We start from the raw sequence: 115,343 nt of genomic DNA on the forward strand, positions 1-115,343 counted from the left end.
ACGGGAAGGCACTGCCGCTCCATGGCCTGAAGATTTCTTCGCGCCGTGCGCAGACTTTCGGCGATAGTAGTTCAGGGGCGTATCGAGGGGCGAACGGAAAGCGCCGTATGGAATCCGTTGCCGTAATTGTGCCCATCACTTGGCGGCGGGGGGGACATATCTGCGTGGCCTCGCGTCGCGCCGGGTCAGGGAAGTCGGCGTGCCCCGGTGCCGCGAGGGCGTGAATGCGTCCCGCTGCCGGGCGAGTGGGACGCCGGAATCCTCCACTGTGACGGCCGCGATCGGGTCTGCTATCCATCGCGCATGCAGGAGACGACTCCCGCCGGACATCGTTCCGGGTTTGTGGCCATAATCGGCCGGCCTAACGTCGGTAAATCGACGCTGCTCAACCGTATTCTCGGGCAGAAGGTGGCGATCGTCACGCCCAAGCCGCAGACGACGCGCTCGCGCATCCTGGGCATCAAGACGCTGCCCGACGCCCAACTCGCCTTCATAGATACTCCCGGCCTGCACCACGCCCGCAATCTAATCAACCGCCGCATGGTCGAAACCGCGGAGCGCGCCGTCGCCGAAGCCGACGTCGTGCTCTGGGTGGTCGATGCGACCGAGGGTGTTGCCGGCGCCGACCGCGACATCGGCGAACGGCTGGTGGTCGAACGGCGCCAGGTCTGCGTTGCCCTCAACAAAATCGACCGCGTAGCGCGCGTCGCCCTGCTGCCGATCCTGACCCAACTGGCCGCGTTGCTCCCCGAGCGCGACCTCGTGCCGGTCAGCGCCCAGACCGGCGAAAACCTCGACACTCTGCTGGGCCAACTCGTGGCCTCCGTGCCCGAAGGGCCGCGCTACTACGATCCGGAGACGTTTACCGATCAGACCGAGCGTGCCCTGGTGCAAGAAACGGTGCGCGAGCAGGTGCTGCTCCAGACCCGGCAGGAAGTTCCCTACGCCGTCGCCGTGACGATCGACAAGTTCGAAGAAAAGGGTCGCCTCGCGGTCATTGCCGCGACGATCCACGTCGAACGCGACTCGCAAAAAGGGATTGTCATCGGTGCGCGTGCCGGGCGCATCAAGGCTATTGGCACGGCGGCCCGCCAGGAACTCGAACGCCTGCTCGACCGCAAGATTCACCTGGAACTGTTCGTACGGGTGCAGGCGGATTGGACCACTCGCGAAGCCATGCTGCGAGAGTTCGGGATCTGAAGTGAGGAAGTCGAAACCCCGGAGTTCGAGGTCCGGCGCGGGCGGACCGCCGCGGGCGGGCCGGCGCGGCGCCGGGCTGCCGCGGGACCGTGACGGCGCGGTGGACAGTCTCGCGCGGGATGGAATCGACGAGGTGGCGGCGCCCGTCCCACCGCTGCGCGTGCCGATCGTGGCCATCGTGGGGCGGCCGAACGTCGGCAAGTCGACGCTGTACAATCGGCTGGCGCGGACGCAGGCGGCGATCGTCGATGCGCAGCCAGGCGTGACGCGCGACCGCAACATCGCTCCGGCGCAATGGGGCGACCGCAGGATTCTGTTGGTCGACACCGGCGGGTACGAAGACGTCGACCGCTCGGCGGTTGCCGCGGCGGTCCGCGAACAGAGTGCCCTGGCCTCGGAAGAAGCCGATGCCGTGATCGCGTTGTTCGACGGGCGCGCCGGACTCAATCCGGTCGACCGCGAGTTCGTGCAACGCCTGCGCGGCCTCGGCAAGCCGGTGTTCTTCGCCGCCAACAAGCTCGATACCGGGCGCCTCGAGGACGAGGCGGCGGAATTCTACGCCCTCGGGGTCGGCGAGGTGTTCCCGATTTCGGCGGCGCATGGGGTCGGGGTTGGCGAGTTGATGGACCGTGTGCTGGCGGCGCTGCCCGAGGACGGCGGCGGCGCCGTCGCGGCGGCTCCCGGTGCCGTGCGTCTGGCCATTGTGGGGCGGCCGAATGTCGGCAAGTCGTCGTTGCTGAACCGGCTCGTGGGCTTCGAGCGTTCGATCGTCGATGCGACCCCGGGGACCACCCGCGACGCGATCGACACGCCGTTTCGGTGCGGAGAGCGGGACTACGTGCTGGTCGACACGGCAGGGATCCGCCGGCGCCCGCGGGTCCACGAAGTGGTCGAGCGCGCCAGTGCGGTACGGGCGTTGCGCGCGCTCGAACGGGCCGAGGCGGCACTGGTGGTGTTGGACGCGGCGGCGGGAATCACCGAGCAGGATGCGCGCATCGCCGGGTACGCCTGGGAGCGGGGCCGGGCGGCGTTGCTGGTGATCAACAAGTGGGACGCCGTGCCGCGGGCGCAGCGCGACCGAGGCACCTTCGCGCGCGGGATTCGGGAGCGCTACCCGACGCTGGCCGCGTTGCCGACGGTGTTCGTGTCGGCCCGGACCGGCGTTTATCTCGACGAGCTGTTCCCGGCCCTGGAGCGGTTGGTGGTGGCGCACCGCCAGCGTCTGCGCACCGTGGAGCTGAATCGGGTGCTGGAGAGCGCCGCCGCCCAGGCGGCGCCGCCCAGCGTCCGCGGCCGGCGGCCGCGCTTTTACTACGCGACGCAGACGCGCACCGCCCCACCGACCATCACCGTATTCACGAGCAATCCGGCCCTCGTGCAACCCGTCTACGAGCGGTACTTGCTGAACACGTTCCGCGCCGCCTTCGCTCTCGACGGCGTGCCGTTGCGACTGCGGTTCGTCAAGTCGCGCGGCAACCGGGAAGCGAGCGGCGACGTCTGAGCGGAGGCGCCAGCGCCTCCTTCCAGGCTACGCGATTCCCTGGTCGCGATAGCGCTGGGCGTGCGCGACGTAGTGCTGCGCGGCGTCGCGGAGGTGCGCCAGTTCTTCCGGCGTGAGGAGGCGGCTCGCCCTGGCTGGCCGGCCGAGGACGAGATGCCCCGGGGGAATGCCGGTCCCGGGCGTCACCAGCGAGCCGGCGGCGATCAGGCAGCGGTCGCCGATTTCGGCGCCGTCGAGGACGATGGCGCCGATGCCGACCAGGCAGCCGTCGCCGACGCGGCAGCCGTGCAGAACGACCCCGTGGCCGACGGTGACGTCGTCGCCGACCACGGTCGCCCAGCGGCCGGTGGTGACATGAATGGTGCTGTTGTCCTGAATGTTCGTGCGGGCGCCGATGCGGACGTAGTGAACGTCGCCGCGGACGACGGTGTTGAACCAGAGGCTGGACTGCGGGCCGATCTGAACGTCGCCGATGACGTGGGCGCTGGCCTGCACGTAAGCCGTCGGGTCGACCTGCGGCACGGTGCCGCCGTACGGGATCACCATGGCGGGCACCCTACGCGATGGTCGGCGCGGGCTCAACGGCGCGGCGCGCGGGTTCGAGCGGGATCGAACGCGCGCCGCAGGCGGCGCCGACCACAACATGTAGTGTGGCGGGACTGCTGCTTGCCAAAGCCGTAGGGGTTTGTTAGGTGAGCGCATGGAAAACGTTGCAGGCGAAATCGACGCGATGCACAGGCCCATCTGCCCGCCGGCAGGTGGGCCTGTGTGCATCTGGAAACCGCCGGCAGGCAGCGCCGCATGGTCGGGCGGAGGAGAGGCCGATGTTCACCTATGACATGCCCGAAGGGCTGACGTTCGACGACGTTCTGCTCTTGCCGGCGGAGTCGGACTTCCTGCCTCGCGAGGCCGACACATCCACTCAGCTCACTCCGCAGATCCGTCTCAACATCCCCTTCATAAGCGCCGCGATGGACACGGTGACCGAGTCGCGCACGGCTATCGCCATGGCGCAGGAAGGCGGCATCGGCGCCATTCACCGTAACCTCAGCATTCCGCAGCAGGCCCTCGAGGTCGAGAAGGTCAAGAAGTACGAGAGCGGGATGATTCTCGACCCGGTCACGGTGGAGCCCGAACAGCGCATCGCCGATGCCATCGAGGTCATGGCCCGCTACAAGATCTCCGGTCTGCCCGTCACGCGCGACGGTAAGCTCGTGGGGATTCTGACCAACCGCGACCTGCGTTTCGAGAAGCGGCTCGACCGCCGGGTGGCCGAGGTGATGACCCGCGACAACCTGATTACGGGTCATCCCGGCATTCCCATGGAGGAGGCCAAGGAGATCCTGCACGCCAATCGGATCGAGAAGCTCCTCATCGTCGACAATCAGAATCGGCTGAAGGGCCTGATTACGGTCAAGGACATCCAGAAAGCGGCGCAGTTCCCTAACGCCTGCAAGGACGGCTTCGGCCGCCTGCGCGTCGCCGCCGCGATCGGCACCGGCGAGGATCGCGAACCGCGCGTCGAAGCGCTGGTGCGCGCCGGCGCCGACGTGCTGGTCATCGACACCGCGCACGGGCATTCCAGCAACGTCGTGGACACGCTGCAGTGGGCGAAGCGCTCGTACCCGACGGTGGAAGTGGTTGCCGGCAACGTCGCCACCGCCGAGGGCGCCCGGGCGCTCGCGCGCGCCGGCGCCGACGCGCTCAAGGTCGGCATGGGGCCGGCGTCGATCTGCACGACGCGGGTCGTGTCCGGCGTCGGCGTGCCGCAGCTCACCGCGGTCGCCGACTGTGCCAGGGTGGCGCGCGACTTCGGTATTCCGATCGTCGCCGACGGCGGCATCAAGTTCTCCGGCGACGTCACCAAGGGCCTGGCCGCGGGGGCGCACGTGGTCATGATCGGCGGCCTGTTCGCCGGCACCGAGGAAAGCCCCGGCGAGACGGTCCTTTACCAGGGGCGCACGTACAAGCTGTACCGGGGCATGGGTTCGCTCGAAGCGATGCGGGAGCGCGAGGGCAGCCGCAATCGCTACATGCAGGACGACGAGGTCGAGACGATGAAGCTCGTGCCGGAAGGCATCGAAGGGCGGGTTCCCTACAAGGGCTCGCTGTCGTTCATTGTCGCCCAGCTCGTCGGCGGCCTCAGGGCCGGCATGGGCTACTGCGGATGCCGCACCGTCGCGGCCCTGCACGAGGACGCTCGTTTCGTCAAGGTCTCGCAGGCGGCGCTGGCCGAGAGCCATGTGCACGACGTGTTCATGACGAAAGAGCCGCCGAATTACAGGAGAGATTGAAGGCGGCGGTGGTCGAGCTTCGGGTGGCCGGTCGTCGGCCGGAGGAGGAGGAGTTGCGTTGGACGGGAGGAGTGGTTGCGGTGCGGGGGTGGCGCGCGGCGGTGGGGTTTGGGCGGGCGGCGAACGACCGATGACCGGCGGCGATTGGTGCGATGATTCTCATCCTCGACTTCGGTAGTCAGTACACGCAGCTCATCGCCCGCCGGGTGCGCGAGCTGCGCGTCTATTGCGAAATCCATCCCTACTCGATCGGCGTGGAACGCATCCGCGCTATGGCGCCGGAGGGGATCATCCTTTCGGGTGGGCCGGCAAGCGTCTACGACCTCGATGCGCCGCTGCCGGACCCGGCCGTGCTCGATCTGGGCGTGCCGGTGCTCGGGATCTGTTACGGCATGGGGGTGATGACGCGTTTCGGGGGCGGGCGCGTCGCCGCTTCGGCCGAGCGCGAGTACGGGCCTGCCGATCTTGTGGTCGACGACGACGGCGACCTTTTCGCCGGCCTCGGCCGCTCCGCCCTTCCGGTATGGATGAGTCACGGCGACAGGATGGAGGCTTTGCCCGCTGGCTGGGAGATCCTGGCGCACAGCGCCAACGCGCCGATCGCCGCCTGCGTCGATCCGGGCCGCCGCCGCTTCGGCGTACAGTTCCACCCGGAGGTGGCGCACACGCCGGACGGACGCGTGATTCTGGCCAACTTCGTGCTCAAGGTCTGCCGCGCCCGGGCCGACTGGACGATGGAGAATTTCGTCGAGCGGGAGTGCGCGCGAATCCGCGAACAAGTCGGCGACGCCGGTGTGGTCTGCGGTCTGAGCGGCGGGGTGGATTCCACGGTCACCGCGGCGCTCGTGCACCGGGCGGTCGGCGACCAGCTCGTTTGCGTCTTCGTCGATAACGGCGTCCTGCGCCGGGACGAGGCGCAGCGGGTGATGAAGTTCCTGCGCGACGCCTTCCATTTCCGTATCAAGATGGTCGATGCCGGCGCTCGCTTCCTGGAGCAACTGGCCGGGGTCGAAGACCCGGAGCGAAAACGCCGCATCATCGGCGCGACCTTCATCGAGGTGTTCGAAGCGGAGGCGCGGCGGCTCGAGGCGGTCGGTTTCCTGGCGCAAGGAACCCTGTACCCCGACGTCATCGAGTCGGTGTCGTTCAAGGGACCGTCGGCGACCATCAAGAGCCATCACAACGTCGGTGGACTGCCGGAGCGCATGCACCTGAAGCTCGTCGAGCCGCTGCGAGAGCTGTTCAAGGACGAGGTGCGCGAGCTGGGGGCCGTGCTCGGCATCCCGCCGGCGATCGTCGGCCGGCATCCGTTCCCGGGCCCGGGGTTGGCGATCCGCATTCTCGGCGAGGTGACGGCCGAGCGGGTGAAGATCCTGCAGGCGGCCGAAGCGATTGTCGACGAGGAGATCCGGGCGGCCGGTCTGTACGACCGGCTCTGGCAGGCCTTCGCCGTCTTGCTGCCAGTGCGTACGGTTGGGGTCATGGGCGATGCGCGCACGTACGAGAACGTTCTGGCCTTGCGCGCCGTCGAGAGTGTGGACGGTATGACCGCGGACTGGGCGCGCCTGCCGGCAGATCTGCTTGCCCGTCTGTCGAGTCGACTGATCAACGAAGTGCGCGGTGTGAATCGGGTGGTCTACGACATCTCGTCGAAACCCCCGGCGACCATCGAGTGGGAATGAAGTCGGACGAGCGGTGGGAAGATGACGTTGTGCGATCCGGACGGTCGTTGGTCACCGTGGGCTCGGCGTCGTTCGTTGCCGGCCGTCGTGCGCGCCGGTGAGTCGGGACGGTAGACGAACGGCGACGTTGGGAGGTGGTGATGAGTTTCGTTCACCTGCACGTGCACACGCAGTACTCGTTGCTCGACGGGGCGAACAAGATCGATGCGCTGATCGGTAAGGTGAAGGCGGCGGGCATGCCCGCGGTGGCGATGACCGACCACGGCAACATGTTCGGAGCGGTCGAGTTCTATCGCAAGGCGAGCGCCGCGGGCATCAAACCCATTCTCGGGTGCGAGGTTTACGTGGCGCCGCGCAGCCGCAGGGACCGCGGGGGCCGCGCCGACGATTTTGAGGCGGGCGGTAACCACCACCTCATTCTGCTGGTCGCCAATGCCGAGGGTTATCGCAACCTCTGCCGCCTGGTGACCCTGGGCTACAAGGAAGGCTTCTACTACAAGCCGCGCGTCGATAAAGAGCTGCTACGGGAGTTGAATGGCGGTCTCATCGCCCTCTCGGGATGTCTCGCGAGCGAGGTCAACCAGGCCATCGCTATGGGAAGTATCGACCGCGCGCGCGAGGTGATGCGCGAGTATCAGGCGATGTTCGACGGCCGCTACTACGTCGAGGTACAGGACAACCACCTGCCGCAGCAGGAGCGTGCCAACGCCGAGCTCGTCCGACTGGCGCGTGAGCTCGGGTTGCCGCTGGTGGCAACCAACGACTGCCACTATCTGGAGCCGGACGATGCGCGGGCCCACGAGGTGCTGCTCTGCATCCAGACCGGCAAGACCTTCAGCGACCCGAAGCGCTGGCGCTTCGAGACCGATCAGCTTTACGTCAAGGATCCGGAGACTATGCGGGCTGCCTTTCCCGACTGTCCGGAGGCGCTCGACAACACGCTCGACGTCGCACGGCGCTGCGACTTCGAGCTTACCTTCGGCAAGTATCAATTCCCGGTGTTTGCCACCCCGGCCGGCGAGACCCTCGAGAGTCATCTGCAACGAACCGCCCGGGAAGGTCTGGAGCGCCGCCTGACGCGGCTGCGCTCGGGGCCGGAGTGGACGGCGGAGCGCGAAGCGGCGTACCGGGAGCGGCTGGAGGCCGAGCTCGAGATTGTCGCGTCGATGGGCTTTGCCGGCTACCTCCTGATCGTTGCCGACTTCACCACCTACGCGAAGGGGCAGGGCATTCCCGTCGGGCCCGGACGCGGCTCGGCCGCCGGCAGCCTGGTGGCGTACGCGCTCGGGATTACGGATCTCGACCCGATCCCGTACAACCTGCTGTTCGAGCGCTTCCTCAACCCGGAGCGCAAGTCGATGCCCGATATCGACATGGACTTCTGCTTCGAGCGCCGCGACGAGGTTATCCGTTACGTGCGCGAGAAGTACGGCGACGACCGGGTGGCGCAGATCATCACCTTCGGGACCCTGAAGGGGAAGCAGGCGATCAAGGATGTCGGGCGGGTACTCGACTTCTCGTTCGGCGACACGGACCGTATCGCCAAGCTGTACCCGGCGGCTAAGCAGGGCAAGGATTTCCCGCTGCAGGAGGCGCTCGAAATGGAGCCGCGGTTGCAGGAAGTGCGCCGCCGCGGCGAGCGCGAGCAGCAACTGTTCGATCACGCGCTGCGGCTCGAGGGTCTGTTGCGGCACGCGTCCAAGCACGCTGCCGGCATCGTGATCGGCGAGCGGCCCCTGGTCGAATGCCTGCCGCTCTTCGTCGACAAGGACAACAGCGTGATGACCCAGTTCCCGTATGGCGACGTCGACGCCATCGGGTTGATCAAGTTCGACTTTCTCGGCCTCAAGACACTGACGATGATTCACAACGTCGTGCGGCGGATCGATGGCGGGCGCGGGGTCAAACTCGACGTGACAACGCTGCCGCTCGACGATCGCGAGACGTACAGGCTCGTCGCCAAAGGCGACACGGTGGGTGTGTTCCAACTCGAAAGCGGCGGTATGCGCAAGCTGCTCACGCAACTGCGGCCGTCGACCTTCGAGGACATCATCGCCGTCCTCGCCCTCTTCCGGCCCGGGCCGCTCGACAGCGGCATGGTTGAGGAGTTCATCAAGCGCAAGCACGGCAAGGAGCCGATCGCTTACCTGCACCCGGCGCTGGAGCCGATCCTGCGCGATACCTACGGCGTGATCGTGTACCAGGAGCAAGTCATGCAAATCGCGCAGGCGCTGGGCGGCTACTCGCTGGGCGACGCCGACAACCTGCGGCGCGCGATGGGCAAGAAGAAGAAGGACGAGATGGAGCGCGAGAAAGTGCGCTTCCTGGAGGGCGCCAGGGGGCGAGTGCCCGAGAAGCTCGCCGCCGAGATCTTCAATCAGATGGAGACCTTCGCGGCCTACGGCTTCAACAAGTCGCACTCCGCGGCTTACGCCCTGGTGTCGTACCAGACCGCTTATCTCAAGGCGCACTTCCCCGAGGAGTTCATGGCCGGGCTGCTGACCCTGGAGATGAACGACACCGACAAGATCTACAAGAACATCGCGGAGTGCCGCGAACGCGCGATCCCCATCCTGCCGCCGGACGTCAACGAGAGCTATCAGGATTTTACCGTGGTCGCCGCCGACGACGGTAAACGCCGGCCGATCCGCTTCGGCCTCGGCGCCGTGCGCGGCGTGGGCGCCAAAGCCATCGAGGCCATTGTCGCGGCGCGGGCGGAAGGGCGGTTCGCATCGCTGCCAGATTTCTGCAAGCGCGTCATCGGCGCCCAGGTGAACAAGCGGGTCATCGAGAGCCTGATCAAGTCGGGCGCCTTCGACTTCACCGGCGAGCCGCGCCGCCGGCTCCTCGAGGGTCTGGAGCGCATCTGCCAGTGGGCCGGGCCGTCGAGCCGCCCGGTGTGCGAGAACCAGATAAGCCTGTTTGTGGCGGCCGGTCTCAAGGAAGTGGCAGCCCCGCCGCCGGCGCTGCCGGAGGTGGAGGAATGGGACGCGCGGGAGCGCTTGCGCGCGGAGCGTGAGGCCATCGGCTTCTTCATCACGGGCCATCCGCTGGACAAGTACGAACGCGACCTGAAACGCATCGCCGACGCGACGACGGACAGCTTGCGGACGCGAACGAATCAGAGCGCCGTGAAGCTCGGCGGGGTTGTCCACACCCTCAAGCTGAAGAACAGCCGCAAGGGCGACCGCTATGCGACCTTCAACCTCGAGGATCGGCTCGGCGTCGTCGAAGTCATTGCCTGGCCAGAGGTCTACCGGCGCTGCGAGGCGGTGATTCACGCCGACGAGCCGGTGCTCGTGACCGGGACGCTGGAGGCGAGCGAGGACCGCTGTCAGCTCATCGCCGACGAGGTCGAGGGGCTGACGGCGGCGCGCGAAAAATCGGTGCGGCAAGTTCACATTGCCCTGCGCTGCGAGCGGGTCGACGACAGCGCGTTGCGGACGCTGCGGCGGACGTTGAGCGAGCACCGCGGCTCGTGCAATGCCTTCCTGCATCTGCTGTTGCCGAACCGCACCGAGACGGTCATCGCTCTGCCGGCAGACTTGAAAGTCGCGCCGACGGAGCGCATGGTCGAAGCCGTGGAGCAACTCTTCGGCAGCGGGGTCACGTCGTTTCAGTGAGCGCCGACGTCCTCGATCCGCGCCCCGCCCGCCGCCAGGGCCGTCGCGCGCCGGTGCCGGTGCCGCCAGAACACGGGTGGCAGGAGCGGGCGATTCTCGTCGGCACCGAGCACGGGCCGCACCAGGGCTTGAGCGGCGAGGAATCGCTGGGCGAATTGGAACGGCTGGTGGATACCGCCGGCGTACTCGTCGCCGGCAAGGCGCTGCAGACCGTGCGGCGCATCAACCCCGCAACGTACATCGGGGCGGGAAAGGTCGAGCAGGTCGAGGCGATGATCCGGGAGCGCGCCGCCAACGTCGCGATCTTCGACGATAGCCTGTCGCCCGCGCAGCAGCGCAACCTCGAACGCGCGTTGAAGGTGAAGGTCGTCGATCGCAGCCAGCTCATTCTGGACATCTTCGCGCGGCGGGCGCAGAGCCTGGCGGGCAAGCTGCAAGTCGAGCTGGCCCAGCTCGAATATCTGCTGCCGCGCCTGACGCGCCAATGGCAACACCTGTCGCGCCTCGGCGGCGGCGTCGGCACCCGCGGCCCCGGCGAGACGCAGCTCGAAGTCGACCGACGCCGCGTCCGGGAGAAGATCGCTCGGCTGCGCCGGCGGCTGCTCGATGTCGAGCGCACCCGCGGGCTGCATCGCCGGAGCCGCGCCAGTGTGCCGTATCCGTGCATCGCCCTGGTCGGGTACACTAACTCCGGCAAGTCCACCCTGATGAACCGGCTGACCGAGGCCGAGGTGTTCGTCGAGGACAAGCTCTTTGCGACTCTCGATCCCACCGTCCGGCGCCTCGCTCTGCCGAGCGGCGGTGCGGCTCTGCTGATCGACACCGTCGGCTTCATCAACAAGCTGCCGCACGGGTTCGTCGATGCCTTCAAGAGCACGCTGGAGGAAGTGCGCGAGGCCGACCTGTTGCTGCATGTCCTCGACGCCAGTAACCCCCAGGCTGCCGACCAGGCCGTCGTGGTCGAACGCGTCCTCGGGGAGCTGTCGGCGGCCGATACACCGCGCATCACGGTGCTGAACAAGGCCGACCTGTTGCCGCCGGGGCATCGCGCGGCGATCGGCGCCGGCGGGCCGAGTTGCACGATTTCTGCCCGGACCGGCGATGGGATCGACACGCTGCTGGAGGCAGTGGATCGGGCGCTGCAATCGCGGCTCACGCGCCTCCACGTGACGCTGCCGGTGAGCCGCGGCGACCTGCTTGCCCGCTTGCGGCAGGCCGGAACCATCGTGCGGGAAGACTACGACGGCGACCGCGTCGAAATCGTCGCCATGGTCCCGGAGAAACTCGCGGGGCAAGTACGCAAAGCGGTGGGACCGCGGGCGTCATGCTGACGATTCCTAACTTCCTGACGCTGCTGCGCATCGTGGCCGTGCCGGTTTTCCTGATCCTCGTCAACGATGGCCGCTACGGCGCCGCGTTCGGCCTGTTCCTCGCCGCCGGCGTGACCGATGCCGCCGACGGAGTGATCGCGCGGCTCACCGGTCAGCATAGCGAGCTCGGCGCGAGTCTGGACCCGTTGGCCGACAAACTGCTGCTGGTCAGCTCGTTCGTGATGCTGACCTTCATCGGCGTCTTTCCCGCCTGGCTGATGATCCTTGTGTTGACGCGGGACGTCGTCATCCTCGCCGGCTATCTGGCCATCTACTTCCTCACCACGCCGATCGAGGTGCGGCCGAGTCCGGTGGGGAAATTCAACACTTTTCTCGAAATGCTCGCGGTCGGCTTCGCGCTGGTGACGGTGGCTCGGCCGGACCTTCCCATGGCACTCGTGAATCAAGCGACCTGGTACGCAACGGCGTGCACGATTGCGGTGTCGGGCATCCACTACGTCTACACCGGGCTGCTCTGGTACCAGCGCCAGGGCACGCCCAACAGCCCCCCTGGACCCGGTGGATCGGAGCCCTGAGAGGAGATCCGGAATGCTTTCAGGCCGCCGACTTGCTGCCCTAGTGACCGTCCTGGCGGTGTGGTTGCCGCAAGGAGATCCAGCCGTAGCCGAGCCCACCGCGCGAGAGTTGCTAGACAAGGTGCGCGAGGTCAACGAGACGACCCGCAAATGGACGGATCGCACCCAGCAAATGGCGGTGACGATCGTCGATCGCCGCGGCACGGAGCGCCGGCGGCAGATGCGCATCTATTACAAGAAGTATCCCGAGGACCGGAACAAGACGCTGCTGTTCTTCGAGGAGCCTGCGGACGTGAAAGGCGTCGGCTTTCTTCAGTGGGCGGATCCGCATGGCAAGGATACGCAGTGGCTGTACTTGCCCGAACTCAAGCGTCCGCCGCGGCAGATCAGCGGCGGCGCCAAACGCGAGAGCTTTGCCGGCACGGACTTCAGCTACGACGATCTGTCGATCCTGGGGCAGCTTGTCGACTGGAGCGAGGCGGACGCGCGCACGCGGCTACTGCGCACCGAGACGGCCGATGGATCGGCGGCCCACGTCATCGAGTTTACCCCCACCGGTAAGGATGTCGGCTACAGCCGGATCGTCGCCTGGTTGCGGGCCGGCGATCTCCTCATGACCCGCTACGATTTGTACACGGACGGAAGCGAGCCCGACAAGGTGCTGGTGCTCGATGACATCCGCAACGTCGGACCGGTGCCCACCGCGTTCCGCATGGAGATGAGGAACGCGCGCTCCGGCAGCCGCACGGAAGTGCGCATGACCGAAACCAGGTACGACACCGGCCTGGGCGACGATCAGTTCACGCAGAGAACATTGGAAAGGGGCCCTTGAGGCGAGGTGCGGCGTCCCGGCCGCCGGCCGTTACCTGAGGCCGCGGATGCCGTCGAGGACTACCCGGTCGGTCGGGAACGCCAGATCGGGAAGGGCGTCGAGACGGAAGTAGCGGATCGCGTCGAGGTCGTCGCCGGGCCGCAGGGTGCCCCCGGACACCGTGCCGTGGAACCACACGCCCACGGTCTGGCGGGCACGGTCGTGGAAGTTGGAGTGGACCGCGCACACGGTGCCGATGTTTACGGCGAGGCCGGTCTCCTCGGCCATCTCGCGGCGCGCGGCGTCGCGGATGTCCTCGTCCCACTCGACATAGCCGCAGGGGACGCACCAGCGGCCGGCGTAAGCTCCGCGCGCACGACGACCGAGCAGAATTCGGCCGTCGTGCTCGACGACCACGGCGACCCCGACGGCCGGGTTGCGGTAGTATACGCGGGCACAGAGACGGCAGATGCCGTGCGGGCCCGACCCGTGCCGAAGCAGCGGGCCGCCGCACCAGGGGCAGAATCGGGGAGCGTCGATCGCGGCGGTGGTCGGCGGTGGGTGCACGAGCTTCACCTACACCGGCAGCCCCGGCAGGCCAACCGCAGGTTGGCGCTTGGCGCTGCGACCGTGACGGACTACAAGACGGGGCAGAGAGGGCCATGCAACCCGTTCGCGCGCCGGACCTGACCCGTACGACGTTTCAATTGCTTGCGCTTGGCGGACTCATCGCGGCGAGCGTCTGGATTCTGCGTCCGTTCCTGATGTCGATCGCGTGGGCCATCATGATCGTTGTCGCCACGTGGCCCTTGATGGTGCGGGTTCAAGCCTGGCTCGGGGGCGGGCGTGCGGTGGCCGTCGGCGTGCTCACGCTTGCCCTGGTCTTCGTGCTGGTGGTGCCCTTCTACCTGGGCGTGACGGCGGTTGCGACCAATGCGCACGAGATCGTGGAGTGGTCGAAGTCGCTGGCCACTCTAACCGTGCCCGAGCCGCCGTCCTGGGTGGCGACGCTGCCCGTGGTGGGCCCGAAACTCGTGGTGCGCTGGCAGCAACTGGCCGCCGTCGAGTCGGACGAGTTGGCAATGCGGCTGGCGCCGTATGCGCAGACGCTGGTGCGGTGGCTGCTGGGGTTGGTCGGAGGCGCCGGCCTGTTGCTCGTCGAGTTGCTGCTGACGGTGATCGTCACGGCGATCCTGTGGGCAAATGGCGAGACCGCGGCGGACTGGGCGCGGCGTTTCGCGCAGCGTCTGGCCGGGCCACAGGGCGCGCGCGCGGTGATTCTTGCGGCGCTGGCCATCCGCGGCGTGGCGCTCGGCGTGGTGGTGACGGCGATTGCGCAGTCCGGCCTGGCGGGTCTGGGGATCGCGGTTGCAGGGGTGCCATTCGCGGCAGTGCTAACGGCGGTGATGTTCCTGCTTTCCATTGCCCAGGTGGGGCCGGCGTTGGTGTTGATTCCGGCCGTGATCTGGGTGTTCTGGACCCACGGTGCCGTGTGGGGCACGGCGATTCTGATCTGGTCCGTGGCCTGCAGCGCGTTCGATAACTTCTTGCGGCCGGTGCTGATCAGGCGCGGTGCCGATCTGCCGCTGCTGCTCGTTTTTGCCGGCGTGATTGGCGGCCTCTTCGGTTTTGGGGTAATCGGCCTTTTCATCGGGCCGGTCGTGCTGGCCGTGGCGTACACGCTCCTCGTTCACTGGGTGGACGAAGACGCGGGCGCGAACGAGGCCGGGTCACCGGCGGGCCGGTAGGAGGCGGGTTTACGCGCGCGCCGCCGTGGTGGCGGACGAGAAACGCGGGCGCGGGCACCACGGCGGCCACCGGCGCCGCTTGTGGGATTATCCGTTAACGTGCGGAAAGGCGGCGTTGAACCGCGCGCTGGCGTGTGGCGGCGCGCGGGTTAGACACCGGGCGGCGGGGCTGGCGAGCCGCCGGGCGGCCGATCTGGATCTTCCTTCCCTCCGTGCCCGGGATGACGGTAAACGCCGGGCGCAGTTGCGCTATCGCCGCCGCGATGAGGCGGTCCACATCCGCGTCGGTGTGTGACGGGTCGTGATGGAAGGGTACGAACTGCTTGACGTTCGCAAGGGCGGCAAACTGCATGGCTTGTTCGAGGCTGCTGTGGCCCCAGCCGACGTGCTCTGGATACTCGGACTGCGCGAACTGGGAGTCGTGGATCAGGAGATCGACGTTCGCGGCGAGCTGGTAACCGGAGGTCCACTCCGGCGCCCGCGGGAAAGGTTCGACGCCCAGCGCCGGTTCGTGGTCCGGAAGGTAGGTGACGGTTCCGGTGCTGGCGGCAATGCGATATCCGAGGGTCGGTCCGGGGTGGCAGACGAGGGCGGCGGTCACTTCGAGTTCGCCGATTTCGAAACGGTCGGTGGTGACTTCGTGCAGATGGAGGCAGCACGCCAGGTCCCGCAGGTGTACCGGGAACAGCGGCGGGGAAAGGTAGCGCATCAGGCGCTGGCGCAGCGTCAGGGTCGTGCTCGGCGGGCCCCAGATGTGGACGTCGACGCCGGCCTGGTGAATGGGCCAGAAGAAACCGAGTCCCTGGATGTGGTCAAGGTGGAGGTGGGTGAGCAGCAAGTCGACCCGGCGCGTGGTCCGGTCGAGACTCGCGGCCAGACGGCGCACGCCGGTTCCCGCGTCGAGGATGAGACGGGTGCCGGCGGGTCCCACGACCTCGACGCAGGACGTGTTGCCGCCATAGTGGGTGGTGTCCACTCCGGGCGCGGCCAGCGAGCCGCGCGTGCCCCAGAGAGTGACGCGCATCAGTGTCCCACCTCGTGAAAGACCAGCATCGCCCCGAGATTGCGCTCGCCCTGACAAGACAGCGGGAACGCAATCGCCTCCAATTTCCGCCGCGTACGATCGAGGCCCTGCACCCACAGGAACGCGTGGGCGACGCGGCGTTCGCTGAGGGCAACCATCAGCGGCAGTCGGGCGGCGGGGATCGGTCGGCCGGCGTCGTCGGTCGGCATCCAGGATGTGGCCCACTCGTCCGCCGGCATCTCGCCGGTCTCCTCGAAGCGGACGCCGAGGACACGTTCCGCCGCTTCGTTGTAAAACACGAGCGTGCCGCCGGCGTCGACGATGAACGCCGGCAGCGTGAGGGAGCTGGCCAACTGACGGGTCAGGATGACCTCGACCTCTTTATGTTCCATGCGGCGCGTCGCCTCTCCGGCCAAAGGCTCTTCCCCGCCCGTGCGGTGCCCCGGTGCCCGAAAGGTATCCCAACTAATTCTAGTTACCACAGGTTTTTGCGGGCATGGCAACCCCCTTCTGAGGGCCGGTGCGCCCGCCGGGCGTGGTGGACTCGGAACCCGCGCGTGGTGTAGGGGAGGCGGCGGGAGGATCGTCTGTATGCGACTGCAAGGACAGGTGGCCGTGGTTACCGGCGCGGCTCGCGGTATCGGCCTGGGAATCGCTCGCTGTCTGGCCGCCGAGGGGGCATCGATCGGCATCGTCGACATCGACGGAACCGAGGCCCAAACGGCCGCCGCCAACCTCGGCGTGCCGGCCATCGGTATTGCCGCCGACATCTCCCAGGAGCGGGAGGCCATCGCCGCCGTCGATGCCGTTGCCGAGCGCTTTGGCGGGCTCGACATTATGGTCAACAATGCCGGGGGCGGTGGGCCGAACAGCGTGCTCTCGGTCGGCAACCCCTTCACCCGCGTCGAACAGGCCGGATGGGACGACCAACTGACAACCAACCTGCGAACCACCTTCGCCGGCTGCAAGGCGGCCATTCCCCACCTCGAACGGCGCGGTGGCGGATCGATCGTCAATATCGCCTCGATCGCCGGACTGGTGCCGAACCCCGCCATTCCCGCCTACGGGGCGGCGAAGGCCGGGGTGATTCACGTGACTCGTAGTCTGGGGCTCGAACTCGGACCGAAGAACATCCGGGTCAACGCCATCTGCCCAGGCTTCTTGTGGACGAGGGCGTGGGAAATGCTCGCCATGCTGCTCAAGATGACGGTCCCTCGCTACGCCGACATGGAGCCGCGCGACATCTTCATGGATCAGGTGCGCAGCGCGACGCCACTGGGACGCGAGCAGACTCCCGAGGACATCGGCAAGCTCGTCGTGTTCCTCGCCAGCGCCGACGCGCAGAACATCACAGGTCAGGCGATCTCGGTGGACGGTGGCATCACGCTGCGCGTCGGGCCCAGCCGCGACGTCGGCTGAGAGTCCGATGGCGGGACCGTTCCGCCTGGTCGACCGTGTGATCGAGGTAATCCCGGGCGAGCGGATCGTGGCGCTGAAGAACGTGAGTCTCAACGAACCGTACCTCGCCGGACACTTTCCCGGCATGCCGATCGTGCCGGGTGTGCTGATTTGCGAGAGCCTGGCTCAGGCCGGTGCGATCCTGCTCGAACGTTCCGCTGGTGCATCCGGACCGGTCGAGCTCGCCGGCCTCGACGCTGTGCGCTTCCGGCGGCCGGTGTGGCCCGGGGACCAGATCCGTCTCGAGGTCGAGTTGCAAACGCGGCGCGGGGCGGTGTGGAAGATGCGCGGCCGAGCGCTGGTCGACGGTGAAGTGGTCGCCGACGGGGTGCTGCGGTTACGCGACGCGTGAGCCGTTGCCGGTCTACCACAGGCGAAAGATCAGCCCGAGAACGACCACGATCATGCGCAGCGTGTCGACGACCGGCCGGAAATGGCTGGCGTGCTCCGCCGGCGGCGGGTAGTACACGTCGACCGGAACCGATTCGATCCGGATCCCCGCGCGCACGGCACGGATCAACACCTCCGTTTCGAACGCAAAGTGATGCGCGCGCAGCGGCAGGCGCAGCACCGCGGCGAGCGGGTAGACACGAAATCCCGACTGGGTGTCGGGAATCGCCTGCCCGCAGGCGATCTCTACCCAGCGGTTCGCGAAGCGGTTACCGAACAGCCGTAACGGCGCCGCTTCGACCCTGTCCATTCGCCGCGCCCCGAGGATCAACGCTTCCGGTGAGTCGGCCAGAGCTTGCAGCAGGGCGGGGATCTGCGACGGGAGGTGTTGCCCGTCGCCGTCCATGGTCAGGGCGTGGCTGACGCCCGCGGCGTGCAACGCGCGCATGCCGGTGAGCAGGGCGACACCCTTGCCGCGGCGCTGCGGGTGGGTGACGACGGCGGCGCCGGCGCCGCGCGCTTGCACGGCGGTGTCGTCGCCGGAGCCGTCGTCGACCACCAGCACGTCGGAAACATGCTGCCGGGCGCCGGTCACGACGCCGCCAATCGTGGCACCGCAGTCGAGGGCGGGAATCAGGACGGCCACCGACGGCACGGAACCTCCATCCGTGGCGGCGCGGGTATCAAGCCGGTTGCGCCAGCTCGCGGGTAATAGCCGCCCGCACCCGCTGCATGAGATCGTCCCGGTCTTCGTAAGTCAGACCCCGCGTGGGGATCGGCGACAGGACGACGATCTCGACCTCGCCGGGAAGGATCGACAGTCGCGCCCCTTTCGGCATCACCTCGTGGGTTCCCTTGCAGACCACCGGGACGATGGGCACGCCGGCGCGGATGGCGGTGACGAACGCGCCCTTCTTGAACGGCAGCAGGCGCCCGTCCTCGCTGCGGGTCCCCTCGGGAAAGACGATCGCGGATACCCCGGCTGCACTTGCCCGGTTCATGCGGTCGATGGCATTCGGGCGGTCGTCGCGATCGATCGGGATCATGCCCATGCGCCGCAGCACCAGGCCCAGGACCGGCTCGCGGAAGAGATCGACCTTGGCGGCGAAGCGATTGTTTCCCGGGAGGTAGCCCAGCAAGGCGACGATGTCGAAGTGGCTCTGGTGGTTAGGCGCGAAGACGTACGGTTCGTTCCCGAGCTGCTCGGCGCCGCGGATGCGTATGCGCACCCCGCACATACGCGCCAGATTGCGCGCCTGCGCCTTGGCGAAGCGCCAGACGAGGTTCTCGTTGCGCAGCACGAGGGACATCGCCACGGCGATCGATCCCATGGCGAACAGCATGCCGCGAAAGAAAAGCCGGTTGACGACGATCCGGCCGCGAGAGACGGGTTGGTCGGCGGCGGAGACGCTCTCGGCCGGCGGTGCGGAAGTGGGCATCAGGTGTTGCTCCCGTGTATGTCGGTCGGTCCACGCGAGTTTCTGGACATGGTCAGCCCGAATAGCGCGGCCCGAATTGACTTGCCACCGGGTTTTTCGGAAACTCTCGGACTCCACCAGCCGATCGTGAGTTCGCCATGCGCGTCTATCTCGTCTCGCCGACGCACTACGCCCCCGACGGTTCGTTGCACAGGACGACGCGTTACTGGACGAGCGGCGTGACGTTGCCGTACCTCAAGGCGCTGACGCCACCGGGCTTCAAGGTGTCCTTTGTCGACGAGCTGTTCCACGACGTCGACCTCGATCGCGACTGCGACATCGTCGGGTTGACGGCCATGGGCCCGCAGATCAGGCGGGCCTACGACCTCGCCGAGCGTTTCCGCGACCGCGGCAAGCGGGTCGTACTGGGAGGGACGTGGGTGAGTCTCACGCCCGAGGAGTCGATGCGGCACGCCGACGCCGTCGTCGTCGGCGAAGCCGAGCACCTGTGGGCGGAAGTGCTGGCCGACCTGGCGGCGGGCCGCAGTGCGGGTATCTACCGGGCGCGCCGGTGGCACTCGCTCGAGAACCTGCCGCGCTTCGACTACACCTCGCTGCCCCTGCTGAAATACGACGTCTACCGGAAGAGCTGGCTTTATCGCATGTACTTCCACTGGCCGGTGATCTTCTCGCGCGGCTGTCCGCATCCCTGCCAGTACTGCGCGGTGCAGACCTACTACGACCGCAGCTACCGCACGCGGCCGGTCGAGGAAGTCATCGAGGACGTGCGCACCATCAAGGCGCTTGGCGGCAATCGAATCCTCTTCCTCGACGACAATCCGATCGGCCGCCCCGACGCGGCCAAGGAGCTGTTTCGGGCCCTCATCCCGTTGCGGGTGAAGTGGGCGAGCCAGTCGACGATCAATATCGCCCGCGATCCCGAGCTCCTCGACCTGGCGGCGCGCAGCGGGTGTGTGAGCCTCTCGCTGGGACTGGAGAGCATCAATCCGGCCAGTCTCGACGCGATCGGCAAGGGCTTCAATCTGCCGGGACGGTTTGCGCGGGATATCGCCGCCATTCGCGCCCGTGGCATTCAGGTGATCGCACTGCTGATGCTCGGGCTGGACGGCGATACGGTCGACACCTTCGGCCGGTCGCTGCAATTCCTGATCGACAACAAGATCTCGTTTCTGAAACTGTTCACGCCGTGCCCGTATCCGGGAACTGCGTTCCACGACGCTCTGAGCGGCGCCGGGCGCATCGTGACCACCGACTGGAGCCGGTACGACTACGGCAGCGCGCTCATCCGGCCGGCGCAGATGAGTACCGACGAGATGATGGCCGGTTTCCAGTACGTCTACGAGGGATTCTATTCGGTGAGTGCCATTGCGCGCAGGCTGTTTCCGCCCCCCATGGGCAGCTACCTCGAGACCCTCGCGTACCTGGTCGCCAACCTCAAGGTGAACCGCTACCTGCGCCGCCACGAAGCAGCCTGGGCGACGATCTCCTAGCCCACGCGTCGGATCGCCTGGAACTCACGCGCGGCGGGCACGAGAGGCAGCCTCAATCCGGCAGAATGGCCCGGTGCCCGCGGGCGCGTGCAGTGACTTGTTCGGCACTCCATCTGCGGGTACCGCCGAGCCGGGCGCTCCTCCGTACTCGTACTCGTTCACGTACTCGTACTCGTTCACGTACTCGTACTCGTTCACGTACTCGTACACGTTCACGTACTCGTACACGTTCACGTACTCGTACACGGCCACTTCCTCGCAGGCGTGCAACCGCCCGCGTTTCACTTTCATCGCTGCGTGCCCTCGGTCCGTGTACGAGTACGTGTACCGCTTCGCTGAGTACGTGTACGGAGTGGAAGCCGAACTGCCGATACAGCCGCGAACGTGCGCTCCGCACGCGTAAGGTTACGCGAACACACGCACTCCACCCGCGAGACCTGCCGGTCGCGGAAGGCCACCTGGAACTCGCGGCGATAGCAGGGGGCAATTGACAGGCGCTGAAATCGTGCGGTACACGCTGGCGTCGCGTCGCCCATTGGCGTCGCGAGTGGGGCACTGCTTGGATTCGATGAGCGCGGAGAGGGCTGCAGCACGATCGGCGGCGGAACGGGTAAGCGCTCCGGCCCCGGCAAGGGCAGGCGGCCCGCGGCGCCGGACCGTGCTGGCGCGGACGGTCGCGGCGTTTCTCGTCCTTGCTACGCTGCCGTTTGTCGGCGGCTGCCTGATGTTTGCCGGGCGGCACTGGGAGGAAGTTCGCCAGTCGGTCGTCGAGCCCGTCAACTCCTCCATGCACCGCCACCTGCCCCGTGACATCAAGGCGAAGGACAAGACCGCAATCCTCGCCCATTACGCCACCGATACGGGGACCGGTCTTACGTGGGATGCCGCGACACCGGTCAGCGACGGATTCGCGGAACGGCGCACGCGCTGGTCGGGACGGTCCGGCCCGGAGCCGATCGGACACCGTTACGACATTCTCCTCGCGCAGTTCCGCGACATCGAAAAGGCCGACCTCCGCATCCATCGGGTGCACTGGGACCGGCCGTCGCCGCTCGGATATCCCGCCGACTTCCACCTGATCGTGCGCGGGGTGGCGCCAAACGGCGAACGAATGCTCCTCGATCAATGGACCCGCGTCTGGATCGACCGCCGCAACGACCGCTGGGTGATCGCCGGCGAGGAAGTCCGCAGTCGAGAGACCGTCAGCGCGGCGCAGCCGCGGTTCGAGATCGCAACCGAAGCGGCAGGCATCCGCGACGTTCACGAGGTGGAAGGATCGCCGGTGTTTCGGCTCATCGGCGACATGGCCGGCAGCTCGGGTGCGGCGGTGGCCGATATCGACTGCGACGGCTTCGAAGATGTTGCCCTGTTGAGCAGTTCGCGGCTCGCGCTTTACCGCAACAGCGGCGACGGCACGTTTTCCGACGCGACGGCGGCCAGCGACTTTCCTCCACGGCTCGATATCGCGGGAACCGGCCTGGTGTTCTTCGACGCCGACAACGACGGCGATCCGGATCTGTGGATCGTCGGTATTCGCGGCGAGCGCTTCTACCGCAACGATGGCTGCTCCCGTTTCACCGACGTCTCCGAGAACGCCGGCATCGGACCGAGCGCCTGGTCGAGCATGCCCATCGTTGCGGACTACGACCGCGATGGCTTCCTCGATGTGTTCGTCGTCCGTATGGGGGATCACGAGAACACGGCGCCGGAGCCGAACTGGGATGCCCGCAACGGGGTTGGCGACTCGCTGTACCGAAACAACGGCGACGGCACCTTCACCGATGTCTCCGAAGTCGCCGGCATCAGAGAGCCGGGTTGGGGACTCGCCGGCGCGTGGGGCGACTACAATAACGACGGCTATCCGGACATTTACGTCGGCAACGAATTCGGGACCAACGCTCTGTACCGCAATAACCGCGATGGAACGTTTACCGACGTCGCGGCAGTGGCCGGCGCGGAAGACCGCGGTGCGGCGATGGGGATTGCGTGGGGCGACTACGACAACGACGGGGATCAGGACATCTTCGTTTCCAACATGTACGCCAACTCGCGGTGGGTGTTGTTCCATCCGGAGTTCCCGCCGCCGGTGCCGTGGTACTTTAGTTGGGTGCCCCGGTCGGACGTCGAAAAGATCATCGAGGAGCTTACCCGCGGCAGCTCGTTGCTGCGCAACAACGGCGACGGCACCTTCACCGACGTCAGCGAGGCGGCCGGCGTGCGCGACACGCAATGGGGGTGGGGCGCGGAGTTCCTCGACTACAATAACGACGGCCGGCTCGACATTTACGCCAGCAACGGGTTCATCACGGGGGACCTCCCCGACGATATATGACTGGACATGTTCGACGGCGTCGGTCGACGCCGCGACCAGAGGACCGGGCAACTGGTGAGCATCGGTGAGCACAGCCTCAACGGCATGGAGCGCGACTATCTTCTGCGCAACAACGGCGACGGTACGTTCGTAGACGTCGCCTACGTCAACGCCGCCGACCGGATCGAGGACGGGCGCGGGGTGTCGATCGTCGATTACGATCAGGATGGGCAGGTCGACGTCGTCCTGCGGAACTATCGGCAGCCGGCGCAACTGCTGCACAATCGCGGTGGATCCGGCCACTGGCTGGAGATCGACCTGGAGGGCACGCGCAGCAACCGCGACGCCGTCGGCGCCCGAATTACGGTAGCGGCCGGAGGGAAGCGGCAGACTCGCGAGGTGCGGGCCGGCTCGGCGTATCTTTCGGCGTCGTCGTTGGTCCAGCACTTCGGACTCGGCAAGGCGGATCGCGCCGATGAAGTTCGCATCGACTGGCCCTCCGGCGAGGTGACGCTCCTGTTCGATACCGTGGCCGATCGCCGCCTCTTTGTACGCGAGGGGGATACTCGGGCCACCACGGCGGGAGTGCCCATGACCTGGCGGTAGTCTCAAGACGCTGAAAATGTGGTGCCCTCCGCGGGGGGCTGACGCCCGAACAGAAAAGAACCAGGCGGCGGGGAAATATGCCGACTGCCGGATCCCGAACGTCAACGAGCTGCAGAGTCTCGTCAACTACGGCGCGTCGTATCCTTCGGTGCACGGTGCCTTCAACTCGAGTTGCACGGCCGGTTGCACGGTCGACGGGGTCGGCGGGCCGGTGTGCAGCTGCACCGCTTCGGGCAACTACTGGTCGTCTACTACGTATCAGAACACCCCGGGCAACGCGTGGCACGTCTACTTCGGCAATGGGGAAGCGGACGCGAACAATAAGTCCACCAGCCCCTATGTCCGTGCCGTGCGTGGGTACGCGCGCGCACGCCACGTTTATGGGGCGACTGGCTTGAGCCCGGCGATTCATCGTCGGGTCAGGGATCTCGGCTCGGCGGGAGCCTCGCCATCCAAATCCGACTTCTTTGCGCCATCCGCGCTCCGCTGCAATTGCAAATCAGCGCTCCCAGAGGATCTGCGCCGCCTCCAACGGCACCATCGCGGCCGGGTGAGCGGGGACGACGCGGGCCGTGTAATCGTTCGGCGAGCGGTCCGCCGCCACGTCGCCGGAATAGAGAAACGCGTTGGTGGCCCCCGTTAGCGCCGCGCCGCGCTGCAATGGCACGCGCACCGGGGCGCCGCCGTCGAGGCCTTCCGCGTACAACTCGATCGCCACGCTGCCGGCGTCGACGTCGCCGAGATAGACGTGAATGTCGAACCGATGCCGGTTCTTGGCCGTATTGACGCGGACGTCCCCGAACCTCAAGGTGCCCCAGCGCTGAGCCAGGGTTCGTGACCAGCGCAGGATCTCGGCGCCGAGCCGGCCCTTATCGGCGGCTCGGCCCGCGTACGCCTGCGCCGCGGCCAGGTAGTGCTTCTCCGTGTACTCGCGCACGGCCCGGTTGGTCGAGAACCGGGGCGTAAGACGCGCCATGCTGGCGCGCATCTTTGCCACCCAACCAGCCGGAATACCGTCGCCGTTGCGCGTGTAGAACAGGGGCACCACTTCGGTTTCGAGGAGTCGGTACAGGGTCTCGGCCTCGGCGGCATCCCACGCCGGATCGTCGCCGTGCTCCTTGCCGTCGCCCAGCGCCCAGCCGAACTCCGGCGCGTACGCCTCCGCCCACCAACCGTCGAGCTCGGAAAAGTTGAGGCCGCCGTTAACCAGCACCTTCATGCCGCTCGTACCGCACGCTTCCCACGGCCGCCGCGGGTTGTTCAGCCAGAGATCGACCCCCTGCACCAGGTTCTCGGTGACCGACATGTCGTAGTCGGCGACGAACGCAACGTGGCGCGCGACTGCCGGATCGCGTGTGAACTGCACCCACTGCCGCACGAGCGCTTTGCCCGGTTCGTCCTGGGGATGCGCTTTGCCCGCAACGACGATTTGCACCGGCATCTTGGGGTTGGTGAGCAGGCGCATCAGCCTCTGCGGGTCGCGCAGCAGCAGATTCGGCCGCTTGTAGGTCGCAAAACGCCGGGCAAAGCCGATGGTGAGCGCGTCGGGGTCGAAGATCTGCTCGGTTTCTCCGACCTCGCGTGCGGAGGCTCCGGCGGCGGCGAATTGCCGCGCGAGTCGCTGCCGGGTCCAGCGTACGAGGTCCCGGCGGCCGTTGGAGCGGAGCTGCCAGAGTTCGGCGTCGGTGGCCTTCTGGAAGTCCTGCTCGACTTTCGGCATTCCCTCGAGCCAACGCGCCTGACCGCAACGCTTCGTCCACAGGGCGTCAGCCGCGGCCGAATCCCAGGTCGGGGCATGGACGCCGTTGGTCACCGCGCCGACGGGCACCTCCGCCACCGGCCAGCGCGGAAAGAGCGGGGCGAACAGGCCGCGACTGACGACGCCGTGAAGCTCGCTGACGCCGTTGACTGCGCCACTCGCCCGGATCGCCAGATAAGCCATGTTGAAGGACTCCGAAACATCCGCCGGGTTACCCCGCCCGAGCGCCAGCACGGCGTCCACGCCGATGCCGAGATCGTCTGCGTACGGCGACATGTAGGTGCGGAACAACCCGGGCTCGAAGCGATCGAACCCGGCAGGTACGGCGGTGTGAGTCGTGAACAGATTGCCCGCGCGGGTGACGACCAGCGCGACGTCGAAGGGCTGTTGGTTCGCGCGCATGAAGTCGCGCGCGCGCTCGAGCACCGCGAAGGCTGCGTGCCCTTCGTTCAGATGACACACGATTGGGTCGACGCCGATCGCGCGCAGCAGCCGCCAGCCGCCGATGCCGAGGACCATTTCTTGTTGCAGCCGCAGCTCGGGGCCGCCCCCGTAGAGTTCGCTGGTGATACCGCGGTCCGCGGGCAGATTCGCGGGGTCGTTGCTGTCGAGCAGGTACAGTCGGGCACGGCCCACACGCACCTCCCAGGTGCGCAACCACAACTTGCGCCCGGGCAGGTCGATGCTCAGCCGCAGCCACTCGCCGTCGGTGCGCACCGGCACCACCGGCATCTGTACGGGATCGTTGTGCGGGTAAAGGGCCTGCTGCCCGCCGTCCCGGTCGAGCACCTGGCGGAAGTACCCCTGCTGATAGAGCAGTCCGACGCCATGAACCGGCACGCCGAGATCGCTGGCCGCCTTAAGCTGGTCGCCGGCGACGTTGCCGAGGCCGCCGGAGTAGATCGGTAGCGCTTCGGTCAGCATGAACTCCATGCAGAAGTACGCCACCGCCCCGAGCGGCGGTTGCGGATGCGCCGCCTGGAACCATGCCGGCGCCTGCAGCACCTGCCGGTAGGCCTCGAGAATCGCGCGACCGAGCTTCTGCACTTTCGGGTCCGCTGCCAGTTCCTTGAGTCTCGATTCGGACACCGTCTGCAGAATCAGCCAGGGGTTGCGCGTGAGCGCCCACACCTCCGGATCGATCAGCTTCCAGAGTTCGTCCGCCGAGTGAATCCAGTACCAGCGCGTATCCAGGGCCAGCTCGGCAAGGAATTCGATTCCCTTGACCGGGGGCAGCAAGTATCGGAATCCCTCTTCAGCCATCGTGTCCTCCCTCTCTGCCTCGACCCCCACAGTGGACCGTGGGACAGCCGCAAGTTGGACTCCACTGCTGCCCCGATGTACAGTCTTTGTCGGATCTTGCAAGCTGCGGAGCACGGACAACGAGGAGGAGGACGGCGACGATGTACGGCAGGTCGATAACAACGGGCGTAGTGCTGGTGGTGGCCGCGGCCGTGCTGGCGGCAGGGTGCAGTGCGATCCGGCGCAGCGAAGCGGAGAGCACGGAGGAGATCCTTGCCGCGGCGGGCTTCACGATGCAGGTCGCCGACGACCCGACCGAAGCGGCGAAACTGGAAGCCCTCGACCCGCCGCTCAAACTGATCTCGCGCGTCAAGGATGGGAAGGTGGTTTACACATACGCCGACCCTTACAACTGCAAATGCGTCTACGTCGGAACCGAGGCCCAGTACCAGCAGTACCGCCGTCTCGCCCTGCAAAAGCAGATCGCCGACGAACAGCTCGAAGCCGCCGAAGCCGCCGAGAGCGCGGCGACGATGGGTCCGTGGTGGTGGTGGTAATAGTCGGCCGCGCGTCAGCCAAACCATGACGGCGCCGTTCGAGATCGTCGTCGACGGGCCGGCGGCGCTCGCCGAGGTCTTTTGCGAGCGGTTCACGGCGGCCGCCGCAGCGGCGGTCGCGGAGCGCGGGCGCTTCACCATCGCGCTTCCCGGCGGTTCCGTGGCGCAGACCTTCTTCCCACCCCTCGCGCACGCGCAGGTCGATTGGCGCAGCGTGCAGGTCGTCTGGGGCGACGAGCGCGCGGTGCCGCCCGACGATCCGGAGTCGAACTTCGGAGCGGCCCGCGCGGCGTTGCTTGACCGCGTTCCGATCCCCGCTGCGAACATCCATCGCATGGCCGCCGAGGCGGCGGATATGGACGCCGCGGCCGCCGCGTACGGGCGCGATCTGCGCGGCCTGCTGGGCTCGCCGCCGCGCCTGGACATTGCTCTCCTCGGGGTTGGACCCGAGGGGCACGTCTGCTCGTTGTTTCCGGGCCATGCCGCGCTGACCGAGCAAGACGCCTGGGTGGTGGCCGTGCACGATTCGCCCAAACCTCCACCGCAACGCTTGACCCTCACGCTGCCGGCGTTGTGCACCGCCGCGCTCGTTTGTGTCGCGGCCTTCGGGGCCGCGAAGGCGACGGCCTTGTGCGAGGCTATCGAGTCGCCGGCCTCCACGCTTCCGGTGGCGTTGGCGGCACGCGGTGGCCGGCACGCCCTGTTTCTGCTGGATGCCGCCGCGGCCAGCCGGCTAAGTGCTCCGGTTCATTAGTCCGGCGACGTATTTCGTTCGTCCCGAGTAGCGCCATCTTTTCGGCGGCGTATCGAGGGGCGGGGCCGCAAAGCCGCTCGCCAGGCTGCCCCTCGATACGCCCCTGAGAAAACGGGGCTACTCGGGGCGAACGGGAAGCGTCGTACGGAATACGTCGCCGTAATTGTGCCCATCACTAGTAAGTAACCGTTGACTCTCGCTTCGTGCCGAACGTGAACGTCGACGTCCCGTTGTCTTTGCTGGGCATCCTGGACGTCGGGCAGGTGTTGCGGCTGAACGACGACTGACCGGGGGAGCATCGGTCGACTTTCGATGACGGCGCGGCGGGGTCTGCGACGGGGGGCGACCGGACGGGGGCCGGATTTACAACCCGCGAGGCATCGACTAATCCGACGGCCGTGGGCGCGATCATCGACGGCAAGGCGGTTGCCGCGCAGGTGCGCGAGGAAGTGCGGCGCGACGTCGCGGCTTTCCGCGCGGCGTTCGATTCTGCCCCCAGCCTCGCCACCGTGCTCGTTGGCCAGGACGCCGCTTCGGCGACCTACGTGCGCAGCAAACGCAAGGCGTGCTCGGAGGTCGGCATCGCCTCGGTGCCGCACGAGTTGCCCGCCCGCGCCACGCAGGCAGAGCTGGACAGCCTGGTCCGCAGTCTCAACGCGCGCAGCGACGTGCACGGCATCCTCGTGCAACTGCCGCTGCCGGCGCATCTGAACACCCACGCGGTGCTGGCGACGATCGACCCGGACAAGGACGTCGACGGCCTGCACCCGATCAACCAGGCCCGCCTCTTGATGGGCGAGGACGGTTTGCGCCCCTGCACGCCGCTCGGCGTGATGCGATTGATTGCCACCACCGGGACTGCGTTAGAGGGCGCGCAGGCCTTGGTCATCGGCCGCAGCAACCTGGTCGGTAAACCCGTCGCGCTCATGCTGCTCGAGGAGCACGCGACGGTCACCATCTGCCACTCCCGCACTCGCCACCTCGACCGGGAGGTGGGGCGCGCCGATGTGGTCGTGGCGGCCATCGGACGTCCCGGGCTGATCGACGGCGCCTGGATTCGGCCGGGCAGCGTCGTCATCGACGTCGGAATTAACCGTCTGTCCGACGGGCGACTCACCGGCGACGTCGACTTCGCCGGCGCCCGCGAGCGTGCCGGCTTCATCACCCCCGTACCGGGCGGCGTCGGTCCGATGACCGTCGCCATGCTGCTGCGCAACACCCTGGCGGCAGCGCACCGGCAGGCCGCAGCCCATGGCGAATGAACTGGCGACGCCCGTGGCTCGTTATTCGTCGTGTGGCGGTCGCTTCGCGACCGTCGCCTGCCGCCTCTCAACTCTCGACTCCCGACTATGAAACGCACACCTCTCTACTCCGCACAGCGCGCTGCCGGCGCACGGTTCGTCGACTTCGGCGGCTGGGAGCTGCCGGTCCAGTACACCGGCATTCAGGACGAGCACGCCGCGGTGCGCACGCGGGCCGGCCTTTTCGACGTCAGCCACATGGGCGAGATAGAGCTGCGCGGGCCGCACGCCGTCGCCGCCGCCCAGGAACTGACCGTCAATGACGTTGGCCGCCTTGCCGACGGGCAAGCGCAGTATTCTCTCCTCTGCCTGCCAACGGGCGGCGTCGTCGACGACATCATGGTCCATCGCCTCGCCGCCGACCGCATCTTGTTGTGCGTCAACGCCGCCAACGTCGACAAGGACCTGGCGTGGATCCGCGAGCACGCCGGGGCCGCCGAAGTGGTCGATCGCAGCGACGCCACGGCGCAGCTCGCGCTGCAGGGGCCGCTGGCTACCGAGATCCTCCGCGGCCTGACCGATATTCCCCTTGCCGACCTGCCGCCGTTCGCCTGCCGCGAGGGCCGGGTCGCCGGTTGTCTCGTCCTCGTCGCCCACACCGGCTACACGGGCGAAGACGGCTGGGAGCTGTACTGTGCGGCCGCCGATGCCGTGAAATTGTGGGAGACGCTGCGGCAGGCCGGTGAGCCGCACGGGATGTCCCTTGCGGGCCTGGGCGCCCGCGACACGCTGCGCCTCGAACGCGCGTTGCCGCTCTACGGACACGAGCTCAGCGAAGCGACGACGCCGCTCGAAGCCGGTCTCGCCTGGGTGGTCCGTTTTGCCAAGCCGTCGTTCGTCGGCAGAGCGGCGCTGCAGCGGCAGCGCGCGGCCGGCGTGACGCGTCGTCTGGTCGGTCTCGCCATGTGCGAGCCTGGCATTCCGCGGCAGGGGTACGCCATTGTGGACGGCGACCGACCCGTCGGAACGGTCACCAGCGGGACCAAGTCACCCACTCTTGGCAAGGCAATTGGCTTAGGCTATGTCGCCAGCGGTTTGCACGAAGTGGGTACGCACCTCGGCGTCAAGGTCCGCGAGCGGATCGTGCGCTGCGAAGTGGTGGCGCTACCGTTTTACCGGCGTGCCGAGGCAAGGAGATAGGAGATGGAGTTCCCGGACGACCTCAAGTACTCGAAGGAGCACGAATGGGTTTTGGTCGAGGGCAGCGTAGCCACGATCGGCATTACCGACTACGCCCAGGAGCAGTTGGGTGACATCGTCTTTGTGGAGCTACCGGCAATCGGGGACAAGGTGAGCAAGGATGACGCGTTCGGCGTCGTCGAGTCCGTGAAGTCGGTCAACGATATCTACGCTCCGATCTCGGGGAAGGTTCTGGAGGCTAACGACGATCTCCCGGAGAACCCCGAAATGGTAAACGACGATCCGTACGGCGACGGTTGGATGATAAAGATCGAGGTTTCCGACGCCGAGGAACTCGACGACCTGATGACCGCCGACGAGTACAAGGAGTACGTCGCCGAGGAAGAAGAAAAGGAATAGGGTCTGCGTTCCGCCATGTGGCGACGCGTCCGGACCGGCCGCCGAGCCGGCTGGTTTCCGCGGTTCCTTCAACGCCGATTTCAGGCACACTCACGCTTGTGCGTTTCCTTCCCCATACCGAAGACGACATCCGAGCGATGCTCGATGTCGTCGGGGTCGGTTCGGTCGACGATCTGCTCGCCACGGTTCCGGAAGAGCTGCGCAGCCGTGCCGGCTTGAGCTTGCCGCCCGGCCTCTCGGAGCAGGAGGTCCGGAGCCGTCTCGACGCGATGGCGGCGCGCAACAACACCGGGGCGACGCACGCTTTTCTGGGTGCCGGGGCCTATCCGCACTTCGTGCCCGCGGTGGTCGATCAGATTCTGCAGCGCGCGGAATTCTACTCGGCCTACACTCCGTACCAGCCCGAGGTCAGTCAGGGAACGTTGCAGGCCATCTTCGAGTTTCAAAGCCTGACGGCCATGCTGTTCGGCATGGAGGTGGCCAACGCCAGCATGTACGACGGCGCTTCGGCGACCGCAGAGGCGGTGTTGATGGCGCACCGTATGGCCGCCAAACGCCCCAGAGTCGTCCTGTCGCGCGCCCTCCATCCGCAATACCGCGAAGTCGTGCGCACCTACTGTGCCGGTGCCGGTAGCGTGGAGCTTACCGAGGCGCCGTTCGACCCCGCGGGCCGCACCGACCTCGACTCGCTGGGCGCGTCGATTGACGACCGGACGGCTGCCGTGGTCGTGGGCTACCCGAACTTCTTCGGCGTCGTCGAGGACCTGGGCCGGCTGGCCGCTCTCGCGCACGATCGCGGAGCGCTGTTGATTACCGCAACCCAGGAGGCCCTCTCCCTGGCGCTTCTCCAGCCGCCGGGTCACTACGGTGCGGACATTGCCGTGGCCGAAGGGCAGAGTCTCGGCGTGCCGCTGTCGTACGGCGGTCCCGGGGTGGGCTTGTTCGCGACCCGCAATGCCTTTGTCCGGTCCATGCCCGGGCGTCTGGTCGGCGAGGCGACCGACGGGGCAGGGCGGCGCGGCTACGTGCTGACGCTGGCGACCCGCGAGCAGCATATTCGCCGCGAGAAGGCGACGTCGAACATTTGCACCAACCACGGCCTCGTCGCGCTGGCGGTCACGGTCTACCTGTCGATGCTGGGTAAGTCGGGCCTGCGCGATCTTGCTGCGACCAACACCGCGCGGGCACATCAGACCGCGACGCGACTGACTGCCGGCGGACGCTGGCGGCTCGGTTTCGAGGCGCCGTTCTTTAACGAGTTCGTGCTGCGCGGTGCGGGGGCCGGAGCGGCGTGGGCGGGCGCGCGGGGGCGCGGCGTGCTCGCCGGAGTGCTTCTGGGGCAGTGGTACCCGGAGCTGTCAGATGCGCTGCTGCTGTGCGTCACCGAAATGCACTCTTCCGCTGCGATCGACGACCTGACCGCCGCGCTCGGGTGACGCAATGACGACGCCAGGGAAACAGGCTGGACTGCTGCTCGACGAGCCGCTGATTTTCGAGCGTAGCCGCGCCGGCCGTAGCGGCGTTGCGGTGCCGGCCGCGGCGGCCGACGCGGTCGAGTTCCTGCCGGCCGAACTGCTGCGGCCGCCGATCGAGGGTTTTCCCGAGGTCAGCGAGCCCGAGGTGCTGCGGCATTTTCTGCGCTTGTCGCAGTGGAACTACGGCACGGCCACGACGTTCTATCCGCTCGGCTCGTGCACGATGAAATACAACCCGGTCGTCAACGAGCTGGTCGCTCGTTTGCCGGGATTCGCCGATCTTCATCCGCTGGTCCCCGACGATGCCGCCCAGGGCGCACTGGCGCTGATGTGGGAGCTGGAAGGCATGCTGGCCGACGTCAGCGGCATGACCGCCGTCAGTTTGCAGCCGGCCGCGGGCGCCCAGGGCGAGCTTGCCGGTATGAAGATGATTCGCGCGTACCATGCCGATCGCGGCCGGCCGCGTAAGAAGGTGCTCATTCCCGCCAGCGCTCACGGCACCAACCCGGCGAGCGCGGCGCTCTGCGGATACAGCGCCGTTCAGGTCCAGGGAAACCGCATCGGCCTCATCGAGGCCGACGCGGTCCGGCGCGCGATGGACGATGACGTCGCCGCCTTGATGATCACGAATCCGAACACGCTGGGCTTGTTCGAGCGGGAGATCGTGCAGGTGGCGGCCGCGGTCCACGACCGCGGCGGTCTCGTCTATCTAGACGGCGCCAATCTCAACGCGCTACTCGGCGTCGCCAGGCCGGCGCACATGGGCGCCGATGTCCTGCAGTTCAACCTCCACAAAACTTTCTCCACGCCGCACGGCGGTGGCGGCCCGGGCGCGGGACCGATCGGCGCTGCCGACACGCTCGAGCCTTACTTGCCGACGCCGCGTCTGGTGCGGAGGGGAGACAGGTTCGCCTGGAGCGACGACTTCCCACGTTCCATCGGGCGCGTGCGCTCCTTCCACGGCAACTTCGGCATGCTGATACGCGCCTACGCGTACATTCTTGCCATGGGTGGAGACGGCCTCGCCGCGGCGACACGCATGGCGGTGCTAGCCGCGAATTACATCCGCAAGCGCCTCGGCGGAGCGTACCACCTGACCTACCCTGATACCTGCATGCACGAGTGCGTCTTCAGCGACCGTGGTTTAGAACCGCACGGGGTGAAGACGCTCGACATTGCCAAGCGCTTGCTCGATTACGGTTTCTACGCGCCGACGATTTATTTCCCCCTGGTCGTCAGTGGCGCGATCATGATCGAACCCACCGAAACCGAGAGCAAGGAGACGCTCGACGAATTCGTCGACGCCATGCTGACCATCGCCCGTGAGGCCCGCGAAACCCCGCTCGTGTTGCAGGAAGCGCCGACCCGCACCCCCGTCAGTCGCCTCGACGAAGCCCGCGCCGCCCGCCATCCAGTGCTACGCTGGAAAGCGTGACCGGGGGCGCGAACCGCACCGCCGGCCCGAGAGGCAACCGACGACGATGGGCGGTTCGTCTGTCCCCCCCCCCAACTCACCACCAGCCGCCCAGTCGCACGCCGACGCCGACGATCGCCAGCAGCACCGCGACCAGCGACACCGGCACGATGTGCCACGCGAGAGCCTGCAAGTTGCCCTTGCCGAGCCGGGGAATGAGCCGCAACCGCGCGTCGGCCGCCAGGGCCACGGTGGCCGCCAGCAGGAGCAACTTGACGCCGATCAGGCGCGACACCGGCGTGTCGAAGGCCAGCCACTGCCGCACGTCCGGCACGTAGACCGTCGCCAGCCACAGGCCGGTCACCACCTGCACGACCAGAGCCGGAATTCCCACTCGTTCGTAGCGCGACTCGAAGAACCTGACGATTTCCGGGTCGCCCCGGCGCAGCGCCTCCAGCAAAAAGCCGAGTACCAGCACGAGATGACCGCCGGTCCAGACCGTGGCGCCAAGGACGTGCAGGGTGATCATCAGGGGGTACATTCAAGCCCCCCATACCCGAATCGCCTGCCAGTCTAAACCCCATCGTCCGCGTGGGCGCACTTGCGCCGGGGCGGCCGGCTCAGGGATCGAGGCACGCCAGTTCCGTGTCGAAGCGGGCCTGGAGCCGCGGATCGACGGCCGCCGCCGGCCCGGGCATGTGCGCCCGCGGCTGGCGCAGGCGGCGCCGCAACCACCATGCTGCCGTCGCCACGCCCGCGGCGAAAAACAACGGCGGCATAACGTAGGCGAGTACGTTGAATCCGCTCGCCGGCGGGGCGGCCAGGATGCGGTCCCCGTATCGTCCGCGATACGCCGCCAGAATTGCCGCCTCCGATTCGCCGGCCCTCAGACGCCGGATGACGTCCCGCTTGATCTCGTCGGCGAGGGGGCTGGAGTGGTTGTCGACGGTCTGAGAAAAACAGCAGGGGGCGATCAACTGGGATTCTACCCGACGCGCCGCGAGCGCCACCCCGGGATCGGGTTGCTCAACCCCGCCGGCCCGGCCGCTGCCCGCGACGATCCCGATCAGACCTGCAACGACAATTGTCAGTGCCGCGCTCCGGGTGGGGCGGCGAAGAAACCGCGGCGACGCGTGCCGCACCGTGAAACGAACGCCCCCGGTGTCGGCGGCGCGCGCGGATTGCATTTGGGGAGGGCGCCGCCCCGGCTCTCCCCATCCCCGTGTCACGCGCCACGGCATCATCGACGAAATTCGTAAGATACACGTACCCGCCTGTCGATGCGGCAACCTGTCGCAGGCCCGCGCGTCGGCCGTGGAACCGCCGGGGTTGTGGTGGCCGTGTGAACGCAGTCACGCGGAGACTGCCAGAATTGACTTGCAGGCCACGCACGTCTAGGGATCCTCTCTGCTCAGCGTCCGTCGCCCCCCAGCGCCGCATCACCGAGCGTCGTGGTTCGACGACTTTTCACGCGCTTTGCGGGAAGGAAGGTGACGCGATGGTCCTTACCGACGTCGAAGCGCTGTTGACCAGCGTGATGCGCAGCATCGACAAGAAGATCGCAATCAAGGTGGTCCCCAGCTCCGACACCAACCGGCCCGGCGTTACGGTGGCGCTGTCCTGCGGCAGGCGCAGCGGTACCCTGGAAGTTGCAGAAGCGGACATTGACCAGGCGCGCAAAGAGCCCGCGGCGCGGCACCGGCTGCGGAGCGCGATGAAGCGCGCCCGCGATCGGATGTGGAACGAGCCCGGCCATATCTTCAGCACCAAGCTCGAACGCGCCAAGCTCGAAGGCAGCTCCTGGTTTCGCCCCCAGCAGGGAGGTCGGGGCCGCCGCTAGCCGGCGGCCGTGGGGCGGCTCAGGTCATGACTTCTTCGCGGTCGGCAAGCTCTTGCATGGCCTGAGATCGGAGATCGTCGAGGCGCCCTTCCTCGAGCGCTTGCAGCGCGACCTCGTAGGCCTTTGCAGTTTCGTCGCGCGGTAGAATCACGTAGTCCGCCCCGGCCTCGTAAAGAGCGCGGGCGCGAGCCAGAGTCTCCGCCGCCAAAATCACCCGGGCGTTGGCGTTCAAACGCCGCACCTGCCGCAGCAGGGTGGCGTTGTCGGTGCCCCGCAGGAAGTCATCCGACACCGTCGAGATGACGACCCGAGCCGACGCAACCCCCGCGTGGGCCAGCGTGTCGAGGTGGCTGATGTCGCCGTAAACCACCGGCACTGCCACCTCGCGCAGGTGGCGGAACACCTCCGGGCTGAAATCGACGACGACAAATCGGTGCCTGCCGACCATCTCGTACTGCAATCGGTGGAGCAGAGAACTGGCGACACGATGGAAGCCGAGAAGCACGATTTCCGGCGCGGCCGGGAGAGAATCGGTGGCGGCTTCCGGGCCTGCGTCGACTTGCAAACCCAACCGTTGTAGCGCCGACACCCAGCGCTGCGCGAGGCGATGGCGGGCCGTCATCATGTAGGTCGAAAGCGTTGCGGTGACGACCAGCGCCAGCGCAATGACCGAGGCCACGTCGCGATCTATCTGTCCCAGGGCGAGGCCGACCGTGACGATAACCAGCGCGAACTCTCCCGTCTGCGCAAGGGCCAGGGAACTGAGGATTCCGACCCGAGGCCCGTAGCCGAGCGCGACGAGAAGAGGGCCGACGGTCAGGAAGCGGCTCACGATAACCGCGGCCGACAGCACCGCGGCGGACGCCAGAACCGCCGGGGTGCCGAGCTCGAGCTGCATGCCGAGGGCGACGAAAAATAGGGTCACGAAGAAGTCGCGCAGCGCGCTGATCTTGGCGACCACGTCGAGGGTGTACGGCAGCGCCGACAATGTTACCCCGGCAATCAGCGCCCCCATCGCGATCGAGAAGTTCGCCAGGATTGCCAGGTAGCCGATGAATAGGCACCAGGAGATGGCGGAGATCAGCACGATTTCCGGGCTCTTGGCCGCCCAGCGGAACAGCGGCGGCAGGACGAAGCGGGCGGTGGCCAGGGCGACCGCGACCAGCCCCAGGCCGCTCAATAGCGACGTGCCGATCGGTCCGAAGGACGGTTCCTGAAGGTTGGGCTGCAGGGCGAGGACGACGATCGCCAGGACGTCTTGTACGAGCAGTATGCCGAGGGTGATGCGCCCGTCGACGGTGTCGAGCTCGCTCTCGTCGGCGAGCAGTTTGACGACGATCATGGTGCTCGAGAACGCCGACGCCACGCCGAGGTACAACAGGGGCAGACCGCGGTATCCCAACAGCCACATGGCGCCGGCAGCGAGCAGGGAACACGACACCACCTGCAGGACGCCGACCAGTACGCCGGTGCGCCCCGAGCTGACCAGCTTCTTGAGGTCGATCTCGAGACCCACGATGAACATCAGGAACGCCAGGCCGAGCTCGGCAAGTTCGGCGATCGTTCGTTCGTTGTGGACCAGGCCCAGGCCCGGAGGCCCGATCAGCAGACCGGCCGCGATGTACGCCAGCAGGATGGGCTGGCCGAGGAAACGCGCCGCATACGCCAGCCCGGTCGCCGCCACGATGGCGAGGCCCAGATCGACGATGATGCTGTCACCGTGCATGTGCTGCAGGGGGAGATGCCGCGGGGCGCGGATTACGGTGGCGTAGCGGTCCGGTTCCCTCCGCTCGCGGCGGTCACCGCGACGATCCGAGTCGACGCTGCAACGCCTCGGTGAGGTCGATTTCGCGGCGTAACCCCTCTTTGTACTCGCGCGTTGCCGCGTGATGCAGCTCGTGCAGGAGTTCGTCGTGCCGCTTACCGAGCAACTTGGTCAGGTAATCGCATTCCTGGTCGGTCAGTTCGATTGCCATCGCACACCCTCCGTCGAAGCTTCCTGTCCGTATAGCCTCAGCCGCCGCCGAAAAGACAGTGGGGGTGGAACGTGCGCTCCGCGCGCGTTGGCGAGGTGGAACGTGCGCTCCGCGCGCGTTGTGGCCAGGCGTTGTGGCCAGGTGGAACGCGTGCGCCGCGGAAATCGTGGATCGAGACGGGCTCAGCCAACCGATTGGGAGATGCCGTGGCGGTGGCGGATAGCTTCGTTGGCGAGTTCGTCGCAGCGTTCGTTTTCCGGGTGGCCGCTGTGGCCGCGCACCCAGTGCCAGTGGACCTGGTGTACCTGCGCGAGCCGGTCGAGGGCCTGCCAGAGTTCGGCGTTCTTGACGGGCCGGCGGTCGGCGGTGCGCCATTGATTGCGCTTCCAGTTCGCCAGCCAACTGCGCATTCCGTTCTGCAGGTACTGCGAATCCGTGTGCAGGTCGACGATGCACGGCCTTTTCAGTGTCCCGAGGGCCTCGATGGCGGCTTTCAGTTCCATGCGGTTGTTCGTGGTGTGCGGCTCGTAGCCGCTGACCTCGCGACGGTGCCGGTTCCACAGCAGCACGGCGGCCCAGCCGCCCGGACCCGGGTTCCCCAGGCATGCCCCGTCCGTGTAGATCGTGACGGACACCAATGGATCGCCGTGCGCAAGCGCCATTGGCACACCATACGAAACCGCGCCGGCCGCGCCAACGGCCACCGATGACGGGCCGGACCGGCGGGCGCGGAGTACCATCGGCTTTTTCGACGGGCCGCCCGGGGGGCGATTGAAAGCGCGAGCGGAATTTGTCACGTGGGAAGCGGCATGCGGCCATGATCGATACCGATCTGCTCATCGTCGGCTCGGGTTTCGCGGGGCTGTGGGCGGCCATAGCGGCGCGGGATGCAGGGATCGATCGCGTGCTGCTCGTCGATAAGGCGGCGATCGCTCTGTCGAGTCAGTCCAAGATGTCCGCCGGTGCGACGATCTACTGCCTCGACGGAGACGATGCCGACATGTGGCTGCGCGATGTCGCCGAGGCGCAGGGGTATCTCTGTCATCAGGACATGGTCGCGGACATGCTCGCGACTTCCGAGCGTCGGCTGCGCTGTCTGGAGTCGTGGGGCGTTACGTACCAGCGTGTTCCCTTGATGCGGCGGTACATGCGCCTGCCCTCGCGCGGTTTCAAGCACGTGCGCATGCTGGTGCGTCCGCAGTGGGGAAAGCGGGTCGGAGGCGCGGCGGTGATCGGGGCTCTGAAAGCGCAGGTGACGCGCCGGCGCGTGCAGAAGCGCTCCCGCTTGCTCGTGACGGGGCTCCTGACCGGCGGCGGCCGCGTCGCCGGTGCCGTAGGCATCGACCGCAGCTCGGGTGCGGTCGAGGTCATCCGCGCCCGCGCCGTCCTGCTGGCCGCCGGCGACTGCAGTTTCCGGGGCAACTACATCGCAACCGATCATGCCACGGGCGATGCCTTCCGCCTGGCCTACGACGCCGGTGCGCGCCTGAGCAACATGGAGTTCCTGGCCGTCAATACCGGCTCGCCGAGCTATGGATTCGAAGGCACAGGGGTGATCCTGCGTCGCGGCGGTCGTCTGCTTAACGCACAGGGCAAGCCGTTCCTCGCCGATTACGATCCCGACGCGGACGCCGCGGAGATAGGCGCGCTCGTACAGAGTATGGCTCGTGAGGTACGGCGCGGCCACGGCCCGCCGTTCTATCTGGACCTGCGACGCACGAACCGCCGCCGGTTGAGCTTCATGCTCAGCCGCGCCGCCAGTCTGCCGCGCATCACCCTGGAAAAGCTCGCCGCCGCCGGCGTCGATATCTTCCGCACGCCGCAGGAATGGGTGCCCGCCGTGCAGAGCCTGCGCGGCGGGGTTCGTACGGACATCGACGGCCGCTCGGATGTGCCCGGGTTGTTTGCCGCCGGGCTCGCGCAAGCCTTCGATCCGGGACTCTTCAACGGATGGTCGAGCATGCGCGCCATGTGGGCCGGCGAACGTGTCGGACGGGCGGCGGCAGCCTTCGTCCGCGAGGCCGGACCGGTCAGTCTCGACGCCGAGCAGGTGGAGGCCTGTACCCGCGCGGCCCTGACGCCGCTGGCACGGCCGCAGGGCCCCGAGCCCGACGAGGTGATCGAGGCGCTGCAGCGCGCCCTGTTCCCGTTCGAGGTTTGCATCCTGAAAAGCGCCGACCGTTTGCGGAGCGCACTGGAGACGATCGAACACCTTGCCGTCACCGCCGCGGCCTTGCACGCCAGCGATCCGCACGAGCTTGCCAAAGCGCACGAGACCGCCAATATGGTTCGCACCGCCGAGCTGTTTCTGCGCGCCTCGCTGGCACGCACCGAGTCGCGCGGCGACCACTGCCGCGAAGATTACCCCGACCGCGACGACCGGCACTGGCTGCGGTGGATCACGCTCCGTCGGGGCGAGCGGGGCGCTGCCGAGGTGGCTACCGAACCCGTGCCCCTGTCGAACTACGCACTTCATCCGGCCGGCGATCCGGTGCCATGATCGAGCGGCTCGACGCAGCTTTGTGTTCCGGGTGCGGCCTCTGCCTCGAGGTCTGTCCGAGCGATGTGTTCAGGCCGGTGCCGGGACGCCGGGTCTACGTGATCGCCTACCCCGAGGATTGCCAGACCTGCTTCAATTGCGAGATCGAGTGTCCAGAGGCGGCGATCGACGTCGCCCCGTGGCGCAAGGCGCGCACCCGGGCCTGGTAGGCCGCGCGAGCGCGAGCCGCGCCGGGAACGGTCCGCCCCGCGCCGCGCTTACCGAACCGACGCGCCGCGCTCCTTCAGCAGGGCGCGAAGCACCGAGCGGTGACAGCGCGCCTCGTCGGCGCAGTAACATCCGACCGCGAAGTCCGTCGTGCCGGATAGAGCCGTAAGCAGGTCGAGCAGGTGACTGGCCGGCGGCCGTTGCATCTCGGCCCGATAGCGTTTGGCGAAGTTCGCCCACCCGCGGGCGTCACCGGCCGCGTGCGCCAACTTTACCAGCGCGTCGCTCGGCGCCAGCTCCGGCAGCCACACGTCGTAGAAATCGCGTTTGGCGAAATCCGACTTCGGGACGCCACGGGGTGGGCGCCGCACCGTGCCGATCCGCGGACCTTCCCCCGCCTGGCGGGGCTCCCCGAGGCGAACGATCCCGATTGCCATCCCCATTGCCTCCCGATCAGCGAGCCCCGACCGCAACCCGGCCGCGGCTACCCGAGCTTTCGACTCGGCCGGCGAATGCACACGTGCCCCCACGGCCCCATGCCCTCACTCCCGCACCGCAACCATTTCCGTGCCGCCGTCAAACGGGGGGTCGCAATACGGCGCCAGAGCGGCGAAGAACGGGTCGGGTTCGACACACGCCTCGGGCGCAAACACACCATGCCGGGCCGCGCCGCTGCCGCCGGCAAACAGCTTGAGTCCCACGGCCAGCGGTATCCCGGTTGCTCCGGCCATGCCACCCGGTGGCATGCCGAGCACGGTGACGCCGACGGTGGCCGGCTTACCGTTGCGCTGCCCGCGCGCGTAGGCGAACAGTGGCGGCAACCGCACGCCGCCGTCCGCGGGCAGGGCGGCTTCCGCCGGCAACCCCGGCGCCGCCATTATCTGCGCGGCCGCTTCGTCGGCGGTCAATCGACCGGCATCGATCTCTCCCTGGAACACTTGCACGATGCCAGCCAGCCAGCGGGGCAGCGCCATCACGTTCACGCAGTCGCGCAGAGCCGTGAAAGTTCGCGGCAAAGTCACGGCCTCGGGATGGCCGACGGTCCATGCCGGGCCGGTGCCGAGCTGTGGGAAGTCGATGGCTATTTCTTGCACCGGAGCGACGTCGACCAGTTGTCCGGCGCGCAGGATGCGGATGGTTCCCGAGCACTGGTGCATCCAGTGTACGACCGCGGCCGTCGGTACCGTGGGCTCGCCGTGGCCGTGATCGGTGCGCTCCAGATCGGCGTCTTCGATGCCCCAGCCGGTGATCAGGGTATCGACCGTGTCGAGGCGCCGGGCGGCCTTGACGGCAAGAAGATTCGAGACGCCTGGGCTGGCGCCCATGCCGACGATGGCGGTGATCCCTGCCCGGGCCGCTTCGTCGCTCATGGCCAGCATGTCGAGTGTAGGCTCCCAATCGTCGTTGATGTCGAGATAGTGGGTACGGGTTGCGACGGCCGCGCGCAGGATGGGCACGGCGAAGCGGAAGAACGGACCGACAGTGTTGAGTACCGCGTCGGCCGGCGCCAGCAAAGCCGCGAGCGCCGCGGCGTCGGTGACGTCGACCCGGGCCGCGCGCGCTCTGGCGCCGCAGTCGGCGGCTACGCGTTCCGCCCCCGCCCGGTCGCGGTCGGCGACGACGATCTCGTCGACGAAGTCAAACCCCGCCGCGGTCCGTGCCGCCACGCGTCCCATCGCGCCGGCGCCTCCAAGTGCCACGACTTTCATTCGGATCCTCCTTCACTGACCGGACCGGCGCATATCATGATTGATGGCCCTGAAGCACGCGCGCGGGACGACGACGCGTTCCTCGCTCCGGCGCGGGACCCGCGCTGCGGCTTATCTACGGTCTCCATGGGGAGGTCCCGGCGTCGCCGAAGATCGAACGGCGGCGGATTCCGGTTGTCTCTTGCGCCGTCTGAGATATACCCGCGTCGAGATGTGAACTTGCCGCTGCCGGCGGACATGGTCCGCTGGTGCTGCGCAATCGAGGTTGGGAGGACCCATCATGGATGCGAAACTCAGTGCATACGGACCGGCGCGGTCGACGATCGCCGGCACGCCGCTGAGCGCCGATGAGCTTGGCCGCATGCACGCCTACTGGCGCGCCTGCTGCCACCTCATCCTCGGCATGATCTATCTCAGGGAAAACCCGCTGCTGCGCGAACCCCTGCGGATCGAGCACGTCAAGACCCGCCTCCTCGGCCACTGGGGATCGAGCCCGGGGCAGTCGTTCGTCTGGATCCACCTCAATCGCCTCATCAAACGGCACGATCTCGAGATGATCTACGTGTCCGGGCCGGGGCATGGCGCCCCGGGCGTGCTGGCGCCGACCTATCTCGAAGGTACCTACTCCCAAATCTATCCGGAGAAGAGCGAGGACATCGACGGCATGCGGCGCTTCTTCAAGGAGTTCTCGTTTCCCGGCGGAATCGGGAGCCACTGCACGCCCGAACTGCCCGGCTCGATCCACGAAGGCGGCGAGCTCGGTTACGCGCTATCGCACGCCTACGGGTCCGCCTTCGATAGCCCGAATCAAATCACGGTCGCCGTCGTCGGCGACGGCGAGTCGGAAACCGGACCCCTGGCCACCTCGTGGCACTCGAACAAGTTCCTCAATCCGATCGTCGACGGAGCGGTCCTGCCGATCCTTCACCTCAACGGCTACAAGATCAACAATCCCGCCATTCTGGCGCGCATCGGTCACGACGATCTCGAGCGCCTCTTCTTCGGCTACGGCTATCAGCCTTATTTCGTCGAAGGGTCCGATCACGAGAGCATGCATCAAGCGCTCGCGGCCACCCTCGATCACTGCCTCGAAGAGATCAGGTCGATTCAGAGCGAGGCCCGGCGCACCGGCGTGTTCAAGCTGCCGCGGTGGCCGATGATCGTCTTGCGCACGCCGAAAGGTTGGACGGCGCCGGCGGAGGTGGACGGACGCAAGCTTGAAGGTTCCTGGCGCGCTCATCAGGTGCCGTTCAGCGGTCTGGCCACCAACCCGGAGCACCTCAAACTGCTCGAGCAGTGGCTGCACAGCTACAAGCTCGACGAACTCTACGACGAGTCCGGACGCCTCAAGCCGGAGCTCCGGGAGTTGGCTCCCACCGGCTTCCGCCGCATGAGCGCCAATCCGGTCACCTACGGCGGTATTCACTCGCGCGATCTCAACGTGCCCGACTTCCGTGCCTACGGCATTCCCGTTCCCAAACCCGGCACGGGCGAGGCGGAGAACACCCGGCCGCTCGGTCAGTTCCTGCGCGACATCATGAAGAACAACATGACGAATTTTCGTGTCTTCGGCCCCGACGAGACGACTTCGAACAAGCTCGACGCGATCTATGCCGCCAGCAAGAAGACCTGGCTTGCCGCCTCCTTTCCGGAAGACGCCGACGGCGGGGAGCTGGCCGCCGATGGCCGGGTCATGGAAATGCTCAGCGAACACACCCTCGAGGGCTGGTTGGAAGGCTACATCCTCACGGGCCGGCACGGCTTCCTGTCGACCTACGAGGCGTTCGTTCACGTCATCGACTCGATGGTCGGCCAGCACGCCAAGTGGCTGGAGAAGTGCAACGGCCTCGAGTGGCGACGGCGCATCCCGTCGCTCAACCTGCTGATTACCTCGACCGTTTGGCGGCAGGACCACAACGGCTTTACCCATCAGGACCCGGGCTTCCTCGATATCGTCGCCAACAAGGGCTCGTCGGTGGTGCGCATCTACCTGCCGCCCGACGTGAACTCGCTGCTTTCGGTTGCCGACCACTGCCTGCGCAGCCGCCAGTACGTCAACGTCATCGTCTGCGACAAGCAGCTCCACCTGCAATACATGGATTTGGACGCCGCCGTGCGTCACTGTACGAAGGGCATCGGCATCTGGGACTGGGCCAGCACCGACGAAGGGGTCGAGCCGGACGTGGTCCTCGCCACCGCCGGGGATATCCCTACGCAGGAGGCACTGGCCGCGAGCGTCATGCTGCGCGAAGCGTTTCCCGATCTGAAGATTCGCTTCATAAACGTCGTCGACCTGTTCAGGCTGCAGCCGGCGAGCGAGCACCCGCACGGCCTCTCGGACCGCGACTTCGACAGTCTGTTCACGACCAGCGCGCCGATCATCTTCAACTTCCACGGTTATCCGTGGCTCATCCACCGCCTGACCTATCGGCGCGCGAACCACGAGAACCTTCACGTCCGCGGTTACAAGGAAAAGGGGAACATCAACACGCCGCTCGAACTGGCGATCGTCAACAACATCGATCGCTTCACGATTGCCATCGACGTGATCGATCGCGTCCCGCGCCTGCACGCCGTCGGCGCGCACGCCAAGGAACGCTTCCGCGACGAACAACTGGATTGCGTACACTACGCCCACGAGCACGGCACTGACCGCCCGGACGCGGCGGCCTGGCGCTGGCCTTACTGATTTGCGATTCCCCTGGCTCCGCGTGCGGTGCGAGGAAATCGAATCGGGAGGGCGAGGCTCTTGCCGAGCCGCCATCGGACCGTCGCGGCTCGGCGGAAGCCTCGCCCTTCTGAAGGCATGGCTGAACAGGCCATGGGTTGCGGGCGTCGGCCCGCGCCAGGGGAGAGTCGGAGAGCGGAGGAGTGGAGCAAGCGAGGAGTCGGCAGTCTTCCGGGAGTTCTCAGCGCGGGCTACCGCCCGCAACCCAAAGCGAACAACCAGCCCGTTCGCCCCGAGTAGGAGCCCTTCCCCTGGGCTCCGTATCGAGGGGCGCGCCCCTGCCGAGGCTGTCCCTCGATACGCGCCAGAAGAAGGCGCTACTCGGGACGAACGGGAAGGCACTGCCCTCCATGGCCTGAAGATTTCTTCGCGCCGTGCGCAGACTTTCGGCGATAGTAGTTCAGATCCCGCTGCCGCCTTCCTCGCCCTCGTCTTCGTGCAGGCCGCACTCGCGCTTGAGCCCGAAAAAGCGCGTTTCCTCCTCGCTCATCCCGGGCTCCCACTTCTTAGTGGTGTGCACGTCGCCGACCGAGACGTACCCCTCCTCCCAGAGCGGGTGATAAGGGAGGTCGAAGCGCTTCAAGTAGTGATGCACGTCGCGGTTGGTCCAGTCGACCACCGGCAGGAACTTGAAGCAGCCGCGTTGGACCGCGAGCACCGGTAAAGCGGCGCGCGAGCCCGCCTGCTCTCGCCGCAGGCCCGAAAACCAGGTGCGGGCCTTCAATTCGCGCAACGCTCGCGCCAGCGGTTCGACCTTGTTGATCTGGTTGTAGCGGTCGATGCCCTCGACTCCTTGCTCCCAAAGGCGGCCGAAACGCGCTTCTTGCCATGCCGGACTCGTCGCGGCGCGGTAGACTTTCAGATTGAGCTTCAGGCGCTCGGTCAATTCGTCGATGAAGCGATAGGTTTCCGGGAATAAATAGCCGGTGTCAGTGAGCACGATCGGCGTGTCGGGTTGCACGCGGGTGACGAGATGCAGCATGACCGCCGCCTGAATCCCGAAGCTAGAGGACAGGATGAACTGCGGTTCGAGGTGGGCAAACGCCCAGCGGACACGCTCTTCGGCCGACATTCGGGCGAGGGCGCGGTTGGCGCCGCTCAGAGCCAGCGCCTGCTCGGTACGGTCCAAGGACAGGAGCCGGTCGAGGGTCGGTACCGGGTCGGAAATCTGGTCGGCAATGGCGTCGGGCGTGACCGTGGTCATGCTGGCGATAGTCTCAACTTCTTAGGGTCGACAAGAAACGTCATTTAATCAAGAGGGGACAGCGGGTTGGCCGCGCCGGCGCACACCGGCGGCAGCGGCCGGCTGGGGGCCGAGCAGGCGGTAGACCGCCTTTTCGAGGAACCGGCGCTGGCCCGCCAGGGCCTGCGGGGCGAGGGGGTCGTCACCGGTGGCGGCGATTTCGCGCAGCGCCGCGGTGTTGACGAAATAGGAAAACATCAGGCCGAACAGGCCGAAGGCCAGGTAGGGCAGATCCTCCGGGCTCCAGCCCGCATCGGCGGCACTGGCATTGATGACCGCGAGGCCCTCCCGATAAACCGGACCGACCCGGCGGGCGAGCAGGGGGTGCAAACCGCCCGATTCTCCGAGCAGCGCACGTTGCAGGAGGCGGCCGAGGTGGGGGTGCTGAGCGAGGTGGCTGAGTACGCGGTCGAGCGTCGCCCGCATACGTTCCGGTTCGAGTGCTCCGGGCGCCCACGCATCGACCAGGATATCGATGAGCGGACGCAGGCCCCGTTCGAGCACGGCATCGTAGAGCGCCTGCTTGCCGGCGAAGTGGTTGTAAAGGCTAGGCGCGGTCAAATCGAGGTGGTGCGCCAGATCGCGCATGGTCACGCTATCGACGCCGCGGGCGGCGAAAAGCTGCTCGGCGGTGTCGAGAATGACTTCGCGGGTCGGCTGCGCCGTGGCATCCACGCGGCGGCGACCCCGTGGTCGGGTGCGTTCGGGCACGGTGTCGGGGTGCTATCGGACCCTGAAGGCGGGGTCAAGGCATCGCCGATCGAGCGGACGGCGCCGCGCCGCGTGTCGATCCGGAACGAGGTGCATTCGCTGCGACGCTCGGCTATACGGGGGGCACCCCAGGATGGGCAGGTGGACGAGCGTGGTTCGTGCCCGCGCCCGGCCGGTGCGCGGCCCCTGTGACGGCGAGGAGAGCGATGCGACGATTTCCGATGATAGCAATTGTTTGCCTGTTGGTGATGGCGTCGGTGGCGGTAGCGGATACGCCGGTGGCCACCGTCGGTGGGCAGCCGATCGGTCAGGCTGCCGTCGAGGCGAAGGTACGGCCACGGCTGATCGAAATCGACGCCCAGCGCTACGAGGCTCTGCGCGAGGGCGTCGATGCGCTGATTGCCGAGAACGTCCTGCAGCAGGAGGCCAAAGCCCGCGGCGTAACCGTCGAGGTGCTCGAGCGCGACGAAATCGTCAAGAAGGCCGGCGATCCCACCGATGCCGAAATCAAAGAGGTCTTCGAGGCGAACCGTGAAGCCCTTGGCGACATGCCGCTCGATCAGGCGCGACCGCACATCGTCGAGTTCGTGCGCCAGCAGAAGGGCCAGGCCCGACGCCAGGCGTACATTGGCGAACTGCGGACCAAGTACAAGGCCGTAGTGCTCCTGAAGCCCCCCGTCGTTCAGGTCGGCACAGCGGGCCGTCCCGCCCGCGGCGGAGCCAACGCCCCGGTCGTGATCGTCGGGTTTTCCGACTACGAATGCCCGTACTGCAAGAGCGCCGAAGGCACCGTCGAGCAGGTCATGAAAGCCTACGGCGACAAGGTGCGTTACGTGCACCGCGACTTCCCGCTGGCCTTCCACCAGCACGCCTTCGAGGCGGCCGAGGCCGCGGCGTGCGCCAACGCGCAAGGGAAGTTCTGGGAGTACCACGCCAAACTATTTGCGGCGTCGGACCTGTCGACCGAGAAACTGAAGACGATGGCCGGCGAGGTCGGTCTGGACCCCAAGAAGTTCGACGAGTGCCTGGCGTCGAACCAGTTCAAGGTGGCAGTGGAGAAAGACATGGCCGACGCTGCGGAGGTCGGCGTGTCGGGAACGCCGGCGTTCTTCATCAACGGCCGCATGCTCTCAGGGGCTCAACCCTTCGAGCGCTTCAAGGAAGTCATCGACGAGGAACTGGCCGCGTCGAGTGCTGCGAAGCCCTCTTGATGAGCGGCTTCAGTCGGTACTGCCCTGACTCGAGATGTCGTATTCCTTGAGTTTGTTGAGGATGGTTTTGTAGTCGATGTTGAGTAGGCGGGCGGCCTTGGCCTTGTTGCCGCCCGTCCGCCGCAGGGCGGAGACCAGAGCGTCGCGCTCGACGTCCGCCGTCGCGCGCCGCACGCGCTCCTTCAGCGACAGGTCGGTGCCGTCAGCCGCCGCGTCGACCGGCGCCGGCGCCCCGTCGGTCCGCTTGACCCGTGGCAGCGCGAGATGATCCTCGTCGATCGTCGCGTCGGCGAGCAGCACCGCACGCCTCACGACGCTGCGCAGTTGGCGGACGTTTCCGGGCCACTCGTAGGCCATCAGGCGCCCGATGGCGACGTCGGTGAACCCGGTAATGTTCTTGTGCAGCTCGCGGTTCGTCATCTGCAGGAAGCGTTCGGTCAGGAACGGGATGTCGCTGCTGCGGTCGCGCAGCGGCGGGATTCCGATGACGAACTCGTTCAGGCGGAAGAACAGGTCCTGGCGAAACGCGCCGCGCGCCACCGCCGCTTCGAGGTCCTCGTTGGCGGCTGCGAGCAGGCGGACGTCGACTTTCACGGGCCTTGTACTGCCGACGCGGGTGACCGTCCGTTCCTGCAGCGCGCGCAATAACTTGGCTTGCAGCGCGGGCGGCATGTTGCCGATTTCGTCGAGGAACAGGGTGCCGCCCATGGCCATCTCGAAGCGGCCGGGCTTGCTGCGGTCGGCGCCCGTGAAAGCGCCTTTCTCGTGTCCGAAGAGTTCGCTCTCGAAGAGCGGCTCGGGGATGGCGCCGCAGTCCACCGGTACGAAAGGACCGGTGGAGCGGGCGCTCTGTTCGTGGATGGCCCGGGCGACCAGCTCTTTGCCGGTGCCCGTCTCGCCGAGCAGCAAGACGGTGAAATCCGAGCAGGCCACGCGGGCCACGTAGGCGCTGATCCTTTCGATGGCGGCGCTCGTGCCCATCAGTTCCGAGAGCTTCGAGCCGCCCTCGGAGAACTGATGGATGGTGCGCCGCAGGCGCCGGTCCGACATCGCGCTGTGAACGGAGCGCACCACGTCGGCATGATCGAAAGGCTTGACGATGTAGTCGTGCGCCCCGGCGTGCAGGGCGGCGACGGCATCCTTCACCAGATCGCACGAGGTGATGATGACGACCGGCAAATCGCGGTCGAATTGCTTGGCCTGGCGCAGGACCTCCATGCCGTCGAGGCCGGGCATCTTGATGTCGACGAGCAAAGCGTCGGGCGCTTGCCGGCGCACGAGGTCGAGAGCCTCCTCGCCGTCGGCGGCAAGCAGCGGCTCGTAACCTTCGCGGACGACGAGGCGCGAGAGGATATCGCGGATACCCTCCTCATCGTCGACAATCAGAACCCGTCCGTCGTGGGCTTCCACCGTCCCCCGTTTCCCCCGTCATCTCCCTGAGTCTCGGGCCGTAGGTTAGGTCTCAAGACACACCGCGGTCAAGACGCCGTCGCGTCGGAGCACGGAAGTCGATCGTCGGATGCAAGGCCGCTCACCGCATGTTGACGTAAAAGGTCAGCATCTCGTCGCGCACGGCGGCCGGGAGCAGGTCGAGGATCGTGTTCAGCGGACCCATGCGGCTCGGAATGTCCGGGCCGGTAAGCCCGGCCAGCACGGCGACCTGCGGGAACACCTCTTCGAGCGGGCGCCCTTCGAGCTTGGCGACTTCGGCGGCGATATGCGCGCGATCGATGGAGGGTCCCCGCTCGCGCAGGTGCGCCACCGCCGTCTTCAGGTCGGCGAGCAGTTGATCCGCCAGCGGCACGTTGGAGCTGGAAATGCTGATGTGCAGGTTGGCCGGACCGCCGCCGCAGGCGAACTGCGGCAGCAGCAGCCAGCCGCGCTCGCGCATTTCGTCGTCGAGGTCGAACACGTTGATCGCTTCCGAGCCAAGCGTGAACATGCACAACTCCGGTTCGGCCAGCACCTCGATGCCGTCGAGGTCGCGGATCCCCTTCAGCAGGGTCTGCGTGGCGTCCCAGGTCTCGCGCACGATGCGCTGGTAGCCGGCTTCGCCCAGGTAACGCATCACCGCCCACGAGGCGGCGATCGGGCCCGCCGACTTGCTGCTCAGGATCGTCGGATTGATCACCGCGTACTCGGTGGTGCCGCTGCACGTGAAGATCGCGTGCCGTCGCAGGTCGCGGCTGCGGTACAGCAGCACCGAGGCGTTCTTCGGGGCGTAGCCGTACTTGTGCATGTCGACCGACATGCTCGTTACCCCGGGGAGCGAGAAGTCGAAGTCGCGCACCGGCTCGCCGAGACGGCGCAGCACGGAAAGGTAGAGACCGCCGACGCAGCCGTCGACGTGGAACAGAATGCCGCGCTCGGCCGCCGCCGCCGACATGTCGGCGATACGGTCGATCGTGCCGTGCGAGAAGTTCGGCGCCGAGCCGACGGCGAGTATTGTGTTGGGACCGAGGGCCCGGCGAAACGCGTCGACATCGCCACGGAAGCCGTCGGCCGGGTCCAGCGGCGTCACGATCGTACGCAACCCGAGGTAATGGGCAGCTTTGTGAAAAGCCGGGTGCGCGGAGACCGGAAGGACGATCTCGGGGTCGCGTGCGCCGGGGCGGTGAACGCGGGCATGATCGCGCGCGGTCTTGACCGCCAGCATGATGCTCTCGGTGCCGCCGCTGGTCATGTTACCGACGACTCCATCGTCGCCGCGGGTGAGCTCGGCGACCGAACGCACGACGTCCTGCTCCATGCGCGCCGCGCTCGGGTACATGTTCATGTACAGCGCGTTCTGAGTGAGGAAACGCGCATAGGCCCGCGCGCTCACGTCGTAGGCGTCGCGGCCCGGATCGTACAGACCGGTCAGAATGCGACCGCTCCGCCAGTCGACGTCGTCGCGCGCCAGCTCGTCCAACTCGGCCAGTACCTGTTCTGCCGGCCGTCCCTGCGAAGTCAGTGCTCCCACGCCATACTCCTTTCAGACCGACGGAATCGGCCCCCCGGGGGCCGCGATCACCCGACCACCCCGCGGCCACGCCACGCGGCGATCTCTTCCCGCCCGTATCCCGCTTCCGCAAGGATCTCGTCCGTGTGTTCGCCGAGCCGCGGCGGCGTGCGGTACAGCGCCGGGGCCTCGCCCGGCATGCGCAGCGGGTTGCGCAGATAGCGCAGGCGGCCGCCCCGGGGATCGTCGGCTTCGAACACGGTGCGGTTGGCGGCGACTTGCGGGTCGGCGAGGAAGTCCTCGACCGTGTTGGCCGGCGCGATCGGTACGCCTTTTTCGCGGGCGCGTTCGAGCAGCGTTGCAACCGGCCATTTCCGGACTTCCGCGAACAGGGCCGGGAACAAGTCGGCGGCGAAGGCCATGCGCGACACGATCGAGGCGAAGCGCGGATCGTCGCGCAGGTCTTCCCGGCCGAGGATGTTGCAGAGACTCTGAAACTGCCGATCCTCCACCGCCATGATGACCACGTGCCCGTCGGCGCACTCCCAGGTGCGATGGGCCCGGCCGAAGTCGAACGCGCCCAGGGTTTCATCCACGGGCAGAAAAGTGTGCGGGGTCATGGACTCGGGCAGCATGAACGCGGCGTAGGCATCGAGCATCGGCACTTCGAGCCTGCAGCCGCGGTTGCTGTGGCGTTCGCGAGCGAGCAAGGCCGCCAGCACACCGTAGGTGGCGGTGAGGGCGGTGGACTTGTCGGCGATGATGCTCTGGATAAGGACGGGCGGGCCGGAACCGCCCTGGACGGGCATCATGCCGGTGAGGCCCTGGACGACGGTATCGTACGCGGGCAGGTCGGCGTACGGCCCCTCCGAGCCGAAGCCGTTGATGGATACGTAGACGAGCCCCGGGTTGTCGGCGGCGAGGGAGTCGTAGTCGAGTCCGAGGCGTGCGACCACGCCGGGGCGAAAGTTCTCGACCAGGACATCGGCGGTGGCGGTCAGGCGCCGGACGATGCCGACGCCGTCGGCGCTCTTCAGGTCGACGACGACACTGCGCTTGTTGCGGTTGAAATGGGCGAACATGGCGCTTAGCCCGTTGCGAAACGGCGGGCCCATCATGCGGGTGGTGTCGCCGCGGGGCGGCTCGACCTTGACCACGTCGGCGCCGAGGTCGGCGAGGTTCATGGTGCACATGGGCCCCGAGACGACCGTGGACAGGTCGACCACGCGAATGCCGGCGCACGGGCCTGCCGGCGGGGACTGCATGCTGACTTTCATCAACGGCCTCGACGCGGGAGTCGTTCGGGCTGTAGCATCGCCGGCGGCGCAGTCGCAAGCACCAGGGCGCCGCCGTTCGTCGGTAAGGGAGGGGGCGCGGGCGGGCACGGGGCCCGCCCGTCGCGAGCAGTTGCGGAAAGGGGGGGATCCGCTTTTCTGCCTGCCCTAACAGACGACCTGGGGGCGGGGAGATTCATTGCCGCGGGGAACTTTCTTTCGCGCCGTGCGGCCTGCCCGCGGGGGCTTCGGAATTGACTTCGAGGCGGGCCGGCGCTACACGAAGGGGCGCTGGTTGTTGAAGCCTTTAACCTGGTCCGGAGAGGCCAGAAAGGGTGGCTATGGACGGATACATTCGACGACAGAACGGGTGAGACCTCCTCGGTTTCGAGGGGGTCTTTTTTTATGGTGTCGACGGAGCGCGTCGTCCTTGACGCAGAGGCCATCGAACGGGCACTGACCCGCGTTGCGCACGAGATTCTCGAGCGCAACAAGGGTACTGACGATCTTGCCCTGGTCGGCATCCGCTCGCGCGGCGATCACATCGCGCGGCGGTTGCGCGACAAGATCCGCCAGATCGAACAGGCGGAGGTACCGATCGGAATCATCGACATAACGCTGTACCGAGACGATCTCAATTACAGTCAGCAGCAGCCCGAGGTGCGCGGTACCGATATTCCGTTCTCGGTCGAGGGCCGTCGCATCGTACTGGTCGACGACGTCCTGTACACCGGCCGCACGATCCGCGCCGCACTGGACGCGCTGGTCGACTTCGGCCGCCCGCGCAGTGTGCAGCTCGTCGTTCTCGTCGACCGCGGGCACCGCGAATTGCCGATTCGCGCCGACTACGTGGGCAAGAACCTGCCGACGGCTCTCAACGAGTCCGTCCGGGTGCGCCTGCGCGAGAGCAACGGCCGGGACGAAGTCGTTATCGCCCGAGGGGAGGAGAGCTAATATGCCGTTCACGCAACGTCATTTGCTCGGACTCGAAGGCATGGGGCGCGACGAGTTGACATCCCTGCTCGATACCGCCGCGTCGTTCAAGGAGATCTCGGAGCGGGACATCAAGAAGGTGCCGACCCTGCGGGGCAAGACCGTCGTGAGCGTCTTCTTCGAGCCGAGTACGCGCACGCGCATGTCGTTCGAAATCGCCGCAAAGCGCATGAGCGCCGACTTCGTCAGCCTGTCTTCGTCGGTCAGCTCGACGACCAAAGGCGAGACGCTGCTCGACACGGCGCGTAATCTCCAGGCGATGCGGCCCGACGCCATCGTCCTGCGCCATGCGGCCTCCGGCGCCCCGCACTTCGTGGCCGCGCGGGTCGCCTGCCCGATCATCAATGCCGGCGACGGGGCGCACGAGCACCCGACTCAGGCGCTGCTCGACCTGCTCACCATCCGCGAACGCAAGGGCGGGTTCGAGGGCCTCACGGTGGCCATTGTCGGCGATATCCTGCACAGCCGCGTGGCGCGATCGAACGTCTTCGGCCTGCGCGCTCTCGGGGCGCGCGTGCGGCTCGTCGGCCCGCCGACGCTGCTGCCCCCCGAACTCAGTCAGTGGGGCGCGGTCACCACCAACCTGCGCGAGGGCGTCCGGGACGCCGACGTCATCGTCATGCTGCGCCTTCAGCTCGAACGGCAGAGCCGCAACTTCTTCCCCAGCGTCGAGGAATACTCCCGCTATTTCTGTCTGACGGAACGGATTGTGGCCGGGGCACGGCCCGACGTCATCATTCTTCACCCCGGCCCGATGAACCGCGGCATCGAGATCGCCAGCGAGGTGGCCGACGGACCCTATTCGGTGATCATGGACCAGGTTACCAACGGCATCGCCGTCCGCATGGCGGTGCTGTACCTGCTTGCCAGCCGAGTCAAAGCCGATACCGAGGCGCCGACCGACGTGGTTGCGGAACCGCCGGCCCGGCTGCAACGGAGAGCCGGGTGAGCGCGGTTCTCGTCATTCGCGGCGGAACGCTCATCGATCCCGCCAACGGCGTCCACGGACCCCACGACCTCGTCATTTCCGATGGCGTCGTGGCGCAGGTGCTCGATCCCGGCGCGCCGGCACCGGCAGCGGATGTGGCCGAGACCATCGACGCGACCGGTGCCTGGGTGGTTCCCGGGCTGATCGATATGCACGTTCACCTGCGGGAACCGGGCTACGAGTACAAGGAAACGATCGAGACCGGCAGTCGGGCGGCCGTCGCCGGCGGTTTTGCTGCCGTGGCCTGCATGGCCAACACCAATCCGGTCAACGACAATGCCGCCGTGACCGAGTTCATTCGCGAACGTGCGGCGGCCTGTGGGCTTACCCGGGTGTATCCGATCGGCGCGGTTTCCAGAGGCCTCGGCGGCGAACAGCTCGCCGAGATCGGCGAGATGCACGCCGCGGGCATCGTGGGCGTTTCGGACGACGGCATGCCGATCATGGACGGCGGTCTCATGCGGCGGGCTCTTGAATATGCCGCGATGTTCGATCTGCCGGTCATCGTCCACGAGCAAGACGATTGCATTGCCGGCGAGGGGGTGATGCACGAGGGCTCGATTTCCATGCGCCTCGGGTTGCGCGGAGTTCCTGCGGCGGCGGAGGAGGCGATGATTGCTCGCGACCTTGCCCTGCTCGCGCGCACGGGCGGCAGGCTGCACGTCGCGCACATCAGCACCGCCGGGGCCGTCGATCTGATCCGCCACGCCAAACGACGCGGCCTGCCGGTCACGGCCGAGGTCACGCCCCATCATTTCACGCTAACCGACGAGAGTGTCGACGGTTACAATACGAACGCCAAGATGAACCCCCCTCTACGCACTCGCGCCGATGTCGACGCCGTCCGCGCCGGTATCGCCGACGGCAGTATCGACGTCATTGCCACCGATCACGCGCCGCACCACCGGGACGAGAAGGACGTCGAGTTCGACCGCGCAGCCAACGGCATCGTCGGCCTCGAGACGGCATTGCCACTGACTCTGCGGCTACTCGACGAGACGGCCATCGGCATCGAGACGCTGGTGCGCGCCATGAGTACAAACCCGGCGCATGTGCTCGGCGTGCCCGGCGGCAGCCTCGGGGTCGGTTCGCCCGGCGACGTGACCGTGATCGACCCGGCCCGGCGCTGGGTAATCGATCCGGCGCGCTTCCTGTCGCGTTCGCGCAATACGCCGTTCGGCGGTCTCACGGTGCGCGGCGTGGCCACCCACACCATTGTCGGCGGTCGGGTTGTCTGGCGCACGATGCCCGAGGCGCTGTCGCGGTCGGCTGCGGTCCGGCCCGGAGGTGCGGCATGAAGGCCATCCTGGCTCTGGCCGACGGTACGGTGTTCGAGGGTGTGAGCTTCGGCGCTCCGGGAGAAGCCGGGGGCGAAGTCGTGTTCAACACCTCGATGAGCGGGTACCAGGAGATTCTGACCGATCCCTCGTACCACGGTCAGCTCGTTGCGATGACCTATCCGGAGATCGGCAACGTCGGCGTCAATCCGGAAGACGTCGAAGCGGCACGGCCGTTCGTGCAGGGTTTCATCGTCAAGGAGTACTGGGAAGAGCCCAGCAACTGGCGGGCCCACAGCAGCCTCGCGCAATACCTGCTCGACCACGGTATACCGGGCATTCAGGGGATCGACACCCGTGCGCTCGTGCGCCACATCCGCACCCACGGCGCTCAGGAGGCAGTGATTTCAACCGTCGATCTCGACCCGGCTTCGGTGGTTGCCAAAGCGCGTGCATGGCCAAGCCTGATCGGCCGCGACCTGGTCCGCGAGGTCACCTGTCCGGGGCCTTACGAGTGGCACGAGGCGACCTGGGATATCGAGCGCGGGTACGGCCGGGGCGCGACGGAGCGGCCGTTCGTCATTGCTTACGACTTCGGCATCAAGCGCAACATCCTGCGCAATCTCGTGCAGATGGGGTGCCGGATGCGTGTCGTTCCGGCGGCGACGCCGGCGGCCGCCGTCCTGGCCGAGAAACCGGACGGGGTATTCCTGTCCAACGGTCCCGGCGATCCCGATGTAGGGCCATACGCGGGGATCGTGCGCGACCTGATCGGCCGGGTCCCAATCTTCGGGATTTGCCTCGGCCATCAGATGATCGGCCTCGCCCTCGGCGGGCGGACCTACAAGCTCAAGTTCGGTCATCACGGCGGCAATCAGCCGGTGATGGACCTGTCGACCGGCAAGGTCGAGATCACGTCGCAGAACCACGGCTTTGCCGTCGATGTGGAGTCTCTGCAGGGGATCGCTCGGCTGACGCACGTGAACCTCAACGATCGGACCGTCGAGGGCCTGGCCCACGCCGAGCTGCCGGTTTTTTCGGTGCAGTACCACCCGGAGGCCTCGCCCGGCCCCCACGACGCGAACTATCTCTTCGAGCGTTTCGTGGCGCTCATGCAGCAGGCGCGCTAACGGCAACCGCCGGCCGCGCCGGGAACTGATCAGGGATGCCCAAACGGACAGACATCGAATCGATCCTGCTCATCGGCTCCGGTCCGATCGTTATCGGCCAGGCGTGCGAGTTCGACTACTCGGGGACTCAGGCCTGCAAGGCTCTCAAGGAAGAGGGCTACCGCGTCGTTCTGATCAACTCGAACCCGGCGACGATCATGACCGACCCCGGGTTTGCCGACCGTACCTACATCGAGCCGATAACCGTCGAGATCCTCGAGAAGATCATCGCTGCCGAGCGGCCCCACGCGCTGTTGCCGACAATCGGCGGGCAGACGGGACTCAACACGGCCATCGACCTTGCCGAAAGCGGCGTGCTCGATCGTTACGGCGTCGAGCTGATCGGCGCCAAACTGCCGGCCATCAAGAAGGCCGAGGACCGTCATCTCTTCAAGGCCGCCATCGAGAGCATCGGTCTCGATCTGCCGCAAAGCGGGTATGCGCGCCACATGGACGACGCCGTCGCCATCGTCGAGCGCATCGGCCTGCCGGCGATCATCCGGCCCTCGCGCACCCTCGGCGGCACCGGCGGCAGCATCGCCGCCACGCGCGAGGAGTTCGAAGACCTGGCGCGCCGCGGCCTGGACGCTTCGCCGATTCGCGAAGTGCTCATCGAGGAGTCGATCGCCGGGTGGAAGGAGTTCGAGCTCGAGGTGATGCGCGACGCTAAGGACAACGTCGTCATCGTATGCTCGATCGAGAACTTCGACCCGCTGGGTGTCCACACCGGAGACAGCATCACCGTCGCCCCGGCGCAGACACTCACCGACAAGGAATACCAGATCATGCGCAACGCCGCCGTGGCGATCATTCGCGAGATCGGCGTCGACACGGGCGGCTCGAACATCCAGTTCGCGGTGCACCCCGGCAACGGCCGGCTCGTGGTGATCGAGATGAACCCGCGGGTCTCGCGCAGCTCGGCGCTCGCCAGCAAAGCGACCGGGTTCCCGATCGCGAAGATCGCCGCCAAGCTCGCGGTGGGTTACACTCTGGACGAGATCCGCAACGACATCACGCGCGAAACCCCGGCCTGCTTCGAGCCGACGATCGATTACGTCGTAACGAAGATCCCGCGCTTCACTTTCGAGAAGTTTCCCGATGCGGCCGACGTGCTCGGGCCGCAGATGAAATCGGTCGGCGAAGCCATGGCCATCGGCCGCACGTTCAAGGAGTCGCTGCAAAAAGCCATTCGGTCGATGGAGATCGACTCCTACGGCTTCGACGACAAGGGGCGGGGCCCGGCGGCACGCAGCCGCGCCGCGCTGGAGGAGAAGTTGCGCGTGCCCAACGCGCGGCGACTCTGGTACCTCGCCGAGGCGTACCGGCAGGGTCTGGATACCGCGGAGATTCACGCGATCACGGCCATCGATCCCTGGTTCCTGGCGAACATCAAGCAGATCGTCGACTTCGAAGCGCGCTTGCGGGACGCTTCCGGGGGCGTGCCAGCGCCGCTACTGCGCGAGGCCAAGGCCATGGGCTTCTCGGACGTGCGGCTCGGACAGCTCACCGGCAGCACCGAATCGGAGGTGCGTGCGGCCCGCTCCGCCGCCGGCATAAAACCCGTCTACAAGATGGTCGATACGTGCGGGGCCGAGTTCCCGGCATTCACGCCGTACCTGTACTCGACCTACGAGCAGGAGGACGAGGCCGGACCGGGTCCGCGGCGCAAGATCGCCATCCTCGGCGGCGGCCCGAATCGTATCGGTCAGGGTATCGAGTTCGACTACTGCTGCGTGCACGCGGCGTTCGCGCTGAAGGAAGACGGCTTCGAGACCCTCATGGTGAACTGCAACCCGGAAACCGTGAGTACCGACTACGACACGTCGGACAAACTCTTTTTCGAGCCGCTGACTCTGGAAGACGTGTTGAGCATCGTCGAGCGGGAACGGCCCGCGGGAGTGATCGTGCAGTTCGGCGGGCAGACCCCGCTGAAGCTGGCGGTGCCGCTGGAACAAGCCGGCGTGCGCATCCTCGGCACGTCGCCCGACTCGATCGACCGTGCCGAGGATCGGCGGCGGTTTGCGGAACTGCTCGGCAAGCTCGATCTGCGCCAGCCGCCGAACGGAATTGCCATTACCGTCGAGGAAGCCGTGCACGTCGCCGGCGCGCTCGGCTACCCGGTGCTCATGCGGCCCTCGTACGTGCTGGGTGGACGGGCCATGGAGATCGTCTACGAAGAGCGCAGCCTGCGCCGCTACATGGAGCGCGCCCTCGACGCCGCTCCGGAGCGCACCATTCTCATCGACAAGTTCCTCGACGACGCCATCGAGATCGACGTCGACGCCGTCAGCGACGGGCGCAAGGTGGTGATCGGAGGCATCATGGAGCACATCGAGCGCGCGGGTGTTCACTCCGGTGACAGCGCCTGCTCGTTACCGACGCACTCGATTCCCGGCGCGGTGCTCGACGATATCCGCCGTCAGACGGTGGCGCTGGCGCTCGAATTGCACGTCATCGGTCTCATGAACGTGCAGTTTGCCGTCAAGAACGGCGAGGTGTTCGTGCTCGAAGTGAACCCGCGGGCGTCGCGGACGGTGCCGTTCGTGAGCAAGGCGATCGGCGTGCCGCTGGCCAAGGTGGCCGCACGGGTCATGGGTGGGAAGACGCTCGCCGAGCTCGGTGTGACCGAAGAAATCATTCCGCATCACGTCTCGGTCAAGGAAGCCGTGTTCCCGTTCTCGAAGTTCTCGGGCGTAGACACGTTGTTGGGCCCGGAAATGAAATCGACGGGCGAAGTGATGGGCATCGGCGCGTCTTTCGGCGCGGCCTTCGCCAAGGCGCAAATAGCGTCCGGGACCCTGTTGCCGCGGCGGGGCAAAGTGTTTGTTAGCGTGGCCGACGAGGACAAACTGGCCATCCTGCCGACGGCGGCGCAACTGGCGCAGGCGGGAATGCGTCTGGTTGCCAGTGCGGGGACCGCCGCGTTCCTGCGCGAGCAGGGCCTCGAAGTGGATGTCATAAACAAGGTTCACGAAGGCAGTCCGCACATAGTCGACGCAATCGAACGCGGCGAGATCACGATGGTGATCAACACGCCCAGGGGTTTCGGGCCGAACCGGGACTCGTTCGAGATCAGGCGCAGCGCGCTGGAGTGCCGGGTGCCGTACTTCACCACGGTGGCGGGTGCGGCGGCGGCAGCCGAGGGAGTCGAGCTTCTCCAGCGCGAGGCGCTGACGGTGTGTCCGCTGCAAGATCACCACCGCCGTGCGCACGAGGACGCCTCAGAGCTGGCCGGTGTTGCGCCCCCGCACTGACGGCAGCGGGCCGCCCGATTCCATCGAACGCTATCTTGCAGCGGTGGCGGCGCCGCTGAAGTTCCTCGCCGCTGCCCCCGCCGCTGCGGCGCGGACGCGCTTTCCCGCCGCCGCCCTGGCGGCCCGGGGCCGGAGCTTGATTGCGGCGGTCGGCGACGAGTTGGCGCGGGCGCCGTTAACGGCCCTGGTCGACGCGCTTGCCGCTTACGATACGGTGGCGGCCGCCGATCGTACGGCTTACGCACGGCGCTGCGTCGAGTTGCTGGCGGCGGCTCACCCGGCGACCGCGCCGGCGCCGCCTTACAGGCGCACGGCGGCGGTTAGCGAGGAGACGCTGGCGGGTCTCGGTCGCGCGGTGCAATTCGTGCGCGGGGTCGGGCCGCGGCGGGCGGAGCAGTTCCGGAAGGTGGGCATCGCGACGTTGGAGGACCTGCTGTACCACCTGCCGTTCCGTTACGACGACCGCCGCACGCTCTCTCGCGTGCGCGATCTGCGCCCCGGCATGGTCGCCAGTGTCGTCGGCGAGCTGGTCCAGGTGGCCGAGCGGCACGTGGGGCGGGCGCAGCGGCGCATTCTCGAAGCCGTGCTGCGCGACGACAGCGGCTATTTGGGGCTGACGTGGTTCCATCAGGTGGCATATTTCCGGAGCCGCTTCCGCGGCGGACAGCGCTGCCTCGTCCACGGCAAGATCGAGCCGGGCGTCGGTGGTGTGCTGCGCATGGTACATCCCGAAGTGGAGATCGATCCGGAGGTGGAAGGGCAGGGGATACTGCCGGTTTACAACAAGCCGAGCAGCATGACCGTCGGCGCGATGCGCCGGCTTGTGCACGACGTCGCCGGAGACTGGATCGAGCGCGTTCCGAGTGTTCTTCCGGAGGCGGTGGTACGCGCCGCCAGGGTGACGGATCTTGCGGCGGCCCTGCGGCTGGTCCATGAGCCGCAACGCGACGCGGACATCGAGGCGCTCAACGGCCTGCGTACGCTCGGGCATCGCTCGCTGGTGTTCGACGAGCTGTTCTTCCTGCAGCTTGGGATGGCGTTGCGTCGCCGCAACGTCGAGCGCGAGGCCGGGCTCGTGCTGGTCGACCGCGGGGGTCTGACGGGGCAACTGCGGGCGTATCTGCCGTTCCGGCTGACGCGAGCGCAGGAGCGGGTGATCGCGGAGATCGGTGCCGACATGCGGCGCCCGCATCCGATGCACCGGCTTGTACAGGGCGATGTCGGCAGCGGGAAGACGGTGGTGGCGCTCTTTGCGGCGCTGGTGGCGATCGACAACGAATATCAGGCGGCGTTCATGGCGCCGACCGAACTGCTGGCCGAGCAGCATTTTACGACCGTCGAGCGGCTCGTGGCGCCGTTGGGGCTGCGGGTGGAGTTGCTCACGGGAGCACGCAGCAGGGCGCAGCGGCGGGCCGCATACGCGCGGCTTGCCGACGGTGAAACCCAGCTCGCGGTCGGGACGCACGCCCTCATCCAGGATGCCGTCAAGTTCAAGCGTCTGGGGCTGGGGGTGATCGACGAGCAGCATCGTTTCGGTGTGCTGCAACGGGCGGCGCTGTGCCGGCTCGGCGCCGAGGGGGCGGCGGCGCCGGACATCCTGCTGATGACCGCGACGCCGATTCCGCGGACGTTGACGATGGCGGTTTACGGCGACCTCGACATCTCGTTGCTCGACGAGATGCCGCCGGGCCGGCAACCGGTGCGGACCCTGCTCCGGCACGAAGGGGAACGCGCGCGGGTTTACGATCTGGTCAAGCGCGAACTCGATCGCGGGCGGCAGGGGTACGTGGTGTATCCGCTCGTGGACCCGTCGGATGCGGTGGAGTTGCGCGACGCGACCTCGATGCAGCGCGAACTGGCGCGGACGGTATTCTCCGGCTACCGCGTCGGACTCGTACACGGACGCATGAAGGCCGCGGAGAAGGATGCCGTCATGCGTCGCTTCAAGGACGGCGATGTACAGGTGCTGGTGAGCACGACGGTGGTGGAGGTGGGCATCGACGTGCCGAACGCGACGATCATGGTCATCGAGCACGCCGAGCGCTTCGGGTTGGCGCAACTGCACCAGTTGCGCGGGCGGGTGGGACGGGGCGACGCGGCGGCATTGTGTGTGCTGGTGACGCCGTTTCGCCGCGGTCAGGAGGCGCATCGGCGCCTCGATGCGCTGGTGCGCACCACGGACGGGTTCAGGATCGCCGAGGCGGATCTGGAGATCCGCGGCCCCGGTGAGTTGCTCGGCACGCGTCAGTCTGGTCTGCCGGATTTCCGGGTCGCCAACTTGATTCGCGACCGCGGCATTCTGGAGGCGGCGCGCACGGCGGCGCTGCGCTGGCTGGAGGACGACCCGAAGTTGGACTCGGAAGAGTCGCAAGCGGTGCGCAAGGTGCTGGCGCATCGCTGGGCGGGGCGCCTCGAGCTGGCGGGGATCGGTTAGCGCGGAGGTGGGGCAGCAGCGGTCTTACAAACACGCTGGCCCGCGAACAGGATGGTCCTCTTGTTGCGGGCGGGAAAGAAAAGGGGCCGGCGGCTTAAGCTGCCGGCCCCTTTTCTTGACCTGGCAATTCCGTCCTGGCGCTCAAGCGTCGTAGTACAGCGCGAATTCCCATGGATGCGGGCGGAGGCGCATGGCGCTCACCTCGTTCGCCATCTTGTACTCGATCCAGGTGTCGATGACGTCCTGCGTGAACACGTCCCCCTGGAGCAGGAACTCGTGGTCGTTGCGCAGGTTGTCGAGGGCTTCGTCCAGACTTGCCGGCATGCCCGGGACTTCCTTCAGTTCTTCCGGGCTGAGGGCGTAGATGTCCTTGTCGAGCGGATCGCCCGGGCTGAGACGCTTCTGAACCCCGTCCAGACCGGCCATCAGCATGGCGGCGAAGGCGAGGTAGCCGTTGCTGCTCGGGTCGGGGAAACGGACCTCGATGCGCTTGGCCTTCGGGCTGGGGCTGTACATCGGGATGCGGACGGCGGCGCTGCGGTTGCGACTGGAGTAGGCGAGGTTGACCGGCGCTTCGAAACCGGGGACCAGCCTGCGGTAGCTGTTGGTGGTCGGGTTGGTGAACGCGGCCAGCGACTTGGCGTGTTTGAGGATGCCGCCGATGTAGTGCATCGCCAGTTCGCTCATGCCGCCGTAGCCGTTACCGGCGAACAGTGGTTTCTCGCCCTTCCAGATGCTCTGGTGAACGTGCATACCGCTGCCGTTGTCGCCGAAGACCGGCTTCGGCATGAAGGTTGCGGTCTTGCCGTTGCGCCAGGCGACGTTCTTGACGACGTACTTGTACCACATGAGAGCGTCGCCCATTTTCACCAGGGGCAGGAAACGCAGGTCGATTTCCGCCTGGCCGGCGGTCGCCACCTCGTGGTGCTGCTTCTCGACGTGGTAGCCGAGCTGCTCCATTACCCGCACCATCTCCGCGCGGATGTCCTGCTGGCTGTCCGTGGGCGGTACCGGGAAGTAGCCTTCCTTGTAACGCGGCTTGTACCCGAGGTTCGGTTTCTCGTCCCGGCCGGTGTTCCACTGTCCTTCCCTGGAGTCGAGGAAGTAGAAGCCCTCGTGCTGGTTTTGCGCGTAGCGGATGTCGTCGAAAATGAAGAATTCGGGTTCGGGGCCGAAATACGACACGTCGCCGACCCCGGTCGACTGCAAGAAGGCTTCGGCCTTGCGAGCGATGTTGCGCGGATCGCGGGAGTAGTCCTCTTTGGTGATCGGGTCGACAATATTGCAGATCAGCGAAACCGTCGGTTCCTTGAAGAACGGGTCCATGACCGCGGTCGTCGGATCTGGCATCACGAGCATGTCGCTGGCGTGGATGGGCTGCCAGCCGCGGATCGACGAGCCGTCGAATCCCGAGCCTTCCTCGAATAGCCCCTCGGTAAGCTCGTTGATCGGCATCGAAAAGTGCTGCCAGATGCCGAGGAAGTCGTTGAACTTCAGGTCGACGACGGTCGCCTTCTGTTCCTTTGCAAACTTGATCACCTCTTTGGGAGTCATCCCTCCGGTCCTCCTTTTCCGCTCTGTTGTGGGGCGCTCTGTCGCACCGGCGACGTCCCCCTTGCTCCTGCGCTTAGATGGCATCCGATCCGCGTTCGCCCGTGCGAATGCGAACGACCTCCTCGATGGGCACGACGAAGATCTTGCCGTCGCCGATGCGCCCTGTCTTAGCCGACTTCAGGATAGCCTCGACGACCGCGGCGACCTGGTCGTCCTTGACGATTATCTCGAGCTTCACCTTGGGCAGGAAATCGACGACGTACTCGGCGCCCCGATACAGCTCTGTGTGACCCTTCTGGCGTCCGAATCCTTTCACCTCGCTTACGGTGATTCCCTGAATGCCGATGCTGCTCAAGCTGTCCTTCACCTCGTCGAGCTTGAACGGCTTGATGATGGCTTCGACCTTTTTCATGTTGCCTCCTTCGACTACCGCCGCGCCGGCGCTGCGGGCCGGGAATTGCGTGTCAGATATGCCAGTCGTCCGGCCGTGTAAAGCGTGTCGCCCTCAAAGCGTGTAGGCATTCTCCCCGTGCTGGGAAAGGTCGAGGCCGACCACTTCGTCTTCCTCGTCGACGCGCAGTCCGATCGTCGCATCGACGAGCTTGAGAAGCACGAACGCCCCGACAAACGAGTACACGATACTGGCCGCGGTGGCGACGAGCTGAATACCGAGTTGGCCCGGGTTGCCGTACAGAAGACCGTCGGCGCCGGCGGAATTGACCGCTACGGAGGCGAAGACCCCGGTGAGAATCGCCCCTGTGGTTCCACCAACGAAGTGTACCCCCACGACGTCGAGCGAGTCGTCGTAACCGAAGCGGCGCTTGACGTTGACCGCGGTGTAGCAGATCGCCCCGCCGATGGCCCCGATTATCAGGGCCGCCATCGGTCCGACGAAACCCGCCGCCGGCGTGATGGCCACCAATCCGGCCACGGCGCCCGAGGCGGCGCCGAGGACCGTCGGCTTGCCGTGATGCGCCCACTCCGCGACCATCCAGCTCAATGTCGCCGCCGCCGCCCCGAGATTGGTGACCACAAAGGCGCTGGCCGCCAGACCGTTGGCGCCGAGAGCGCTGCCCGCATTGAAACCGAACCAGCCGAACCACAGCAGCCCGGCGCCGATGACCGAGAACGGCAGGTTGTGCGGCGGCATGGCTTCGTGGGGATAGCCGAGTCGCTTGCCCATGACCAGAGCCGCGGCCAGGGCGGAAATACCGGAGCTGATGTGCACCACCGTACCGCCGGCGAAGTCGAGCGCGCCAATGCCGCCGAGCAAACCCATCCACCCGCCCTTACCCCAGACCCAGTGGGCCAGGGGATCGTAGATGAGCGTTGCCCACAGTACGCTGAAGGCCAGGAAAGCACTGAACTTCATTCGTTCGGCGAACGCACCCGTGATCAGTGCGGGGGTGATGATCGCGAACATGCACTGGAACACCATGAACGCCGTGTGCGGAATGGTCGGCGCGTAATCGCCGTTGGGTTCGGCGCCCACACCGTTCAGACCGACGAAGTCGAATCCGCCGATCAGGCCACCGTGATCCGTGCCGAAGGCGAGCGAGTACCCGTACAACGCCCACTGCACGCTGATCACCGCCACGAGCACGAAACTCTGCATGATCGTGGCCAGACCGTTCTTGCGCCGTACCAGTCCGCCGTAAAACAAGGCCAGTCCGGGCGCCGTCATCAACAGCACCATGGCCGACGACACCAGCATCCACGCGGTATCGCCGGTATCGATCTTCGGCCCGTCCTCGGCCAGTGCCGCGCTCACCGTTCCAAGCAGTGCCGCTACCGCAGGCACACCCACACGCCAAATCTGGTTCGTCCGCATAATCGTCCCTCGGCTGGTATGCTCGTCGCGTTTTTTCGATTAACCAACGGGCCCGCCGTACACCCGACCCGCCGGGCAAAACGCGCTCGTCGGCGGATTACAGAGCAACGAAGATGCCAGCGCGCGACCGTCTGCAACCGGGCAGACCGGGCCGAGACCCCTTCGGTTGCGCCTCCCGCTGCTGCCGAAACCCCGGGCAGTGCGCGTTGGGCGGGCAGAACGCTCTCCTCCGGTCCTGCCCTCCCGCTCCACCGCCGGGCGCCCGCAACCCATGGCCTGACCAGGCATGCCTTTGGGGGGCGAGGCTCTTGCCGAGCCGTCATCGGACTGCCGCGGCTCGGCTGGAGCCTCGCCCTCCCCATCCGAATTCTTCGCGCCGTGCGCGCAAACTTGGAAATCGTAAATCAGCGTCGTGCGACGCGAAATCGCGGTTCCGTGCCGGCCCACAGGCGTTCTAGGTTGTCACGGTGGCGGACTCCGACCACCACGGCAGCGACAACGGCGGCGCCGGTGACGTTTGGCCCGTAGCCGATCAGCGCACAGGCGACCGGGAGAACGAACGCCGCCGTCAGCGAGGCGGCTGACACGTAGCGGGTCGACGCCGCAACGACGACGAAGCCGAGCAGAGCGGGCAGCACGGCCAGAGGGGCGAGGGCGAGGAAGGCGCCGAACGCGGTTGCCACGCCCTTGCCGCCGCGGAACCGGGCGAAGACGGGATAGATATGGCCGATCACGGTGGCGAGCCCCACCGGCGCGGCTTCGGCGCCGGCCATCTGGGCCGCATAGGCGGGGAGCAGGCCTTTGAGAACGTCGGCCGCGAGTGTGAGCACGCCCGCCCGCGCGCCGACCGTCCGCGCTACATTGGTGGCGCCGATATTGCCGCTGCCGCTTCCTCGCAGGTCGACCCCGGAGGCGCGGGCAAACAGTACCCCGCTCGGTATGGACCCGATCAAGTAGCCGATCGCGACAGCCAGGGCGGTAAACACGCTAATCGGCGGAAATGCCTTCCCGATGGGGTTTAGAATCGAATGCGTGCGCGCCGCGAGCGGTCGGTACGGCGCCCCAGCAACGTCCCAAGCAGCCACCCGACGGCGATCCCTAGCACGCCCGCGCCTACGGTAGCGCCGCTGAGCCCCTGACGCGCATCGGCCGCCGTCGCGGACGCACCCGGGGACGCGCGTCCCGCCCGATCCTTGAGCTGCTTCTGCAGGTCGTCGACCGCGGCGGTCAGACGGGTCAGCTCCGCGGATACGTCGCCTGCGGCGGGCGTAGCCACGGTTGCCCCGCCGGCGCGGGTGGCTGCCAGGGCGTCGAGCGCCACCCGCAGATCCCTCTCGAGACCCGCGTTGCGGGCGCTCAGGGCACTCAACTCGTCCGTCAGTTGTCGGTTGCGGTCGCCGATCGCGGTTGCGGTGGCCAGGGCCGGGTCCGGTTGACGCGTCACCGTCGAACTCGGAGTCGGGGTCGCCCGCTTTCTCGGGGTCCGGGTCGGACTCGATGTCGGCGGGCGCTTACGTTCCGTGGGACGGGCCGCGGTTGCGGTCGGCGCGGGCCGGGGACTGTCGACCGTCGCGGCTGCCGCCGGGCGTGGCTCGCCCGGAATCTGCAGGAAGTTACTGTGTACGTAGCCGCGCTGGCCGCCCGGGGTGATCACCCGAGCCCACTCGCCCTCGATCTCCTCGATCTCGACGCGGCTGCCGGCCTTCAGCGAGTCGAAGGGAGGGAACTGTTTGCCGGGGCCGCGGCGCAATGCCAGTCGGTCGGCACCCACCACGGCGACCGTGTTGGTCTGGGCCGCGGCGGTGGGCACGCCCGGGAAACCGATGCCCGATACGGCCCACCCGATAAACAACACCAGCCCGGCCAGCCTTCGGCTCTTCCGTGCCACGGCCGGCACCCACCGGCCGACGATGCGCCGCGCTCTTCCGGGTGTCTTCTGCTCCACTCGCCACTCCCCCTGCCGCCGGCCATGCGAGGAGCGAAGTCGGGGTGACTGGACTTGAACCAGCGACCTCACGGTCCCGAACCGTGCGCTCTACCAGTCTGAGCTACACCCCGGCGCTCGATCGTGCAGTTGAACCGGCCCCAATTCGACCGGAAGCCGCTGCTTAACATACGGAAGTGAAATTGCAACCAAACCTCGGATTACGTCGCGGCGTGCCGCACGAGCCGGACGGCGAAGAATCCGTCGAGTCCGTGCCGGTGCGGGAAGGTGCGCAGGATGCCGTCGCCACTGACGAGTTCCGCTGCCCCGGCCGGCAGGACCCGGCGGGCGTCGTCGATGGCGAACTCGGATCGTTCGCGGAGGAAGGCCGTTACGTTGTCCTCGTTCTCCTCCGCCGACAGGGTGCAGGTGGCGTACACGAGAGTGCCGCCGGGGCGGACACAGTCGGCCAGACGTTCCAGGAGCCGGCGTTGCAGAACGGCGAGTGCCGCAACGTCGTCCGGCGTTCGCCGCCACCGCACCTCCGGATGCGCGCGCAACGTGCCGAGTCCCGTGCACGGCGCGTCGACGAGCACGCAATCGAACCGGGGGGGGGCGCCCGACGCGTCAGCGTGGGCTTCGACCCACGCGACGGCGTCGGTCGGAACCGTGTGGATCGCGGCGAGACCGAGGCGACGCGCCTGGGCGGCGAGACGCTCAAGTCCGGTTGCGTTGGGGTCCAGGGCGAGCAGTTCACCGCGGTCGTCGAGCAGCTCCGCGAGATGCGTTGTCTTACCGCCCGGGGCCGCGCAGGCGTCGAGGACCCGCTGCCCCGGCTCGACGCCGGCGAGCAGGCCAACGAGCTGCGAGGCCTCGCCCTGGACCGAACACAGACCCGCGGCGATGCCGGGAATGCGCGACGGCGAACCCACATTGTCGAGGCGAATACCCAGCGGCGAGAACGCCGTCGGTGCGGCCGCGTAGCCCGCGCCGGTCAGCTCGGCGAGCAACGCTGCCCGGTCGCCGCGGCGTACGTTGACGCGCAGGACCGTCGGGGCGGGTTCGTTGTCGGCGGCAAGCAGTGCGCCGGTCTCCGCCTCGCCGTACGCGGCCAGCCAGCGCTCGACGAGCCACGTCGGATGCGAAAAGCGGACGGCAAGATGCGCGGCGGGGGCGCTCGCGGGCGGCAGGGCAACCTTGGCCCAGCCCTTCACGGCGCGCCGGAGCACGGCGTTGACGAAGCCGGCGGCGATCCCCCCACGGTGCCGCTTGACGAGCTCGACCGCCGTGTCGACCGCGGCAAAGTCCGGCACGCGCGCCAGCTTGCACACCTGAAAGAGGGCGAGGCGGAGCACGGCACGCACCGGCGGATCGAGTTCTGTCAGGGGCCGCCGCGAGAAGGCCGACAGCACATGATCGAGATACCCCTGCCAGGCGAGGGTCCCGTATACGAGACGGGTGACGAGCGCCTGATCGCGCTGCTCCAAACCCGAACCGTCCAACCGCGTTCCGAGGAGCGCATCGGCGAAACCGCCGTCGTCGACGAGTTGCAGGATTTCCCACGCCAGGGCGCGGGCATCGGGAGGCCGCGGTGCCGCCGCCCTCGACTTAGCCAAGGATAGTCCCCGTCTTCACGGTGCCACCGCGGCTGAACTCGCACGCCGGCAGGCGCTTGCGGCCTTCGAGTTGGACCTCATCGAGGACCAGGGTGCCGAGGCCGGTCGCGACCCGCAGACCGTCGTCCAGTCCGGCGACGCGTCCCGGGGGCCCGCCAATCGCCTCGGGTAGCGCGTGCGCGCGATGTATCTTGAGCAAACGACCTGCCGCCAGCGTGTGGGCGGACGGCCACGGATTGAAAGCTCGTACGACGCGAGCAAGCTGTTCCGCCGGCTGCACCCAGTCGAGGCGGCCGTCTGCCTTCCGGAGAAGCGGCGCGAGAGTCACGGCGGCCTCGTCCTGCGGGCGCGGATCGAGAGTGCCGAGTCGGAGCCGCTCGACGGCGTCGACCAGAGCCAGCGCTCCGAGTTCGGCGAGCCGCGTCTGGAGTTCCCCGTAGGTTTCATCCGCGCCGATGGAGGTGCTGCGCTGCAAGAGAATGTCGCCGGCATCCAGCCGCTCTTCGATTCTCATGATGGTGATCCCGGTGACGGTCTCGCCGCGCAGGATCGCCCACTGGATCGGCGCGGCGCCGCGATAGCGAGGCAGCAACGAGGCGTGGACGTTGATGCAGCCGTGCGCCGGCAGTTCGAGAACGGCCTGTGGCAGGATCTTCCCGTAGGCGACGACGACGATCAGATCGGGCTGCAACTCGCGTAACGCCGGCAGGAAATCCCCGGAACGCACTCGCTCGGGCTGAAACACCGGCAGGCCGGCGGCGAGGGCTTCCGCCTTGACGGGGGGTAGCGCAAGATGCTGGCCGCGTCCCGCCGGCTTATCGGGTTGACAGACCACGCCAACAACGGGCTCCGTGCCGGCGAGCAGCGCACGCAGCGAGGGTACGGCGAACTCCGGTGTGCCGAAAAACACGATGCGCATCGGCGGACGGATCTGCTGTTTCAACCCGGTTGACGGACGCCTCAGATACTGGCGGCGCCCTGCCTGGTTTCGAGTGGCACGCCTTCGCGCAGCCACTTCTTGACACGGCGCCGGTACAGATCGCGCTTCAGCTTGCTGATGCGGTCGATGAAAAGCTTGCCTTCGAGATGGTCGATCTCGTGTTGCAACGCCACCGCGAGCAGGTCCTCGGCTTCGATGGCGATTTCCTGCTCGTCCGTCGTCCAGCCCTTCACGAGAACGCGTTTGGCCCGGGTGACGTCGGCCGTGTAGTCGACGACGCTCAGGCAGCCCTCCTCCCAGACGATCCTGCCCTCGGTTTCGACGATGACCGGATTGATGAGCTTGATGACGTGCCTGCCCTTGTCCTCGTCGTCGATGTCGATGACGATGACGCGCTCCGCTGCGCCCACCTGCGGGGCCGCGAGGCCAAGCCCGGGCGCAGCGTACATGGTCTCGACCAGGTCGGTCACCAAATCGGCGATCGTGCCGTCGATGTTCTGCACCGGCGTTGCGGTGCGCTTCAGTGACTCGGCGGGATAAGTGAGGATTTTTCGCAGTGCCATGGTGTCGGGTGTTCGCCGCGTTCGTAGCAGCGCAGTTCGAACGTAACGGCCACTCGCCACACGGTCAACCGGCCGGCACCGGGGTTGCGGTCGCGCGCCCTAGAAGACAACGATCTCCAGCCCGATCGCCGGGGCTATCCTTTCGAAGTCGCGATCGCGGGTGATTACCGTGTGGCGCGCGTCGGCTGCGGTCAGCGCTATGGCCAGGTCGACGAGGTGGGTTTGGAACCCGCGGCGGGCCAGCGAGAAGCGGAGCTCGGCAATTCGAGGCCAGACCCGCGTGGGTTCGGCGAGGCTGGGCAGGGCCGCGAAGCGTGTCGTTAGCTCGTCGAAGAGTGCCCTGGTCCGCGCGCCGGACGTGACTTCGGCTGCAATCATCGGCGTTATGGCCGCCCGGTCCTCCGCCAAGAGCGGGTCGATGCGGTCGACGGCGTCGCGGTCCCCGCGCAAGAAGGCGATCCACGCGGAGCTGTCGACGAGCATGTCGCTCAACGCTTGCCTCGCTTACCACGCGAACGCGCCAGGTCGACGTCGAGGTCGACTTTGCCGGCGAGGCTCCGCAGTGCCTCCCGATGGGCCTTGCGCACGAGCTCCTGAAGCGCGGCAGTCAGCGTCTCCTGTTTCGTGCGGAAGTGCCAGAGGCGGCGCGCTTCCTCCATCAAGTCCTCGGGGAGATCGACGGTCGTTCGCATGGCTCCTGCATACGATTCGCATGTATCATATGCAAGGCCGGCATCCGGCCCGCGGGCAGGATGCCGGCCAGTCCGACCTCCAAGCTCCGAAGTCACCGGGATCCGAGCCGTCAGCGGTCAGCCTTAAGCCCCGGGTGTTCCCCCGAATTACGATTTCCGCGTTTGCGCGCGCGGTGCGAAGAAATCTTCAGGCCATGGAACGGCTGTGCCCTGCCGTTCGTCCCGAGTAGCAGCCGTCTTCTCGGGCGGCGTATCGAGGGCGTAGCGAGGGACAGGCTCGGCAGGGGCGCGCCCCTCGATACGGAGCCCAGGGGAAGGGCTCCTACTCGGGGCGAACGGGCTGGTTGTTCGCTTTGGGCGGCGGGCGGTAGCCCGCGCTGATTTACGAATTCCGCGTTTGATCGCATGGTGCGAAGAATTTCGGAATGCGGATTTCGGATTGCGGAAGACGGATTCATGAGTTCCGCAATCCGCATTCCGCAATCCGCAATGGGTTGCGGGCGGTAGCCCGCGCCGAATGACGAACAACCACCGACGACCGTTCTAACAACACCCCCCCAGGCCTCCACGCCCCTCAAAGCATCGCATATGGATCCACATCGACGAGCACGCGGACGTCCGCGCTGCGGGCTTTCTTGCTGCTCGCTTCGCGGGCGGCCGCCGCGGCGCGGCGGGCCGCGGTGCTGGTGCGGCTGCGGATCAGCAGATGCCAGCGCTGCCGGCCGCGCAGCCGTTCGATCGGTGCGGGGGTAGGGCCGAGGACGTCGGCGCCGTTGCCCGCCACCCGACGCGCGTGCTCGGCGCAGGCGCGCGCCACCGCTTCCGTGGCCTGCGGGTTCGCACCTTCGCAGCGGATGAGAACGAAACGCGAGAACGGGGGATAGCCGAGTTCCCGCCTGTGGCCGAGTTCGACCTCGGCAAATCCGGCATAGTCGTGTTGCTGCGCGCAGGTCAGGCTGTAGTGCTCGGGTTGCAGGGTCTGAACGATCACCCGCCCCGGCCGGTCGCCCCGGCCGGCGCGCCCTGCCACCTGAGTCAGCAACTGGAAAGTCCGCTCGGCGGCGCGGAAGTCCGGGAAGTTCAACGCCTGGTCGGCAAGCAGCACGCCGACCAAAGTTACGCCCGGGATGTCGTGTCCCTTGGTGATCATCTGGGTGCCGACCAGGATGTCGTACTCCTGGCGTTCCCACGCCTCCAGGATGCGCTGCTGCGAGCCTTTGCGGGCGGTGGTGTCGCGGTCCATGCGGCCGACACGCGCTCCGGGCACCAGCGCGCGGAGGGCGGCCTCGACCTGCTCGGTTCCCGCCCCCCATGCCGACAGGCTCAGTCCGCCGCACGACGGGCACGACGTCGGCGGTGGGATGGTGTGGTCGCAATGATGGCAACGCAGCGCCTGGCGGCGCCGGTGCCAGGTCAACGTGACGCTGCAGTTCGGACAGGCGAGGGCATCGCCGCACTGGACACACTGCAAGAAGTTCGCGAAACCGCGGCGGTTGAGAAAGAGCAGGCTCTGTCCGCGCACCGCGAGGTTGGCCTTGAGAGCGGCGGCCAGCGGTGACGACACCAGCACGACGCGGCCGAGTTTGCCGCCGCGTCTGAGGTCGACCAGGTCCACCGCCGGCAGTGGCCGCGCGGCGACCCGGGCCGGCAACTCGAGCACCGCGTAGCGTCCGCTGCGGCCGTTGTGGAAGGTCTCGATGGCCGGGGTGGCCGAACCGAGAACGATCGGGCAGCCGCTGAGGCGGGCGCGCACCACCGCGACGTCCCGCCCGTTGTAGCGAATGCCGTCGTCCTGTTTGTAAGCGGAATCGTGTTCCTCGTCGACGACGACGAGTCCGAGGCGTGGCAGCGGAGCGAAGACGGCCGATCTGGCGCCGACGACAATTTCGACCTCGCCGCGCTGAATCTTGCGCCACTCGTCCCACCGTTCGCCCTCGCTGAGCGCGCTGTGCAGGACCGCGACGCGGTTTCCGAAGCGCGCCCGCAGGCGCGCCACGAGCTGGTGGGTGAGCGAGATTTCGGGCACCAGTGCCAGCGCCGTCAGGCCGGCGTCGAGGCAGCGCGCGACAGAGCGCAGGTACACCTCGGTCTTGCCGCTACCGGTCACGCCCCACAGCAGAAACGGCTGATACGCGCGGCCGATAACGGCGCTTATCGTGTCGACGGCTTCCGCCTGCGGGGCGGTAAGGGTCACCGGCCGGTCCGCCGGCGGGGCTTCCGGCAGCACCTCCCGATACACCTCTTCGTCGATTGCTGCCACGAGGCGGGCTGCGATCAGGGCGCGCAGTTTGGCGGCAGCGTTGGGGAAGCTGGCGTTCAATTCGGCCGTTGCCGCGCGGCCGAGCGGATGCCGGTGCAGGTACGCGTAGATCGCGTAGCGGCCCGGTTGCGAACGCTGCATGCGCTGCGCGGTGTCGGCATCGAGATCGGCAGTGACCCGGTAGAAACGCAGCCGCCGCGTCGGTCCCGCAGTCGGTTCGAGGCGCTCTTCGACGCGAACCCAGCCGCCGCGTCGCAGATGGGCGATCAACTTCGCGGTCGCGCCGCCACAATGCTCGGCAAGCGCCTCCATGCTCGCCGGTCCCCGGGTGCAGAGGTGGTCGATTACCGCCCGGGCGTCCGCGGGCAGCGTCGCCGGATCGCGGCCGTCGGTCGACACGACGAGCAGGCGCTGGACACCGACCCGGAGACTTCCCGGGAGGGCCGCGCCGAACACCTCGGCGAGCGGGCAGAGGTAGTAATCGGCGATCCAGCGGCACAGCAGCAGCCGCTTGTCGTCGAAGACCGGTTCTGAGTCGACCGTCTCGATTACGCTGCGCAATCGCGGATGTTGAGAGGCGTCGAGGAGATCGGTGACGATGCCGAGGCTGCGCCGCGCGCCGAGCGGCACGAGAACGCGCATGCCCGGCCGTACCTTGCCGCGCAGTGGCGGGTCGATGGCGTAGTCGAGCGGCTCGGTCCTTCCGGCGGCCGGCACAATGGCCACGCGGCATACCGGGGCCCGGTCGTCCGGGGGCGTGCCTTGCTCGCTCATAAGGTCGGACGGCTCGGAAATCCGACCCTATATGCGCGCGGCACGTGGGGAAAGGTGCCCTTGCGGAGATTGAGGAACGCAAGCTCGGGGGCGCTGAAAACGACCCCGTGGAGGCCGGCCCGCAGGCGTTTGCCGGCGTCGAAGGGTGCGGTAAGCAGGCCGGCCGCTGCGGTAAGTGTGCCGGCGACGAGGTTGGCGGCTCCGAACAGGGGCCGCAACCACGGTGCGCCGTCGGTGAAGAAGAGGAACGCCGAGTCGTCGTCGCCGCCGGGGTGCAGGGTCGACGTCAGTCGGTTGCTCTCGCGCAGGTGAACGAGCCACGCCGGCTCGCGGGCGAGCATCTCGTCGATGCGCAGGCGGCGGTACGGCAGCGTGACCGTGGTGCCGTCGACTCGGTACGTTGCGGCGACGGCGGCGGCGGAGACGAACGGGATGAAGTTGGCAGTCCCGGCCATGCGTAGGTGCCCACCGAGGAGCCGGGCCGAAGCGATGCCCACCTCCTCGCCAGCCCCGGCACCGGCGAGTGCCCGGTCGATCGTGGCGAAGATCGCCGAGACGCAGTTGTTGGTCAGGAGGTTGTAGCGATAAGCCGCAACCAGCCGCGTCCCGTACTGGTCTGCCACCTCGGCGGCATGTTCCCTTGTCGCTGGCAGGGCTGCGGGATCGAGGGCGGGGCGGGGCAGGTCGCCGACCCAGCCGGGGTGCGCCGGCAAGAGGCGGCCGCTCTGAACCCGCAGGTCGGCATGTTCGTGTGCGGCGCGGTGCAACTCCAACCAGCGGTTCGCCGCCGCTTCGAGGTTCGCGTAGCCCGCCTCGTCGAGCGGCGCGGCGAGCTGTGCGCGCTGTGCGGAGAGCTGCTCGCCGGCTTCAGCGAGCAGCTCGGCGAGCACGTCCTCGCGCCGTGCGAGGTCGTCGGCGCGGAACGCCGGCGCGGCGGGCGAGAAGGCGTCGAGCACGACGAGCCTGCTGCTACTGACACTGCGCGCGAGCGCTTCGAGGCGGGCCATGCCGAGGAGCAGGGCAAAGCCGCGGTCCGGGCGTTGGGAGGTGACCAGCGCGGCGAGCTCGGCGGTCAGGCGGCCGGCGAAAACCCGGAGCGCCTCGCTTTGCGAGTGGTCGAGGCGAAGAGCCGGCGCAGCGACGTCGCGAACCACGCCGGACCGCAGCGGTGGCGCGGTGGCGAGGATCGTCAACGCCACACGTGTGGCGAGCAGATCGAGATACGTGGCGGCGAAGGTCGGTGGCGCCGCAGGTACGATCTCGGGCGCCGGTAGGTCACCGGGCAGAGTGACCGCCGGAACGAGGCGGGCGATAGCCTCGTCGACCGCGCGGCGCGCGGTCGACAGCGCCGCGGGGCCGTGGTCGGCGGCGACCCGTTCGCGCAGGGCGACCAGAACGGCGGAGTGGTGCGTGCCGGCCGTATCGAACAGGCCGGCGCCGCGTACCGGCACTGCGCCGGGCGGGGCGTCGCGGCCGATCGGCTGTCCGGCCAGCGCGTCCAGCACCTCGATGTTGCGCCGCAGATCGGCGTGCAGCTCGAACTGACTGTCCTGGGCGAGGGTGTGTCTGAGGAAGGTGTCGCGCAGGAGAGCATAGGTGTCGTCGCTGACGCGAATGTGGGTGGCGCGTACGGTGCGGTTCTGCAAGCGGCTGTAGTCGTGCAGGAAGCGTTGAGAATCGTCGCGGTGGATGCGCAGGGCGCCGCCCGGATGATGCTGGAAGTGGAACGTTTCGGCCCCGAACCGGATCGCCGTGTGGCCGCCCGCCGAGGAGCCTTCGTTGGCGTCCACGTACAGGTAGTCGACCGGCGGGGCGGCCGCCGCCACGGTGCCGGCGAGCGGTAAGAGCAGGACGAGCGCGCGCACCACGGCGGCCACCCGTTCCTTATCTGGCCATCTGCTCGTAGCCGCGCTGGATCTCCTGTGCCTTTGCGGGATCGCCGTGAGAGAGATTCTGCTTGAACGCATCGAGCTCCACCGGTTTCACTTTGGCCTTCCCGAGGCCCTGCCCGATGCCGACGTAGGTCGCCGTGTTCGCCTCCCAGTTGGTGATGCCGTGCTGCTCGGCAATGGCGGCGAGCCGGGTCTGAAAGACCGTCGGATCGCCGCCGGAAATGACGTACGCGTAGGTGTAGTCGCGCACGTCGTCACGGTAGGCGGTTTCGCGGCTTGTGGGCGAGGAGCTCGAGAACGACGAGGAGCTGCTGGCGATCGAGTCGGAGCTACTCACCGAACTGTCGATGAACGAGCACGCGCCGGCGGGCAACGTCAGCCCGCAGGCGAGGGTCAGGATGAGCCAACGATTCACGGTCGCTCCTTTCGTCGGCGGACCGGCGTCCGCGTTGCCCCCGGCTTCGACCTTACGCCGCTCCGGGGGTGGGGTCCAGCCTGCCCGCGCGGCCCCGATCGTTACCCCGGTCTCGTCTCGCCGGACACGGAAGGCGCCCGCGCAACGGCAACAGGACCCCGCCACGAAGTCAGGTTCCTTTCCCGGCGGGAGTGCCCACGACCTGGCGGTCGTCTCAAGACGATGAAAAGGCGGTCCCCTCTGCGCAGTCGGGGTCGGAATCGCTATCGGGATCGAGGGAATCGGATGGATACCGACGCCGATACCGACGCCGACCCCGATGGCTGCCCGGTCCCCGCCCCACCCACGCCGATTTTCGAAGCAGAGGGCGGGGCGACGGAGGCGATGATGGCTGACGATACCTGCAGTTTCGCGCTGCTCTGCCCGCACCACCGGCGTGGTGCGCCAATTCGGACGCTTCGGCCGGGGGGGTGGGTCCAAGTCGGCGCACGGTCCCACCCTCACCCATGGCATAGATTGGCATCGTGGTTGACAAGGCGTGCCCGGCTCGGTACCCGAAGGGCGTGATCGAACGCAACCTTGCGACTCCTCTGCGTAATCTCGCCGGACTCTACCCCGTCGTCACGGTCACCGGCCCGCGGCAGGCCGGCAAAACGACCCTCTGCCGCGCCGTCTTCCCCGACAAGCCGTACGTTTCGCTCGAACCACTCGACGTGCGCGAGGCCGCGACCGCCGACCCGCGCGGCTTTCTCGCCGAACATGCCGCCGGTGCCGTCTTCGACGAGGTGCAGCACGTGCCCGGTCTACTCAGCTACCTCCAGGTCGAAGTCGACGAGCACCCCGAGCCGGGTCGCTTCGTGCTCACGGGCTCGCAGCACTTCGGCCTCACTCAGACCATCGCCGAATCGCTGGCGGGGCGAACCGGTGTTCTTCATCTTCTTCCGCCGAGCCTCGACGAACTGCGCCGGTTTCCGCAGCCGCCGGACGATCTCCTCGCCACGCTGTGGATGGGCGCCTACCCCCGTATCCACGACCGCGGCATTCCCGCCGACCGCTGGCTCGCCGACTATCTCACCACCTACGTGCAGCGAGACGTCCGCCAGGTGCTGAACATCGGCGATCTGGCCTCGTTCACGACGTTCCTGGGCCTTGCGGCCGGCCGCACGGCCCAGGAGATCAACCTGAGCGCGCTCGGGGGCGATGCGGGCGTCGCGCACAACACGGCGCGCGCCTGGCTCTCCGTGCTCGAGGCGAGCTTCCTCTGTACCCGGATTCCCGCCTGGCACCGCAACGTGCGCAAACAGATGGTGAAGGCGCCCAAGCTGCACTTCCTCGACTCCGGCCTGGTCTGTCACCTGCTGGGCATCCGCGACCCGGAGCAACTCCGCCACCACCCGCAGCGGGGTGCCATCTTTGAAAGCTGGGCCGCCGCCGAGGTATACAAGGCACGCGCACACCGGGGCCTCACACCGCAACTGGCGCACTACCGCGACGCCAAACGCCTCGAGGTCGACCTGCTGGTCGAGCTGAAGAACTCCGTGGCTCTGCTCGAAGCGAAATCCGGCGCCACGATCGCCGGTGACATGTTGCGGCCGCTCCATCGACTTGCCGAAGCCCTGCACGTCAGCGGCGAACATCGCGCGCTCGATCTGCGATTCGTGTACGGCGGCACCGACACCTCCCGGCGCGAACACGTCGCCGTCACCTCGTGGCGCGACATCCAGAACCTAGACTGGCAATAACCTTCACCGGGGGCGGGGCGTCGATGTGGACGAATCGCCGGACCGGCCCGGGCGCATATCGGCGGGGGACCCCCGGGCGTTAGCCGGCGGCGCCCGGGCGACCGCGGAGCCGCTGCGCTTCCGGTCCCGTGCGATACCCCGTTGACTGTACCGTCTGGCCGGTATAGTCGCTGTGGCCATGAGACGAGGCCGCAACGGGAACGCGCGTGACAAGCTGCTCGACGCGGCCGAGGCGCTGGTGCGCCGCGACGGGGTGGGCACCCTCACTCTGGACCGGGTGGCGGCCGAAGCGCGGGTCAGCAAGGGCGGCCTGCTCTACCACTTCCCGTCGAAGGAGCGGCTCATCGAGGCGATGATCGAGCGGCACCTGCGCAATCACCTGGCTGGCCTCGATGCGGCGCTGCGGGCCGAGGCGGCGGGCCCGGGACGCTTTTCTCGGGCGGTGCTGCGGGCGGCCTTCGCCCAGTCGGCGCGGCCGCCGGAGCGCGAGCGGCGGATGGCGGCTGGTCTGCTGGCCGCGGTGGCGACCCGGCCGGCGCTGCTGGCGCCGGTGCGCCAGGCGTACCGGGGCTGGTTGAAGGATGCGCGTGCCGATGGGCTGCCGCCGGGGCAGGCTCTAACGGTGCTGGCGGCGCTCGACGGTCTCTGGTTCTGGGGGCTGTTCGGTCTCGTCGATCTGTCTCCCGCTCGGATCAAGGAACTGCGGCGCGCGCTCAAGGTGCTGGCCGGCACGGAAGGGGAGATGTCGTGAAGGTTGGCGCCTGGAAGCGGCGGGTGGCGGTGGCTGGCACGGTGGTGGGCACCGGCTTGCTGCTGACGATCGGTCTTTCGCGGACGCCGCCGGGCGCACTGGAGGCAGCGCCGTTGACCGGATCGGCCGGCGTTGCCGGCGGCGGAACCGGCGTAGGGTGCATGGGAAGAGTCGAGCCTGCCTCGCGCGTTCGCCGGCTGGCGGCGCCGGAATCTCAGGGGGTAGTTACCCTGGCGGAGCTCGCCGTGCGGGAGGGCGAACGGGTGGAGCGTGGTCAGGTGCTGGGGTGGTTCAGCGGGCGCAGCTCGCGCGCCGCCGCCGTGCGCCTGGCCGAGGCCGAGCTGCGGCGGAGCGAAGCGCGTCTGGCGCAGGTGAGAGCGGGCGCCAAGAGCGGCGAGGTAGCGGCTGCCGAGGCGCGGGTCGCGCGCCAGCGGGCAGCCGAGGTCAACGCGCGGGCCGAACTGGACAGGGCGATGGCGCTGGCCGAGAAGAAAGTCGTCGCCGACACCGAGCTCGATAGCCGTCGTGCCGCCTGGGCAGTCGCCGAGGCCGAACGGCGCGCCGCCGAGCAGGAGCTGGCCAGCGTCGCCGAAGTGCGCCGCGTCGACGTGGCCGTCGCCGAGGCCGAAGTGGCGCAGGCGCGGGCGGCCGAGGAGCGGGCGAAGGCGGAACTCGATCTGGCCGAACTGCGCGCGCCGATCGACGGTACCGTGTTGAAGATCCATACCTGGCCCGGCGAGAAGATCGACGAGCGAGGCGTGCTCGACCTCGGCAATCTCGACGAGATGCACGTGGTGGCCGAAGTGTACGAAACCGACGTGGCGCGGGTTGCCGTCGGTCAGCAGGCCGACGTCATCGTGCCCGGCGATGCCGAAGCGCTGCGCGGCGAGGTGGTCGATCTGGGTTGGCAGGTCCGCAAACGCGACGTGCTCAGCACCGACCCGGTCGAGGAGATCGACGCCAGGGTGGTCGAAGTGCGAATCCGCGTGAACGGCGACGGAGCCCGGCGCCTGGCACGCTTCAGCAACATGCGGGTCCAGGTGGTCATCGGCGGATGACGAGGCCGGCGGGTCGACAGCGCTGGGCCGCGGCGGCGCTGCCGGTGGATCTGGCCTGGCGGCAGCTCCGGCACGAGCCGCGCAAACTGATTGCCGGCGTCGCCGGGGTGGTGTTCGCCGTGGTGCTCATGCTCATGCAGTTCGGCTTCCGCGACGCGCTGTTCGACAGCGCCACCGCCGTGCAGCGCCAGATGTCGGGGGATCTGTTCATCGTCCACCGGCAGAGCCAGACCCTGTGGCGCATGGCGCCGTTCTCCCGGCGGCGGGTATTTCAGGCCCTGGCGGTACCCGAGGTGGAGCGAGCCGGGTACTTTTACGTGACCCTGGTCGATTGGCGAAATCCGTGGACCGGCCGGCACCGGCCCACGCTGATGTTCGGCATCGATCCGGCCGCCGGTCTGCTCGATCTCCCCGGGGTTCCGGAAAACCTCGGGGTTCTCAAGAACGAGGACGCGGTCATCTACGATGCGCACTCGCACGCGGAGTTCGGCCCCGTCGTCGAGACCCTGCTTGCGGGCCGTGCGTTGAGCGCCGAAGTGAACAACCGCAGAGTGGCGGTACGCGGGTTATTCCGGCTGGGGGCGTCGTTTGCCGCCGACGGCAACCTGGTGACCAGCCAGGAGAACTTTCTTCGCGTCGTCGCGGGTCGCACCCCGTCTCAGATCGACGTCGGCATTCTGCTGTTGAAGCCGGGCGCCGATCGCGCCGCGGTGCGCGACACCGTGCAACGGCTGCTGCCGGAAGACGTCGCGGTGGTGACGCGCGACGAGCTGGTGCGGCTCGAACGCGATTACTGGCAGACGTCGACGGGCGTCGGCTTCGTGTTCACCCTCGGGGCGATGATGGGATTCGTGGTCGGCGTGGTGATCGTGTACCAGATCCTTTTTACCGAGATCGCCAATCATCTCGGCCAGTATGCGACCCTCGCCGCCATGGGACATTCGCAGCGCTTCCTGCTCGGCATCGTCGCCGGCGCCGCGTCGATCCTGAGCGTCATGGGCTACGTCCCCGGTGTGCTGCTCTCTTTCGTGCTCTACCGCGTGACCGAAGGAGTTACGTTCCTCCCCATGACCCTGGGGATCGGCAAGCCCGCGACCGTGTTTGGCCTGACCCTGCTGATGTGCGTGCTCTCCGGCGGCCTGGCGCTGCGCAAGCTGCGCGAGGCCGATCCGGCAGACTTGTTCTGAGGTGTACCGGTGACGGCCCCGGTGGTTGCGATCGACAGGGTGAGCCACTCTTACGGCGACGGTGTCGGCCGGAAGCGAATCCTCCACGACGTGTGCCTGGAGATCCCACCCGGCGAGATCGTTCTGCTGACCGGCCCGTCCGGGGCCGGTAAGTCGACGCTGCTGACACTGGTCGGCGGCTTACGTTCGGTGCAGGAGGGCAGCGTACGGGTCTTCGGTCACGAGTTGCGCGGCGCCTCTGAGGAGTTGCGGCTCACCGTGCGCCGCCGCATCGGCTACATTTTCCAGGATCATAACCTGCTCCCGTTTCTGAGCGCCCGGCGTAACGTCGAGATGGCGCTGCACCTCGATCCGGACGCTGCGGGGACCGAGATTAAAGAGCGGGCGAAGACGATGCTGTCGGCGGTCGGACTGGAGCCGGAGATGGAGCGGGAGCCGGCTGCCCTCTCGGGGGGACAGAAACAGCGGGTTGCCATCGCCCGGGCTCTCGTGCACGGCCCCAATCTCGTCCTTGCCGACGAACCGACGGCGGCGCTGGACCGCGTCAGCGGCCACCAGTGCGTCGATCTCATGCGGACCCTCGCCAAGCAGCAGCGATGTTCCATCCTGCTGGTCACGCACGACAGTCGCATTCACGACATTGCCGATCGCGTCCTGCGCATCGAAGACGGTCAGATCGCGCCGACTTGAGGGGCGCCGCCCCGCGGACTCGGTGCATGGCAAGGAACGACGCGCGCCGAGCGACAACGGCGAACGACGACGCCGGCGCCGCGGCTTACCGGGCCGTGACGCGGCGCACCAGCATCAGCTTGTACGCCTCTCCCAGTGCGGCGTCGTCCGGTCGCAGCACCGGCTCGTAGCTGCGGCGCAGAGCCGCATCGCCCCCGGCCCAGTCGGCGCGGGTGATGACCAGATAGCGCGGACCGCGGTCTGCCGTGCTGCCGGTGTACACTGGAATCGGGCGCCGCCAGTAGTACAGCACGGCGTAGCTGGGTGTACGGTAGAAGGCGACGCTCTCGCCGGCGGCGACGACGCGTTCGGCCCGGGCGACAAAGGTGCGGGCGCTTTCTTCGGTGGCGATCGTCGGCATCGCCACGACATTGGCGATGACGATGGCGGCTACGGTGGTTGCAAGGAGGCCGCCGAAGGTCCCCACCCACCACCCGGCGCGCGCGGCGCGTACGCACATGCCTGCGCCCGCGAGGGCAACGGCCAGGGCACCGAAGAGCGCCGCCCCGCCACCGGCAAGTACGGCGGCGACGGCGGTGCCGTAAGGCGGCGAAGCGGCTGGCAGTAGGTGCTGCACCGCCACGCCGATCGGCAAGCCGAGCGCGGCGGCGGTACTGACCGCCGTGAGCGCCGCCACGGCCACGAACAACGCGGCCGCCGCCACCGCGAGCCCGCGCAGCAACCAGCGGTCGTCCGCCGCCGCCCGCTGCTGCTCCTCGAGCTGCCACGCGACCAGCAGCGCGATCGCCGGGTACAGACCGAGCAAGTACACGCCTCGCTTGCTGACCGCGACGGCGTACAGCGCGAAGACCAATACCGCCCACACGCCGCAATAAATTGCCGGGTGATCCCGAGTCAGAGTCGCGCGGTTATGCCAGAGGCGAGACAGAACCCCGGGCAGGAACACCGTCCACGGCAGGAAACCGAGCAGCAACACCCCCGCCAACCACAACGCGGTATGGCGATGCCCCTGATAATCCCCGGGCCCGGGATCGGCGTCGAAGACACGGAACACGTTCTCGCGCAGAATGTGCTGCACGAAGAAGTCTCGTCCCTCCCGATGCGCGGCGAGCGCGTACCAGCAACCCGCGAGCACGGCAACGACCAGCACGCCGCGCAGCAGACGCATGCGCAGCAGCGGAGAAAAGTCGCGCCGCACTGCCATAGAGGCCAGCGCGACCGCACCCGGCAGGACGATCCCGACGGGTCCCTTGGCCAGAGTCGCGAAGGCGATGCCCAGGTACAGCGGCACCAGCCAGCGACCCGATCCGCTGCGGACGAAGAACAGCCAGGAGAGGAAAGCCGCCTCGAGGCCGACGGTCAGCGCCATATCGACGCGGGCCGTGGTGGCCGCGCGGACCCACTCGAAGCTGGTGGCCAGCGTCAGGGCCGCGACCACCCCCGCGCGTGCGCCCCACAGCGCGGCCCCCGTTACGTAAATCGCGAGTATGCCTGCCAGCGAGAGCAGCGCCGACGGCAACCGCGCGCTCCATTCGTCCGTAGTGCCGCGCGCGAGGGCAACCAGCGCTCCGAGCCAGTGGAACAGTGGAGGCTTCGAGGGGATCTCGACCTCGTTGACCCGTGGCAAGACCCAGTTGCCGGTCAGCAGAATCTCCCGCACGACGAGCGCTTCGCGCGGCTCGCCCTTGGTGTGAAACGGGATCCCGGCCGGGCCCCACAGGGTGACGAGCGCCCACACGGCGAGTACGAGCGCGGCGCCGAGGGCGGTAGTGGCAGCTCCGAAGCGCGGCCCCGATTCGGTTGCCGACTCCGCTGCCGGAGCGGTCGCGGATGCGCCGGGCGGAGATTCAGCCGGCGTCGCGCTCGGATCCGGGGAAGTTGACGACAAGGACCTTCCTCTGTTCGGCGGCGATCTCGCGCGGCGGCGGGTCGAGCAGCGGCGCGAGTTCCTCGAGCTCGTGGCGGTTGATGTTCAGGAATATCCGGCGGCCCGAGGCCCAGGCCTTCACGAGGTCTTCGTTGGTCGGCCAGAAAAAGGGCTGGCCCTCCGGTAAGCGGCGCCCGAAGTCGAGCTCGCCGTCGGCAAGCACCTGAATCACCCGCCGCTGCGAATACAGGGTGATGCTGTGTGCGTAATGGCGGTACCCTACGACCAGATCCTCGGGCGCGGCCTGCTCCTTGACGATGCGGCCAATCCGCGGGTAGCTGTTTGCCAGCGCACGCCCGGCCAGCGTCGCGGGTTGGAAGATCAGAACGCCGAGCAACATGACGGCAAGACTCGCCTCCGCGCTGCGGCGCAGGGTGGCGAGGCTGGCGATGGCCGTGACCAGAACGATCGGCGTACTCGAGGCCAGAGCAGCCAGCACCGTTTCGCTGCGCCAGTCGTCGAGGAATTCGTCGGCTACAATCCCGCCCACGAGCGCGACGGCCGCGAAGACGATGACCGACACCAGTGCCCGCCGCAGCACGTCGACCCGACCGGCGTCGAGCAGGCCGCGGACGAAACGCGCCAGTAACACCGCCGCCGGGCAGACCATGGGTAGGATGTACGTCCCCAGCTTGGAGCCCGACGCACTGAAGAAGCCGAACGTCACCGCGGCCCAGACGACAAGGTAGAGCGTGCCGGCGGAGACCCGCAGCGCCGCCAGCCGCCGCAGCGCCTGCCAGACCGGCCCCGGCGCGTACGCCGCCAGGAGTGTCCACGGCAGCATCCCGCCAAGCAGGATCGGCACGAAGAACCACAGCGGCTGGTGGTGTTCGCGCGGCTCGAGGTAACGCGCCAGATGCTGCTTGACGACGAAGAAGTGGACGAACTCGGGATTGCGCGCGCTGACCAGCACGAACCACGGCATGCTCACGACGAGAAATGCCGCGATGCCCAGCGGTGACACCAGCCAGCGCAGTCCGCGCCACTCGCCGCGCAGGAGCAGGAAGAGCACGACCGTGCCGCCGTTCAACACCGCGGCGACGGGTCCCTTGACGAGCACGGCCAGCGCCGTGGCGACGTAGAAAGCCACCAGCCACTCGCGCCGCCGCTGCGGTAGCGCATAAGCCAACCAGAAGGCGCCGAGGGCGAGGTTCATGAGTCCGCTCAACGGCATGTCGAGGGTCAGGAACTGGCCGATACCGAAATAGTACGGCGAGGCCGCGAGAATTGCCGCCGACAGAGCGCCGACCCGGGGGCCGTAAATCAATCGGCCGACCACGCCGGCGACGGCGATGCCGAGGAAGGCGAACAGCACCGGCCACAGACGCGCGACGAAATCGCTGCGGCCGAGGAGCCGGAAGCTTGCCGCGGTCAGCCAGTAGAACAGCGGCGGTTTCTCGAAGTACTTGAAGTAGTTCAGGCGCGGCGTGACGTAATCGCCGGACTCGTTCATCTCGCGCGGGATCTCCGCGTAACGGGCCTCGTCCGGGTCGGACAGCGAGTACCGCCCGATGGTGCCGAGGTAGGTGGCGCCGATTACGATTGCGAACAGGATAATCAGCCAGCGAGGGATCGGGCGCGGTCCCCGGATGGCTTCCCGGCTTTCGATTCCGGGTGCGGCGTTTCGGATCTCGGCGGCGGGTCTCGCGCTCATGAGGTGTCTATTCCTGTACGGGTCCCTGCTGCGCCACGGTGCCGTGACGGCCCTCGATCGGGCCGGGGACGACCGTGGCAACGGGCAGCGCACGCAGGCCGCGGGCGATGTCGATCAGGCGATGCACCGGCACCTGGGGGCGGACGGCGGTGAGGAAGGCGCGCAGGTGCGCGAGCTGACCGATGCCCTCCATCTCGGCATGCGCCGTGTACACGTTGAGGCCGGGGCGGAGTTGGGCGGCGTAATAGCGCGCGACCTCGTGTGGACTGGTGCCGATCGTTCCGTAGGTCTCGTCGAGTGTGAGCAGGGTTGTCGGTAGCTCCGGAGTGCGGAAGCGAACGCCGTCCATCTCCGGTAGAAACGGCGCGCGGCCGCGCGTGTCGCTGTGGTAGGCGAGGCCGAGGGCGTCCTCGGCGGCAAGGCTGGTTGCAGTGCACTGCCAGCCGGGGGCGCCGAAGGCGAGTGGGGGGGTGCCGAGGATCTCTTCGTACACGCCCCGGGCCCGCTGCAGTTCCGCGGCGACGGCGGCTGCCGACAGTCGCGGCAGCCGGTCCTGCCAGTAGACGTGATCGTAGCCGTGCATCGCGATTTCGTGGCCTTCGGCGGCAGCGCGCCGCAGCACCTCGCGGCCCGAGCTGGCGATCTGCGGACCGGGAAGCAACGTGCCGTAGAGCACGGTGCGCCAGCCGTAGGTGGAGACCGCCCGGGTCCGGCGCATCTTGGCGAGAAATCCGGGCCGGAAGAGGCGGCGGATCGCGCGCCCCGAATGGTCGGGACCGCAGGCAACGAAGAAGCTGGCGCGCAGTCCGAGGTCGTCGAACAGGCGCAGCAGGGCGGGTACGCCGTTGCGCAGACCTGCGTAGGTGCAGACGTCGACTTTCAAGCCGAGCTCGGCGCCGGCAACGACGCTCATCTTTGCGTCGTGCGGAACCACTCGATCGTCTTGCGCAAGCCCTCGACCAGCGGCGTCTCGGCGCGGACGCCGAGGATGGTTTCCATACGGGCGACGTCGGGAACCCGGCGAGGGATGTCTTCGTAGCTGGCGCCGTACACCGACTCCTGGCTGACGAACTTGATCGTCGAACGGGAGTCGCCGGCTTCGATCATGGCTTTGGCGAGGTCCAGGACGGTCGTCTCGACGTTGGTGCCGATGTTGAATACCTGACCGTCGGTGCCGGGCGCGATGCCGGCTGCCATGGTGGCACGGATGCAGTCGTCGATGTACGTGAAGCAGCGGGTTTGCGCGCCGTCGCCGATGACGGTCAGGGGCTCGTTGCGCAGCATCTGGCCCATGAAGATCGTGATGATGCGACCGACGTCGAGCCGATCGAGTCGCGGCCCGTAGACGTTGAAATAGCGGGTGATGGTAACCGGGAGACCCATGTGTCCGTAGGCGAAGCAGAAGTGCTCGCCGACGGCCTTCGAGGTCGAGTAGCACCAGCGATCGATGCGCGTGGAGCCGAGGACACGGTCGTCGTCCTCGCTCCACGGTACCTTCGGATTGCGGCCGTACACCTCCGAGGTGGAGCCGAAGACCACCTTCTTCTGGTGTTTGAAGGCCAGCTTGAGGACATTCTGCACGCCGTTGACGTTGACGTTGAGCACCTCGTACGGATCGCCGACGTAATGCTCGACGCCGACCACCGCGGCCAGGTGGTAGACGAGATCGCACTTGGCGATCAGGCCCTCGAGGATCTCGAGGTTGAAGATGCTGTCGCGCACGTAATGGAACAGCGGATTGCCCATCAGGTGCCTGGTCTTGATGACGCTGCCGGTGTCGATGATGAACACCTCGTCGCCGCGGGCCACGAACGCATCTGCGAGGTGCGAGCCCACGAATCCTCCGCCGCCGGTGATCAGAACCTTCACTGTAGTCTCACTCCCTCCCGGACGGCGTGGTGCGCCGCCCATTCGCTTCCCGACATTTCCGCACCCGCCGCGAGCTGGACACGTGCGAGCGTTACCGTTCCGCTACCGGCCTGTACCGCCAGGGTCGGGCTTACCTGCAGCACCGTGCCCGGGGCGGTCGCGCCGCGGCGCCCGTCGTGGTGACCGGCCGCCCAGACGAACAGCTTTTGCCCGTTCCACGAGGTGAAGGCCCCGGGGTACGGGTGGGTTACGGCGCGCACGAGGTTGTACACCTGACGCGCGGTTACGTTCCAGTCGATGCGGCCGTCGGCCGGCTTGCGGCCGCCGAAGTAGGTTGCCGCGGCGTGGTCCTGCGGGCGGCGCGGCGCCGTGCCGGCACAGAGGGCAGGGTAGACCTCGCGCAGCAGTTCCGCGGCGGCGGCGGTCAGTTTGCGAAGCAGGGTGAGCGCGGTGTCGTCGTCGGCGATGGGGATGGCGCGCTGGGCGACGATATCCCCGTGGTCCGGTTTGCCGTCCATGTAGTGCAACGTGACGCCGGTCTGCGTCTCGCCGTTGACGAGCACCCAGTTCACCGGCGCGCGGCCGCGGTATCTGGGCAGCAGCGAACCGTGCATGTTCAGTGCCCCGCGCGGGGCGAGCGCGAGCAGTTCGGGACGGAGCAGTTTGCGGTAGTAGAAGGAGAAGATGACCTGCGGGGCGAGCGCCGCGATGCGGTCGATCCACTCCGGAGTGTTGACGTCGTCGGGCGCGAACGCGGGGACGCCGTGGGCTTCGGCCAGGGGGCGTACCGAATGGAACCAGACGTTTTCTCCGGGGTCGTCTTCGTGGGTGAACACGGCCGCGACGTCGGCGGCGGCGCGGAACAGCTCGGCGAGGCAGGCGTAGCCGACGTCGTGGTACGCGAAGACCACCACACGCATCGATTCACCGGCCCTGCTGGTGAATCGCCCGGATCCGATAGGTCGGGCGCCGGCGCACTTCGAGGTAGATGCGGCCAACGTACTCGCCGACGATGCCGACGGCGAGTATCAGCAACCCGATGAACACGAAGAGAATCGCGAACAGCGTAAACACGCCCTCGACTTCCGGGCCGACGAACAGGCGGCGCACGAACAGAAAGCCGCCGAAGCCGACGCCGGCGGCGGCGACGAGCATGCCGACCAGGCTGACGAACTGAATCGGCAGCAGCGAGAATCCGGTGAGCAGATCGAAGGTGAGGCGCAGGAGTTTCAGCAGGCCGTACTTCGAGGCGCCGCCGAAGCGGTCGGAATGCCCGACCTCGATTTCGGCGGTGCGTTTCGCCAACGAGTTAGCCAGCGCCGGGATGAAACTCGACCGTTCGTCGCAGTCGAGAATCTGACTGACGATGGAGCGACGATAGGCGCGCAGCATGCATCCGTAGTCCTTCATCGTCACCCCGACCGCCATCGAGGTCATGTGGTTGATGGCCCTGGAGGCCACGCGGCGAAACAGCGGATCGTGCCGCTCCTCGCGCCAGCCGCCGACCACTTCGTACCCCTCGTCGATCTTCGCGAGCAGTTGGGGGATTTCTTCCGGAGGGTTTTGCAGGTCGGCGTCGAGGGTGACGACCACGGCGCCGGTGGAGGCGGCGAACCCGGCGAGGACGGCGGCGTGCTGTCCGAAGTTGCGGGTCAGTTCGACCACCCCGACGTGTGGGTCCTCCGCGGCGAGCTGCCGCAGGATGTCGAGCGAGCCGTCGCTGCTGCCGTCGTCGACGTACCAGACCTCGTATGGCCGCTCGCGGGCTTTCATGACGGTCGTCAGCCGGCGATGAAGGGTGGGAAGGTTTTCGCGTTCGTTGAACACCGGCAGAACGACGGACACGAGGCCGTCGACCGACGGCGCCACGGTCGGCGATCGCGACGCGTCGTCGCGGGGTATGGCCGCAACCTGTGCACTCATGGAAGGCCCGCTCATCCTTTCGGGGCCTTCCTGTACAGAGCGCGCGAACGGAGTGCAATCGTCTTCTGCGGGATCAGACCGCGTAGTCCTTGCGCTGAATGCCGAACTTGTGGAGCTTCTGGTAGAAGTTCTGCCGTTGCAGGCCGGCTTCGCGGGCGGCGCGGCTGACGTTGCCGTTGTTTCGTCTCAGGCAATCGAGGATGTAGACGCGCTCGAAATCCTCCCGGGCGGCGCCGAACGGTTTGCCGGTGGGGATGGCGGGAGCCGGCGCGGGCGCGGTGTTGGTGATTTCGACGGGCAGGTCGACAACCTCGATCCGCGTGCCCTGCGCCAGCAAGGCGGCGCGCTGCACGACGTTTTCCAGTTCGCGCACGTTGCCCGGCCACCGATAGCCGCGCAGCGCATCGCCGGCCCCCGGGTCGATGCCGTTGAGCCGCCCGTCGTCGTCGTACCGGCGCAGGAAATGCTGGGCCAGCGGCAGGATGTCGTCGGTGCGCTCGCGCAGAGGCGGCAGACGCAAGGAGACGACGTTCAGGCGGTAATAGAGATCGGCGCGGAACTGCCCGGCCGCGATCCGCTCGGTGAGATCGGCGTTGGTGGCGGCGACGACGCGGACGTCGACCTTGATCGCCCCTTCGCCGCCGACGCGCTGCACCTCGCGCTCCTGTAAGACTCGCAGGAGCTTGACCTGCAGCAGCGGGAGGAGTTCGCTGATCTCGTCGAGGAACAGGGTTCCGCCGTTTGCCTGTTCGACCAGTCCTTTCTTGGCGGCATGGGCGCCGGTGAACGCTCCCTTCTCGTGGCCGAACAGCTCGCTTTCAAGCAGGTCGGCCGGAATGGCGCCGCAGTTGATGGCGATGAAGGGCCCGCCGCTGCGCGGAGACCGCATGTGCAGTGCGCGGGCGACCAGTTCCTTGCCGGTACCGCTCTCTCCGGAGATGAGCACGGTGGCGGTGGAGCCGGCGACTCGCTCGACGACGCGCAGCACCTGCTGCATGGAGGAGCTGGCCCCTACGATGGTCTCGGTCCCGTAGCGGTCCACGAGCTGCTCCCGCAGGTTGCGGTTCTCTTCCCGCAACCGGAAGTGCTGCAAAGCGCGGTCGACATGCTGGCGAGCAACCTCGTTCTCGAAGGGCTTCTCGAGGTAGTCGAAGGCTCCCAGTCGCATGGCCTCGACGGCAGTCTGAATAGTGGCGTAACCGGTCATCATCACGACGAGAGTGTCGGGACTGACGCGTTTCACTTCGCGCAGGAAATCGATGCCGCCCATTTCCGGCATGCGCAGGTCGACCAGAGCAACGGCGTAGGTCTCACGACCGGCCGCTTCGAGGGCGTCGGTGGCGCGGTTGAAGGTCGCCACTGCGAGGTCCGGACGCTGCAGCGCGCGGCCAAGGGAGCGGCAGAGGTTCACTTCGTCGTCAACGAGCATCATCGAGTACATCATGTCACACTGTCTGGCTGGCAAGGTCCGCCTGTATGGGCGCCGGGTGCCGCGGCAGCGTGATCGTGAACGCGCTGCCGTGCCCCGGTTCGGAGCGCACGGTGATCTCGCCGCCATGTCCGGTAATCAGACCGTAGCTCACGGCCAGACCGAGCCCGTAGCCGGACCCGCCTTTCTTGGTCGTGTAGAAGGGATCGAAGATGTGTTCGAGGTCCTCCGCGCCGATACCGCAGCCGTGGTCGGCAAACTCGATGAGGGCGCGGCGCCGGCCGCCATGGATCGAGTCGGCGGTGCGGATGGTAACTGTGCCGCTGCCGCCCATGGCGTCGGCGGCGTTGAGCAGCAGATTGAGAAACACCTGCTGGAGCTGGCGTGGGTCGGCGGTGACCATCGGCAAGCGCGGATCGAGTGCCCACGCCACCTGCAGTCCGGCGGCCCGCTCGTCGCGCACGGCGAGCGCGAAGGTTTCCCGCAACAGCTCGTTGAGGTCCACTTCCTCGGGCCGACTCTCGCCCGTCGCCGCAAAGTTCAACAACCCCTGGATGATCCGGCGGCAGCGCTGCGTCTCGTTGGCGATGATCTCGACGTCCTCGGCCACCTCCGGCCGATCGTGCAGAGTTTCCCGCAGGTTGCCGGCGGTCGCCAGGATGATGCCGAGAGGATTGTTCAACTCGTGCGAAACCCCGGCCGCCAACATACCCACGGCGCTCAGGCGCTCCGCACGCCCCAGACGCGCCCGCGCTACCTTGAGATTGCGATACAACCGGCGCGTCTCGGCCAGCACACGGTCCTTTTCCTGCAAGGTCTGTTGCAGCGACTGCGCCAGCTTGTTGAAACTCGTCGCCAGGGTCGCCACCTCGTCGACCCCGACCACCGCTACCCGCGCGTTGAAGTCCCCCGCCGTGAAACGCTCCGCCGTCTCGGTGAGCTGCGACAACGGCGCCACCATCCGCCGACTCCACCACGAGATGAAGGCCAGAGCGCTGCCGATCAGGAGCGCGATGAAGAAAAGCAGACGATAGCGCAGCCGCCCCATTTGCCGGTCGACGAGATGGAGCGAGATGCCGAGCCCCAGACCCGCGACACGCTGGCCGTTCACCGTCACCGGGGCAAGAATTTCGAGGTAGTTTCCCACCCGGTTGACAACGTTCCGGCGCGTCAGCTCGCGCACCGGTGGCAGCGGACCGTACGGTCCGGGCGTGACCCCGGGATCGTTGAGGGCGATCAGAACCCCCTTGTCGTTGAAAAGGAACGCGTACGCGAAATCGCTGTCCGCGAGAACCGGCTCGAACTCCTCGGTGAACGCCTGCAGGTTGGCCGGGTCGAAGTCGGTCGACAGACGGCGGTTGGTGATGTTCAGCGTCGTGCGTCCCTTTACCTCGAGGATGTCCCGGATGGCCTTTTGCTCGTCACGCATCGACAGCACCGTGGCGACCGCCAGGCCAAAAAGCAGCGTTGCCGTCATTCCGAAGGCGAGACGGCGGCCGATCGAAGCGCTCAGGTAGGTGGATACACGCGTCAACACGGGATCGCTCTCCTGACACCGCACCCCAACGTTACAGACGCGTTACGCAACCATCATGCCGACATCGCACGCATCTGCGCGTGACACGCTCGCCGGTAACCGAAACGTAGAAACCACACCAGAGACTGTCATCGTTTCGCGACATATGTCAATCGGAATTGACGCGCGTCGATGTGCGAGTGTCTCTCTGTCGATACCCTCTCTACCGATACCTTGGACGGGCGGGGGGATAGGATGGACAGGCATCGTTTTGTGGCCTTTGCGGGGACCGTGACGGGTTGAGTCGTCGCAGGGTCAACGCATAATGCCTGCATGAGAAGCGATTCCGGCGGCAGCCCGCTTATGCGCTTTTTCGGTCGTATAGGGAGCGTGATCGTCGATCCGACCATTGTGTTGTCGTTCGACCGCACGGGATACCTCGTGCATAGCCTGACCTTCGAGGCTGGCGATCTCGACGTCGATCTGCGTGGCAAGGTCTGTCTGGTTACCGGGGCCAGTTCGGGCATCGGGTTCGAAGTCGCCAGGGCTCTGGCGGAACGCCGCGGTGAGGTCTGGTTGCTGTGCCGCGACCGGAGTCGGGGCATGGCAGCGGTGGAGGAGATCAGGCGGCAGACGGGTAGCGACAGGGTGCAACTGGGGTTGGTCGATTTGGCGAGTCTGCGATCGGTGCGTGCGTTTGCCGAACGGTTCGACGAGATGCGCGTAGACGTTCTGGTGAACAACGCAGGCATCCTGCCGGCGGCGCGCGAGGAGAGTGCCGACGGCATCGAGATGACCTGGGCGACCAACGTCGTCGGGCCCTTTCTGTTAACGCACCTGATGCTGCCGAAGTTGAAGGCGGCGCGCGGGGCGAGGGTCATCAACGTTTCGTCCGGCGGCATGTATTCGCAAAAGCTCGATCTGAGCGACGTGCAGGTCGAAAAGAAGCCCTTTGACGGCGTGGCGCAGTACGCTCTGACCAAGCGGGCCGAGGTAATACTGACCGAGCTGTGGTCGGAACGGCTGTCGGGTGCGGGCGTTACGGTGAACAGCATGCACCCCGGTTGGGCCGACACGCCCGGGGTGCGGGTGTCGCTGCCGGGGTTCTTCAAGGTCATGCGGTGGCTGCTGCGCACTCCGGCCGAGGGTGCCGACACCATCGTCTGGCTGGCGGTGTGTCGTCGCCTTACCGCGTCGAGCGGTCGGTTCTGGTTCGACCGGCAGGTGCGGGCGACGCACTACCTGCCGTGGACCCGTGAGGATCCGGCGGATCGGGAACGGTTGTGGCGTCTGTGCTGTTCCCAGGCGGGCATCGATCCGAGAGCGGTCGAGTGAGTACTTCTGTTTCCGGTCGCGGCGGGCTATGGACTGCGGCCATGGCCGAACTGGAAGCGGGACTGACGAGTGAGCGCACGTACACGGTGACCGACGAGATGACGGCGGCGACGCTGGCGCAGCGCGACCTGGCGGGAGGGCCGGCACTGCCGCCGGTGTGGTCGACCCCCGACATGATAGCGCGCATGGAGCTTACTGCGGCCGCCATGGTGGCGCCGTTGCTGCCGCCCGGGCAGATCACGGTGGGCGCCCGCAACGAGATCGGTCACCTCGGGGCGACGCCGGTCGGTATGCAGGTGCGTGTGGTCGCAACGCTCGCGGCGGTCGAAGGCCGCAAGCTCGTTTTCACGGTCGAGGCTTTCGACGCCCGCGAAAAAGTCGGCGAGGGCGTCCACATCAGGTACATCGTGGATCGGGCCAAGTTCGACGCCCGACTGGCGGCGAAGTAAAACGCCGAGTTCCGCGTCTCGATGCCGAAGCCTCGAGACGCCAATCCCAGATATCGAGTATCGGCTTTCGGATCGCCCGGGCCTTCACTCCGGAAACGGCGTTGCCGTCGGGGTGTCGGTGGGGCTCGCAGTCGCGGGCGGGGTGAGCAACTCCGTGGCGGTGGGTGTCGGCGTGGCGGTCGGCGCATCGGTCGGCGTGGCCGTGGGTGTGCTCGTGCTCGTGGCTTCGCGGGTGGGGGTGTCCGTCGGTGAGGTCGTCGGCGTGGTCGTGGGGGTGTCGGTCGCCGTGGGGGTCGGCGTGGCGGTCGGCGTGGGGGTCGCGGTGCTCGTGGGGGTCGCAGTGGGGGTGGCGGTCGGCGTGGCGGAGGCTGTGGGTGTTGGCGTAGGAGTTGGGGTGCCGGTCGGCGAAGCGGTCGGGGTGTCCGTGCGCGTTGGACTTGGTGTCGGTGTAGGGGTCGAGGTTGGGGTTACGGTCGGGGTGGCGGTTGGCGTGGCGGTAGCGCTGGCGGTGGGCGTGGTGGTCGGTGTGGCGGTGGGTGAGGCGGTGGGTGAGGCGGTGTCGGTAGGCGTTGGCGTCGGCTTATCGTCGCGGAATACGCACCCGGCGGTGCCGAGCAACGCCAGCATCAAGGTCAGAGCGGCAAGAGGCGAACGCATTCCGGCGCTATGTTTGACCCGGGCGCCGCGCCGTTGCGGCGCCCGGGTCGCGGTGGTGTCGGGGGGCGGTCAGTCGACTTCGACAGCGCCGTCCTCGTTGCCCGTGCACGGCGGATTGCCGGCAGCGGGTCCGCAGACACGGCCGCCGGTCGGGTCGCTCAGGATCGTGCCGCTGATCGTCAGTGGGTAGGTGCCGGAGGGTGCGTCAGCGGCGACCTGCACCTTGCACGTGTACAGCGTTTCCCCGTCCGCGATCGGTTCGACGTCCTCGGACGAGAACACGATGGCGCGAACCGCGGTGCAGGTGTCGACCGTGCAGCCAGGCGGCTGGAAGGCAAAGGTGGTGCTGGTCTTGTTGATTTCCGGATTGACCGCGCAATCGGGTCGGTTGTTGGACTTGCGCACCACGGTCACCTTGCGGTTCTCGGCGGTGGCAAACGTGAAGTCGTTCTGAGTTCCGGCCACGTCGCCGCCGCCGGTGGCAAGCGTGGCGTCGACGGTGACGGTCTCGCCGGCTTGCGCGTCGACGGTTTCGAGCTGGATGCCGGGGCCGCCAGCCGCCTGGGTCGGGGTGGGCGTTGCGCCTTCTTCGGGCGTTGCCGTCGGGGTCGGGCTTGCCGCCGCCTCGGTCGCGGTTGCCGTCGGCGCCGGTGCCGTGGGCGTAGCGGTTGCGGCGGGTGCCGTCGGGGTCGCGGTCAGCGCCGGCGAGGTCGGAGTTGCGGTCAGCGCCGGCGACGTCGGCGTCCGCGTTGGGGCCTGCGGTCCGGAGGTATTGGTCGGACCCGGCGTCGGGGTGGGGACCCCGTCGTTGTCGCCGCAGCCGCTCAGCATCAGGGGCGAAACCAATGCCGCAAGGGACAGGTAACGGACTATTCGCATCTTCATGGTCTATGCTCCTCTCCTGGCCAGGTGGGCATCCCCGAGCGATCGCCGCGGGGAGTTACCACGATCTCGTCTCACGATGGCGGCGATAATTGACAAGCCGAGGCCCGGCTGTCAACCGCGTCGCTCATTCACGCATGATCCTTAATCTGGCGGTAACCAGTACTCGGCAGCCCGGGGCAGGGGGCAGCGAAAACCGTGCGGGTGGTCGTCCAGCAGTCCCTTTTCGCGACTGCAACCCCACTGCGACCCGGGGATCGTCGCGACCGACTCTAAGAGAGCGGGTCCGGCCCGCCTTCAGAGCCGGTATCGGTATCCGACGATCGAGGTTGCGGGCGGGGGTCAGAACGCGCGGCTGCGGTACCAGCTCTGCAAGACCCGCATGTAGTTGGCGCGTTCGAAGGCCCCCGGTTCCGGGCAACGGTCGAGGCCCATGCTGCCCTGCATCTGGCGGAGCGACTCGTATTCGTGCGCTTCGAGCCAGACGGCCATTTGCTCCCGCACCTTGCGCAGCTCGGCCGGCCCCTTTTCCAGCAGGGCCGATACCATCTGCACGGCGTGTGCCCCGGCCATCACCGCCTTGATGGCGTCGAGATGCGTGTGCACTCCGCCGGTGACGGCCAGCGACGCACGCACTCTTCCGGACAGCACCGCCAGCCAGCGCAAGCGCAGGTTGAGCTCCGAGGAATCCGAAAGGTACAGGCTGGGCGTTACCTCCAACGCCTCGACGTCGATGTTCGGCTGATAGAAACGATTGAAGATCACCAGCCCGTCCACCCCGACCTTGTCGAGGCGCTGGGCGACGTTGGCCAGCGACGAGAAGAACGGCGACAATTTCACGGCCACCGGCAGTGCCGTCTCCTGCTTGACCGTATGCGCGATCTCGACCAGGCGCCGTTCGACCGCATCGCCGCTCTCGGCGGGATCGGTCGCCATATAATAGAAGTTGAGCTCCAGGGCGTCGGCCCCGGCCTGTTCCATCAGCTTCGCGTACTCGAGCCAGCCGGCCGGCGTCACGCCGTTCAGCGACGCGATCACCGGGATGCCGACGGCTTCCTTCAGGCGACGGATGCGTTCGAGGTAGTCATCCGGTCCCAGACGGTACTCGCTCGGCGTCGGGAAGTACGACAGAGCCTCCGCAAACGAGTCGGCGTGCATCTCCATGTGGTAGATGGTGCCGAGCTGCTCGATCGCGATCTGTTCCTCGAACAGCGAGTGCATGACGATCGCCGCGGCGCCGGCGTCTTCGAGGCGGCGCACGTTGTCCAGGTCGTCGACCAGCGGCCCGGCGCCGGGCATGAGCGGGTGGGGCAGTTCCAAACCCAGATACGTCGTTGACAGATCCATCGTCGCCTCCTCGCGGCGGGCCGGAAGTCAGCGGGCGGCGGCGCTCGGTGTCGGCGCCCCCGTGTCCGATTCCTCGGCCGCTTCCGGTACGGGCCGCGGTACGCGCAGCTTCGCCAGTTGCTCGTAAATCGCGACCCGGGCCGTCGCTTCTTCCTGGGCGAGGTGCGCGAGATGCCGGAAGCGCGCCGGGTCGAGCTGCTCGACCATCCGGAATCGGGTCTCGTTGCGCATGAAGTCCTTGATGGCTTGCTTCGGCGCGGTCGAATCGAGCTGCAACGGCGACTCGCCGGCGGCGACGCGGCGAGGGTCGAACCGGTAGAGCGGCCAGTATCCCGTGCTGACCGCGAGTTTCTGCTGCTCGATCCCGTAGGCGAGGTCGTAGCCGTGCGCAATGCAGTGGCTGTACGCGATGACCAAGGAAGGTCCGGGGTAGGACTCCGCCTCGATCAGGGCGCGCGTGGTCTGCAAATCCTTGGCGCCAAAGGCAATGCGCGCGACGTAGACGTTACCGTACGCCATGGCGATGAGGCCGAGGTCCTTCTTCGGCGTCGCCTTGCCGGCGGCGGCAAACTTGGCCGCCGCGCCGATCGGCGTCGCCTTCGACTGCTGTCCTCCGGTATTCGAGTAGACCTCGGTATCGAGCACGAGCAGGTTGACGTCGCGGCCGAGCGCGAGAACGTGATCGAGCCCGCCGAAGCCGATGTCGTAGGCCCAGCCGTCTCCGCCGACGATCCAGACGCTCTTCTTCACGAGATAGTCGGCGATCCGATCGAGACGCTTCGCCTCGGGAGTCTCCATTTCCGCCAGCTTGCCGCGCAACGCCAGGATGCGTTGACGCTGCGCGGCGACGCCCGCCTCGTCGTCCATCCGCGCTTGCAGAATCTCGTCGACGAGCACCCCGCCGATGTCCGAACTCAGATGCCGCAGCAGCTCCCGCGCCTGTTCGGCGTGCTTGTCGACGGCCAGGCGGAAACCGAGACCGAACTCGGCCGTGTCCTCGAACAGGGAGTTCGACCACGCCGGTCCGCGGCCGTCGCGGTTGACGGTATACGGCGTGGTCGGCAGGTTGCCGCCGTAGATCGACGAGCAGCCGGTGGCGTTGGCGACCAGAGCGCGGTCGCCGAAGAGCTGCGTTACCAGCTTGATGTACGGGGTTTCGCCGCAGCCGGCACAGGCGCCCGAGTACTCGAACAGCGGCTCGAGGAATTGCGCCTGCTTGACGTCGAGGCGCACGGTCGTGCGATCGACCTCGGGCAGGTCGAGGAAGAAGTCGTAGTTCCTGCGTTCGGCTTCCCGCAGCGGCGGCTGCGGGTGCATGTCGAGCGACTTGTGACGCGGGTTGGACTTGTCCTTGGCGGGGCACACCATCGCGCAGAGCGTGCATCCGGTGCAGTCCTCCGGCGCCACCTGGATAGTGTACTTCCAGCCCTTGTACTCGTTGCCCTTGTAGTCCATCGCCTGGAACGTCGGCGGTGCCGCCGTCAGCGACTCGGGCGGGTAGACCTTGGAGCGAATCGCCGCGTGCGGACAGACCAGCGCGCACTTGTTGCACTGGATGCAGATCTTCGGGTCCCAGACGGGCATCTCGAGGGCGATGTTGCGCTTTTCCCAACGCGAAGTGCCGGTCGGCCACGTGCCGTCGACGGGAAAGGCACTCACCGGGAGGAGATCGCCTTTGTTCGCCATCATCAGCGCGGTGACCCGCTGGACGAAGTCGGGTGCGGCCGGGGCCACCATCGGCGGCAGCGAGTGCGTCGCGGTCACCCGGCCGGGGAGCTGCACCTCGAACAGGTGGGCGAGGGTGTGGTCGACGGCGGCGAAGTTCTGCTTGACGATGACGTCGCCCTTACGTTCGTAAGTCTTCTTGATCGTCCGCTTGATGTGGTCGATCGCCTCGGCGCGCGGGAGCACGCCCGAGATGGCGAAGAAGCAGGTCTGCATGATCGTGTTGATCCGCCGACCCATGCCCGTGTCTTTGGCGACCTTGTAGGCGTCGATCACAAAGACGCGGAGTCGCCTGGCGACGATCTGTTCCTGCACCTCGCGGGGGAAGCTGTCCCAGGCCGTGTCGGTACCGTGCGGCGTGTTGATCAGAAACGTCGCCCCCGGGACCGCATCTTCCAGCATGTCGTACTTTTCGAGGAAGACGGACTGATGGCAGGCCACGAAGTTGGCGCGCTTGACCAGGTAAGCCGAGCGGATGGGGCGGTCGCCGAAGCGGACGTGCGAGATGGTGACCGCGCCCGATTTCTTCGAATCGTAGACGAAGTAGCCCTGGGCCCACTTGTCGGTGCCTTCGCCGATGATCTTGATGGAGTTCTTGTTGGCGCCGACCGTACCGTCGGCGCCGAGTCCGAAGAACACGGCGCGCACCACGTCGTCGGGCTCGATGTCGAGTTCGGGATCGACGGTCAGCGAGGTGTGCGTGACGTCGTCGACGATGCCGACGGTGAAATGGTTTTTCGGTGGCGCCGCGGCGAGATTGTCGAAGACCGCCTTTACCATGGCGGGGGTGAATTCCTTCGAAGATAGCCCGAAGCGGCCGCCGACGACGACCGGGTCGCCGGCGAACTGCGCGATGCCGCCGTCGCGGGCCTCGCGCAGCGCCGCCACAACGTCGAGGTAAAGCGGCTCCCCAATAGCCCCGGGTTCCTTGGTGCGGTCGAGCACGGCGATAGTCCTGACGGTGGGCGGGAGAGCGCGGGCAAAGTCGGCCACCGAAAAAGGCCGGTAGAGGCGTACGCGCAATACACCGACCTTCTCGCCGCGGGCGCATAGCCAGTCGACGGTCTCGTGCGTGGTCTCGGCGCCGGAACCCATGACGACGACGACCCGATCGGCCGCTGGGTCGCCGTGATAGTCGAACAGACGATACGCGCGCCCGGTGAGGGCGGCGAAGCGATCCATGGCTTCCTGCACGATCGCCGGGCACTCGGAGTAAAAGCGGTTGCCGGCCTCGCGAGCCTGGAAGAAGGCGTCCGGATTCTGTGCCGTGCCGCGGATCACCGGCCGGTCCGGGGTAAGCGCGCGCTGCCGGTGGGCGTCGACGAGATCGTCGTCGATCATGGCGCGCAGATCGGCGTCGGTAAGCTCCTCGATCTTGGCGACTTCGTGCGAGGTGCGAAATCCGTCGAAAAAGTGCAGGAACGGAACCCGCGCGCGCAACGTCGCCGAGTGCGCGATGCAGGCGAGGTCGTGGGCTTCCTGCACCGACCCGGACGCGAGCAGCGCAAACCCCGTCTGACGACAGGCCATGACGTCGGAGTGGTCGCCGAAGATGGACAGCGCGTGGGTGGCCACCGTGCGCGCCGAGACGTGCATGCAAAACGGCGTCAGCTCGCCCGCGATCTTGTACATGTTGGGGATCATCAACAGCAAACCCTGCGACGCCGTGAACGTCGTCGTCAGAGCGCCGGCCTGCAGCGCACCGTGAACCGCACCGGCAGCGCCTCCTTCGGACTGCATCTCCGTGACCACCGGAACCGTTCCCCAGACGTTCGACCGGCCCTGCGCCGCCCACTCGTCGGCAAACTCGCCCATCGTTGACGACGGCGTGATCGGGTAGATCGCGATGACCTCGCTGGTGCGATGTGCGACGGATGCCGCCGCCTCGTTCCCGTCCAACGTCACCATACGTCGCTGGGACATCCGTTCACCTCTTCTTCTAAAGAGCGCTCCGCATCATGAGTTGCCGTAATCGTGCCGACCCTAGCACGCACGCGAATTGGCAACATCATCGAAATGCCTTCTCGCATGCGCGAATGAAGCGCCGGCCGGTCCGGCGGGACTTTCCCGGCGGCGCGAGAAGCCTGCGCGTCCTGCGGACGACGCCCCGGGCAAGGGGATGGAAGGCGGCGCGGCCGGCCACTGACCGGGTCCGTGTCGATGGCCCGAGACCCGCCGGAAACCGTCATTTCCCTGACCGGCGATTCCGCCGGCGCGCCGTGATGACGAAGCAAGCGAAGGTCCGTCCGCGCTGGCATGCAGCCTGCTGCAGCAACTGGCGATGGGAGCCGTGCGTCAACCAGAAGCCCCCGACCCCGCCGCCGACAGTGGTCCGGAGCCCGGTGAACTGGTGCTCGTCGATGTGCTGCCGCCGCCCGTCGCCGACGCCGCGAGTGCGGAAGCAACGCCCACCGAGCCCGCTTCTGAAGCCGTGCAGGGGCTCGTCAATCAATACCTCGCCGAGCTGCGCACCGACCTTCAGACCCCGATTACCTTGCCGCCACCGCCTCCCGCGGTGCGGCGGGTGTACGGTGGCTTGGCCATCTCCGCAGCGCTCATGGTGGCGGCAGCGGCTGCGGTGGCGGTCGTGATCTGGAATACCGGCCTGCCGGTCTCGTCGCTCGAGGGAGTGTCTGCCGCCCCGGGCGGCGCGGCGTGCGTCGCGCGGCAAGAGGAGGTCATGGCGGCGCTGGCGGCTTACGCCGTCGATCACGGTGCGCCGCCGCCCACACTCGACAGCCTGCGACCGCAGTATCTGCTCGACCCGCCGGCCGATCCGACCACCGGCACGCCGTTTCGCTATCTGCACGACGGCGCCAGTGCGCTGTTGACCTGCCCGGATCATCCACTTGCACCGCACGTCGAGGCGCATGACATCGGCACCGGCGCCCCGCAAGGATAATGGCATGGCGCCGCCATGAGCCGGCCATCCGTGCAGCGACAAAATCTTTTGCAGCCGCGCCGAATTCGTCGCCGGGCCGCCGTCAGGAGGGTCGGGAGCTATGTCTGAGGGCGGCGGGAACCACGGTACGTGCTTTGCTGCTTGGCCAGTCAGCGGAGTGGAAGCCGGCGGAGCGGTCGCCGCGCAGGGCGACGGCGGAACCATGGTGACAGGGACACGCACGCAGCGTGGCATGACGGTGGTCGAGGTTATGGTAGGCCTCGGCCTCATGGCGCTGGCCGTGATGGGACTGAACTCTCTGGCAGTCTCGGCGATACGCAACAACCTGAGTGCGCGCCTCGTCGACAATGCCACGCTGCTGGCACAGCAGAAGATCGAACAGATCAAGCGCAACGGTTATGCCGCGGCGGTGCCGGGTACGACGGTCGAGAGCAACCTGGATGCGGCCGGGAACCCGGGTGGCGGTTATCGCCGCACCACCACAATCGCGGCCGGGGCGCTCGGGACCACGCGCAACGTGACGGTGACGATCGGGTACACCGACAACGGTATGCGCCAGGTGAGCTTCATGACGGAGTTGGCGCAATGAGCCCGCCGGGTGCGTGTCCGGCGCGATGGCAGGCCCGGGCGGGCCTGTCGATGGTCGAGTTGCTGGTTGCAACGGCGCTGCTCAGCCTGGTGATGGCCGCCGCCTACAGCAACCTGATCGCGCAGATCCGCACGCATGCGACGCAGCAGTTGGTGACGGAGTCGATGAACGACGTGCGCACGGCGATGCGCATCATGTCCGAGCAGATCGGCATGGCGGGTTTCGGCGTACCTCTCGCCACGACCCCGTCCGCGGCGGCGCGTCTGGTGACCGCCGCGCCGGCGAAGTTGGCGTTCTGGACCAAAGTCCCCGTTACCCACACCTACCTCAGCGCCGCCGCAGCCGCCGGGACCAGCACGATCGGCGTGGTGTCCGCCGCCGGGCTCAAGGCCGGCATGTCGGTGTACATCAGCGACTCGACGCGCTGGTACTTCGGCTCGATCCGTACCGTCAGCGGCAACACCGTCCTGCTTTCCTCGACGCTCGCGTACTCCTTCGCGGCCGGCTCTCCGGTGACGCCGGTCGAACAGGTCACGTTCGAGCTGGTCGGCAGGGACCTTATGCGCAACGGCAAGCGCTTCATCACCAACGTAACCGGCCTGTCGTTCACGTACGACTCGACGACGCTGTCCGCGATCCGACAGATAAACATCTCCCTGTCCGTCGAGACACGGGCGAACGACCTGGCGACGCGCAAGCGGTTGCCGTTTACGCTGACGACACGCGTAGCGCCGCCGAATCTGGGGTTCTCATGAGCGACGAACGACGGCATCCGGCAAACACGCGCGGGTCGGCGCTGGTGTTCGCGCTCGGTTTCATGTCGGTGGTGCTTATCATTGCGCTCGGGATTCACACGCTGGTGACCACGCAACTCCGGGCGGCGGGAACATTGCGGCAGCGCGCTACCGCGGAGTACCTCGCCGAGGGCGGTGTGCAGCGTGCGACGGCGTGGTTCAAGACCCAGGGTTACAGCCTGCCGAGCGCGACGCAGCTCACGGCAACCGTGCCGGTCAACCTTACCAGCAACAGCAAGCCGGTGACCCTGCCCGGCAATCACCCGAACAACTACACCGACACCGGTGGCCTCGCGAAGAGCGGTGTGGTTACGGCATACAACGGTTCGCTCACCGGTCAGTCCGTGGGGGGCGGCCGCTACAGCGTCAACGCCGCGTTGATCGCGACCAATCCCGAGACGTGGGAACTCCTCGCCACGGGCACCGTTGGCAAGGTGTCCCGTCAGGTCGGCGGTCTGCTGGTGCGTCAATCGCAGCCGCTCTTCCAGGACGGCTTGTTTGCGCGCGACTCCGTCCAGATAAGCGGCAACGCGTACACCGACAGCTACGACTCGAAGAAAGGGGCGTACGGCCCCAGCAATCGTACGAACGACGGAAACATGCGCAGCAACGGCAGCATGGCCCTGAGCGGCAACGCCACCATCGGCGGAAACGCCATCCCCGGGCCGAGCCAGAAAGTGAGCCTGTCCGGCAATGCCAAGGTCACCGGCTCGACCACGCCGGCTGCGTCTCCGGCGGCGTACGCGCCGGTCACCGTTCCGGGAGGTATTACCAACCTCGGCGCCCTGTCGCTCAGCGGCAACAAGAAGCGCACCCTGACCGCCGGCACCTATCTCGTCAGTTCCATCTCGATTACCGGCAACGCCCAGTTGATCATCAATGCCGCGGCTGGGCCGGTTAATCTATATGTGACCGGGAGCATCTCGGTTGCCGGCAACGGCATCGCCAACGGCAGCCAGTTGCCTTCGAACCTGATGATCTACCAGAGCGGGTCGAAGGGCATCGGTTTTTCGGGCAACGCCGATTTCTACGGCACGGTCTATGCCCCGGAGTCGCCACTCATGGTCAGCGGCAACGGCAACATGTTCGGGGCCTTCGTGGCCTCGACTCTTCAAAATAGCGGCAACGGCGGAATCCACTTCGACCAGGCGCTGAAGTCGATCCCGGGCGGTCCCGGGGTCGTCAAGCTGACTTCGATGTGGACACTGCCGTCGTAGAGGCAGGAGGGTACTTATGCGCTTGCACCGGTATAGCGGACACGAGTCCCAGAAGATGAAACGGGTCGGCGGCTTCTCGTTGGTGGAGTTGCTCACCGCGCTGGCCGTTCTGTCGATTCTGGCTGCCCTGGCCGTGCCGGCGTACCGCAACGTGAGACGGCGGGCGTTCGATTCGGTCGCGCTGTCCGACGCGGTCAATGTCGGCAAGGCGATCGACGGTATGGACTCGACCGCGACCTTCTCGCGTACGGTGCGCGGGCCGGGCCGCGTAACCAACGTGCCCGGTGCCTACGTGTCGCGCGGCACCACGCTGGTAATCCAACGCACCCGCAGTCGTGCCGGTATCTACTCGACCTACGTGCGTGGGACGCACGCGAAGGGCGTCGCGACATTTTACTACAGGGACGGGCGCACGACGGCGACTAACGCGCGCTTGTAGGCAGCTTATGGCCAATCGCTTTCGCGTCGGACCGGAGATGAAGCGCGGGGGATCCGCTACCGGGAACGTCACCCCGTTCGAAATGCGGTTCCGCATTTCCGGTTTCGTTCCACCGGTTTGCCGCTTGCCGGTCGCATCATCGCCCAATCCGGCTCTGCCGGGCGAGAGAGGGAAGGCATGGACGAAGGACACGTAGCTCAGGACGTGCGAGCGCTCGCGCGGCAGTTCGCCGACGAAGTGCGCTTGCAGGGGCCGCCGCGGGTCGATGAAGTGCCCCGCACCCGTCGCACCGAGACGGTGGTGCTGGCGATCCTGCTGCCGATTGCGCTGCTCGTCGGCGGGGTGGAGGTGGCGGTGCTGATGCGTGCGAGTACCGGCGGGGCGTTGCCGTCTCCCGACCCGGAGGTCTTGCGGATCGAATCCGAACCCTGCATGCGCCGCATGGCGTCTATCGGCCGCGCGGTCGAGGCGTACATCGAGGAGCACGGGACAGCCCCGCGCACCCTGGGCGACCTTCCCGCCGGTGCCTTGTCCGAGCCGGCCGTCGAGCCGCGCTCGGGACGGCCGTACGAGTATAAACCCGACGGTAACGGGTATACGTTGGATTGCCCGAACGTCGGGGGGCACGGGGTTTGACGGTGCGAGTGCGCGGGAGACGCTGAGGCTGCCATGGGCTACGAGATTCGGGCGATGTCGTTCGGCGAGATCCTCGACGCCGGATTTCAGTTACTACGCGACCACTTCGTCTTGCTGGTCGGCACGGCCTCGGTGCTTTACGTCCCGACGGCGATCTTGAATGGCTACCTCGGCCGGGAACTTCGGGACCCGGCTCAGGGCGCCCTTGCCGCGGCGGTTGGTGCCGGTGCGGGTTTGCTCTTGCTGGCGCTGGTGGCGGCGCCGATCGTGCAGGTGGCCGTCACCTACGCCATCGGCGAGGTCTACGTCGGCCGCCAACGCACGATCGGGTCGGCCTTGCGTTTCGGTCTGTCGATTCTGCTGCCGCTGGCCGGGACGGCGGCCCTGGTGTATCTCGCGATCCTATGCGTTCCGACGGTGGCCGGTGGAGTTCTCGCCGGCGTGACCCTGTGGTTGGGCCCCGCGCTGGGCATGGAGGCGTTGACCTTCCTGGGTGTCGGGGTTGCCGGGTTGGTGGCGGGGGCCGTGCTGGTGTACATCTCTTTGAGCTTTCTGATCGTCTGGCAGGTTATGGTGTTGGAGCGCGTCTTCGGAGTTGCCGCCATGCGCCGCAGTCGCGCGTTGATGCGCGGCCACCTGATGCGTGGCTTTGGCGTCATGCTGGTGAGCGCTCTCGTCATTCTGCTGCTGGTCGGTGGCGTCGGGTTCGTTCTCGCCTTTATCCCGTGGCTCGGATCGGTTGGTGCGGGTGTGGCGCAGGCCGCCGGCGCGGCTTACGGCGCGGCGGTCGGGGTGGCGCTGTATTTCGATCTGCGCTGCCGGAAGGAAGCGTTCGAGATCGAACACCTGGCGCAGAAGGTGCTGGCTGGTGCGCCGACTGTGCAGTCGCAATAGAGTGCGGGGCGGATGTGCAACCTGAGAGCACGGGGCAGGTTGCCGGTCGCTCGGATGGGGAATCCGCACTGACGCCGCTTCCGGCCGGGACCCGGCATGGGGTCAGCCGCCTGCGCCACGTTGGGTCGGTTCCCGCAACGGGCTGCTGATGCGGCCGTCATGACGATCCCACCGCTGCCGCCCGACGATCGTATCCGTGCCCTGGCAGCGGACGTTCTGGGCCGCGAGGAGTACGCGCGCTGGCGCGCGGCGCCGGTGCGCGGTTTCTTCGATCTGCTGATCGCGATCGAGCGCTGGCTCGATATTGTCCGTGCCTGGCTGGCCGTCGTGGCCGACACGCAGCCCGTTCTGTACTCGGCGTTGCTCGTGGCGCTCCTGCTTGTGGGGGTCGGTCTGCTCGTGCACATCGCGTACGCCGTACACCGCGCCCTGGGGGCGGCATCCCGCGGTGTGCGGCCGATGGCGGAGGAGACGGCGCCTCCGGCATGGCTGAACGAAGCCGAGGGCCTGGCGCGTGCGGGGCGCTCGCTGGAGGCGGCCCATCGGGTACATCTTGCCGTCCTGACGTTGTTGCTCGAAGAGCGTGGCCTCCGCCTCGACCGTGCCGAGCCGAACCGGGTACTGCGCCGGCGTTTGACCGCGGCGCGCCTGGGCGACGCGGAGCGGCGTGAGCTGCTCCGGTTACTCGACCGGTTGGAGACCCGTTGGTTCCGTGACCGCGCCGACGATCCGGGCCTCTACGAGGCCTGGCGCACGTTATACGCGCGGGTCGCGGCGCTTACTTAGTTCTCATGACGACTGCGGCGCGCATATCTGTAGTCGTACTTCTGGTCGGGCTCGTGTTGTTTGGACTGCTGGGCGAACCGGCCGGCGTTCAGGTGTCGCACACGTCCTTCGGTACGGTGCCGCGGGGGTACCGGGGCGCGTACGAAGTACTGGCGGGGCTAGCTCTGCCCGTGCGGCGCGAGGTCGTCCCGCCGTCCCGTCTGGAGCCTCAGGCCACCGTCTGGTGGATCGAGCCGCAGGGCCTGTGTGGAGATGACGTGGCCGAGCGGACGTTGCCCGGAGAGCCGGGCCCGATTGGCACCGCGGGGTGGCCGGGCCGTGCGTGGATAGAGGCCGGCGGCACCGCGGTGGTGATGCTGCCGCCCGGCGGCGCCGCGTGTACCGCGGTAGCAGGCCTCGCCCTGCCGGCTCGGATCGACCCGGACTTGCCGGCCGAGGAGGGTGATGCCGCGAGGGACCGCAAGCCGAGCCCGGCCGATCGGTTTTACGCGGAGACCGCGGGGGTCGAGCAGGAGATAGACGGTCCGGCGCGGGTGCGGATGATACGTAGCGCGGGCCTGACGACCTTTGCCGAGGCCGGCGACTGGCAGGTGCGGGCGCGGGTCGGTGCGTTGCCGTTTCTGCTCGAACGGGCGCTGGGCCGCGGCCGTGTGGTTGTCGTTGCCGATGCGGGGCCGCTGCGCAACGCGTGGTTGAGCACCGCGGATGGGGCACCGTGGATGATCGATCTCGTGCGCGCTTTCGGCGTGCCCCGCTTCGACGAATACTCGCATGGGGTGAGGACCGACTCGGGTGCCGTGGGGTTCATTGCCGGTTCGGCGGCGGTGTGGCTGTTTGCGGGTCTGGCGGTACTCGGTTCGCTGGTGGCGTGGCGGGGGGCGATGCTGCCGCCCCGGAGTGCTGCGACGGGTGAGGCTGCGGCCCCCGTACTCGATCCATTCGTCGATGCGCTCGCGGATCTGTACGCGCGCAGCGGCGACTACCGGCGCGTGGCGGATCGCTACCGAGATCTGGCGGTGATGCGGCTATGCCGGCGACTGGGGCTGCCGCCGGGGACATCGCCGCAGGCCGTGGTCGAGCGTCTGGGTGCCGGCGGCGACGTTGCTGGGGCAGAGGCGCTGCTGGCGACGGATAGCCGGCATGTCGGTTCCGAACGCGAGCTGCTAACGCTGGTGCGCGGTTTCGAAGCGCTGTCGAAGGAGGTGGGTGGATGAACGACGGGCAAGCCGGGGTTGGGTTGGTGACCAGCGCATTCGAGGCCCTGCGGGAGAATGTCGGGGAGATAGTCGTCGGTCAGGAAGCGGCGGTGCGCCTCGCTTTCGTTACCCTCCTGTGCAGTGGGCACAGCCTGATCGAGGGTGTTCCGGGGGTGGCGAAGACCTTACTGGTGCAGACCCTGGCCGCGGCGGTAGCGGTGCGGTGCGGGCGAGTGCAGTTCACGCCCGACCTGATGCCGAGCGATATCGTCGGGACGAGCATCCTCGACGTGCAGACCGGGGCGGCGCGTTTTCGGCAGGGACCTCTGTTTACGGATTTGCTGCTGGCCGACGAAATCAACCGGGCCTCGGCGAAGACGCAGGCGGCCCTGCTCGAAGCGATGCAGGAGCGGGCCGCGACGGTGGACGGTACGCGCTACCCGCTCGGGGCATACTTCACGGTATTTGCGACCCAGAATCCGGTGGAGCACGAAGGCACGTACCCGCTGCCGGAGGCGGAGCTGGATCGGTTTCTGTTCAAGATCGTCATCGATTATCCGTCGGCGGCGGAGGAGGCGGATATACTGCGACGCCACCACGGCGAGGCGCACCCGGCGGGATCGGTGCGCCCGGTGCTCGATGCGGAGGGCCTGGCCGCCGCGCGTTCGGCCGCCGGCGGCGTGATCGTGCGCGACGAGATCGTTGCGTACGTCGCGGCCCTCGTGCGAGCGACGCGCACCGACGTCAACTTCGCGCTCGGCGCCTCGCCGCGGGCCGGAGTGATGTTGCTGCGGGCGGCGAAGGCGGCCGCCGCCCTCGCGGGGCGCGATTACGTATTGCCCGAAGACGTGCAGGAGATGTGGTTGCCGGCGGCGCGTCATCGCGTGCAGCTCGATCCGTCGGCCGAAGTCGAGGGCCTGACGGCCGAAGTCGCCTTGCGACGAACCCTGGCGAGTGTGGCCGTGCCGCGATGAGCCTGTTTCCCACCCGGCGCTTGCTCGCTGCCGCCGGTCTGTGGACGGCCGCGGCTCTGGTTGTCGTCGTCTTGCCGATCCTGTGGCCGGCGTTGGCCGCCGCCGGCTTGCTGCTCGGAGGCCTGGTGGCGTGGGATGTCCGATCGATATCGCGGCAGCCTCCGGTGCGCTTGCGCCGGCGGCTGCCGGCGCGGGCCTTCGCCGGCCGCCACGCCGCAATCGGCGTTTCGGTCGAGTACGACGGCGACCCGGCGTGGGTCGAGGTCTTCGAGGATGCGCCGGCAGTGCTGGTCGAGAGCCAACCGGAGTTCGCGGCCGTCAGGGCGGGTGCCGGCAATCCCGGGGCTTTGTCTTACCCGGTGCGGCCGAAGCAACGGGGCGATTTCGCGTTTGGTCCGCTTATCGGCCTGCTCGTGTCGCCACTTGGAATGTGTTGCCGGCGGGTGGTCGGCGGGGTGGGCGATACGCTTGCCGTGTACCCGGACATGACGCGCTTCTTACGGCCGGAGGCGCTGGACCCGCGGCGGGTGCTTGCGGTGGCGGGGGCGCGGCCGCGGCGGCAGCGTGGCGAGGGCATGGAGTTCGAGTCGTTGCGGGAATACGTTCCCGGGGACGACCCGCGTCGGGTCGACTGGGCGGCCAGCGCGCGGCGGGGGCGGCTGATCGCGCGCCAGTACCGGCACGAGCGCAACCACACCGTCTTGCTGGCGCTCGACGCGAGCCGGCTGATGGGCGCACGGGTGGGAGGGCAGACCAAGTTGGATCATGCCGTCGATGCCGCTCTGGCGCTGGCGTACGCGGCGCTGGTGTCCGGGGATCGGGTCGGACTCGTGGTCTTCGATCGTCAGGTACGCGGTACTGTGGCGCCGCGCGCGCACCGGCGGGCGCTCGGTCCGTTGGTCGAGGTTCTGCGCAATGTAGCGCCGCAACTGGTGGAGGCGGACTACCGTGCGCTCGTCCGCGATCTCGGGGCGCGTCAGCGACAGCGGGCCCTGGTTGTCGTGCTCACCGACTTTGTGGAGGCCGACGCGGCGCTGCTGACGGCGCCGCTGACGGTACTGGCAGGGCGGCATCGGGTGCTGCTCGTTGCGCTGCGCGACCCCGCGTACACGACGGTCGATGCGGCGCTGCCGGCCGAGTTCCGGGTTGCCGACGTCTATCGGCGTCTGGTGCTGGAGGACCTGCTGGCGGAGCGCGCGCGGGCACTCCACGCGCTTGCGAGAAGCGGCGTGCAGACGCTCGATCTGCCGCCGCCGCAAGTGACCGCCGCGGTCCTCAACCGCTATCTCGTGCTGCGCGGCGAGGGGACGATCTGAGTCACGATTGGCGCGCCTGCGCGCAAGGCGCGGCAGGCAGTGACGTAATCGGGTTGTCCGGGTGGAACGTGCGCTCCGCGCGCGTTCGCCACCGATGACCGGGCGGTCGTCTCAAGACGATGAAGACGCGGTCCCCGCCGCGGGGTCGGGGTCGGAATCGCGATCGGGATCGAGGGAATCGGATCGATCCTGCTGCCGATAGCGATGGCTGCCCGCCATTGCGCTTGCCCACCCCCGGTCCTACGCACCCCGATTTTCGAAGGAGGAGCACCGTCCCGAACGGTTCAACGATAGGCCGCCGTCCGTGCCGGCCGCGGGGTCGCCGCCGGTGTCTGCGCAGCCGGGGCGGCTGCGGCCGGCCAGAACGGCGAGAACTGAAACCACTGCGTCGGGAACTCGCGCACGACCTCCTCGAAGGCGCGCACGACGGGCAACATGGTGCCGTCCAGCGAGCGGTCGTCGCGCGCTACCGAGAATCGGCCGCGTACGCAGACCCGGTAGTGACGGACACCCAGACGCGGCACGAACACCGGAACGATCGGGGCGCCGGTGAGGCGCGCCAGCACGAACGGGCCGGTGGAAAAGGCCGCCGGCGCGCCGAAGAACTCGATATCGCGCGTGCCGCCCGTGCCCATGGGCCGGTCGAGCTGAATGGCGACGATCTCGTTCTCCCGCAGCGCTCTGACGATATTGATCGAAGAGAACACCGACGTGTCCGAATAGATGACCCGAACTCCGGCCTGCTCCCGGGCGGCGCGTACGAACTCGTGCGTGGTCGCGTTTGCCTCGCGCGCCATCACCACGTTCATCGGCCGCCCGTAGCTCTGAATCATCTTCGCGGCGACGTCCCAGTTGCCGAAGTGACCGGTGACGACGATCGCCCCGCGACCGGCGCGCAGCGCGTGTTCCAGGTCGTCGTCACTGGCGACGTCGATGCGCAGCGGGTGCGGGCGCGGACCGTAACATTCCATCGTCTCGGTCATGCAATGAGCGAACTGGGCGTACATCCCGAGCGTAGCCTGCGTTAGCCGCCGGCGGCCGGGGTCTCCGAGCACCCGTGCGAGGTTGACCATGGCGCCGCGACGGTTGCGCCCGACGAGCAGGAAGATGATCGCTGCGATCGCCGGAGGAGAATGCCGCTTCCACCAGTCGGGCCCGTAGACGCAGCCCAGGTAGGCAAACTTGCGCCACCACAGACCGTCGAACCGCAGGCTCGCCCGCAGCCTGTCCAGCGGTGCGCCGGTCAACGGGCCACCCCTACCGCCGGCCGGTAACGGCGCGGCAGCCGACCGATGGCATAGCGGCCGGCGGCGAACTTGCCCCGCACATAAACCTGTGCGGAGGCGCTCAGGCGCCGCAGGTACCGAGGGTGGCGGGCGATCATGCGGCAGAGGCCCCAGAGAACGTCGGAGCGCGAGTAGAACGAACGGTAGAAATGATCGAAGTAGGTCTCGAGCGCATCCTCGGTCAGCCCGGCCGGCACGAACACGAAATTCATGGCGTTCATGCGTTCCCAGTCCTCCTCGAACCTGCCGTGCCGGTCGATCGTGGCGTAAGCGGGCGTGCCCGGATACGGGGTGAACTTGGTGATCTGACAGATATCCAGTTCGACGCTGCGCAGGAACGCCGCCGTCTCGGCGAGGCTGTCGAGGCCTTCGGTCGGGTGGCCGACGATCACGAAGCCCTTGGCCCTGATCCCGGCGGCGCGGGTCATCGCCAGCGTCGCGCGCATCTTCGGAATGCGGACCTCGCGTTTGACGACATCGAGTACCCGCTGCGAGCCGGATTCGATCCCGTAAGCGATCTGCCAACAGCCCGCGCGTTTCATCAGCCGCAGCGTGTCGGGATCGAGGAGGTTCGGATGGCTGTTGCAGCTCCACGAGAACCTGAGACCCGCATCCAGCAGGGCCGTGCAGAGATCGATAACGCGCTGCCGGCGCACGGTGAACAGATCGTCCACGAAGAGCACGTGCCGGACGCCCGCATCCACCAGATATCGGCACATGGCGACGACGTAATCGACGCCGTGCATGCGGCCGCGGCGTCCGGACGTCGAGCGATCGCAGAACGAGCACGAGAACGGGCAGCCGCGCGACGTCATTAGCGTCGCGACCGGCGTGCATGGGTAACTGAAGAGCGAAGGCTGAAAGCGGTGCGGGAATTCCGGCAGCAGGTCCCAGGCCGGGAACGGCAGCTCGTCGAGGTTCTCGATGTACGGGGCACGCGGGTTCGCGGCCGGCCGGCCGTCGCGGCGGAAAGCGAGGCCGGGGACGTCGTCGAACGGTCGGCCGTGCTCGAGCCGTTCGAGCAATGCGAACAGCGACACCTCGCCCTCGCCGGCGATGCCGAAATCGATATCGGGAAACGCCGCGAGTGTGCGTTCGGGCACGGCGCTGACGTGGGCGCCGCCGAGGATGGTGGTTACCTCCGGCGCACGCGCCTTAACCTGCGCGGCGATGCGCGCCGCGTTCGTGACCGATACCGTGGTCGCCGACAGTCCGAGATAATCCGGCCGCAACGCCAGGATGCGGCGCGCCACGTCCTCGACCGAGGCACCCTGCCGCTTGGCGTCCACAAGCCCCACCCGATAACCGCGTTGACGGGCAACGGCGGCGAGGGTCAGCAGACCGATACCGGGAATCGTTTCCTCCCCCTCCCGTAAACGGTCCATGCCGCGATCCCAGAACAGGAACGGCGGTTCGCAGAGCACGAGCGTGCGCGGCCCGGGTGCGCCTGGCGGCTCGGCAACGGGGGCGGTCATGCGTTCGGACGCTACAATCCCCGGGCGCAGGTCGCAAGCCAGGCGCGCGGCGAACTACCACAGGAAAGGGATCAACCGCGGCACTTTTCTGCAGTAGGCGGCATACTGGTCGCCCAGTTGCGCGTGCAGGCGCCGTTCTTCCTCGACGGCCCGCACGGCCAGTGCCGCCACGCAGAGCAAATACGTAAACGCCAGCAAGGGGCGGGGCACCACGACCAGGGGGGCGAGGATCATCGCCAGCAGGCCCAGATAAAGAGGATTGCGCACCAGTCCGAACGGGCCATCGCGGCGCAGACGGTTCGGCGGCTCGTGGGGCAGACGCGAAACGAGCAGCGGTCCGATCTGCGTCCGTGCCCACACCCAGAAGGACATACCGGCGGCGAAGATCGCCAGACTCAGTGCCGCTGTCGACGCCGAGACGCCCGGCAGTCCGCTCAAGGTCAAGCACGCCAGCGTGACGTGTACGGCGATCAGTACGGGCGCCACGATCACCGACAGGCGCTCGGTAGCGGAATAGTGCGGTAGCGCCTCGGGAAGCGACTCGGCACGCAGGACGAAGAGAGTGGCCAGTCCGAGCGTGTAGAGGATCGCCAGTACCGTCCCCAGCGTCATGTCGCCGCTCGCCCGGTCCACCAGAGAGGTCGCAGCCGCAGCAGCGAGACGCCCTGGACCCACAGAGCGACCAGCCCGCCGCCGAGCCACAGACACTCGTGGAGCCGCAGCAGTGTGGCCACCACCAACCCGACCTGCGGACTGCTCCCGGTTGCCGTCAGAACGGCGACCTGACCGGCTTCCATGGCGCCGAGGCCCGCCGGCACCGGCGCCGCGCGCGATAACCCGGTCGTCAGGAGCACCATCAGCAGTGACGGCAGGTCGAGGGAAACGCCAAAGGCGCGAAACAAACAGTAGTGTTCCGCAACGATGACGCCCTCGATGAACAGGGAACCCGTGAGACCGCAGAGCACCAGGAGGGGATGCGCACCGCACAGGCGGCCGAGATCGTCTTCGGTTTGCCGCAACGCCACAAGCCAGCGCGCCCAGCGCCGGCGGCGCTGCAGTCGGAGAGTGCCGGCGACCAGGGTCAGCGGGCGCATCCCGTGGCGCCATTGCGCGAGCAGGAGCAGCAACGCCAGCAGCGGTAGCACGAGCGCCCCGACGACGGCCGGCGCGGTGGCCGCGGCCGGCCCGCCCGCATAAGCGACCGCGCATACGGTGACGTACCCGATCGCCGCGAACGAATTACCCATGATCTCGACGATCCGATCGATGACCACACCGGCCCCCGCTCGCGTGCCGCCGACGCCTTCCCCGTAGAGCAACCCGATACGCACGGGATCGCCGCCGACGCGGCCGACCGGGGCAAGCGCCGAGACGGCATCGCCGGCCAAACGCGCCCCGGCGAACTTCGAAAACGACGGCACCGGGCCGAGACGCCGTGCCAGTAGCTGCCAGCGCAGGCTGTAGGCGGCGCGAACGATTACCGCGATGGCGATGTACACGAGCAAAATGGGAAGATTGATCGCTCTAAGAGCGGCCCAGACCGGTTGCAGCCCGAGGCTCGAGTACAGGACCAGCAACAAGAGCGAACCCACGGCCACCCCGGTCGCCCCGAGTGGCGGGGCGGTCAGCCGCCGGCGCGGTGCGCCCGCGGCGGTTGCCGTGCCCGACTCAATTGCCATCGATCGTCTCCCCCGGTCCCGCATCGACATCCAGAAGTTGCCGGTGAAACACCTCGACGATCGGCCGGAAGCGCACGTGGCGCATCAGGGTACTCAGACGCCCGGCCAGCCGCCGGCGCCCGATGCGCAACCACAGGTGGCCGAGCCGCGGACCGCTCCGTGCGTCGGGGTCGAGTTCCCACGGGTGCAGGTAGAAAACCCCGACCCCGACGTCGCGCTCGAAACGGCGCAGGCAACGGTAGAACAGGCGCTGCGGCAGTATGCGCAACCCGCTCCCGCTGGCCAGAGGCAGATGCCAGAAGTGCAGCATCTGCATCACGGCGACCGGGACCTCCCACAGCCCGTTGGGGTGGCGAAACGGCCGGCGCGGACAAACGAGCTCCAAACCGGGCGGGCGGTCGATCGCCAGCACACTGGCGTCGTACCGCAGCCCCAGCTCGGCGAGCGCGGCGAACGGCCAGTGGACGCCCGCCTTGAGCGAGAAGTACGGCGCACGATAACCGACCGGACGATGGCCGCAGGCGTCTTCGATGACGCGCAACGAACGCTCCACGTCGGCGTGAAACTCGCGGCGCGTCA

The 115,343-nt window shown here is 67.5% G+C and carries 98 protein-coding genes, 1 tRNA gene and 4 pseudogenes (1 of these 103 running past the window's edge); 51 read left to right on the top strand and 52 right to left on the bottom strand.

The window, feature by feature from the left end:
* Positions 1-207 precede the first annotated feature (207 nt).
* Positions 208-1,200 carry a GTPase Era gene (era, locus tag L6Q96_00005; GenBank protein MCK6552963.1) on the top strand — a complete coding sequence of 331 codons (993 nt, stop codon included), beginning with the start codon at positions 208-210 and terminating at the stop codon, positions 1,198-1,200.
* Positions 1,201-1,300: 100 nt separating this feature from the next.
* Positions 1,301-2,701 carry a ribosome biogenesis GTPase Der gene (gene der, locus L6Q96_00010; protein ID MCK6552964.1) on the top strand — a complete coding sequence of 467 codons (1,401 nt, stop codon included), beginning with the start codon at positions 1,301-1,303 and terminating at the stop codon, positions 2,699-2,701.
* Between the two features lie 27 nt (positions 2,702-2,728).
* Here der and L6Q96_00015 read toward each other — a convergent pair whose 3' ends face one another.
* The gene (locus L6Q96_00015) at positions 2,729-3,247 is read right to left on the bottom strand and encodes a gamma carbonic anhydrase family protein (protein MCK6552965.1); all 519 of its coding nucleotides are present in this window, start codon (positions 3,245-3,247) and stop codon (positions 2,729-2,731) included.
* A gap of 278 nt (positions 3,248-3,525) precedes the next feature.
* Here L6Q96_00015 and guaB point away from each other — a divergent pair, with 278 nt between their 5' ends.
* The 6 genes from guaB (at position 3,526) to L6Q96_00045 (ending at position 13,038) form a co-directional block, all read left to right on the top strand.
* The gene (gene guaB / locus L6Q96_00020; protein MCK6552966.1) at positions 3,526-4,995 is read left to right on the top strand and encodes an IMP dehydrogenase; all 1,470 of its coding nucleotides are present in this window, start codon (positions 3,526-3,528) and stop codon (positions 4,993-4,995) included.
* Positions 4,996-5,147: 152 nt separating this feature from the next.
* A complete protein-coding gene (gene guaA, locus L6Q96_00025; protein MCK6552967.1) occupies positions 5,148-6,677 on the top strand; it encodes a glutamine-hydrolyzing GMP synthase in 1,530 nt (509 codons plus the stop codon).
* Positions 6,678-6,817: 140 nt separating this feature from the next.
* Positions 6,818-10,300, top strand: coding sequence for a DNA polymerase III subunit alpha (dnaE, locus tag L6Q96_00030; GenBank protein MCK6552968.1), 3,483 nt, complete (start codon positions 6,818-6,820; stop codon positions 10,298-10,300).
* Positions 10,297-11,631 (top strand): GTPase HflX, encoded by a 1,335-nt coding sequence (gene hflX, locus L6Q96_00035; GenBank protein ID MCK6552969.1) that lies wholly within the window; start codon positions 10,297-10,299, stop codon positions 11,629-11,631. The genes dnaE and hflX overlap by 4 nt, the downstream gene beginning before the upstream one ends.
* Positions 11,625-12,206 (top strand): CDP-alcohol phosphatidyltransferase family protein, encoded by a 582-nt coding sequence (locus tag L6Q96_00040; protein MCK6552970.1) that lies wholly within the window; start codon positions 11,625-11,627, stop codon positions 12,204-12,206. The genes hflX and L6Q96_00040 overlap by 7 nt, the downstream gene beginning before the upstream one ends.
* A gap of 13 nt (positions 12,207-12,219) precedes the next feature.
* Positions 12,220-13,038 carry an outer membrane lipoprotein-sorting protein gene (locus L6Q96_00045; GenBank protein MCK6552971.1) on the top strand — a complete coding sequence of 273 codons (819 nt, stop codon included), beginning with the start codon at positions 12,220-12,222 and terminating at the stop codon, positions 13,036-13,038.
* Positions 13,039-13,068: 30 nt separating this feature from the next.
* Here the strand turns inward: L6Q96_00045 and L6Q96_00050 are convergent, their stop codons facing one another.
* Positions 13,069-13,584 (bottom strand): NUDIX hydrolase, encoded by a 516-nt coding sequence (locus tag L6Q96_00050; protein MCK6552972.1) that lies wholly within the window; start codon positions 13,582-13,584, stop codon positions 13,069-13,071.
* A 95-nt stretch (positions 13,585-13,679) separates the two neighbouring features.
* Here L6Q96_00050 and ydiK point away from each other — a divergent pair, with 95 nt between their 5' ends.
* Positions 13,680-14,765 (top strand): AI-2E family transporter YdiK, encoded by a 1,086-nt coding sequence (gene ydiK, locus L6Q96_00055; GenBank protein ID MCK6552973.1) that lies wholly within the window; start codon positions 13,680-13,682, stop codon positions 14,763-14,765.
* Between the two features lie 94 nt (positions 14,766-14,859).
* On the opposite strand, the gene L6Q96_00060 is transcribed toward ydiK, so the two are convergent.
* Positions 14,860-15,789 carry an MBL fold metallo-hydrolase gene (locus L6Q96_00060; protein ID MCK6552974.1) on the bottom strand — a complete coding sequence of 310 codons (930 nt, stop codon included), beginning with the start codon at positions 15,787-15,789 and terminating at the stop codon, positions 14,860-14,862.
* Positions 15,789-16,181: a PAS domain-containing protein gene (locus L6Q96_00065; protein MCK6552975.1), complete on the bottom strand. Its 393-nt coding sequence runs from the start codon at positions 16,179-16,181 to the stop codon at positions 15,789-15,791. The genes L6Q96_00060 and L6Q96_00065 overlap by 1 nt, the downstream gene beginning before the upstream one ends.
* A gap of 199 nt (positions 16,182-16,380) precedes the next feature.
* On the opposite strand from L6Q96_00065, the gene L6Q96_00070 reads away from it, so the two are divergent.
* Together L6Q96_00070 and fabZ are read left to right on the top strand one after the other, a co-directional pair.
* Entirely contained in the window at positions 16,381-17,208 is an 828-nt protein-coding gene (locus L6Q96_00070; GenBank protein ID MCK6552976.1) for an SDR family oxidoreductase, read from the top strand.
* Between the two features lie 7 nt (positions 17,209-17,215).
* Positions 17,216-17,599: a 3-hydroxyacyl-ACP dehydratase FabZ gene (fabZ, locus tag L6Q96_00075; GenBank protein MCK6552977.1), complete on the top strand. Its 384-nt coding sequence runs from the start codon at positions 17,216-17,218 to the stop codon at positions 17,597-17,599.
* 12 nt (positions 17,600-17,611) lie between these two features.
* Here the strand turns inward: fabZ and L6Q96_00080 are convergent, their stop codons facing one another.
* Complete coding sequence (locus L6Q96_00080) at positions 17,612-18,244, bottom strand: glycosyltransferase family 2 protein (protein MCK6552978.1); 633 nt, start codon at positions 18,242-18,244, stop codon at positions 17,612-17,614.
* A 76-nt stretch (positions 18,245-18,320) separates the two neighbouring features.
* Positions 18,321-19,076 carry a 1-acyl-sn-glycerol-3-phosphate acyltransferase gene (locus L6Q96_00085; GenBank protein ID MCK6552979.1) on the bottom strand — a complete coding sequence of 252 codons (756 nt, stop codon included), beginning with the start codon at positions 19,074-19,076 and terminating at the stop codon, positions 18,321-18,323.
* 137 nt (positions 19,077-19,213) lie between these two features.
* Between L6Q96_00085 and L6Q96_00090 the strand changes: the two genes are divergently transcribed.
* Positions 19,214-20,566, top strand: a complete 1,353-nt coding sequence (locus L6Q96_00090) for a B12-binding domain-containing radical SAM protein (protein MCK6552980.1) — start codon at positions 19,214-19,216, stop codon at positions 20,564-20,566.
* A 24-nt stretch (positions 20,567-20,590) separates the two neighbouring features.
* Here L6Q96_00090 and L6Q96_00095 read toward each other — a convergent pair whose 3' ends face one another.
* Positions 20,591-20,857 (bottom strand): hypothetical protein, encoded by a 267-nt coding sequence (locus tag L6Q96_00095; GenBank protein ID MCK6552981.1) that lies wholly within the window; start codon positions 20,855-20,857, stop codon positions 20,591-20,593.
* A gap of 367 nt (positions 20,858-21,224) precedes the next feature.
* On the opposite strand from L6Q96_00095, the gene L6Q96_00100 reads away from it, so the two are divergent.
* Positions 21,225-22,898 (top strand): VCBS repeat-containing protein, encoded by a 1,674-nt coding sequence (locus tag L6Q96_00100; GenBank protein ID MCK6552982.1) that lies wholly within the window; start codon positions 21,225-21,227, stop codon positions 22,896-22,898.
* Between the two features lie 54 nt (positions 22,899-22,952).
* Complete coding sequence (locus tag L6Q96_00105) at positions 22,953-23,483, top strand: CRTAC1 family protein (protein MCK6552983.1); 531 nt, start codon at positions 22,953-22,955, stop codon at positions 23,481-23,483.
* A 499-nt stretch (positions 23,484-23,982) separates the two neighbouring features.
* On the opposite strand, the gene glgP is transcribed toward L6Q96_00105, so the two are convergent.
* Positions 23,983-26,505, bottom strand: a complete 2,523-nt coding sequence (gene glgP / locus L6Q96_00110; protein ID MCK6552984.1) for an alpha-glucan family phosphorylase — start codon at positions 26,503-26,505, stop codon at positions 23,983-23,985.
* 140 nt (positions 26,506-26,645) lie between these two features.
* Between glgP and L6Q96_00115 the strand changes: the two genes are divergently transcribed.
* The 7 genes from L6Q96_00115 to gcvPB all read left to right on the top strand — a co-directional run bounded on the left by L6Q96_00115 (position 26,646) and on the right by gcvPB (position 33,545).
* Positions 26,646-27,041: a hypothetical protein gene (locus tag L6Q96_00115; protein MCK6552985.1), complete on the top strand. Its 396-nt coding sequence runs from the start codon at positions 26,646-26,648 to the stop codon at positions 27,039-27,041.
* Between the two features lie 25 nt (positions 27,042-27,066).
* Positions 27,067-27,795 (top strand): 6-phosphogluconolactonase, encoded by a 729-nt coding sequence (gene pgl / locus L6Q96_00120; protein ID MCK6552986.1) that lies wholly within the window; start codon positions 27,067-27,069, stop codon positions 27,793-27,795.
* 398 nt (positions 27,796-28,193) lie between these two features.
* Positions 28,194-29,057: a bifunctional methylenetetrahydrofolate dehydrogenase/methenyltetrahydrofolate cyclohydrolase FolD gene (folD, locus tag L6Q96_00125; GenBank protein ID MCK6552987.1), complete on the top strand. Its 864-nt coding sequence runs from the start codon at positions 28,194-28,196 to the stop codon at positions 29,055-29,057.
* An 87-nt stretch (positions 29,058-29,144) separates the two neighbouring features.
* Positions 29,145-30,236: a glycine cleavage system aminomethyltransferase GcvT gene (gcvT, locus tag L6Q96_00130; GenBank protein ID MCK6552988.1), complete on the top strand. Its 1,092-nt coding sequence runs from the start codon at positions 29,145-29,147 to the stop codon at positions 30,234-30,236.
* Between the two features lie 3 nt (positions 30,237-30,239).
* Entirely contained in the window at positions 30,240-30,635 is a 396-nt protein-coding gene (gene gcvH / locus L6Q96_00135) for a glycine cleavage system protein GcvH (protein MCK6552989.1), read from the top strand.
* Positions 30,636-30,733: 98 nt separating this feature from the next.
* The gene (gcvPA, locus tag L6Q96_00140) at positions 30,734-32,071 is read left to right on the top strand and encodes an aminomethyl-transferring glycine dehydrogenase subunit GcvPA (protein ID MCK6552990.1); all 1,338 of its coding nucleotides are present in this window, start codon (positions 30,734-30,736) and stop codon (positions 32,069-32,071) included.
* Positions 32,072-32,075: 4 nt separating this feature from the next.
* Positions 32,076-33,545, top strand: a complete 1,470-nt coding sequence (gene gcvPB, locus L6Q96_00145) for an aminomethyl-transferring glycine dehydrogenase subunit GcvPB (protein MCK6552991.1) — start codon at positions 32,076-32,078, stop codon at positions 33,543-33,545.
* A gap of 76 nt (positions 33,546-33,621) precedes the next feature.
* Here the strand turns inward: gcvPB and L6Q96_00150 are convergent, their stop codons facing one another.
* Both L6Q96_00150 and L6Q96_00155 read right to left on the bottom strand, forming a co-directional pair.
* The gene (locus L6Q96_00150) at positions 33,622-34,065 is read right to left on the bottom strand and encodes a CopD family protein (protein MCK6552992.1); all 444 of its coding nucleotides are present in this window, start codon (positions 34,063-34,065) and stop codon (positions 33,622-33,624) included.
* Between the two features lie 79 nt (positions 34,066-34,144).
* On the bottom strand, positions 34,145-34,711 hold the full coding sequence (locus L6Q96_00155; protein MCK6552993.1) for a cytochrome c-type biogenesis protein CcmH: 567 nt from the start codon (positions 34,709-34,711) through the stop codon (positions 34,145-34,147).
* A gap of 311 nt (positions 34,712-35,022) precedes the next feature.
* Between L6Q96_00155 and L6Q96_00160 the strand changes: the two genes are divergently transcribed.
* The gene (locus L6Q96_00160; protein MCK6552994.1) at positions 35,023-35,364 is read left to right on the top strand and encodes a hypothetical protein; all 342 of its coding nucleotides are present in this window, start codon (positions 35,023-35,025) and stop codon (positions 35,362-35,364) included.
* A gap of 19 nt (positions 35,365-35,383) precedes the next feature.
* On the opposite strand, the gene L6Q96_00165 is transcribed toward L6Q96_00160, so the two are convergent.
* The 3 genes from L6Q96_00165 to rnhA form a co-directional block, all read right to left on the bottom strand.
* Positions 35,384-37,090: a cation:proton antiporter gene (locus L6Q96_00165; GenBank protein MCK6552995.1), complete on the bottom strand. Its 1,707-nt coding sequence runs from the start codon at positions 37,088-37,090 to the stop codon at positions 35,384-35,386.
* Positions 37,091-37,163: 73 nt separating this feature from the next.
* Entirely contained in the window at positions 37,164-37,340 is a 177-nt protein-coding gene (locus L6Q96_00170) for a hypothetical protein (GenBank protein ID MCK6552996.1), read from the bottom strand.
* A 182-nt stretch (positions 37,341-37,522) separates the two neighbouring features.
* The gene (gene rnhA, locus L6Q96_00175) at positions 37,523-38,002 is read right to left on the bottom strand and encodes a ribonuclease HI (GenBank protein MCK6552997.1); all 480 of its coding nucleotides are present in this window, start codon (positions 38,000-38,002) and stop codon (positions 37,523-37,525) included.
* Positions 38,003-38,157: 155 nt separating this feature from the next.
* On the opposite strand from rnhA, the gene L6Q96_00180 reads away from it, so the two are divergent.
* Positions 38,158-39,840, top strand: a complete 1,683-nt coding sequence (locus L6Q96_00180; GenBank protein MCK6552998.1) for an FAD-binding protein — start codon at positions 38,158-38,160, stop codon at positions 39,838-39,840.
* Positions 39,837-40,049 (top strand): ferredoxin family protein, encoded by a 213-nt coding sequence (locus L6Q96_00185; GenBank protein MCK6552999.1) that lies wholly within the window; start codon positions 39,837-39,839, stop codon positions 40,047-40,049. The genes L6Q96_00180 and L6Q96_00185 overlap by 4 nt, the downstream gene beginning before the upstream one ends.
* 48 nt (positions 40,050-40,097) lie before the next feature.
* On the opposite strand, the gene L6Q96_00190 is transcribed toward L6Q96_00185, so the two are convergent.
* Both L6Q96_00190 and L6Q96_00195 read right to left on the bottom strand, forming a co-directional pair.
* On the bottom strand, positions 40,098-40,484 hold the full coding sequence (locus L6Q96_00190; GenBank protein MCK6553000.1) for a DUF488 family protein: 387 nt from the start codon (positions 40,482-40,484) through the stop codon (positions 40,098-40,100).
* A 105-nt stretch (positions 40,485-40,589) separates the two neighbouring features.
* Positions 40,590-41,756: a saccharopine dehydrogenase NADP-binding domain-containing protein gene (locus L6Q96_00195; GenBank protein ID MCK6553001.1), complete on the bottom strand. Its 1,167-nt coding sequence runs from the start codon at positions 41,754-41,756 to the stop codon at positions 40,590-40,592.
* Positions 41,757-42,036: 280 nt separating this feature from the next.
* On the opposite strand from L6Q96_00195, the gene L6Q96_00200 reads away from it, so the two are divergent.
* A complete protein-coding gene (locus L6Q96_00200; protein ID MCK6553002.1) occupies positions 42,037-44,445 on the top strand; it encodes a phosphoketolase family protein in 2,409 nt (802 codons plus the stop codon).
* A gap of 439 nt (positions 44,446-44,884) precedes the next feature.
* Here L6Q96_00200 and L6Q96_00205 read toward each other — a convergent pair whose 3' ends face one another.
* Together L6Q96_00205 and L6Q96_00210 are read right to left on the bottom strand one after the other, a co-directional pair.
* The gene (locus L6Q96_00205; GenBank protein ID MCK6553003.1) at positions 44,885-45,688 is read right to left on the bottom strand and encodes a phosphoadenylyl-sulfate reductase; all 804 of its coding nucleotides are present in this window, start codon (positions 45,686-45,688) and stop codon (positions 44,885-44,887) included.
* 48 nt (positions 45,689-45,736) lie between these two features.
* Positions 45,737-46,402 carry a TetR/AcrR family transcriptional regulator gene (locus tag L6Q96_00210; protein ID MCK6553004.1) on the bottom strand — a complete coding sequence of 222 codons (666 nt, stop codon included), beginning with the start codon at positions 46,400-46,402 and terminating at the stop codon, positions 45,737-45,739.
* A gap of 257 nt (positions 46,403-46,659) precedes the next feature.
* Here L6Q96_00210 and L6Q96_00215 point away from each other — a divergent pair, with 257 nt between their 5' ends.
* Positions 46,660-47,649, top strand: a complete 990-nt coding sequence (locus tag L6Q96_00215; GenBank protein MCK6553005.1) for a thioredoxin domain-containing protein — start codon at positions 46,660-46,662, stop codon at positions 47,647-47,649.
* Between the two features lie 9 nt (positions 47,650-47,658).
* Here L6Q96_00215 and L6Q96_00220 read toward each other — a convergent pair whose 3' ends face one another.
* The 3 genes from L6Q96_00220 to L6Q96_00230 all read right to left on the bottom strand — a co-directional run bounded on the left by L6Q96_00220 (position 47,659) and on the right by L6Q96_00230 (position 51,867).
* On the bottom strand, positions 47,659-49,059 hold the full coding sequence (locus tag L6Q96_00220; GenBank protein MCK6553006.1) for a sigma-54 dependent transcriptional regulator: 1,401 nt from the start codon (positions 49,057-49,059) through the stop codon (positions 47,659-47,661).
* 121 nt (positions 49,060-49,180) lie between these two features.
* The gene (locus L6Q96_00225; protein ID MCK6553007.1) at positions 49,181-50,611 is read right to left on the bottom strand and encodes an aspartate aminotransferase family protein; all 1,431 of its coding nucleotides are present in this window, start codon (positions 50,609-50,611) and stop codon (positions 49,181-49,183) included.
* A 47-nt stretch (positions 50,612-50,658) separates the two neighbouring features.
* Complete coding sequence (locus L6Q96_00230; protein ID MCK6553008.1) at positions 50,659-51,867, bottom strand: CoA transferase; 1,209 nt, start codon at positions 51,865-51,867, stop codon at positions 50,659-50,661.
* Positions 51,868-52,272: 405 nt separating this feature from the next.
* On the opposite strand from L6Q96_00230, the gene pyrR reads away from it, so the two are divergent.
* Genes pyrR through recG form a run of 6 tightly spaced genes read left to right on the top strand, consistent with a single transcriptional unit; the run spans position 52,273 to position 61,979 of the window.
* Positions 52,273-52,818, top strand: a complete 546-nt coding sequence (gene pyrR / locus L6Q96_00235; GenBank protein MCK6553009.1) for a bifunctional pyr operon transcriptional regulator/uracil phosphoribosyltransferase PyrR — start codon at positions 52,273-52,275, stop codon at positions 52,816-52,818.
* A 1-nt stretch (position 52,819) separates the two neighbouring features.
* Positions 52,820-53,806: an aspartate carbamoyltransferase catalytic subunit gene (locus tag L6Q96_00240; protein MCK6553010.1), complete on the top strand. Its 987-nt coding sequence runs from the start codon at positions 52,820-52,822 to the stop codon at positions 53,804-53,806.
* Positions 53,803-55,143, top strand: coding sequence for a dihydroorotase (locus L6Q96_00245; GenBank protein MCK6553011.1), 1,341 nt, complete (start codon positions 53,803-53,805; stop codon positions 55,141-55,143). The genes L6Q96_00240 and L6Q96_00245 overlap by 4 nt, the downstream gene beginning before the upstream one ends.
* Complete coding sequence (gene carA, locus L6Q96_00250; protein ID MCK6553012.1) at positions 55,140-56,252, top strand: glutamine-hydrolyzing carbamoyl-phosphate synthase small subunit; 1,113 nt, start codon at positions 55,140-55,142, stop codon at positions 56,250-56,252. Before L6Q96_00245 ends, carA begins: the two co-directional genes overlap by 4 nt.
* Before the next feature lie 35 nt (positions 56,253-56,287).
* The gene (gene carB / locus L6Q96_00255; protein MCK6553013.1) at positions 56,288-59,545 is read left to right on the top strand and encodes a carbamoyl-phosphate synthase large subunit; all 3,258 of its coding nucleotides are present in this window, start codon (positions 56,288-56,290) and stop codon (positions 59,543-59,545) included.
* Positions 59,526-61,979 carry an ATP-dependent DNA helicase RecG gene (gene recG, locus L6Q96_00260; protein MCK6553014.1) on the top strand — a complete coding sequence of 818 codons (2,454 nt, stop codon included), beginning with the start codon at positions 59,526-59,528 and terminating at the stop codon, positions 61,977-61,979. Before carB ends, recG begins: the two co-directional genes overlap by 20 nt.
* A 141-nt stretch (positions 61,980-62,120) precedes the next feature.
* Here the strand turns inward: recG and glnA are convergent, their stop codons facing one another.
* From glnA to L6Q96_00330, 14 genes are all read right to left on the bottom strand, one after another.
* A complete protein-coding gene (gene glnA, locus L6Q96_00265; protein MCK6553015.1) occupies positions 62,121-63,533 on the bottom strand; it encodes a type I glutamate--ammonia ligase in 1,413 nt (470 codons plus the stop codon).
* Positions 63,534-63,606: 73 nt separating this feature from the next.
* Positions 63,607-63,945 (bottom strand): P-II family nitrogen regulator, encoded by a 339-nt coding sequence (locus tag L6Q96_00270; protein ID MCK6553016.1) that lies wholly within the window; start codon positions 63,943-63,945, stop codon positions 63,607-63,609.
* Between the two features lie 93 nt (positions 63,946-64,038).
* Positions 64,039-65,271, bottom strand: coding sequence for an ammonium transporter (locus L6Q96_00275; GenBank protein MCK6553017.1), 1,233 nt, complete (start codon positions 65,269-65,271; stop codon positions 64,039-64,041).
* A gap of 497 nt (positions 65,272-65,768) precedes the next feature.
* Complete coding sequence (gene plsY, locus L6Q96_00280; protein MCK6553018.1) at positions 65,769-66,350, bottom strand: glycerol-3-phosphate 1-O-acyltransferase PlsY; 582 nt, start codon at positions 66,348-66,350, stop codon at positions 65,769-65,771.
* A 32-nt stretch (positions 66,351-66,382) separates the two neighbouring features.
* Positions 66,383-67,309 carry an SH3 domain-containing protein gene (locus L6Q96_00285; protein MCK6553019.1) on the bottom strand — a complete coding sequence of 309 codons (927 nt, stop codon included), beginning with the start codon at positions 67,307-67,309 and terminating at the stop codon, positions 66,383-66,385.
* A gap of 39 nt (positions 67,310-67,348) precedes the next feature.
* A tRNA-Pro gene (locus L6Q96_00290) sits at positions 67,349-67,422 on the bottom strand.
* An 87-nt stretch (positions 67,423-67,509) separates the two neighbouring features.
* Positions 67,510-68,904 carry a 16S rRNA (cytosine(967)-C(5))-methyltransferase RsmB gene (gene rsmB, locus L6Q96_00295; protein MCK6553020.1) on the bottom strand — a complete coding sequence of 465 codons (1,395 nt, stop codon included), beginning with the start codon at positions 68,902-68,904 and terminating at the stop codon, positions 67,510-67,512.
* Entirely contained in the window at positions 68,897-69,823 is a 927-nt protein-coding gene (fmt, locus tag L6Q96_00300) for a methionyl-tRNA formyltransferase (protein MCK6553021.1), read from the bottom strand. The genes rsmB and fmt overlap by 8 nt, the downstream gene beginning before the upstream one ends.
* Before the next feature lie 41 nt (positions 69,824-69,864).
* Positions 69,865-70,407 (bottom strand): peptide deformylase, encoded by a 543-nt coding sequence (gene def / locus L6Q96_00305; GenBank protein ID MCK6553022.1) that lies wholly within the window; start codon positions 70,405-70,407, stop codon positions 69,865-69,867.
* 99 nt (positions 70,408-70,506) lie between these two features.
* Complete coding sequence (locus L6Q96_00310) at positions 70,507-70,890, bottom strand: PIN domain-containing protein (GenBank protein MCK6553023.1); 384 nt, start codon at positions 70,888-70,890, stop codon at positions 70,507-70,509.
* 5 nt (positions 70,891-70,895) lie between these two features.
* Complete coding sequence (locus tag L6Q96_00315; GenBank protein ID MCK6553024.1) at positions 70,896-71,099, bottom strand: type II toxin-antitoxin system VapB family antitoxin; 204 nt, start codon at positions 71,097-71,099, stop codon at positions 70,896-70,898.
* A 574-nt stretch (positions 71,100-71,673) separates the two neighbouring features.
* The gene (priA, locus tag L6Q96_00320; GenBank protein MCK6553025.1) at positions 71,674-74,133 is read right to left on the bottom strand and encodes a primosomal protein N'; all 2,460 of its coding nucleotides are present in this window, start codon (positions 74,131-74,133) and stop codon (positions 71,674-71,676) included.
* Entirely contained in the window at positions 74,130-76,001 is a 1,872-nt protein-coding gene (locus tag L6Q96_00325; protein MCK6553026.1) for a hypothetical protein, read from the bottom strand. Before L6Q96_00325 ends, priA begins: the two co-directional genes overlap by 4 nt.
* 16 nt (positions 76,002-76,017) lie before the next feature.
* Entirely contained in the window at positions 76,018-76,440 is a 423-nt protein-coding gene (locus tag L6Q96_00330) for a putative lipoprotein (GenBank protein MCK6553027.1), read from the bottom strand.
* Between the two features lie 524 nt (positions 76,441-76,964).
* Between L6Q96_00330 and L6Q96_00335 the strand changes: the two genes are divergently transcribed.
* The 6 genes and pseudogenes from L6Q96_00335 (at position 76,965) to L6Q96_00360 (ending at position 81,868) form a co-directional block, all read left to right on the top strand.
* Entirely contained in the window at positions 76,965-78,182 is a 1,218-nt protein-coding gene (locus L6Q96_00335; protein ID MCK6553028.1) for an ATP-binding protein, read from the top strand.
* A gap of 178 nt (positions 78,183-78,360) precedes the next feature.
* Positions 78,361-78,525, top strand: a pseudogene (locus tag L6Q96_00340) (TetR/AcrR family transcriptional regulator).
* Positions 78,526-78,534: 9 nt separating this feature from the next.
* Complete coding sequence (locus L6Q96_00345) at positions 78,535-78,933, top strand: hypothetical protein (GenBank protein MCK6553029.1); 399 nt, start codon at positions 78,535-78,537, stop codon at positions 78,931-78,933.
* Positions 78,930-79,991 (top strand): HlyD family efflux transporter periplasmic adaptor subunit, encoded by a 1,062-nt coding sequence (locus L6Q96_00350; GenBank protein MCK6553030.1) that lies wholly within the window; start codon positions 78,930-78,932, stop codon positions 79,989-79,991. The genes L6Q96_00345 and L6Q96_00350 overlap by 4 nt, the downstream gene beginning before the upstream one ends.
* Positions 79,988-81,178: an ABC transporter permease DevC gene (gene devC / locus L6Q96_00355; GenBank protein MCK6553031.1), complete on the top strand. Its 1,191-nt coding sequence runs from the start codon at positions 79,988-79,990 to the stop codon at positions 81,176-81,178. Before L6Q96_00350 ends, devC begins: the two co-directional genes overlap by 4 nt.
* 9 nt (positions 81,179-81,187) lie before the next feature.
* Positions 81,188-81,868 (top strand): ATP-binding cassette domain-containing protein, encoded by a 681-nt coding sequence (locus L6Q96_00360; protein MCK6553032.1) that lies wholly within the window; start codon positions 81,188-81,190, stop codon positions 81,866-81,868.
* An 85-nt stretch (positions 81,869-81,953) separates the two neighbouring features.
* Here L6Q96_00360 and L6Q96_00365 read toward each other — a convergent pair whose 3' ends face one another.
* The 8 genes from L6Q96_00365 to L6Q96_00400 all read right to left on the bottom strand — a co-directional run bounded on the left by L6Q96_00365 (position 81,954) and on the right by L6Q96_00400 (position 92,207).
* On the bottom strand, positions 81,954-83,756 hold the full coding sequence (locus tag L6Q96_00365; GenBank protein ID MCK6553033.1) for a glycosyltransferase family 39 protein: 1,803 nt from the start codon (positions 83,754-83,756) through the stop codon (positions 81,954-81,956).
* Positions 83,716-85,449, bottom strand: a complete 1,734-nt coding sequence (locus tag L6Q96_00370; protein ID MCK6553034.1) for a glycosyltransferase family 39 protein — start codon at positions 85,447-85,449, stop codon at positions 83,716-83,718. Before L6Q96_00370 ends, L6Q96_00365 begins: the two co-directional genes overlap by 41 nt.
* Before the next feature lie 7 nt (positions 85,450-85,456).
* Complete coding sequence (locus L6Q96_00375; GenBank protein MCK6553035.1) at positions 85,457-86,362, bottom strand: polysaccharide deacetylase family protein; 906 nt, start codon at positions 86,360-86,362, stop codon at positions 85,457-85,459.
* The gene (locus tag L6Q96_00380; GenBank protein MCK6553036.1) at positions 86,359-87,318 is read right to left on the bottom strand and encodes an NAD-dependent epimerase/dehydratase family protein; all 960 of its coding nucleotides are present in this window, start codon (positions 87,316-87,318) and stop codon (positions 86,359-86,361) included. Before L6Q96_00380 ends, L6Q96_00375 begins: the two co-directional genes overlap by 4 nt.
* A complete protein-coding gene (locus L6Q96_00385; protein ID MCK6553037.1) occupies positions 87,315-88,238 on the bottom strand; it encodes a formyltransferase in 924 nt (307 codons plus the stop codon). The genes L6Q96_00380 and L6Q96_00385 overlap by 4 nt, the downstream gene beginning before the upstream one ends.
* Before the next feature lie 4 nt (positions 88,239-88,242).
* Positions 88,243-89,241, bottom strand: a complete 999-nt coding sequence (locus tag L6Q96_00390) for a glycosyltransferase (protein MCK6553038.1) — start codon at positions 89,239-89,241, stop codon at positions 88,243-88,245.
* A gap of 73 nt (positions 89,242-89,314) precedes the next feature.
* Positions 89,315-90,673, bottom strand: coding sequence for a sigma-54 dependent transcriptional regulator (locus L6Q96_00395; protein MCK6553039.1), 1,359 nt, complete (start codon positions 90,671-90,673; stop codon positions 89,315-89,317).
* Between the two features lie 13 nt (positions 90,674-90,686).
* Positions 90,687-92,207, bottom strand: coding sequence for an ATP-binding protein (locus L6Q96_00400; protein ID MCK6553040.1), 1,521 nt, complete (start codon positions 92,205-92,207; stop codon positions 90,687-90,689).
* A 312-nt stretch (positions 92,208-92,519) separates the two neighbouring features.
* Here L6Q96_00400 and L6Q96_00405 point away from each other — a divergent pair, with 312 nt between their 5' ends.
* Complete coding sequence (locus tag L6Q96_00405) at positions 92,520-93,521, top strand: SDR family oxidoreductase (GenBank protein ID MCK6553041.1); 1,002 nt, start codon at positions 92,520-92,522, stop codon at positions 93,519-93,521.
* 41 nt (positions 93,522-93,562) lie between these two features.
* Positions 93,563-93,970: a thioesterase family protein gene (locus tag L6Q96_00410; protein MCK6553042.1), complete on the top strand. Its 408-nt coding sequence runs from the start codon at positions 93,563-93,565 to the stop codon at positions 93,968-93,970.
* Positions 93,971-94,129: 159 nt separating this feature from the next.
* Here L6Q96_00410 and L6Q96_00415 read toward each other — a convergent pair.
* The 4 genes and pseudogenes from L6Q96_00415 to nifJ all read right to left on the bottom strand — a co-directional run bounded on the left by L6Q96_00415 (position 94,130) and on the right by nifJ (position 100,504).
* Positions 94,130-94,597: pseudogene (locus L6Q96_00415) on the bottom strand (hypothetical protein).
* Positions 94,598-95,191: 594 nt separating this feature from the next.
* Positions 95,192-95,512 (bottom strand): annotated as a pseudogene (locus tag L6Q96_00420) (hypothetical protein).
* A gap of 339 nt (positions 95,513-95,851) precedes the next feature.
* On the bottom strand, positions 95,852-96,856 hold the full coding sequence (locus tag L6Q96_00425; GenBank protein MCK6553043.1) for a dihydroorotate dehydrogenase-like protein: 1,005 nt from the start codon (positions 96,854-96,856) through the stop codon (positions 95,852-95,854).
* Between the two features lie 27 nt (positions 96,857-96,883).
* Positions 96,884-100,504 carry a pyruvate:ferredoxin (flavodoxin) oxidoreductase gene (gene nifJ, locus L6Q96_00430; protein MCK6553044.1) on the bottom strand — a complete coding sequence of 1,207 codons (3,621 nt, stop codon included), beginning with the start codon at positions 100,502-100,504 and terminating at the stop codon, positions 96,884-96,886.
* Between the two features lie 367 nt (positions 100,505-100,871).
* On the opposite strand from nifJ, the gene L6Q96_00435 reads away from it, so the two are divergent.
* The 10 genes from L6Q96_00435 to L6Q96_00480 all read left to right on the top strand — a co-directional run bounded on the left by L6Q96_00435 (position 100,872) and on the right by L6Q96_00480 (position 109,008).
* Complete coding sequence (locus tag L6Q96_00435) at positions 100,872-101,483, top strand: hypothetical protein (GenBank protein ID MCK6553045.1); 612 nt, start codon at positions 100,872-100,874, stop codon at positions 101,481-101,483.
* Between the two features lie 202 nt (positions 101,484-101,685).
* On the top strand, positions 101,686-102,072 hold the full coding sequence (locus L6Q96_00440; protein MCK6553046.1) for a hypothetical protein: 387 nt from the start codon (positions 101,686-101,688) through the stop codon (positions 102,070-102,072).
* A complete protein-coding gene (locus L6Q96_00445) occupies positions 102,069-102,827 on the top strand; it encodes a prepilin-type N-terminal cleavage/methylation domain-containing protein (GenBank protein ID MCK6553047.1) in 759 nt (252 codons plus the stop codon). Before L6Q96_00440 ends, L6Q96_00445 begins: the two co-directional genes overlap by 4 nt.
* The gene (locus L6Q96_00450; protein ID MCK6553048.1) at positions 102,824-104,083 is read left to right on the top strand and encodes a hypothetical protein; all 1,260 of its coding nucleotides are present in this window, start codon (positions 102,824-102,826) and stop codon (positions 104,081-104,083) included. The genes L6Q96_00445 and L6Q96_00450 overlap by 4 nt, the downstream gene beginning before the upstream one ends.
* A gap of 55 nt (positions 104,084-104,138) precedes the next feature.
* Complete coding sequence (locus L6Q96_00455) at positions 104,139-104,522, top strand: prepilin-type N-terminal cleavage/methylation domain-containing protein (protein ID MCK6553049.1); 384 nt, start codon at positions 104,139-104,141, stop codon at positions 104,520-104,522.
* Positions 104,523-104,699: 177 nt separating this feature from the next.
* Positions 104,700-105,158 carry a hypothetical protein gene (locus L6Q96_00460; GenBank protein ID MCK6553050.1) on the top strand — a complete coding sequence of 153 codons (459 nt, stop codon included), beginning with the start codon at positions 104,700-104,702 and terminating at the stop codon, positions 105,156-105,158.
* 33 nt (positions 105,159-105,191) lie between these two features.
* A complete protein-coding gene (locus tag L6Q96_00465) occupies positions 105,192-106,052 on the top strand; it encodes a hypothetical protein (GenBank protein MCK6553051.1) in 861 nt (286 codons plus the stop codon).
* A 159-nt stretch (positions 106,053-106,211) separates the two neighbouring features.
* On the top strand, positions 106,212-106,838 hold the full coding sequence (locus tag L6Q96_00470) for a hypothetical protein (protein MCK6553052.1): 627 nt from the start codon (positions 106,212-106,214) through the stop codon (positions 106,836-106,838).
* Between the two features lie 5 nt (positions 106,839-106,843).
* The gene (locus L6Q96_00475; protein MCK6553053.1) at positions 106,844-108,052 is read left to right on the top strand and encodes a hypothetical protein; all 1,209 of its coding nucleotides are present in this window, start codon (positions 106,844-106,846) and stop codon (positions 108,050-108,052) included.
* On the top strand, positions 108,049-109,008 hold the full coding sequence (locus L6Q96_00480) for a MoxR family ATPase (protein MCK6553054.1): 960 nt from the start codon (positions 108,049-108,051) through the stop codon (positions 109,006-109,008). The genes L6Q96_00475 and L6Q96_00480 overlap by 4 nt, the downstream gene beginning before the upstream one ends.
* 447 nt (positions 109,009-109,455) lie before the next feature.
* On the opposite strand, the pseudogene L6Q96_00485 reads toward L6Q96_00480, so the two are convergent.
* Positions 109,456-109,566 (bottom strand): annotated as a pseudogene (locus L6Q96_00485) (helix-turn-helix domain-containing protein).
* Positions 109,567-109,583: 17 nt separating this feature from the next.
* On the opposite strand from L6Q96_00485, the gene L6Q96_00490 reads away from it, so the two are divergent.
* The gene (locus L6Q96_00490; protein ID MCK6553055.1) at positions 109,584-110,324 is read left to right on the top strand and encodes a DUF58 domain-containing protein; all 741 of its coding nucleotides are present in this window, start codon (positions 109,584-109,586) and stop codon (positions 110,322-110,324) included.
* A 284-nt stretch (positions 110,325-110,608) separates the two neighbouring features.
* On the opposite strand, the gene L6Q96_00495 is transcribed toward L6Q96_00490, so the two are convergent.
* The 5 genes in view from L6Q96_00495 to L6Q96_00515 are tightly spaced (at most 54 nt apart) and all read right to left on the bottom strand, a layout consistent with a single transcriptional unit that may run on beyond the window.
* Positions 110,609-111,571 (bottom strand): lysophospholipid acyltransferase family protein, encoded by a 963-nt coding sequence (locus L6Q96_00495; GenBank protein MCK6553056.1) that lies wholly within the window; start codon positions 111,569-111,571, stop codon positions 110,609-110,611.
* On the bottom strand, positions 111,568-113,085 hold the full coding sequence (locus L6Q96_00500; GenBank protein MCK6553057.1) for a B12-binding domain-containing radical SAM protein: 1,518 nt from the start codon (positions 113,083-113,085) through the stop codon (positions 111,568-111,570). Before L6Q96_00500 ends, L6Q96_00495 begins: the two co-directional genes overlap by 4 nt.
* A gap of 54 nt (positions 113,086-113,139) precedes the next feature.
* A complete protein-coding gene (locus L6Q96_00505; protein ID MCK6553058.1) occupies positions 113,140-113,697 on the bottom strand; it encodes an isoprenylcysteine carboxylmethyltransferase family protein in 558 nt (185 codons plus the stop codon).
* Complete coding sequence (locus L6Q96_00510) at positions 113,694-114,764, bottom strand: flippase-like domain-containing protein (GenBank protein ID MCK6553059.1); 1,071 nt, start codon at positions 114,762-114,764, stop codon at positions 113,694-113,696. The genes L6Q96_00505 and L6Q96_00510 overlap by 4 nt, the downstream gene beginning before the upstream one ends.
* A protein-coding gene (locus tag L6Q96_00515) for a polysaccharide deacetylase family protein (protein ID MCK6553060.1) crosses the window boundary here: on the bottom strand, positions 114,754-115,343 show its 3' portion. Its footprint extends 280 nt past the window's final position; only the last 590 of its 870 coding nucleotides appear in the window; its start codon lies beyond the right edge, outside the window — the gene reads right to left on this strand; its stop codon occupies positions 114,754-114,756. Before L6Q96_00515 ends, L6Q96_00510 begins: the two co-directional genes overlap by 11 nt.

Source organism: Candidatus Binatia bacterium, assembly GCA_023150935.1.
Lineage (GTDB): Bacteria > Desulfobacterota > Binatia > HRBIN30 > HRBIN30 > JAKLJW01.

Bases quoted from the DNA above. Each gene is read 5' to 3' on its own strand.
- gcvT (MCK6552988.1), top strand. From the start codon at position 29,145: ATGAAACGCACACCTCTCTACTCCGCACAGCGCGCTGCCGGCGCACGG.
- L6Q96_00310 (MCK6553023.1), bottom strand. From the start codon at position 70,890: ATGCTCGTCGACAGCTCCGCGTGGATCGCCTTCTTGCGCGGGGACCGC.
- gcvH (MCK6552989.1), top strand. From the start codon at position 30,240: ATGGAGTTCCCGGACGACCTCAAGTACTCGAAGGAGCACGAATGGGTT.
- L6Q96_00405 (MCK6553041.1), top strand. From the start codon at position 92,520: ATGAGAAGCGATTCCGGCGGCAGCCCGCTTATGCGCTTTTTCGGTCGT.
- L6Q96_00465 (MCK6553051.1), top strand. From the start codon at position 105,192: ATGGGCTACGAGATTCGGGCGATGTCGTTCGGCGAGATCCTCGACGCC.
- L6Q96_00115 (MCK6552985.1), top strand. From the start codon at position 26,646: ATGTACGGCAGGTCGATAACAACGGGCGTAGTGCTGGTGGTGGCCGCG.
- L6Q96_00240 (MCK6553010.1), top strand. From the start codon at position 52,820: ATGCCGTTCACGCAACGTCATTTGCTCGGACTCGAAGGCATGGGGCGC.
- L6Q96_00410 (MCK6553042.1), top strand. From the start codon at position 93,563: ATGGCCGAACTGGAAGCGGGACTGACGAGTGAGCGCACGTACACGGTG.
- L6Q96_00480 (MCK6553054.1), top strand. From the start codon at position 108,049: ATGAACGACGGGCAAGCCGGGGTTGGGTTGGTGACCAGCGCATTCGAG.
- L6Q96_00015 (MCK6552965.1), bottom strand. From the start codon at position 3,247: ATGGTGATCCCGTACGGCGGCACCGTGCCGCAGGTCGACCCGACGGCT.
- carB (MCK6553013.1), top strand. From the start codon at position 56,288: ATGCCCAAACGGACAGACATCGAATCGATCCTGCTCATCGGCTCCGGT.
- ydiK (MCK6552973.1), top strand. From the start codon at position 13,680: ATGCAACCCGTTCGCGCGCCGGACCTGACCCGTACGACGTTTCAATTG.
- L6Q96_00160 (MCK6552994.1), top strand. From the start codon at position 35,023: ATGGTCCTTACCGACGTCGAAGCGCTGTTGACCAGCGTGATGCGCAGC.
- L6Q96_00195 (MCK6553001.1), bottom strand. From the start codon at position 41,756: ATGAAAGTCGTGGCACTTGGAGGCGCCGGCGCGATGGGACGCGTGGCG.
- L6Q96_00470 (MCK6553052.1), top strand. From the start codon at position 106,212: ATGACGATCCCACCGCTGCCGCCCGACGATCGTATCCGTGCCCTGGCA.
- fmt (MCK6553021.1), bottom strand. From the start codon at position 69,823: ATGCGCATCGTGTTTTTCGGCACACCGGAGTTCGCCGTACCCTCGCTG.
- fabZ (MCK6552977.1), top strand. From the start codon at position 17,216: ATGGCGGGACCGTTCCGCCTGGTCGACCGTGTGATCGAGGTAATCCCG.
- L6Q96_00215 (MCK6553005.1), top strand. From the start codon at position 46,660: ATGATAGCAATTGTTTGCCTGTTGGTGATGGCGTCGGTGGCGGTAGCG.
- rnhA (MCK6552997.1), bottom strand. From the start codon at position 38,002: ATGGCGCTTGCGCACGGCGATCCATTGGTGTCCGTCACGATCTACACG.
- guaB (MCK6552966.1), top strand. From the start codon at position 3,526: ATGTTCACCTATGACATGCCCGAAGGGCTGACGTTCGACGACGTTCTG.
- L6Q96_00450 (MCK6553048.1), top strand. From the start codon at position 102,824: ATGAGCGACGAACGACGGCATCCGGCAAACACGCGCGGGTCGGCGCTG.
- L6Q96_00505 (MCK6553058.1), bottom strand. From the start codon at position 113,697: ATGACGCTGGGGACGGTACTGGCGATCCTCTACACGCTCGGACTGGCC.
- L6Q96_00040 (MCK6552970.1), top strand. From the start codon at position 11,625: ATGCTGACGATTCCTAACTTCCTGACGCTGCTGCGCATCGTGGCCGTG.
- guaA (MCK6552967.1), top strand. From the start codon at position 5,148: ATGATTCTCATCCTCGACTTCGGTAGTCAGTACACGCAGCTCATCGCC.
- L6Q96_00460 (MCK6553050.1), top strand. From the start codon at position 104,700: ATGGACGAAGGACACGTAGCTCAGGACGTGCGAGCGCTCGCGCGGCAG.
- L6Q96_00395 (MCK6553039.1), bottom strand. From the start codon at position 90,673: ATGATGCTCGTTGACGACGAAGTGAACCTCTGCCGCTCCCTTGGCCGC.
- L6Q96_00185 (MCK6552999.1), top strand. From the start codon at position 39,837: ATGATCGAGCGGCTCGACGCAGCTTTGTGTTCCGGGTGCGGCCTCTGC.
- dnaE (MCK6552968.1), top strand. From the start codon at position 6,818: ATGAGTTTCGTTCACCTGCACGTGCACACGCAGTACTCGTTGCTCGAC.
- L6Q96_00490 (MCK6553055.1), top strand. From the start codon at position 109,584: ATGGAGTTCGAGTCGTTGCGGGAATACGTTCCCGGGGACGACCCGCGT.
- L6Q96_00440 (MCK6553046.1), top strand. From the start codon at position 101,686: ATGGTGACAGGGACACGCACGCAGCGTGGCATGACGGTGGTCGAGGTT.
- L6Q96_00190 (MCK6553000.1), bottom strand. From the start codon at position 40,484: ATGGCAATCGGGATCGTTCGCCTCGGGGAGCCCCGCCAGGCGGGGGAA.
- L6Q96_00375 (MCK6553035.1), bottom strand. From the start codon at position 86,362: ATGAGCGTCGTTGCCGGCGCCGAGCTCGGCTTGAAAGTCGACGTCTGC.
- L6Q96_00445 (MCK6553047.1), top strand. From the start codon at position 102,069: ATGAGCCCGCCGGGTGCGTGTCCGGCGCGATGGCAGGCCCGGGCGGGC.
- L6Q96_00510 (MCK6553059.1), bottom strand. From the start codon at position 114,764: ATGGCAATTGAGTCGGGCACGGCAACCGCCGCGGGCGCACCGCGCCGG.
- L6Q96_00070 (MCK6552976.1), top strand. From the start codon at position 16,381: ATGCGACTGCAAGGACAGGTGGCCGTGGTTACCGGCGCGGCTCGCGGT.
- L6Q96_00370 (MCK6553034.1), bottom strand. From the start codon at position 85,449: ATGAGCGCGAGACCCGCCGCCGAGATCCGAAACGCCGCACCCGGAATC.
- carA (MCK6553012.1), top strand. From the start codon at position 55,140: ATGAAGGCCATCCTGGCTCTGGCCGACGGTACGGTGTTCGAGGGTGTG.
- gcvPB (MCK6552991.1), top strand. From the start codon at position 32,076: ATGACGACGCCAGGGAAACAGGCTGGACTGCTGCTCGACGAGCCGCTG.
- pgl (MCK6552986.1), top strand. From the start codon at position 27,067: ATGACGGCGCCGTTCGAGATCGTCGTCGACGGGCCGGCGGCGCTCGCC.
- L6Q96_00390 (MCK6553038.1), bottom strand. From the start codon at position 89,241: ATGAGTGCACAGGTTGCGGCCATACCCCGCGACGACGCGTCGCGATCG.
- L6Q96_00085 (MCK6552979.1), bottom strand. From the start codon at position 19,076: ATGCCCACTTCCGCACCGCCGGCCGAGAGCGTCTCCGCCGCCGACCAA.
- L6Q96_00200 (MCK6553002.1), top strand. From the start codon at position 42,037: ATGGATGCGAAACTCAGTGCATACGGACCGGCGCGGTCGACGATCGCC.
- L6Q96_00060 (MCK6552974.1), bottom strand. From the start codon at position 15,789: ATGCGCGTCACTCTCTGGGGCACGCGCGGCTCGCTGGCCGCGCCCGGA.
- L6Q96_00315 (MCK6553024.1), bottom strand. From the start codon at position 71,099: ATGCGAACGACCGTCGATCTCCCCGAGGACTTGATGGAGGAAGCGCGC.
- L6Q96_00095 (MCK6552981.1), bottom strand. From the start codon at position 20,857: ATGAAAGTGAAACGCGGGCGGTTGCACGCCTGCGAGGAAGTGGCCGTG.
- glgP (MCK6552984.1), bottom strand. From the start codon at position 26,505: ATGGCTGAAGAGGGATTCCGATACTTGCTGCCCCCGGTCAAGGGAATC.
- L6Q96_00170 (MCK6552996.1), bottom strand. From the start codon at position 37,340: ATGGCAATCGAACTGACCGACCAGGAATGCGATTACCTGACCAAGTTG.
- L6Q96_00345 (MCK6553029.1), top strand. From the start codon at position 78,535: ATGATCGAGCGGCACCTGCGCAATCACCTGGCTGGCCTCGATGCGGCG.
- L6Q96_00230 (MCK6553008.1), bottom strand. From the start codon at position 51,867: ATGAAAGTCAGCATGCAGTCCCCGCCGGCAGGCCCGTGCGCCGGCATT.
- L6Q96_00270 (MCK6553016.1), bottom strand. From the start codon at position 63,945: ATGAAAAAGGTCGAAGCCATCATCAAGCCGTTCAAGCTCGACGAGGTG.
- def (MCK6553022.1), bottom strand. From the start codon at position 70,407: ATGGCACTGCGAAAAATCCTCACTTATCCCGCCGAGTCACTGAAGCGC.
- L6Q96_00475 (MCK6553053.1), top strand. From the start codon at position 106,844: ATGACGACTGCGGCGCGCATATCTGTAGTCGTACTTCTGGTCGGGCTC.
- devC (MCK6553031.1), top strand. From the start codon at position 79,988: ATGACGAGGCCGGCGGGTCGACAGCGCTGGGCCGCGGCGGCGCTGCCG.
- priA (MCK6553025.1), bottom strand. From the start codon at position 74,133: ATGAGCGAGCAAGGCACGCCCCCGGACGACCGGGCCCCGGTATGCCGC.
- L6Q96_00500 (MCK6553057.1), bottom strand. From the start codon at position 113,085: ATGACCGCCCCCGTTGCCGAGCCGCCAGGCGCACCCGGGCCGCGCACG.
- L6Q96_00090 (MCK6552980.1), top strand. From the start codon at position 19,214: ATGCGCGTCTATCTCGTCTCGCCGACGCACTACGCCCCCGACGGTTCG.
- nifJ (MCK6553044.1), bottom strand. From the start codon at position 100,504: ATGTCCCAGCGACGTATGGTGACGTTGGACGGGAACGAGGCGGCGGCA.
- L6Q96_00045 (MCK6552971.1), top strand. From the start codon at position 12,220: ATGCTTTCAGGCCGCCGACTTGCTGCCCTAGTGACCGTCCTGGCGGTG.
- glnA (MCK6553015.1), bottom strand. From the start codon at position 63,533: ATGACTCCCAAAGAGGTGATCAAGTTTGCAAAGGAACAGAAGGCGACC.
- L6Q96_00205 (MCK6553003.1), bottom strand. From the start codon at position 45,688: ATGACCACGGTCACGCCCGACGCCATTGCCGACCAGATTTCCGACCCG.
- L6Q96_00065 (MCK6552975.1), bottom strand. From the start codon at position 16,181: ATGGAACATAAAGAGGTCGAGGTCATCCTGACCCGTCAGTTGGCCAGC.
- L6Q96_00385 (MCK6553037.1), bottom strand. From the start codon at position 88,238: ATGCGTGTGGTGGTCTTCGCGTACCACGACGTCGGCTACGCCTGCCTC.
- L6Q96_00165 (MCK6552995.1), bottom strand. From the start codon at position 37,090: ATGCACGGTGACAGCATCATCGTCGATCTGGGCCTCGCCATCGTGGCG.
- L6Q96_00425 (MCK6553043.1), bottom strand. From the start codon at position 96,856: ATGGATCTGTCAACGACGTATCTGGGTTTGGAACTGCCCCACCCGCTC.
- L6Q96_00150 (MCK6552992.1), bottom strand. From the start codon at position 34,065: ATGTACCCCCTGATGATCACCCTGCACGTCCTTGGCGCCACGGTCTGG.
- L6Q96_00455 (MCK6553049.1), top strand. From the start codon at position 104,139: ATGAAACGGGTCGGCGGCTTCTCGTTGGTGGAGTTGCTCACCGCGCTG.
- L6Q96_00180 (MCK6552998.1), top strand. From the start codon at position 38,158: ATGATCGATACCGATCTGCTCATCGTCGGCTCGGGTTTCGCGGGGCTG.
- L6Q96_00155 (MCK6552993.1), bottom strand. From the start codon at position 34,711: ATGCAATCCGCGCGCGCCGCCGACACCGGGGGCGTTCGTTTCACGGTG.